The sequence below is a fragment of the Micromonospora sp. ATCC 39149 genome, from assembly GCF_000158815.1.
Classification (GTDB): Bacteria; Actinomycetota; Actinomycetes; order Mycobacteriales; family Micromonosporaceae; genus Micromonospora.
The window spans coordinates 1,361,373-1,442,935 of the sequence record NZ_GG657738.1; the positions used below are offsets into that span (position 1 = coordinate 1,361,373).

Genomic DNA, 81,563 nt, shown 5'->3' on the forward strand with positions numbered 1-81,563 from the left:
GGCCTCCGGCGACGGCGCGTCGCCGACCATCTGGCTCAGCCCACCCAGCGCGCCGCCCATCCCCTCCAGGGCCTTGGTCAGCTCCGCCGGGACGATCCAGACCTTGTTCGCCGTGCCGTTGGCGATCTGCGGAAGGGCCTGGAGGTACTGGTAGGCGAGCACCTTCTGGCTCGGGTTGGCCTGGTGGATCGCGTCGAACACCGTCCGGATCGCCTTCGCCTGGCCCTCCGCCTGGAGAATGCGGGCCTGCCGGTCACCGTCGGCGCGCAGCACCGCCGCCTGCTTCTCGCCCTCGGCCGTGAGGATCTGCGACTGCTTGTGCCCCTCGGCGTTGAGGATCGCCGCCCGGCGGTCCCGCTCGGCGCGCATCTGCTTCTCCATCGAGTCGCGGATGCTCGGCGGCGGCTCGATCGCCTTGATCTCCACCCGGGTGACCTTGATGCCCCACCGGCCGGTCGTCTCGTCCAGCACGCCCGACAGGTGCCGGTTGATCTCCTCCCGGCTGGTCAGGGCCCGCTCCAGGTCCAGCGAGCCGATCACGTTACGCAGCGTCGTGACGGTGAGCTGCTCGATGGCCTGGAGGAAGTTCGAGATCTCGTACGTGGCCCGGACCGAGTCGACGACCTTGAAGTAGAGCACCGTGTCGATCGAGACCACCAGGTTGTCGGAGGTGATCACCGGCTGGGGCGGGAAGCTGACCACCTGCTCGCGCATGTCGACCTTGGTGCGCACGGCGTCGACGAACGGGACCAGCAGGTTCAGGCCCGGATTCAGCGTCCGCTTGTACTTGCCGAGCCGCTCCACCACGTCCTGGCGCTGCTGCGGCACGATCCGCACCGCCTTGACCAGGGTCATCACGGCGATCAACGCCGCGGCGGCCAACAGCACCGTCACAAAATCCATACCCTTCACCCTCTCGCTTCGGGCAGTTCGCCCGGGGTGGAAATGTCGTCATCCCACACCAGGGCCGTCGCGCCCTGGACCTTGATCACCCGCACCCGTCGACCGGGGACGAAACTCTGCGTCGCGTCGTACGACCGGGCGCTCCAGAGCTCGCCGTCGATCTTGACCAGGCCGTGCTCGGCGTCGACCCGTTCGAGCACCAGCGCGGTGGAGCCCTCAATCGCCTCCACCCCGAACGCCTGCCCGCCGCTGTCGGAGGCGGGGCTGCCGTGCCGGCGGATCGCCGGCCGGGCGACGGCCACCGTGAGCGCGGAGACCACCGCGAAGACCACGGCCTGCACGGCGGGCGGTGCGCCCAGGGCCGCCGCGCCCGCGGCGGCGAACGCGCCGACCGCGAACATGATCAGGAAAAGCGTCGTCGTGAAGATCTCGGCGACCGCCAACACCACACCCAGTACGACCCAGAACACCGCGTCCACCCCCTCAGCGTGCCACGTCAAAGCACGCGCGGCCCGCCGGCAAGATCAGTAAGCTCGGCGGAGCCGCCCCGAGAGCCCGGCGGGACCGACCCGAGAGCTGGAGGAGCCCGTGTCGCTGTCACCCGAGACCGCCTGCCGCATCGATGCCCGGATCGCCCGCGCCCAGTCCGAGGGGCGCGCCCCCTCGCTCGTGCTCGGCGTGGTACGCGACGGGGAACTGGCCCACCTCGCCGCCGCCGGGCAGCGGCCCCGCCCCGACGCCGACCGACAGTACCGGCTCGGCTCGATCACCAAGACGATGACCGCGGTGCTCGTCATGCAGCAGCGCGACGCCGGCGCGCTCGCCCTCGACGACCCCCTGGAGCGGCACCTGCCGGGCACCGGGGTGGGCCAGCTCACCCTGCGCCAACTCCTCGGCCACGCCAGCGGCCTGCAACGCGAGCCCGACGGGGCGTGGTGGGAGCGGGTCGACGTCGGCGGCCTGGCGTCCGTGCTGGCCGGGGTGGACGGGCGGAAGATCGCGTACCCGCCGCACCGGGGCTACCACTACTCGAACCTGGCGTACGGGCTGCTCGGCGGCGTGCTGGAGGCGGTAACCGCGACGCCCTGGCTCGACCTCCTGCGGCAGCGGCTGCTGGAGCCGCTGGGCATGACCCGCACCACGTACGACGCCGTCGAGCCGTTCGCCCGGGGGTACGTGGTGCACCCCTGGCACGACACGCTGCGGGAGGAGCCCCGCACCGACACCGGGGCGATGGCCCCGGCCGGGCAGCTCTGGTCCACCGTCACCGACCTCGGCCGCTGGGCGGCGTTCCTGGCCGACCCCGACCCGGCGCTGCTCGACCCGGAGACGCTCACCGAGATGTGCGCGACCGTGACGATGAGCGACCCGCAGGGCTGGACCGGCGGGCACGGCCTCGGGCTGGAGCTGTACCGGGTCGGCGACCGGGTGCACGTCGGGCACGGCGGCTCGATGCCCGGGTACGTCGCCGCGCTGGCTGTGCACCGGCCCACCCGCACCGCCGTGGTCGGCTTCGCCAACTCGTACGGGCTACGGGTCGGCCACCTCGGCGCCCTCGCCCGGGAGGTGCTCACCACCGTGCTGGACGCGCTGCCGGAGCCGGTCGCGCCGTGGCACCCGGCCGACGCCCCGCCCCCAGCGGACGTGGCCGAGCTGACCGGCCGCTGGTGGTGGATGGGCGGGGAGTTCGAGTTCCGCGTCGACCCGGCCACCGGCGACCTGTGGGGCGGCCCGGTCGGCGACCCGGTGCTGCGGTTCACCCCGGAGGGGCCGGACCGCTGGCGGGGCCGCTCGGGCGCGCAGGACGGCGAGATCCTCACGGTGGTCCGCGACGACGCGGGCCGGCCGGTCGCCCTCGACGTGGCCACGTTCCTGCTCAGCCGCACCCCCGACGAGGAGCCCTGACGCAAGCCCGGCGCGGGCCCGGCCCGGCCCCGCCCGGCGGCGCGCGGTCAGGCGGGCTCGGCCAGGGGTGCTCAGTCAGGCAGGCGGTTCGGTGACGAAGTCGATCAGCCGTTCCATCGCGTTGATCAGCGGGGTCTCCACGTCGGCGAAGCTGTCCACCCGGGACAGGACGCGCCGCCACATGTCGGCCGGCTCGGCGACCCCGAGCGCGGCGCAGACCCCCTCCTTCCACGGCCGCCCCGGCGGCACCACCGGCCACGCCGCGATGCCCAGCGCAGCCGGCTTGACCGCCTGCCACACGTCGACGTACGGGTGCCCGGTGACCAGCACGTGCGGGGAGGTCACCCGGGCCACGATCCGGCTCTCCTTCGAGCCGGGCACCAGGTGGTCCACGAGCACCCCGAGCCGCCGGGTGGGCCCGGGGCCGAAGTCGCGGACCCGCGCGTCGAGGGCGTCGATGCCGTCCAGCGGCTCCACCACCACACCCTCGATCCGCAGGTCGTCGCCCCAGATCCGCTCGACCAGGGCGGCGTCGTGCACGCCCTCGACCCAGATCCGGCTGGCCTTGGCGACCTGCGCCCGCACACCGTCCATTGCGATCGAGCCCGACGCCGTACGCCGCCGGGCGGCCGGCACCGGTGACCGGGCCGGGCGGCGCAGCGTCACCGGCCCGCCGTCGAGCAGGAACGCCGCCGGCAGCAGCGGGAAGTTGCGCCGCCGGCCGTGCCGGTCCTCCAGCACCACCGCGCCGGACTCGAAGCCGACCACCGCGCCGCAGAACCCGGAGTCGGCGTCCTCGACCACGAGGTCGAGCTCCGCGTCCACCTCGGGCACTGTCTAAAGACACCGCCAGTCACCCGCCAACACGTCCTCGCCGTAGCGCCCCACCATGCCCGCCACGCTAACCCCCACCGCGCCCGCTGGCGCGGCAGCCGCGCCGATCATGGGGCACGCACCCCAGTAGAGGATCATGAGGCGGGCCCGGGGAAACCGGACGGACGGGACGCCAGTGGGGTACGCGGGCGGTAGGGGGTAGGTGGGGGCAGGGGGAGCCGGGCCCACAGCAGTCGAGACACGGACGGCGCGCACCACGTACCCTCTCTTGCATGTCCTCCCCCGCAACGGGCGCGGTCAAGGTTGCGCCGCGCCGGTCGAGCCGGTTCGTTGCCTGGGTACGCGCGTGGCGCGCCGGGCTCGTGCCGTACGACGAGGTCGCCGAGGAGATCGCCGGCGACGAGGAGCACCTCGTCGCCGACGCCCCCGGCACCTGGACCGACGTCCCGCTGCGCGACGCGCTGCCCACGCTGGCGAAGCTCTCCCCGGACGAGATCCGGCTGGTGCTGCCCGTGCCGGGCGACCCCCGGGGGCTGCCCGGGCCGGGCGACTTCAGCGGCGCCGCGCTGCTCACCGGCGAGGCGGTCGTCGCCGGGGGGATCGGGGTGATCCCGGAGGTCCGCACGCACACCTCGGGCTCGGGGATGACGTGGGAGACGGTGCTGTGGCGGTGCTACCCGCTGCCCGCCGACGCCCCGGCCGCGTCGCTCGGCTCGCCCGGCGCCGCCGAGGCCGAGGCGGAGCTGGCCAGCGCGCTCGCCGAGGCCACCGCCGCGCTGACCCGGCTCGACGTCGCCCAGTGGCGGCCGGAGCTGGCCGGTGCGCTGGAGGCGCTGCGCCGCCCCGACGGCACCACCGACCTTCCCCCGGGCTTCGACCCCCGGGCACGCCGGTTGTTCGCCCGCGCCGCCGTGCTCGACCGGGTGCTGGCGCTGGCCGGGCACAGCGCTCCCGGCGGGGCGGTCAACAACCACGAGGCCCAGCAGCGCGACGCCGCGCTGCGCCCGCTCACCACCGCCTGCCGCCAGGCCCTGGTCGCCGCCTGCAACGCCCCGCTGCGCCCCTGACCGCTGCGCCCCCACCCGGGGGCGGGCTGGTCAGATCTCGTCCATCAGGTCCGCCACCGAGTCGACGATCCGGGACGGCCGGTACGGGTACCGCTCGGCCTCCGCCCTCGTGCTGATCCCGGTCAGCACGAGGATCGTCTCCAGCCCCGCTTCCAGGCCGCACAGGATGTCGGTGTCCATCCGGTCGCCGATCATCGCGGTCGTCTCGGAGTGCGCGTTGATGGTGTTGAGCGCCGAACGCATCATCATCGGGTTCGGCTTGCCGACGAAGTACGGCTCGACGCCGGTCGCCTTGGAGATCATCGCCGCGACGGAGCCGGCCGCCGGCAACGCGCCCTCCACCGACGGCCCCGTCACGTCGGGATTGGTGCAGATGAACCGGGCCCCGTCGTTGATGAGGCGGACCGCCTTGGTGATCGCCTCGAAGCTGTACGTGCGGGTCTCCCCCAGCACCACGTAGTCCGGGGCGAAGTCGGTAAGCACGTACCCGACCGCGTGCAGGGCCGTGGTCAGCCCGGCCTCCCCGATCGCGTACGCGGTCCCGCCCGGCCGCTGGTCGGCGAGGAACTGGGCAGTGGCCAGCGCCGCCGTCCAGAGGGCGTGCTCGGGCACCTCGAAGCCCATCCGGGTGAGCCGCGCCTGGAGGTCGCGCGGCGTGTAGATCGAGTTGTTGGTCAGGATCAGGAACGGCTTGCCGGAGGAGCGCAGCTTGTTGATGAACTCCGGCGCGCCGGGCACCGGCTGGCCCTCGTGCACCAGCACGCCGTCCATGTCGGTCAGCCAGCTCTGCACCGGCTTGCGTTCGTACATTCGTCGTCCCAGGGGTGTCGGGTAGTGGGGCAGGACCGGGGGAACCCGGGGTCAGGGACGGCGGGCCGGCACGCAGCACACCGTCGGACAGGCGTCCCACAGCGGCAGCTCGCCGAGGCGACGGCGCAGCCGCTCGCCGCCCGGCTCCGTGCGCTCGGCGACCAGCTCGCGCACCATGGTGACGAAGCGCGGGTCGGTGCCCGGGGTGCCGGCCCGGGCGAAGTCCAGGCCGAGCCGCTTGGCGGTCTCCAGCGCCTCGGTGTCGAGGTCCCAGACCACCTCCAGGTGGTCGGAGACGAACCCGATCGGGCTCACCACCACGCCGGTGGTGCCCGCCTCCGCCAGGGCGGCGAGGTGGTCGTTGACGTCCGGCTCCAACCACGGTACGTGCGGCGGGCCGGACCGGCTCTGCCACACCAGGTCGTACGGCAGGTCGGGCGCGGCGGAGGCGTGCACCAGGCGGGCGGTCTCGGCAAGCTGCGCCTCGTACCGGCCGCCGTGCGGACCGGCGTTGACGGCCATCGAGGTGGGGATCGAGTGGGCGGTGAAGACCAGCCGGGTGGTGGCCCGCTTCGCCGGGTCGAGTTGGCCCAACGCCGAGCGCACCGCGTCGGCGTGCGGCTCGACGAAGCCGGGATGATCCCAGAACTGGCGCAGCTTCTCGACCGTCGGGGCGTCCGGGCCGACCGCCGCCCGGGCCTTGGCGATGTCCTCCTGGTACTGACGGCAGGAGGAGTAGCCGCCGTACGCGCTGGTCACGAACGCCAGGGCCCGGGTGACCCCGTCGTCGCGCATCCGCGCCACGGTGTCGGCGAGCATCGGGTCCCAGTTCCGGTTGCCCCAGTAGACCGGCAGGTCCACGCCGTGCTCGGCGAAGTCCGCCCGGATCGCCGCGAGCAGGTCACGGCACTGCTGGTTGATCGGGGAGACCCCGCCGAAGTGCAGGTAGTGCTCGGCGACCTCCGCCAGCCGCTCCGGAGGCACACCCCGCCCCCGCGTCACGTTCTGGAGGAAGGGCAACACGTCCTCGGGCCGCTCGGGTCCGCCGAAGGAGACCAGCACCAACGCGTCGTACACCATGGGCCCATTCTTCCCCGCCCCCGGCGGGGACCAGGCGACGCCCCCTGGTCCCGGGCCCCGGGGGGAGGTCAGGAAGGGGCCCTGTTACACCGAGTGCGTCAGCAGGGGCTCCGGGCGAACGGGCCGGCGGCGCATGCCGCGCCGGGGCGCCCCGGCCCGTTCGTCCTCGCGCCTCAGGCGCCGAGGGCGTGGTAGCCGCCGTCGACGTGGACGATCTCACCGGTGGTCGCCGGGAACCAGTCGGACATCAGCGCCAGGCAGGCGCGCGCCGCCGGCTCCTGGTCGGTGAGGTCCCAGCCCAGCGGCGCCCGATCGGCCCAGGCGTCCTCGAACTGGACGAAGCCGGGGATCGACTTCGCGGCCATGGTCCGCAGCGGCCCGGCGGCGACCAGGTTGCTGCGGATGCCCTGCTTGCCCAGGTGCAGCGCCAGGTAGCGGGACGCGGATTCCAGCCCGGCCTTGGCCACGCCCATCCAGTCGTAGACCGGCCACGCCTTGGTGGCGTCGAAGGTGAGCCCGACCACCGCGCCGCCCGGGGACATCAGCGGCAGCGCCGCCATGGCCAGCGACTTGTAGGAGTACGTGGAGACGTGCAGCGCGGTGGCCACGTCCTCCCACGGGGCGTCGAGGAAGCCGCCGCCGAGGCAGCTCTGCGGCGCGAACCCGATCGAGTGCACCACCCCGTCGAGGCCGTCGACGTGCTCCCGGACCTTGTCGGCCAGGCCGGCGAGATGCTCGGCGTTGGTCACGTCCAGCTCGATCACCGGGGCCGGCGCGGGCAGCCGCCGGGCGATCCGCTCGACCAGGGAGAGCCGGCCGAAGCCGGTGAGCACGACCTGCGCGCCGTTCTCCTGGGCGAGCTTCGCCACGGAGAAGGCGATCGAGGCGTCGGTGATGACGCCGGTGACCAGCAGCCGCTTACCGGCCAGCAGTCCGGACATGTGGAAGTTCCTCCGTTGAGATTCGTGCGGTGGGGCGCGGTGGGCAGCGTCAGTGGCCCATGCCGAGGCCGCCGTCGACCGGGATCACGGCACCGGTGACGTAGCCGGCGGCGTCCGAGGCCAGCCAGGTGACCACCCCGGCCACCTCCTCGGGCGCGGCGAGCCGGCCGGCCGGGATGGCCTTGACGTACTCGGCCCGGCGCTCCTCGGGCAGCGCGGCGGTCATGTCGGTGTCGATGAAGCCGGGCGCGATGACGTTGGCGGTGATGTTGCGCCCGCCCAACTCCCGGGTGATCGACCGGGCCATGCCGACCAGGCCGGCCTTGCTCGCAGCGTAGTTGACCTGCCCGGGGCCGCCGTACAGGCCGACCACCGAGGAAATGAAGATCATGCGTCCCCACCGGGCCCGGAGCATCTTCTTGGACGCCCGACTGGCGCAACGGAACGCGCCGGTGAGATTGGTGTCCAGCACCCGGGTGAACTGGTCCTCCGACATCCGCATGATCAGCGTGTCGTCGGTGATGCCGGCGTTGGCGACCAGCACCTCCACCGGGCCCAGTTCGGCCTCGACGGCGGTGAAGGCCGCGTCGACGGAGGCGGAGTCGGTCACGTCGCAGATGACACCGAACATGCCCTCGGGCGCGTCACCGCTACGATGGGTCACCGCCACCCGGTCACCCTGCTTGGCGAATGCCTGCGCGATGGCCAGGCCGATCCCCCGGTTGCCGCCGGTCACCAGCACGGTACGGGCCACGGGTCCCCCTCTGCTCAGCTGATCCACGTCGGTCCGGAGCCTAGGCGTTACCGGCAGGTAAGCGCTAACGGGGGCCTGCGGCGCGCGGGCCGCTGGTGCAAGGAAGGGCCCCCTGTTATTGACCCGTAAGGCAAATATGTGCTGTTCATCCGGCTGCGTAGCGGACTTCGGGCTTGCGGAACAGGGCTTTCACCGTTTCGGGTTGGTTCTGGCGGCGCCGTAGGTGCGAGGCGGCTGCGGCGGCGAGGTCGGTCGGGTTGGCCGGGTTCGCTTGTGCCACATGGCGTTTGACGTCGGCGTTGAGTAGTTCTACGGGGTTCAGCTCCGGTGCGTAGCCGGGCAGGAAGTGCATCTCAATGCTGCCAACGCGTGGGGCGAGCCAGTCGTGGACGGCCACTCGGCGGTGCACCGGGTGGCCGTCCACGATGAGGTGGATCTTCCGGTCGAGGTGGCGGACCAGACGGTCGAGCCAGGCCAGGAAGAGGGGGCCGGTGAACGAGCCGTGGTAGCAGGTGAAGTACAACTCGCCCTTGTTGCTGATCGCGGCCATCACGTTGACACCGAAGCGCCTGCCGGTCTTGGCCACCACCGGGGTCTGTCCCACCGGCGCCCAGGAGGTCCCCACCGAGGCGTCGGAGCGCAGTCCGGTCTGGTCCAGCCACAAGATGATGGCCTTCTCCTTACGCGCTTGGGCTTCGATGGCCGGGTACTCCTGCTCCAGCCACCGGGCAACGGCCTGCGGGTCCTGCTCGTAGGCCCGGCGGATCGGCTTCTGCGGCGACAGGCCCCACGAGCGCAGGTACTTGCCGATCGTCACCAGGGACAGGCCGACGCCGAACCAGTCACGGACCAGTTGGCGTACCTGCGGGCGGGTCCACACCAGGCCCGGCAACGCCACCTGGTCAGGGTTTTTGTGCAGCACCGCCCGCCGCACCCGGGCCTGCTGGCGGGCGTCGAGAGCTTTCTGCTCGCCGGGTCGCCGCCCTCGCTTACCGGCTTTGAGCGCTTTGTTCCCCTGGCGGTCAAAGGCGTTGACCCACCGGGACACCGCCTGCGGCGACACGCCGAGCACTGTGGCCACCGCCGCCTGAGTATGCCCGGCCTTCACCGCCGCGACCGCCCGACGACGCAGATCCTCTTGCGCCTGCGGAGAAAGCCGCCGCGCATCTCGTACCACAACACCCATACACAAACAACGATCACCACATGTTTGCGTTACGGGTCAATAACGCATCCGGGGCGGTTTCTGGGGCCCCTTGTTAACACCGGCCGAGCGGGCTTCGCGCCGGGGCGGAGGCGGGGTGGAGGCGGGCGGAGGCACGGGTGTGACGGCGGGGTGGCGGACGGCAACCGTTGCACGGGCCCGAATTCCGGGATTCACCGGCCGTCCGGCCGAGTGCGGGCCGGGCGGAACCCGCGTGTACGATGATCCGCGTTCCGGGCCAGGCCGACCGCAGGAGGTGATCGCTGTGCGAGATAGCGATCCTCCCAGTCGTGGCCGGGCCGAACGTCAGCCCCGCTGAGCCACGACTCAGCAGGTGAGCTGACACAGCTCCGCTCCCCCGCACCGCCCGCCCCTCGGCCACCGGCCGGGTCGGCGAGCGGGCCGCGCCGTCCGGCGAGGACGGGGAGGGGGCACCCGGTCACGACTTCGTGTGCGCGCCCTGCTTCCCCTCGCGGTCCTCACGCCAGCGTGGACCGTCCAGTCGCCACCGGAGCCTTCCCATGAGCCGTTACGTCGCCCCGCTGGGTTTCACCCTCGCCGCCGTCTGGGTGGCCGTCATCTTCGTGCTGGCGGGCTCCGGCCACTGAGCGCGGGCCCGGCACCGTCTTATCCGGACACCGACTCCAGCGCCCCGGCGCACCGCCGACCCGCCGGTCGGCACCGGGCCGGCTCGAACTCCACCGGCACCGGACGCCGGCCGGCAGCCCTGGCACGGCGGTCGGGCCAGGGCTGCACGTGTCGACCGTTACGGGGGTCAGCCGGTGCCCGCCGTGCGGGTCAGCTCGCGCTGCGCGAGACCGCCGGCCAGGTCCGGTTGCCGTTGTGCTGGATCGTGACGCCCCAGTTGTTGCCGTTGCCGTTGGGCCTGGCGACCCAACTGCCGTGCGGTCGGGTGGCTGGCGGAGATGTTCCAGCTAGCGATGATCTTCGCGGGAGACGGGACGTTCATCGTCACGGTCCAGTTGCTGGAGCCGGGCACCGCGACGTCGAGGTTGTACCGGTCGGCCCACTGCTCACCGGCGGACAGCGTCGCCGTGCAGCCGGTGGGGGTGGGGCCGGGGGTGGACGAGCCACCCAGCGTGATGTTGGAGTTCCCACTGCTCTGGTACCCCTCGGTCGCCATGATCTGGTAGTCGTGGCTGCCCAGCCTCATCCCCTTGCTGGCCCACGCGTCGCAGTGGGCGCCGGCGTTGATGGTGCCGCCCGTACGCTTCGGCTGCTCCAGTACTGGTCGAAGGTCCTGATGCCGTCGCTCAGAGCAGCCGGGACGACCAGAGCAAACTGGCGGCACCCGCGCACAGGGCCAGCAGCAGGGCGATCCCCGCGTACCACTGGGTGACCTCGCGGGGCTCGGTGCGGAACCCGATCGAGCTGCCCATGTCCTGATAGACCTGCTTCAGCTCGCTGACCGAGGCGGCCTCGTAGAAGTAGCCCTCGGTCGTCTCGGCCAGCTCGGCCAGGGCCATCCGGTCCACCGGCACCCGCTGTAGCTGGCCGCCGATGTCGACCTGCCCGGCGTCGGTGCCGAAGGCGATGGTGGAGACCGGCACGTTGGCCGCCTGCGCGGCCGCCGCCGCCTCCTCCACCGACCGCCCGGAGGTGCGGAACCCGTCGGAGAGCAGCACGATCCGGGCCGGCGGGATGCCCGCCGCGCCGTCGGCCGGCACCGACCGGATCGCCTCCAGGCAGGTGAAGACCGCCTCGCCGGTGGCGGTCGCCTCGGCCAGCACCAGCCCGTCGATCGCGGTGGTCACCGCGTCCCGGTCCTTGGTGGGCGGCACCAGCACGTTCGCCGACTTGGCGAACGAGACGAGGCCGAGGTTGTAGGTCTGCGGCAGCTCGGCGACGAACTGCTTGGCCGCTTCCTGGGCGGCCTCCAGGCGGTTCGGCGCGACGTCGTCGGCCTGCATGGACAGCGACACGTCGATCGCCAGCATGACGGTGGCCCGCTCCAGCGGCTCCCTGGTGTCGATCGCCGGCCGAGCCAGCGCCGCGGACAGCACCAGCAGGCAGAGCAGGAATGCCACCGCCGGCACGTGCCGCCGCCAGCCCAGTCCCTTCGGCGCGAGGGTACGCAGCAGGTCCACGTTGGTGAACCGCATCGCGTACACCCGGCGGCGTAGCTGCCGCCACACGTACAGCGCGGCGAGGGCGAGCACCGGCAGCACGGCCAGCAGCCACCACGGTTGCAGAAAACGGATCATCGTGTCGTCCCCCGGGTGCGGGCGTGCCGCTGCGCGGCGACGAAGCGCACCATGTCGAGCAGCCAGTCGGTGTCGGTCCGAAGTCGCAGGTGGGCCGCGCCGGCCCCGCGCAGGCACGCCGAGATCTCCGCCCGCTGGGCGGCGGCCGCCTCGGCGTACCGGCGGCGCAGCCGGGGGTCGGCGGTCTGCACCTCGTGCAGCTCACCGGTTTCCGGGTCGACAACCGGCAGCACCCCCACGTCGGGCAGCTCCAGTTCGCGCGGGTCGACCACCTCGATCGCCAGCACGTCGTGCCGGACCCGCAGCTTGCGCAGGGGCCGCGCCCACTGCTGCGGCGGCGCGAGGAAGTCGGAGATCACCACCGCGACGCCACGGCGGCGGGGCGGCCGGTTCAGCGCGTCGACAAGCGCGCCCAGGTCGCTGCGCCCGGGCCGGATCTCGGTGCCGACGATCGCCCGCAGCAAACCCTGCGCCTCCCGACGCCCGCCCCGGGCGGGCAGCCGCACCAGCCGCCCCGGGTCGGGCGGCGGTGCCGCACCGCGCCGACGCCCCGCCGGGGCCCGCGACACGGCACCGGTGCCGACCACCGCCCCGATCCGGTTGCCGCCGCGCACGGTCAGGTGGGTCAGCGCCACGGCGGCGGCCACCACGACGTCGCGCTTCAGCCACCGGCCGGTGCCGAAGTCCAGGCTCGCCGAGAGGTCCACCGCAAGCCACGTCTCCAGCTCCCGGTCGGCCACCGTACGCCGCACGTGCGGCATCGTCGTCCGGGCGGTCACCGGCCAGTCCATCCGGCGTACGTCGTCGCCGGGGCGGTACTCGCGCGACTCCCCCGCCTCGCTGCCCGGGCCGGGCAGCAGACCGGCGTAGTCGCCCTGGAGCAGGCCGTCGAGCTTGCGGGTCACCAGTAGCTGGAGCCGGGACAGCACGGCCTCGGTGCGGGGCGCGGCGGCCGGCGAGATCGGGGACCGCGTACCCGGAAAGGGGTGGGGGGTGGGTGGGGTCACGGTCGCTGCCCGGGCCACCCGGCCTCGGCCGACGGCGTGCCGCTCGGGGTGGCCTGCTGGCGCGGGGCCACCGACGGCAGCGGAATTGTCGACATCACCCGGTGCACGATGTGGTCGGCCGGCACGTCGTCGGCGAGCGCGTCGTAGCTGAGCACCAGCCGGTGCCGCAGGATGTCCGGCGCGATGTCCTGCACGTCCTGCGGCAGGGCGTAGTCCCGGCCGCGCAGCAGCGCCAGCGCCCGGGTGGCCCGGACCAGGCCGAGCGAGGCCCGTGGGCTGGCACCGTACTGGATCAGTTGCGCGACGTCGGGCATGCCGTGCTCCGCGGGGGTACGGGTGGCCAGCACGAGCCGCACCGCGTAGTCGACCAGCGCGTTGTGCACGAAGACCTGGTCGGCCTTGCGCTGCAACGCGACCAGATCGGCGGTGTCGAAGACCCGCGCCGGCTGCGGCGGGGCCACCCCCATCCGGTAGACGATCTCCCGCTCCTCGGCGTCGGTCGGATAGCCGACGACGATCTTCATGAGGAAGCGGTCCCGCTGCGCCTCCGGCAGCGGGTAGACGCCCTCCTGCTCGATCGGGTTCTGGGTGGCCATCACGAGGAACGGATCCGGCACCCGGTGGGTCTGGCCGCCGATGGACACCTGCCGCTCGCTCATCACCTCCAGCAGGGCCGACTGCACCTTTGCCGGGGCGCGGTTGATCTCGTCGGCGAGCAGGAAGTTGACGAAGACGGGCCCCAGCTCGACGTCGAACTTCTCGCTGGACTGCCGGTAGATCCGGGTGCCCATGATGTCGGCGGGGACCAGGTCCGGGGTGAACTGCACCCGGGCGAAGGACCCGCCGACCACCCTGGCCAGGGTCTCCACGGCCAGGGTCTTCGCCACCCCGGGGACCCCCTCCAGCAGGCAGTGCCCCCGGGCGAGCAGCGCCACGAACATCCGCTCCACCATCCGGTCCTGCCCGACGATCACCCGCTTGATCTCGAACAGCGCCCGTTCCAGCAGCGTCGCGTCCTGGGCGGGTGTGCTCGTCGCCGACGCGGCGGGCGACCGGGGCGGCTCCGGGGCGCTGCCGTTCGGCGTCGGGGCGTCGGGCATGGTCGGCTGGGCCACCGGTCCTCCACAGCATGATCGGTCGTCGCGGCGTGGTGCGTATCAAGACTCGCATGCCCGGCTGAGTGCCGAGGCGGGGAGAAGCCGATTTTCGCCGCGCTGTCCCGGGGCTCCGAATCACCGGTCACGGGTTTACAGCAGGGGGGGCGGCGTGTGTAACATTCACCCCGTCGCCGGGCGGCTCCCCCCGTGGCCGCCCGGCGCTCAACCTTCACCCCGCGCCCCTAGACTGGCCCGGATGAGCATCCCCCGTTCCACCGATGAGGTGCCGAGCTGCTCGGCGAGGGGCTGTCGCGCTGCGGCGGAGTGGGCGCTGCGCTGGAACAATCCCCGGCTGCACACCGCCGACCGGCGCAAGACCTGGCTCGCCTGTGCCGACCACCGTTCCTCGCTCGGCGACTTCCTCGACGCACGGGGCTTCCTGCGGGAGGTCGCGCCGCTGGCCGGATCGCCTACGCTCGACGGGTGAGCGCGCGCAGCGGACGTCCCCGGTGACCGGCGAGCCCCTCGGCGGCCCGCCGCCGCACCCGCCCGGATCCTCGGTGCCGCACCCGCCCGGGTCCCCGCCGCACCCGCCCGCGCCAGCGGCATACCCGCCCGGGCCCCTGGAGCCGTGGCCCGCGACCGTGCGCTGGCAGTCTGTCTCCACCGACCTGATCTGGGTGGAGCTGTTGCGGCTGGCCGCGTTCCTCGGGGTGCTGCTGCTGGGGCTCGCGGTCGGCTGGGCGCTGAGCGGGCACTGGCTTTTCGGGGCAGCCCTCGGCGCGGCCGTGCTGGCCGGGGCGTGGCGGGTCGTCACGATCGTCCGGGCGGTGCACGCCTGGGGGTACGCCGAGCGGGAGAACGACCTGCTCGTCCGGCACGGGCTGCTGGTGCGCCGGCTGTCCATCGTGCCGTACTCGCGGATGCAGTTCGTCGACGTCAGCGCGGGTCCCCTGGAGCGGGCGTTCGATCTGGCGACGGTGCAGTTGCACACCGCCGCCGCGGCCAGCGACGCCCGCGTGCCGGGCCTGCGCCCGGCGGAGGCGTCGCGGCTGCGCGACCGGCTCACCGCCCTCGGCGAGGACCGCGCGGAGGGCCTGTGACCGCCGACCGGCCCGGCCCCGAACTTCCCCACCCGTCGGCGCCCGACCCCGAACTCCCCCGCCCGCCGGCACCCGACCCCCGTTCCGGCCCGGGGCCGGACGGAGAGGCGGAGCCCCGGCGGCGGCTGCACCCGCTGAGCCCGGCCCTGCACGGGGCAAAGTCGCTGGTCGTGGTCGTCGCGGGCCTGTCCTGGTCGACGCTGTCGCGGGTCGGCTTCGGCTGGTTCGCGGCGCTGGCGGCCGTGCTCGCCCTCGGCGCGACGGTGCTCGCGGTGGTGAGCTGGTACAACACCGGCTACCACGTGGTCGGCCGGGAGTTGCGGGTGTACGAGGGGCTGCTGTGGCGGCGCACCCGGGCCATCCCACTGGAGCGCCTCCAGGCCGTCGAGGTGGTCCGCCCGCTGCTCGCCCAGCTCACCGGCCTGGCCGAGCTGCGGCTGGAGGTGGTTGGCGGCGGCAAGACCGAGGCGCCGCTGGCGTACCTGGGGGTGGCCGACGCCGCCGCCCTGCGGCAGCGGCTGCTCGCGCTCGCCGGCCCTGAGCCACAGCCGAGCCCGACCGCGCCGCCCGCCGCCGTGGCCGAGTCGGCGGTCACGCCCACCCCGCCCGGGCGCGCGCTGCACGCCGTCGCCAACCGGGACCTGCTGGTCAGCCAGCTACTCACCCCGCAGGCGTTTCTGCTCCCCTTCGGGGTGGCCTTCGTTCGTGGCGCAGTTTTCTCTCCGCGGACTCGTGGTCGTTCATCGCGGTGGCGAGGCACGATCACCCGCGACGGCCGGCGTGCTGCTGCAACCGATCCGCCGCGTGCTCGACGACTGGAACTTCCGGCTGGCCCGGGACGAGGGCAACCTGCGGATCCGCAACGGCCTGCTGGAGACCCGGGCGCAGACCGTGCCGCTGAACCGGGTGCAGACGGTCGGGGTGACCTGGCCGCTGCTGTGGCGGGCCAAGGGCTGGCTGCGGCTGCGCCTGGAGGTCGCCGGCTACTCCGGCGGCGAGGCCGACGACCGCAACCGGCCGGACCGGCTGCTGCCGGTGGGCGACCAGGGCATCGGCCAGCGGATCGTCGCGGAGGTGCTGCCGGGGGTGCGACTGAGCGGGCTGGCGACCAGCCTCCCGCCGAGCCGGGCCCGGTGGCTGCGCCCGCTGGGCCGGCGCGCGGTCGGCGCCGGGCTCGACGAGCGGGTCTTCGCCGCCCGGTCCGGGCTGCTCACCCGGCAGCTCACCGTCGTGCCGTACGCCCGCATCCAGAGCGTGCGGGTGACCCAGGGGCCGGTGCAGCGGCGGCTGCGGCTGGCCACCGTGCACGCGGACACCGCGGGCGGCGCGGGCGCGGCCGCGCTCGACCGCGACCTTGACGAGGCGTGGTGGCTGGCGGCGGAGCTGACGGCCCGGGCGCACGCCGCCCATCGCGCCGGCTGAGCCGCGCCACCGCGAAGGCCGCGAGCCGGTGCGGCGGCTCAGCGGGTCGCCGGCACCGCCGGCGGCTCGGCGACCGGGTCGGCCGGCTCCGCACCGCGCGGCCCGCCGTCGGCCGGACCCGAGGCGGGGGCCCGGCGGGCGGCCCACCAGCGCTCCCCCAGGCCGACCACCAGGAAGGCCAGCCCCACGTACGCCCACCCGACCAGCACGTCGATGACGTAGTGCTCGCCGGAGTAGACCAGGGTGAAGGTCATCGCCAGCGGGTACGCCAGCAGCAGCGGCCACCAGCGGCGGCGGGCCGAGCGGAGGAAGAACACCACCACGAACAGGGCGAACGCGGTGTGCAGCGACGGCATCGCGGCCACCGGGTTCGAGGCGATCTGCCCGGCGTTGAGCAGGTTGCCGGCGCCGTGCATGCCGAACGCCTTCCAGCCCCGGGTGGAGATCCCGGCGACCTCGGTGAGCAGGCCGTTCTGCGCCGCCCACCAGGGCGGCGCCGCCGGGTACAGGAAGTAGGTGACCAGCCCCGACGCGCACAGGAAGCCCCAGCGACGCATGAACGCCGCCCAGCGCCGCCGGTCGCGCAGCCAGAGCACGGCGGCGGCGGCGAGCGCCACCACGAAGTGCGAGAAGTACACCCAGCTCGCCAGCACGTCCCACCAACGCACCTCGGGGCGGTAGAGGTGCTCCTGCAACCAGACGGTCGGCACCTCGCCGCCGGTGGCCCAGCCGAACATGAACCGGTCGGCGACGATCAGTTCCATCGCGTGCGGGGTGGCACCGTTGTCGGCGAACCCCCGGGACAGGTTGTAGACGGCGAGCAGCAACACCACCGGCACCCAGTCGCGGGCGAACCGCAGGTGGCTGCGCCACGGGCGGCGGGAGTGCCACGCGATGGTGGCCGCCCAGATCCACAGGAACGCGTACGCCGGGTCCGTGGGCAGGCCGATGACGAGCCAGCCGGCCACGAAGGCGACCGCCCAGGCCGCCATGGCGGCCACGCGGCGGCGACCGCCGTCGGGGGACCCGGGTGGTCCGGTGGGGGCGGGGGGCTGGGGCTCAGTCACGACGGCCATCGCCGTCCAGGTTAACGGCGGCACCCGGAACGGCCGACGCCGACCACCTAGGCTGTGCCCATGCAGGAGCAGTCGGAGCAACCCCTCGCGCCGGGCCGATCCGCGCGGGTCGAGCTGACCGTGACCGAGGCCGACACCGCGCTGGCCGCCGGTTCCGGCGACGTTCCGGTGCTGGGCACCCCCCGGGTGGTCGCCCTGGCCGAGGCGGCGACGGTGGCGGCGACCGCCGGGGCGCTGCCGCCAGGGCGCACGACGGTCGGCACCCGGGTCGAGCTGGACCACCTCGCCCCCACTCCGGTCGGGCGGACGGTGGTCGCGCGGGCCCGGCTCACCGCCGTCGACGGTCGGCGGCTGGGCTTCGAGGTGACGGTCACCGACGCCGGGGAAATCGTCGCGCGAGGGCGGGTGGAGCGGACGCTGGTCGACCGGCGGCGCTTCGTCGAGCGGGCCTCGGGCGCGCCGGCCAGGGCGGCCACGGCATGACGCGGCGGTTCGTCGAGGTCGCCGACCGGGTGTACGTGCTGCGCGAGCCGCTGCTCGACGTCAACGTCACGCTGGTGGTCGGCGACGGCGGGGCGCTGGTGGTGGACACCCTCTCCACCGCCGGGCAGGCCGCCGAGCTGGTCGCCGCCGCCCGCGCGATCACCCCGCACCCGTGGGCGGTGGTGAACACGCACCACCACTTCGACCACTGCTTCGGCAACGCCGTCCTCGCCGGTGACCCGGCCCGCCCGGTGTACGCGCACGAGGCCGCCGCCGTGGCGCTACGGGACCGCCCCGACGAGGTGCGCCGGGCCGCGTACGAGGAGGTGCGCGCCGCCCGGCCCGAGCTGGCCGCCGAGCTGGCCGGCACGCGGCTGCTGGCCCCGACGCACGTCGTGCGCGGCGAGACGGTGCTGGACGTCGGCGGCCGGCGGGTGGTGCTGCGCCACCCGGGGCACGGGCACACCGACGCCGACCTGGTGGTGCACGTGCCGGACGCGGACGTGCTGGTCGCCGGGGACCTGGTGGAGCAGAGCGGCCCGCCGGCGTTCGAGGAGTCGTACCCGTTGCAGTGGCCGGACGCGGTCGCCGAGCTGCTCCGGCTGACCACCCCGGGCACGGTGGTCGTGCCGGGGCACGGTGAGCTGGTCGACCCGGAGTTCGTCCGGGCCCAGCACGGGCAGCTCGCCGAGCTGTCCTGGCTGATCCGGGCCGGCCACACCGGCGGGGCCCCACCGGAGCGGGTAGCCGCCGAGGCCCCCTTCGGTGCCCGTGCCGCCCTCACCGCCGCCCGCCGTGGCTACGCCGAACTGGACGGCGTCGGCTGACCGGACGGGGGCGGGCGGGTCAGCCGGGGAAGCGGCGCAGCACCTCGGCTCGGGTGGGCATGGCGACCGCCCCGCCCGGTGACTCGCAGACCAGGCCGGCCACCCGCAGCGCGAACGCGACCCGCCGGTGCCAGTCGGCCGGGTCGGCGGGCTCCCCGTCGACCAGCAGGTCGGCGACGAGGGCCGCCATCACCGAGTCGCCCGCGCCGGTGGCGTCCACCGCGCGCACCTTCGGCGCGGGTACGCGTACCGGATCGGCCTTGGCGGGGGCGACCACCGCGCCGTCCGCGCCGAGGGTGACCACGACGGTCCCCGCCCCCAACTCCCGCAGGTACGCCGCGACCCCCTCGACCGGCTCGCCGGGGTAGAGCAGTTCCGCGTCGGCGGTGCTGAGCTTGACCAGGTGGGCGGAGGCGGCGAACTCCGCGACCGTTTCGCGCAGGGCGGCCAGCGCAGCCGGGCCGTCGAGCAGCCGGGGCCGGACGTTCGGGTCGAACACCCGCAGCCCGCCCGCGAGCGACCAGGCCCGGCGCGTGGCGGCCAGCACGCTCGGCGACAGCAGCACGATCGACCCGCAGTAGAGCACGTCGGCGCCCCCGACCAGGTCGACGTCCAGGTCGTCGGCGGTGAGCAGCCCAAATGATGGTGGCTCGCCGTAGAAGCGGAAGTCCGGCTCGGCTCCGGTGTGGGTGGCCACCGCCAGCGCGGTCGACGCGGGCGCGGTGACCGCCCCGGCCAGCCCGACTCCGGCGTCGGCCAGGAACGCGCGGATCCGGTAGGCGAGCACGTCGTCGCCGAGCGAGCCGACGAACTGCACCGACCCGCCGAGCCGGGCCACCCCGACGGCGACGTTGAGCGGTCCGCCACCGATCGCCTGCCGGAAGACGGGCTGGCCGTCGCACTCGGCGTCGAGCAGGTCGACCAGTGCCTCGCCCAGCACCACCGCGTATCCCATCGTGGGTCCCTCCGTCGTTTCGCTACCGTGCCCCAATCCTGTCCTACGTGACGGCGACGCCGGCACCGAACCTCGACGTGACCGGCCGTGGGGCAGATGTCATCGACGATCGGCTATTGCGGCGGGCGGATCCGGCGTGGTGAGATGACGATGCCGGCCGATGCGAGGGCTGTCGTGTCCGCCGGCGCCGGGAGAGCCAGCGCGAGGGGCACGCCGGTCCGCCGAGGCGGACCGTCGGTGACGCGCGCCGTCGGCCCACGGGCACGGGCGCGACACCGCGATCGTGACATCCGCTCGTCGCAGCGGAACGGCCGGTGCGGTCGTTCCGCGAGTCAGGAGAACCCCGTGACCCGTTCCCGCACGGCCGCGCTGCTCATCGCGGCCGCCACCCTCGCCGCGGGTGCCGCCACCCTGGTGGCCAGCCCCAATCCCGCCGCTGCCCACGGGGCCGCGATGACCCCCGGCAGCCGGACCTACCTCTGCTGGAAGGACGGCCTCGCCCCCACCGGTGAGATCAAGCCGAACAACCCGGCCTGCTCAGCCGCGGTCGCTCAGAACGGGCCCAACTCGCTGTACAACTGGTTCAGCGTGCTGCGCTCGGACGCTGGCGGTCGTACCGTGGGTTTCATCCCTGACGGCAAGCTGTGCAGCGGCGGAAACCCCGGCTTCAGCGGCTACGACGCGGCCCGCACCGACTGGCCGCTGACCCACCTGACCGCAGGCGCCCGGTTCGACTTCAAGTACAGCAACTGGGCCCACCACCCGGGCACCTTCTACTTCTACGTGACGAAGGACAGTTGGAGCCCGACCCGGGCGCTGGCCTGGAGCGACCTGGAGACGCAGCCCTTCCTCACGGTGACCAACCCGCCGCAGAACGGTCCGGTGGGCACCAACGAGGGGCACTACTACTTCAGCGGCAACCTGCCGTCAGGTAAGAGCGGCCGGCACATCATCTACTCGCGCTGGGTCCGCTCGGACAGCCAGGAGAACTTCTTCGGCTGCTCGGACGTCACCTTCGACGGCGGCAACGGCCAGGTGACCGGCATCGGCGGCACCCCGAACCCGACCACCCCGGCACCGACCACCCCGGCCCCGACCACCCCGGCACCGACCACCCCCGCGCCGACCACGCCGCCGCCCGGCGGTGACTGCATGGCGGTCTACAAGGTGATCAGCTCCTGGTCCGGCGGCTTCCAGGGCGAGGTGACCATCATGAACCACGGCTCGACGCCCTTCGCCGGCTGGAAGGCGACCCTGACCTGGCAGACGGGCCAGACCATCCACAGCCTGTGGAACGGCACGTACACCACGTCCGGGTCGACGGTGACGGTCACCAACAGCCCCTACAACGGCACGGTCGCGCCGGAGGGCACCACCGCCTTCGGCTTCGTCGCCGGCAGCAGCGGCACGAGCTCGCTGCCGACGGTGAGCTGCACCCGCGTGTGATCCCGTGCCCGCTCGTCGGGTGCGGCGGCGAGCCGCCGCACCCGACGAGCGCGGCGCACCCGAGAAGGGCCCCCGCCGTCGGCGGGGGCCCTTCCTCGTCCGGCTCAGCGGACCGGGGATCGCCCGCTCAGCGAACCATGGACCCGACGACCGGCTTCGTCAGCAGCGCCGACTGGTTGCGCTGGATGCCCGGGTCGAGCGTCTTGGCCACGAAGATCGCGTGCCAGATGCAGAAGATCAGCACGGTCCACACCTTGCGGGAGTGGTCGGCCTCCTCCCGCTTGTGCTCCTCCAGCAGCCGCATCGCGTACGGCAGGTCGATCAGCTCGCCCGCGCCGGAGTTGGCGAGCACCCAGCGGGCCCACTCGTACATCTCGCCGCGCAGCCAGACCCGGGTCGGGGTGGGGAAGCCCAGCTTCCTGCGGTTGACGATGGCCGGCGGCACGACGCCCTGGAGCGCCTGGCGCATGGCGTACTTGGTGGCGTCGGAGCGCGGCGGGAGCTTCAGGTCCACCGGGATGGTGGCCGCCACGTCGAACACCTCCTTGTCCAAGAACGGCACCCGGACCTCCAGCGAGTGCGCCATCGAGATCCGGTCGGCCTTGACCAGGATGTCGCCGCGCAGCCAGGTGTAGAGGTCGACGTACTGCATCTTGGTCACGTCGTCGAGCTCGGTGCACTCGGCGTAGATCGGGGCGGTGACGTCGGTGTAGCGCACCGAGGGGTCGTAGCGGCGCAGCAGGTGCTGCTTCTCCTCCTCGGTGAACATCCGGGCGTTGCCGTAGTAGCGCTGCTCGATCGGGGTGGTGCCGCGTTCCAGGAAGCTCTTGCCCTTGACCCCCTGCGGGATGGCCCTGGAGACCGCGCGCAGCCCCTTCTGCACCCCGTCGGGCAGGCCGTTGACCGCGCCGAGGGACAACGGCTCCCGGTAGATGGTGTACCCGCCGAAGAACTCGTCGGCGCCCTCGCCGGAGAGGACCACGGTGACGTGCTCGGCGGCCTTCTTCGCCACGAAGTACAGCGGCACCAGCGCCGGGTCGGCCACCGGGTCGTCCAGATGCCAGACGATCTTCGGCAGCGCGTCGATCATGTCCTGCGGCCCGATCTTGGTCGGGATGGTGGTCACGTCGAGGTGCCGGGCCGATTCCTGGGCGACGTCGATCTCCGAGTACCCGGGAACGTCGTAGCCGACGGTGAAGGTGAGGATGTGCGGGTTGAACTCGCGGGCCAGGGCCACCACGGCGGTGGAGTCGATGCCGCTGGACAGGAAGGAGCCGACCGGCACGTCCGAACGCATGTGCATCCGGACGCTCTCCCGCAACGTCTCCCGGATCTGGTGGTAGAGCCGCTGCTCGTCGGCGACCGGGGCGGGCCGGAACACCGGGCGGTACCAGCGACGCACGTCGATCCGGCCGCCCGGGGTCCAGGTCAGGTACTCCCCCGACCCGATCCGGCTGATCCCCAGGTGCAGGGTGCCGGGCTCCGGGACGTACTGGAGGGTCAGGTAGTGGCTCAGGTTCGCCGTGTCGATGCCCGCGTCCCCGGCGTACGCCGACTGGGCGAACGGCAGCAGCGCCTTTTTCTCCGAGGCGAGGTAGAGCCCGTCGGCGGTCTCCAGGTAGTGCAGCGGCTTGATGCCGAAGTTGTCGCGCGCGCCGAACGCCCGGCGCTCCTGGCGGTCCCAGATGACGAAGGCGAACATGCCGCGCAGCCGGGTGAGCACCTGCTCGCCCCAGTAGTGGTAGCCGGCGACGATCACCTCGCCGTCGCCGGCGGTGGCGAACTGGGCGCCGAAGGCGCGCACCAGCTCGTCGCGCAGCTCGATGTAGTTGTAGATCTCGCCGTTGAAGGTCAGCAGGTAGCGTCCGCCCGCGTACGGCAACGGCTCGTGGCTGGACGCCACGTCGATGATCGCCAGGCGCTTGTGCGCGAACACCCCGTCGGCGTACCGGCCGCCCGCGTCACCGACCACCTCGACCCCGGTCTCGTCCGGTCCGCGGTGGTGCAGGCATTCCAACGCCCCCGCGATGTGATCGCGGTGGGCGGCGGCATTGCCGTTAGCGCTGAAGAAGGCCAGGAGTCCGCACATGGTGGTCATCTTTCCACGCGGCGAGGGCTGCCGTCGCGGGCACCACAGGGTCTCCGCACCCGCGTGTGCGGGGTACCGTCTGGACAGGAATGAGGCGGAGGGAGCGGATCATGAGCGAGGACCGGACGGACGGCCAGCCGCCGGACGACGGCACCGAGTCGCACGACCCGGATTTTCCGGAGGCGTTCCTGTCGTTCATGCGTCAGGGATGGCGGGACACGACCCTGCCGATCGGCCCCCGGGTGGAGGTGCCGAACCACGCCAAGCGGCGGGCCGCGCTCTCCGCGGCCTTCCCGGGCGAGACGCTGGTCATCCCCACGGGCGGGGAGAAGGTACGCGCCAACGATACCGAGTACCGGTTCCGGCCGGGCAGCGACTTCGCGTACCTGACCGGCGACCCCGACCCGGACAGCGTGCTCGTGCTGCGGCCGAACGGCTCGGGGCACGACGCGGTGCTGTACATGCGGCCCCGCTCCTCGCGGGACAACGACGAGTTCTTCCGCAGCCGGCACGGCGAGCTGTGGGTGGGCCGGCGGCACACCCTCGCGGAGAAGTCGACCGAGCTGGGCCTGCCCACCGCGGACCTGGCCGAGCTGGAGGCGGCGCTGGCCGACCTGGCACCGGGGCGGACGCGGGTGCTGCGCGGCTTCGACGCCCGGGTCGACGCGGCCGTGCGCCCGTACGACGGGCCCCGGGAGGAGGGCCAGCCCGCCCGCGACCGGGAACTGGCCATCGCGATCTCCGAGCTGAAGCTGGTCAAGGACGAGTGGGAGATCGCCCAACTCCAGGACGCGATCGACGCCACCGTGCGCGGCTTCGAGGACGTGGCCCGGGTGTTGCCGGCCGACCGGGGCGTCTCGGAGCGGCTGCTGGAGGGCATCTTCGCGCTGCGCGCCCGGCACGACGGCAACGACGTCGGCTACGGCTCGATCGTCGGGGCCGGTGAGCACGCCACGATCCTGCACTGGGTGCACAACCACGGCACCACCCGACCGGGTGAGCTGCTGCTGATGGACATGGGCGTGGAGAACCGCAACCTCTACACCGCCGACGTCACCCGGGTGCTGCCGGTCAACGGCCGGTTCAACCCGCTGCAACGCCAGGTCTACGACGTCGTGTACGCCTCCCAGCAGGCCGGCATCGACGCGATCAGGCCGGGCGTGCCGTTCAAGGACGTGCACCGCACCTGCATGCGGGTGCTCGCCGAGGGGCTGCACGACCTGGGCCTGCTGCCGGTGAGCGTGGACGAGGCGATGGACGAGAAGTCGACCGTCTACCGCCGGTGGACGCTGCACGGCTTCGGGCACATGCTCGGCATCGACGTGCACGACTGCTCGAACGCCCGCAAGGAGGCGTACCGCGACGGCGCACTCGGCGAGGGCTACGTGCTCACCGTGGAGCCGGGGCTGTACTTCCAGCCCGAGGACGACCTCGTCCCGGAGGAATTGCGCGGCGTCGGCATCCGGATCGAGGACGACATCCTGGTCACCGCGACCGGCGCCGTGAACCTCTCCGCCGGGCTGCCGCGCGCCGCCGACGAGGTGGAGACCTGGCTGGCCGAGCAGCGCGAGGCGGGTCCGCGCCTGCCGGGCTGATCCAGGGGTACGACCACACGACGGGCCCTGCCGCCGGTCGCGACGTTTGACGTCGACGCGACCGGCGGCAGGGCCCGTCGACGTCTGCGCTGCTCACCTAACTTCCTACCCGGGCTGCCGGGTTGACGCGTCCCGCCCGAGGTGAGAGGAATGCGGGGGTTTTTCGGATTCACGCCTCTCGCGAGGAACCTTCTCATACGGTGGCTATCAGAGGCTACAAACCCATTTGTGGCCGGTCGCACTGCTTCGAGCGATGCGACCCCGTCTGGCAGCAGGAAAGGGCGGAAGGCTCTGATGTCCAATGACATAACGACACCTGACGGTGGCCCGCCCGCGGGCACACCGGCACGAGGGCGGCGGAAACTCTGGGTGGCTGCGGGCGTCGCCGGACTGACCGGCGTGGTCGGCCTTGCGGCACTGGGCGGCCTGGCCGCTCGCGATGACAAGTCCGGCGGCGCGGACCGGCTCTCGGACGCGCAGTCGTCGACGCCGAAGAAGAACGTCAGTGACGCCGGCAAGCCCGACCCGGTCTCCGGCGAGAAGGACGACAAGAAGGGTGGCCAGGACGCCCGTGGTGGCCAGGACGACTGGCAGAGCAAGGACTGGCAGGACAAGGACTGGCAGGGCAAGGACAGCAAGGACTGGCAGGGCAAGGACGGCAGGGACGGTCGGGACGGTCGGGACGGCAGGGACGGTCGGGACGGCAGGGACGGTCGGGACGGCAAGGACGAGGACGGCAAGGACGCCAAGGAACTGCCGTGTGACACCGACGTGCTCGTCGAGGCGGTGAACAGGGCCAACGAGGACAACGGCGGGGCGTTCAAACTGGCCAAGGACTGCACGTACAAGTTCAACGAGCAGACCGCCAACAACGCCTTCCCCGTCATCGACCAGCGCATCACGATCCTGGGCAACAACTCGACGTTGTTCCACGACGGCAGCGAGTTGTTCCGGTTCTTCACCGTCGCCTCCGGCGGCGATCTGACGCTGAAGGACCTCACCCTCAAGGGCGGCCAGATCACCGCGCCCCCGCCGCCGCCGAGCGGCGCCAACGGCGGGGCCCTGCTGGTGCAGGAGGGCGGCGAGGCCACCCTGAAGCACACCAAGCTGATCGACAACCGAGCCACCGGCGTCGGCACCGAAGGCAACGGCGGCGCCATCGCCAACTTCGGCAAGGTCGAGATCGACAAGAGCATCCTCGCCAACAACCACGCCCGCGGCGTCGGCAACGGCGGCAACGGCGGCGCCATCTACAACGAAGGCGAACTGACCGTCAACGACACCCGCATCGACAACAACACCGCCACCGGCAACAGCGCCGTCAGCGGCAACGGCGGCGGCATCGCCAACGAGGACGACGGCATCGCCACCATCACCTACAGCCAGATCACCAACAACAAGGCCAGCAACGACGGCGGCGGCATCCACAGCGACGACGACGCCCGCCTCACCGTCACCCGCACCAAGATCGCCCACAACACCGCCTGCGACGACGGCGGCGGCATCCACAACGACGGCAACTCCACCATGCTGCTGGAGTACGTCATCATCGCCGAGAACAAGGCCACCGACGACGGCGGCGGCGTCTTCAACAACAGCACCAACATCGCCACCATCAGGCACGCCCTCTTCGCCGACAACACCGCCGGCGACAACGGCGGCGGCCTGTTCAACGGCGGCACCCTGAACCTCTACGACAGCGAGTTCAAGGGCAACCACGCCGAACAGGGCGGCGCCATCTACAACGACAACAACGCCGTCCTCACCATCCGCCACAGCAAGATCGTCGGCAACTTCGCCGCCGAAACCGCCGGCGCGGGCGGCATCTTCAACGCCAACGCCAACAACGCCAACGTCGACCTCGACGACAAGACCATCATCAAGAAGAACGAACCCCGCAACTGCACCAACGTCACCGGCTGCGCCAACTGAACCACCACATAGCGAAGGGATCCCTTCCCCGGGCACGAGGGAGGGATCCCTTCCGTGCGGGCGCCGTCCGCTGGCGATCGGGGTTGGAAAGGTGCCAGCCCGTGGCGGGGTTCCGGGCCGGTTGAGGCGGCTCGTGACGCAAGCCCCCGGTTCGGCACGACTGTGGGCCTCACTCCCCGCCGTCCGGACCGTCCCACCTTGGCCCGGGATACCCCTAACGTGGGTTGCTTTCGGATATGGCCTTGAAGAGAAAAAGATTCTCATACGGTGGGCCTCAGTAGCTACAACCGATTTGTAGCCAGGGCAGCCCGCGGTGGCGGAGCAGCCCTGTCTGGTACGAGGAGAGAGCAGAGAGCTCCGATGTCCAACTACCTTCGCAAGAACGCCGAGAACACCGCGCCGAAGAGCCGGCGCAAGCTGTGGCTCGCCACCGGCGTCGCCGGGCTGACCGGCGTGGTCAGCCTCGCCGGCGTCGCCGCCGCGAGCAGCGCGGGCGCCGTCGGGGTCGACCGTCTCGCCGACCTGAAGTGGTCCACGGCCGAGCAGGTCATTAAGGACGACACCGCCGGTCGCGACGACCGTGCGGGCGAAACCGGCAAGGGCCAGGAAGGGCAGAACGCCCGCGGTGGCCAGGACGACCGCAGTCGCCAGGACGACCGCAGTGGCCAGGACGCCCGTGGTGGCCAGGACGACTGGCAGAGCAAGGACTGGCAGGACAAGGACTGGCAGGGCAAGGACAGCAAGGACTGGCAGGGCAAGGACGGCAGGGACGGTCGGGACGGTCGGGACGGCAGGGACGGTCGGGACGGCAAGGACGAGGACGGCAAGGACGCCAAGGAACTGCCGTGTGACACCGACGTGCTCGTCGAGGCGGTGAACAGGGCCAACGAGGACAACGGCGGGGCGTTCAAACTGGCCAAGGACTGCACGTACAAGTTCAACGAGCAGACCGCCAACAACGCCTTCCCCGTCATCGACCAGCGCATCACGATCCTGGGCAACAACTCGACGTTGTTCCACGACGGCAGCGAGTTGTTCCGGTTCTTCACCGTCGCCTCCGGCGGCGATCTGACGCTGAAGGACCTCACCCTCAAGGGCGGCCAGATCACCGCGCCCCCGCCGCCGCCGAGCGGCGCCAACGGCGGGGCCCTGCTGGTGCAGGAGGGCGGCGAGGCCACCCTGAAGCACACCAAGCTGATCGACAACCGAGCCACCGGCGTCGGCACCGAAGGCAACGGCGGCGCCATCGCCAACTTCGGCAAGGTCGAGATCGACAAGAGCATCCTCGCCAACAACCACGCCCGCGGCGTCGGCAACGGCGGCAACGGCGGCGCCATCTACAACGAAGGCGAACTGACCGTCAACGACACCCGCATCGACAACAACACCGCCACCGGCAACAGCGCCGTCAGCGGCAACGGCGGCGGCATCGCCAACGAGGACGACGGCATCGCCACCATCACCTACAGCCAGATCACCAACAACAAGGCCAGCAACGACGGCGGCGGCATCCACAGCGACGACGACGCCCGCCTCACCGTCACCCGCACCAAGATCGCCCACAACACCGCCTGCGACGACGGCGGCGGCATCCACAACGACGGCAACTCCACCATGCTGCTGGAGTACGTCATCATCGCCGAGAACAAGGCCACCGACGACGGCGGCGGCGTCTTCAACAACAGCACCAACATCGCCACCATCAGGCACGCCCTCTTCGCCGACAACACCGCCGGCGACAACGGCGGCGGCCTGTTCAACGGCGGCACCCTGAACCTCTACGACAGCGAGTTCAAGGGCAACCACGCCGAACAGGGCGGCGCCATCTACAACGACAACAACGCCGTCCTCACCATCCGCCACAGCAAGATCGTCGGCAACTTCGCCGCCGAAACCGCCGGCGCGGGCGGCATCTTCAACGCCAACGCCAACAACGCCAACGTCGACCTCGACGACAAGACCATCATCAAGAAGAACGAACCCCGCAACTGCACCAACGTCACCGGCTGCGCCAACTGAAGACAGTCACGCGGTATCGGCTGGAACGGCATCGGCTGACACAGAGGACGGTCCGGCCCCCTTCCGCTCGACGGGAGGGGGCCGGACACGTGTGACACCTACCGTTGGACGAAGACCGCCACACTGCGGGCCGGCACGGTGAACGTGCCGCTGGCCCGGTCGAAGGAGGCCGTCCGCAGCGCCTCGTCCGCCGAGTTCCGCAGCACCGGGTGCAGCGCGACGTCCGCCCCGCGCAGCCCGGTCAGCCGCTGCCGCGCCGTCTCGCCGGTGGCGTTGAAGATTACCGTCACCGACGTCCACCGCTCGTCGAGGCCCCGGCCGTCCAGCGTCATCGTGAGCACACCGGGGGCCTCCCCCGCGCCGGAGAGCGGGAAGGCGACCCGCTTCTGCACCTGCTCGGCCGTGGTCAACCCGAAGACCGGCGAGGAGCCCCGGATCTTCAGCAGCTCCCGGTACCGGGCGTCGGCCAGGTTGATCGCCGCGCAGTCCGGGACCAGCGCCGGATCGGCCAGCAGCGGCTTGGCGTACGGCCACTTGTCCCGGTTGTCCTGCTCTGGCGGCAGGCCGGCGCCGAAGCCGTTGCCCTGGGCGCAGTCCCAGCGGATCTGGTTGAACCAGTCGCCGGAGTTGTACGAGTTGCGGTCCAGCGACTTCGACCGCAGCCGCTCCGAGCCGGCCGTCACGAAACCGGTCCCCTGTCCCATCACCACCGTGGCGAGGGCGAGCACCTGCATCCGGGCCCGGTCCGCCGCCGAGGTGGCCTGCGGCAGCTTGTACGCCAGCGCGTCGTACAGGATCTCGTTGTCGTGCGCGTCGACGTAGGTGACCGCCTCCCCCGGCGCGGCGGTGTAGCCGGCCGGCGAGCCGTTGTAGTCGACCTGCGCGCCGGTCACCTGCCGCCCCGACGAGTCGGTGAACCGGTACCCGCGCAGGTTGCCGGCCAGCCCGACCTTGATCAGGTCGTGGGCGTGCAGCAGCCGGGCCTTCTGCTCGGCGGCCGAGCCGTTCACCGGGTCGCCGTTCGGATCGGTGAAGAGGCCGGAGGCGAAGCCCTGCACCCGGGGGTTGGCGTCGAACGGCCCGCCCCCGCGCACCGCGTCGCGCAGCCGGTCGTTGAACGTGCCGATCCCGGTGCCGGCCATGTTGGCCTGCGTGGCCTGCACGAACCGGGCGTCGTCGGCGACCTCGCCGAAGTTCCAGCCCTCGCCGTAGAGCAGGATCTTCTTCCCGTCCACGCCGTCGCGGGCGACGGTCAGCTCGTCGAGCGCCTTGCGCACGGCCTGGATGTTCGCCTTCGGGTGGTGGCCCATCAGGTCGAACCGGAAGCCGTCCACCTTGTACTGCTTCGCCCAGGTGACCAGGGAGTCCACCACCAGCTTGCCCATCATGGCGTGCTCGGGGGCCGTGTTGGCGCAGCAGGTCGAGTTGGCGACGGCGCCGTCGTCGAGCAACCGGTGGTAGTAGCCGGGCACGATCTGGTCGAGCACCGACTTCGGGTCGACGCCCGCGGCCGAGGTGTGGTTGTAGACGACGTCCATCACCACGCGCAGCCCGGCGCCGTTGACGCCGGCCACCATCTGCCGGAACTCGGTGGTACGCCGCGCCCCGGCCGGGTCGACGGCGTAGCCGCCCTCCGGCACGGTGTAGTGCAGCGGGTCGTACCCCCAGTTGTAGCCGTCGGTGTCGGCCACCGCCGCGACGCACTTCTGCTGCTCGTCGGAGTCCGGGGGCAGCTTCGCCAGGTCGCAGGCCGGCTGCTTCTGGTCGGCCCGGCGTTCGGGGATGGTGGCGAAGTCGAACGCCGGCAGCAGGTGCAAATAGTCGACCCCGGCGTCGCCGAGCGACCGTAGGTGCCTCATGCCGGCCGTGTCCGGGTCGGTGAAGGCGAGGTAGGTTCCCCGCCGTTGCGCCGGCACGGTGGTGTCGGCGATGGAGAAGTCCCGGACGGAGACCTCCTGGATCTGCGCCTGCGCCGGGGGCACGGCCGCCGGCTTGCGCAGGCTCGCCCAGCCGGCCGGCGCGAGTGCCGGGTCGGCCAGGTCGACGATCTGGCTGTGCGTGGAGTCCGGGGCGAGGGCAACCGAGTACGGGTCGGTCACCGAGGCGGTGACCACCCGCTGCGCCGCCGGCTGCCACGCGGACACCCGGTACCGGTAGTACTTGCCGGTCCAGCCGCGCTCGCCGCGCACCGTCCACACGCCGGTGCGGTCGTCGCGGCGCATCGCCACGACCCGCGGCGCGGCGGTCGGGGTGTCGGACAGTTCCAGCGCCACCGTCTGGGCGGTGGGCGCCCAGACCGACAGGGTGGGCACCCGGCCAGCGAAGGTGGGGCCGAGCCGCGCGCCGGTCGCGGCGGCGTACACGTCGTCGAGCACGCCGGGAATCTGCACCCCGGTCGCGCCGAGCAGCGCGCCGGCCGCGTCCCGCTCGGTCACCACGAGCTGCCCGCGCAGCGCCGCCGGCACCTTCGCCAGGTCGCCCCGGTCGAGGGCGAAGGCCCGGTGCGCCCACAGGTGCGGGAACCGCGCGCGCTGGGCCTCGGTGAGCCCGTTGCGCTGCGCCCGCAGCGGCAGCGAGGTGTACGTCCCGGACAGCTCCCCGTCCGCGATGGTCAGCCCGCCGGCCGGGGCGGACACCAGCGCGTACGTCCTGCCGTCGGTGTCGGGAGTCTGCCAGGCGACGGTGGACCGGTCGATCCACTGCGCCCGCTGCTTGGTGATGTCCACGTCCCTGGATACCCCGGACGAGGTAGCCGGCAGCAGCCGGCCCGGCGTGGCGGCGAGCAGCCACACCTGACGCCCGGCGGTGGCGAAGTCCAGCCGCTGGTCTTCCGGCAGGTCCTTGGTGTCGCCGTGGTGGATGATGTAGCTCAGGCCGGTCGCCCCGGCGGCCAGCGGCACCCGGAAGACCGCGCCGAAGGCGTCGACCTTCTCCGGCCGCAGCGGGCTGGACCACTCGGTGGGGTTGGCCGCGCCGTCCCACAGGTGCAGGCCCCAGCCGTCGTAGTTGTTGTCGGCGCGGCGGTAGTGGATCAGCGCGGTGTTCTCGTCGACGGGCGGCTCCGGCTCGCCGGTGGCGGCCTGCCTGGTCGGGTAGAGGGCGGCGTCGCCCTGCTTCACCCAGACCTCGCCGGTCGCCGTGACGTCGACGGTCCGGTCGGCGGCGACGTCCTTGTTGCCGGCGGAGTCGACCACGAGGAACCCGACGGACTTCGCGCCGGGCTTGAGCCTCACCCAGGCGAACCGGCCGAAGGAGTCCTCGCCCGCGAACGGCTGTCCCTTGGGCCACTCGGTGACGTACGCGGGGTCGATGTCGCCCCAGGCGTACAGGCCCCAGTCGTCGTACCCGCCGGCCGGGCGCTGGTAGTGCACCACCAACCAGTCCCGCGAAACACTCTGGGCGGGGGTGCCGACGGTGGCGGTGGACCGGGTGCCGGCGACGCGCCCCCGGCCGTCGCGGACGACCGCCTTGTACTCGACCTTCGTCCCACCGGCCAGCCCGGTCAGGTCGTGGTGCACTGTGTACGGAGCGGAGTGGGCGCTGCCCAGCAGCGTCCACCGGCCGCCGGCGACCCGGGCGGCGACGGTGACGGTGGCCAGCGGGTCGCCGGTGACCTGGACGGTGACGGCGGCCCGGGTGGCCACCGACGCGTCCGGGGCAGGGGCGGTGATGGCGATCGCCGGCTTCGCGGCGGCCTGCGGGATGGCCCTGGCGGCCCGGTACACCACGGCGGACAGCGCCGGCACGGTGACGGTCAGCCTGCCGTCCGCCCCGGCGCTCGGCGTGTCGGTGGCGCCGTGGATCCCGGCGAACGCGGTGCCCGCCGACCAGGTGTCCACGGTGGCGGTCTGCGCGGTGTCGGCGTTGTTCACGGCGACGACGTACTCGACACGCTGGCGAGGGTCGACGCGGGAGAACGCGAAGACGCCCGGGCCGTCGGAGGCGTACCGGGTGACCTGGACGCCGTCGCGCAGCGCCGGGTGGGCCTGGCGCAGCGCGCCCAGCTCGGCGATGGTGCGGTACAGCGGGTGCGTCGGGTCGTACTGGTCGGCGGCGTGGGTGCGGTCGGTGCCGATCAGGTCGTCGTCGAGGTAGTCGGGCGTACGCGAGGCGAACATGTCCTGCCGGGCGTCCTTGTCGCCGCCGGGGCCGGTGAAGCCCTGCTCGTCGCCGGAGTACACCACCGGCTGCCCCCGGGTGAGGAACATCAGCTGGTGGGCGAGCTTGGCGCGGCGCAGCTGCGCGGCGTCGTCCCCGCCGGAGGCTGCGATGAACGCGCCGATCCGGCCCATGTCGTGGTTGCCGAGGAAGGTGGTCAGCCGGTTGGCGTCGGTGTCCCGGGAGGCGTACAGGTCGTCGCGGGCGTACACGTCGGCGAGCGCCTTCGCGGAACCGCCGGCGGCGGTGTAGCCGCGTGCGGCCTCCTGGAAGGCGAAGTCGAGGGTGGCCGGCAGGCCGCCGCGCCGCACGTAGTTGGAGGTGATCTCCGGGTCGGCGCTGTAGACCTCACCGAACATGAAGAAGTCCTTCTTGCCGGCGGCCTCCGCCGCCCGCTCGATGCCCCGGCTGAACTGCGGCCAGAACTCCAGATTGGCGTGCTTGACGGTGTCGAGCCGGAACCCGTCGACGCCGGTGGCGCCGATCCAGTCGCCGTAGACCTTGGTGAGGCCCTCTACCACCTCGGGTCGCTCGGTCCACAGGTCGTCCAGGCCGAAGAAGTCGCCGTACTCGCTGTTCTCGCCGGCGAAGGTCGAGTCGCCCCGGTTGTGGTACATGGTGGCGTCGTTGAGCCACGCCGGGACCTTCACCTTCGCGTCGGCGGGGCTGTCGAAGGTCGGGGTGTACGGAAAGGAGTCGGCGTTCACCGTCGGAAAGTCCCGGGTGCCGTCGGCGTAGTTGCGGTCGTCGAAGGCCCGACCCTGCGCGTCGGTGTACGGCGCGGTCTTCTTGTCGATGTACGCGTACTTGTCCTCGGCGTACTTGATGACGTCGGCGGTGTGGTTGACGATGACGTCGAGGTAGACCTTGATGCCCCGCTGGTGCGAGAGCCTGACCAGCCTCTTCAGCTCCTCATTGGTGCCGAAGTGCGGGTCGACCTGGGTGAAGTCGGTGATCCAGTACCCGTGGTAGCCGGCGGAGACGTCCTCGCCGGTGCCCTGCACGGGCCGGTTCTTGAAGACCGGGGCGAGCCAGATGGCCGTCGTGCCCAGCCCCTGGATGTAGTCGAGCCTGTCGATGACACCCTTGAGGTCGCCGCCGTGGTAGAAGCCCTTGTCGGTGGGATCGAGGCCGGTGGCCAGCCGGTCCCCGGTCAGGCCGCCGGAGTCGTTGCGGGGGTCGCCGTTGGCGAACCGGTCCGGCAGGACGAAGTAGAACTGCTCGGCCCTGGCGCCGTCGGAACCGGCGGCGAGCAGGGCCTCGGCGGAGGGCTCGGAGCGCCACTGCACCGCCCCGGCGGCGAGGGGGTCGACGCCGGTGCCGCGCCCGGCGGCGTCGCCACCGAGCTGGCGCACGGCGACGGGGGTGCCGACGAGGGCGAATGTGAGGGTGAAGACCAAGGCGAGCATCGCCTTACGGGACATCGGCGGGGGTTTCATCGACGGCCTTCCTCTGGTCGTGATTGGCCCGCACGCTAGCCCTTGCCGAAACGTTCTGCAATACTTTGCAAACCCAGTCGCAACAAAGCAATCATCTTGCAAGCGCGTCCGCACGGCCCAGCGAGGAGGGCAACCCGCAGCGCAGCGCGGGAAGGACCCGGCCACGGCCGATGGTCGCGAAGGTTCGCTCAGCGGATGCCCGAGCAGCCCACATTGCCGACGGTGCAGGCCGTCGGCCGGGTCGCCCAGGTCCGGTCGTAGTGGAACCTCAGCGGCACCGCGGCCCCCGGGTTCAGGTCGGCGCCGCTGGTGAAGGTCCAGGTGTCGCCCGAGCGGCTGATCCGGCCCTGCGGGGCACCCTCGATCCAGGCGGTGACCAGATTGGCGTACGGGAAGGTCATCCGGACCGTCCAGCCCTGGGACGACCGGGACTCGTTACGAACCAGCACCTCGCCGATGAACGCCCCGTTGTAGGTCTCCAACACCCGGTACGCACCGGTGAACGGCGGCGGGGCGGGCGGCGCCGGCGGGGACGCGGAGCGACTCCCACCGCCCGGCGTGGGAATGGCATCGGGCTTGGTGGGCCGCGCGGTGCTGGGCGACGGGGACGAGCGCGGGGACAGGCCCGGCACCACCGGCGCGGGCGACTCCGTCACCGACCGGCTCACCGTCGGCGGCAGCGTCGGCAGCGTCATCGTCGGCTGCGGCATCGTCCATTCCGGGGCCGGAAACGCCTCACCGACGGGACCCCGGGTGCGATACGTGCCGAGCGCCACGAACAGCAACACCACCATCACCACCACCCCGACCGAGACCACGATCCAAGGCGAATTGGCGATGGCCGTGCTGGCCCCGGAGGTGGGTCGCACGCGACGTGTGCCCGACATGTCCCTCCTCTCGGTTCCGCCCGGCGAGCGTAGCGATCAACAGCAAGGTCGGAAAGAGCCGGAGCATCACTGAACCGTCCTAACAGTTCGATGAGCCCCGGTTCCGTCGATGCCATGCACATCCGCAGGTCACCGCGACGCCGTCAGGCGGTGCGATCACCGTACAGATGGCGGGCCCCCGTCGGTACACCGCAGTGGGTAACGGTACCGCCCGCCCGGAACCCGCCGTCCCCGGCCGTCCAGGAACTCCCACACGGCGATCCCGGTGAGCAACGCCGAGACCGGCTGCCCGTCCTCGATCACAGCGTGTGCCGCGACCAGCTCACGCTCCTGTTAGTCCGGGCGCGCCGACGAACGACACCACCGAGGAGGCGAAAGAGAAGCTGTCGCACTGCGCACCGCGCCGACGCGTTCGCTCACCGTGGCGGGATGTGGACCTCGATCTCGACGCCGAGCTGGGCACCGCCGGTCAGCCCGAGGTCGTCGCCGCTCCAGAACCGGCCCGGGTCGTACCAGTTCGGACGGCGGCCCGCCGACAACAGGCCCATCGCCTCGTACGTCACCGCGACCACCTCGGCACAGTACGCCGTCTCCAGCGCCCGGTCCCGCACCGCGGCCCCGCCCGGCAGCGCCGCCCGGCCGGCTCCCCGCTCCCGCCGCCTCGGCAGGGGCACCGGGAGCCGCACCTGCGGCACCCGGCCCCGCGCCCAGCGCCAGGCAAGCTGGGCGGTCGACGGGAACGGCGTGCCGTCGAGGCGGGCGACGGTGCGCAGCACGGCCTGCTCCATCGCCGCGTCGGCGGGCGGTTCGAGCTGGCGCAGCCAGGCCCGCTGGCCGTACCGGTTGGCCCAGACACAGACCGCGTCCCGCAGGTCGTGTAGCTGCACTCCGCGCTGGTGGGTGCCGGTCCACATGTCCGGCAGCGACCGGCCCAGCTCGGCGTGCCACATCAGCGGCGGCATGTCGTCCAGGACCACCGCCATGCCAACGTGGTTGACCGGGCTGTTGGTGGTGAGCTGGATGGCCCGGTCGGGCACGCTGCGGCCACGGAACACCCACACGTCGCCGGTGCGGGTCAGCTCCACGGCCTCGTCCAGGCCGATGCTCATGCCGTCACCCCGTCGCCGGTGCTCTGCTCGCTCATGGGGGTCTACCCTAGGCGCATGCGGCGACGGATGCGGTGGTGGAAGGTGCTCGGGCTGGCCGGTCTCGCGGGTGTCCGCGGCGACCGGGGTGGTCGTCGCCCGCGCCGAGCGGCGGCGACGGGCGTACACCCCGGAGGAGATCCGGGTCCGGCTGCGCAACCGGCACGCGGAGGCCACCGCCACCGGTGTCCTGGGGGCCGCGCCACCCGACAAGCCGGCCTGACCGACGGGCCGGGGAACCGCATCGACGCCGGCAACCGTACGGGAGGCGTACCGTTGCAGACGGTAGGGCCGCCGGTGGTAGCGGGTCCACGGCCCACCGCCCAGACCGCTACCTGGGGAGAGCGCCGGCTTTCACAACCGTACATTTCACAGATCGAGGCCGGGCGCCGCAGCATCGACAGCCGGTCAACGCTGATCGCCATCGCCGCTGCCCTACAGGTCACGGTCGCCGACCTGCTCGACCAGCCCGGCGATCCGGCCGACCCGGCGAAGACCGGTGCCGCAGACGCGGTACCCGCCATCTGGGCCGCCCTGCTGGAGATCAGCGACGGTGACCGGCGCAGGCCCTCCGGCAGCCCGGAACAGACCGTCGCGTCCCTCCACGCCACCAACATCCTGCGACTCAGCGCCGACTACATTCGCATGGCCAGGACCCTTCCCGGGCTCCTCGCGGACGCCTCCGCCCATGGCGGAGTCCTGCTCGCCGAAGCCGCCTACCTGACGTCGACCTGCCTGCGGCCCCTCGGACACCGGCACCTGGCCGTCGACGCGGCCCGCATCGCCCAGGCCGCCGCCGAAGACGTCGAGCACCACGCGTGGCGGGGCGCGGCCCGGTTCGCATACGCGCAGGCCCTGCCCGTCGAAGCAGCCGGAGTCGCCGCGCGCGCCGCCGCCCGGACGATGGCCGACCTGCAACCCCACGCCGCGGAACGGAAAGTGCGGCAGGTACTCGGGCAACTACACCTGGCCGCTGCGCTGCGCTCCGCAGTCGACGGACAGACCGGCACCGCAGCCGACCACCTGTCCGAAGCGGAGCACGAGGCGGCGACCCTCGGTGACCCGCCGCCGGACGGCGGGTTCAACGCCATGTGCTTCGGGCCAACCAACGTCGTGTTGTGGCGAATGACCATCGCCGGCGAGTCCCCGATCTGCTGCGGCTGGCCCCTGCCCTGCTCGTCGACGGCCACCGGCTCCCCGGCGGGCAGGGTGAGCAGCTTGTCTGGGCGTACCGGCTCATCGCGTTCGTGCTGGTGAAGCTCGGCGCTGCGGAGCTGGCGTGGTTGGCTGCCGACCGGGCGCTGTCCGCCGCTGGCGATGAGCCGGTGCTGGCGGCGGTCGCCGTCGTGCCGCTCTGTCAGGCCCTGCGCGCCGCCGGCCGGCAGCAGGCCGCGTTCGAGCTGGCCGTCGTCGCCGCTCACCAGGTCGCCCCGCTGGAGCCGGACAGGGGCACGGCCGCCGAGCGAGCGGCGTGCGCGGCGGCCCTGGTCCAGGCCCGCGCTGGCCGCCGCCGCAGCGGGTGACCGGTCAACGGCGGACGAGATGCTCGACGACGCCACCGCGGTCACCGAGCCGGGCGGGCCGGAGCGGGCGGCGGTCGACGCGGCCCAGGTCGCCGCCGCCGTGCTGCTCGGCGACGGCCGGCGCGCGGTCGGCCTCCACGAGGCGCTGGTCGGTGGCCCGGCGTGGCGGCGACTGCCGATCGAGCATCGGGCCGCGCACCTGGTCGACGTGGCCGGCGCGTACGTGCGTACAGATAACGTGGCCGGGGCGGGCGGGGCGCTGCTGCACGCGGACCGCCTGGTGCCCGCCGAGGTACGGATCAGGCCCGCCGGGCGGGCGGCGCTGGCCGAGGTGTTGGCCGGGGTGCGCCGGCCGGACCCGCGCCTGATCGCGTTGGCGGAGGCGATCAGGATAAAGCTATGACCGAGCACGCGGACGTGCGGGAGTTGGCCACGCTGGACCGGGTGGTCGCCGAGTTGGTCGCGCTGACGGCACCGGGCGACACGGACCGGGTCCGCGCGCTGGCCGAACAGGCTCAACGGGTGCCCCGGGTGTGGCCGGGGCAGAGCCTACGCACCTACCGGCATGAGCTGACCCGGATGCGTGAGGAACATGGCCTGTCGCTTGAGGTGGCTGCCGAGCGGATGGACTGGTCGACGTCGAAACTGCGCCGGGTGGAGCTGGCGCGGTCGGGATCAGCGTCAGCGACATGCGGATGCTGGCCGCTCTGTACCAGGCAGACCCGGCGACAGCGGAGCGGCTGGCGGACCAGGCATGGAGGGCGCGGCGGGCGACCCGCAGAACGCGGGCATGGTCGGGCCCGGGCCGGACCGGGAGCGCCCCGCGCCGCATCGACGCGGGCAGCTGCGGCGATCTTGCAGTTTCGGCCCCAGCAAAAGGGACGAAGAGCCCAGGGGCGGGGCCCAAAGTGCAAGATCGGCGCACAAGAGGGGTGGGGGCCAAGCGCGCCCGCTGGCAGACTGCCCCGGTGACCGAACGGGAGACCGCACCTGAGGCCAGCGACAGCGGGTCGGGCGGCAGCCGGCCAGACCGCGGCCGACGGTGGCGACGCCGACTCGCAGTCGCGCTCGCCGTCGTGCTGCTGGCCGCCGCCGGCCTGTATGTCGGTAACAGCTCCACACTGGCCGACCCGCCACCGGGGCGGCCGTTCCAGCTGGCGCACCGCGGGCTGGCCCAGACCTTCGACCTGGCCGGCGTCACCAACGACACCTGCACCGCCGAGCGCATTCACCCGCCCGAGCATTCTTACCTGGAGAACACCCTCGCGTCGATGCGGGCGGCGTTCGCGGCGGGCGCCGACTTGGTGGAGTTCGACGTGCAGGCCACCCGGGACGGCCACCTGGCCGTCTTCCACGACGCGACGTTGCAGTGCCGCACCGACGGCACCGGGGCGGTCCGCGACCACACTCTCGCCGAGCTGCGCGAGCTCGACCTCGGCTACGGCTACACCAGCGACGGCGGGAAGACCTTCCCGTTCCGGGGCAGGGGGTTCGGCCTGCTCCCGACGGTCGAGGAGGTGCTGGCCGAGTTTCCCGGCCGGGAACTGCTGCTCCACCTCAAAATCGAGCGGGCCGCCGAGGGCGAGGCGCTGGCCGACCTCCTGGCGAGGCTGCCGGAGCAGCGGCGGCGCACCCTCACCGTCTACGGCGGCGACCTGGCGGTGGCCGCGTTCGCCGCCCGGCTGCCCGACGTCCGGGTCACCTCGAAGAAGATCATGCAGGACTGCCTCGTGCCGTACCTCGCCGGCGGCTGGACCGGGCACGTCCCCGATGCCTGCCACCATCGGCAACTGCACCTGCCCGAGCGCTACGGGCGGCTGCTGTGGGGCTGGCCGAACCGGTTCGTCGCCCGGATGCGCGAGGCGGACACCCGGGTGATCCTGGTCAACGGGTCGGGCGAGTTCTCGGAGGGCTTCGACGACCCGGACGACGTCGACGCGCTCCCGCCGGGCTGGACGGGTGGGGTCTGGACGAACCGGATCGACGTGGTCGCGCCCCTGCTGGCCCGGTGACCCGATGATCGAGGCCGGCCGATCCAGCCGGGTCAGCGGTCGGCGGTCGCGCCGACCGGCTCGGCCTCGCCGGACGTCTCCGCCTGCTCCAGGGCGCGGACCCGCCGCCGCAGCCACCAGGTGCTGGCCAGGCCGGTGAGGACGGCGAGGACCAGCCCCGCCCAGGAGATGTCCTTGAGCCAGTGCTCGGCGGCCCGGCCCACGGTGTAGAGCAGGTAGGTGGTGCCGAAGGCCCAGACCAGGCCGGCGGCCGCGTTGGCCAGCAGGAACCGCCGGTACGGCACGTGCAGCGCGCCGGCGAGGGGGCCGACGAGGATGCGCAGCAGCGCCACGAACCGGCCGAAGAAGACCGCCCACACGCCGTACCGGACGAAGCTCTGCTCGGCGTGGGCGAGCTGCGCGGGGCCGAGGTGTTTCGGAAAGCGCCGGCCCAGCCGGGCGAGCAGCGGCCGGCCGCCCCGGCGGCCCACCGCGTATCCGATCGAGTCGCCGACGATCGCGCCGGACGCCGCGGCGGCGGCCACCCACTCCGGTCCCACCACCCCGGTGGCGGCGAGCAGGGCGGAGCTGACCAGCACGATCTCGCCGGGCAGTGGAACACCTATGCTCTCCACGCCGATCACCCCGGCGACGATCAGATAGACCGCGACCGGGGGCAGCGCGGTCAGCCAGTGCTGTACGTCGACCACGGCCCACCCCCTCAGGTCCGGCCTCGAACCCTACCCGGGCACCGGGGCCCGCGGCCCCTCGCCGCCGGGCCCCGGCCACCCGGAGGCCACGCAACGGCGTCCCGAAGCCTGGCCCGAGGTTGCGCGAATAGCAAGACGGACGTACGGTTTTGTTAGATGCGAGAACCCAGTAAGTGTCACCTAACCGGGGCGTCGCCCCGGCCGGTGCGACAGACTGCTCAGGACTACTCACGGTCGCTGGTGTGAAGGAGTACGACGTGGCGAGCCTCGACACCTTCGGTGCGAAGACCCAGCTACGCGTCGGAGACGCGAGCTACGAAATTTTCAAGATCAGCAAGGTGGAGGGACACGAACGGCTCCCCTACAGCCTGAAGATCCTGCTGGAGAACCTGCTGCGGACCGAGGACGGCGCGAACATCACCGCCGATCACATCCGCCAGCTCGGCGGCTGGGACGCGACCGCCGACCCGAGCGTGGAGATCCAGTTCACCCCGGCGCGGGTGCTGATGCAGGACTTCACCGGCGTACCGTGCGTGGTCGACCTGGCCACCATGCGCGAGGCGGTCCGCGACCTCGGCGGCGACGCCACCAAGGTCAACCCGCTGGCCCCCGCCGAGCTGGTCATCGACCACTCCGTCATCGCCGACCTGTTCGGCCGTGCGGACGCCTTCGAGCGCAACGTCGAGCTGGAGTACGAGCGCAACAAGGAGCGCTACCAGTTCCTGCGCTGGGGCCAGACCGCGTTCAACGAGTTCAAGGTCGTCCCGCCGGGCACCGGCATCGTGCACCAGGTCAACATCGAGTACCTGGCCCGCACGATCATGGAGCGGGGTGGCCAGGCGTACCCGGACACCGTGGTCGGCACCGACTCGCACACCACGATGGTCAACGGCCTGGGCGTGCTGGGCTGGGGCGTCGGCGGCATCGAGGCCGAGGCCGCGATGCTCGGCCAGCCGGTCAGCATGCTGATCCCGCGGGTCGTCGGCTTCAAGCTGCACGGCGAGATGCCGGCCGGCACCACCGCCACCGACCTGGTGCTCACCATCACCGAGATGCTGCGCAAGCACGGCGTGGTCGGCAAGTTCGTCGAGTTCTACGGCCCCGGCGTGAGCGCCGTGCCGCTGGCCAACCGGGCCACCATCGGCAACATGTCCCCGGAGTACGGCTCCACCGTGGCGATCTTCCCGATCGACGCCGAGACCGTCCGCTATTTGGAGCTGACCGGCCGCGACCCGCAGCAGGTCGCGCTCGTCGAGGCGTACGCCAAGGAGCAGGGCCTCTGGCACGACCCGGCCGCCGAGCCGGACTACTCGGAGCGCCTCGAACTCGACCTGAGCACCATCGAGCCGTCCCTCGCCGGCCCGAAGCGCCCGCAGGACCGGGTGCCCCTGGGCAGCGCCAAGACGCTGTTCCGCTCGGCGCTGACCGACTACGTCACCGGCGGCGCCGGCGCGAAGGTCGCCAGCCGGGCCGGGGTCGCCCGCGAGCAGTTGCCCAAGGGTGCGAACGGCCCGGCCGACGAGGCCAGCGCCGAGTCGTTCCCGGCCAGCGACCCGCCCGCCAACGACTTCAGCGACCCGGCCGACGAGCCGCGCGACCTGGTCGCCGCCGCCGTGGGCTCGGGCGGCCGGGCCAGCAACCCGGTCCGGGTCACCGGCGCCGACGGCGTGGAGTACGAGCTGGACCACGGTGCCGTCGTGATCGCCGCGATCACCTCCTGCACCAACACCTCCAACCCGCAGGTGATGATCGGGGCGGCCCTGCTGGCCCGCAACGCGGTCGACAAGGGCCTGACCCGCAAGCCGTGGGTGAAGACCACCCTCGCGCCTGGCTCCAAGGTCGTGATGGACTACTACGACCGCGCCGGCCTCACGCCCTACCTGGACAAGCTCGGCTTCAACCTGGTCGGCTACGGCTGCACCACCTGCATCGGCAACTCCGGCCCGCTGCCGGAGGAGGTCTCCGCCGCCGTGAACGAGGGCGACCTCGCGGTGGTCTCGGTGCTGTCGGGCAACCGGAACTTCGAGGGCCGGATCAACCCGGACGTCAAGATGAACTACCTGGCGTCCCCGCCGCTGGTGGTCGCGTACGCGCTCGCCGGCACGATGGACATCGACCTGGCCAACGAGCCGATCGGCGAGGACAGCGAGGGCAACCCCGTCTTCCTGCGCGACATCTGGCCGAACAGCGCCGAGATCCAGGACGTCATCGCCAAGGCGATCGGCGCGACCGGCTTCAGCGCGGCGTACGCGGACGTGTTCGCCGGCGACGAGCGGTGGCAGTCGCTGCCGACCCCGACCGGCGACACGTTCGCCTGGGAGGGCGAGAGCACCTACGTCCGCAAGCCCCCGTACTTCGAGGGCATGCAGCAGGAGCCGCAGCCGGTGCGGGACATCACCGACGCCCGGGTGCTGGCCAAGCTGGGCGACTCGGTCACCACCGACCACATCTCCCCGGCCGGCTCGATCAAGGCCGACTCCCCCGCCGGCACGTACCTCGCCGAGCACGGCGTGCCGCGCCACGAGTTCAACTCGTACGGCTCGCGCCGGGGCAACCACGAGGTGATGATCCGGGGCACGTTCGCCAACATCCGGCTGCGCAACCAGCTCGTCCCCGGTGTGGAGGGCGGGTTCACGGTCAACCACCTGACCGGCGAGCAGACCAGCATCTACGACGCCTCCACCGCGTACCAGGAGGCGGGGGTGCCGCTGGTCATCCTGGCCGGCAAGGAGTACGGCTCCGGCTCGTCGCGGGACTGGGCGGCCAAGGGCACCATGCTGCTCGGTGTGAAGGCGGTCATCGCCGAGTCGTACGAGCGCATCCACCGGTCGAACCTGATCGGCATGGGCGTCCTGCCGTTGCAGTTCCCGGTCGACGCCACCGCCGAGTCGCTCGGCCTCACCGGCACCGAGACCTTCTCGATCACCGGAGTGACCGCGCTGAACGACGGCGAGACCCCGCGCACGGTGAAGGTCACCACCGACACCGGCGTCGAGTTCGACGCCGTGGTCCGGATCGACACTCCGGGCGAGGCCGACTACTACCGCCACGGCGGCATCCTGCAGTACGTCCTGCGCCGCATGATCGCCGGCTGAACGCAGGCGGGGCCCCTTGTCGACAGGCGTCTGTCGGCAAGGGGCCCCGCCGGTGCGCGTCAGCCGCCCGCGCGGCGGCGGGACTCCCGGACCTTCATCGCGTGCTCCATCAGCGTGATGAGCACCTCCTTGCTCGACTCCCGCTGCCGGGCGTCGCAGAGCAGCACCGGCACCCCCGGGTCGAGGTTGAGGGCGGCCTGCACCTCGTCGAGCCGGTATCGGCGAGCACCCTCGAAACAGTTCACCGCCACCACGAACGGGGTGCCGCGCCCCTCGAAGTAGTCGATCGACGGGAAGCAGTCGGCCAGCCGCCGGGTGTCGGCGAGCACCACCGCGCCGAGCGCGCCGAGCGCCAACTCGTCCCAGACGAACCAGAACCGGTCCTGGCCCGGCGTGCCGAACAAATAGAGCACCAGGTCTTCGCTGATGGTGATCCGGCCGAAGTCCATCGCCACGGTGGTGGTGGTCTTGCCCTCCACCCCGGACAGGTCGTCGATCCCGACCCCGGTCTCGGTGAGCACCTCCTCGGTCCGCAACGGCCGGGTCTCGCTGACCGCGCCGACCATCGTGGTCTTGCCGACACCGAAGCCGCCCGCGATCAGGATCTTGATCGCGGTGGGCAGCGGCGCGGCTCCCGCCGGCCGCTCAGAGGGCCCGTAGTCCATTGATAACCGCCTCGAAGATGCTCTCGTCGGGAAGGCCCGCGGTCACCCGCGGCTCGCGTACTTGCACGAGGTCGCGCGCCATCAGGTCGCCGAGCAGGACCCGGATCGTGCCCACCGGCAGGTCCAGGTGCGCGGCGACCTCCGCCACGGACTGGATCCGCTGGCAGAGCGCGACGATGGCCAGGTGCTCCGGGCCCAGCCCGACCTCCGGCGACACCTCCGCGCGGGTGGCCGTCACCAGGGAGATCAGGTCGAACGTGCCGGTGACCGGGCGCGCCCGGCCACGGGTCACCGCGTACGGTCGGACCACCGGCCCGGCGTAGTCGTCGACCCACTGTTCCTCCATGGACTCCCCTGGGGCCGTCATGGCGACTACTTCTCGCCGACCGGCTGCTCGGGAAGCCGGGTCGGGGAGGCCACGTACTTGCCCACCCGGGTCACCAGCATGGCCATCTCGTACGCGATGAGGCCGACGTCGGCGTCCTCCGAGGCCAGCACCGCGAGGCAGGCGTTGCGGCCGGCGGCGGTGACGAAGAGGAACGACGACTGCATCTCGATGATCGTCTGCTGCACCTGGCCGCCGCCGAACCGTTTCCCCGCGCCCCGGGCCAGGCTCTGGATGCCGGCCGCCATCGCCGCGAGGTGCTCCCCGTCGTCCCGGCTCAGGCCCTGCGACGAGGCCATCAGCAGGCCGTCTGTGGAGAGCGCGACAGCATGTTCGGCCTGCTTCACCCGGCCGACCAGATCATCCAGCAACCACGTCAGGTCGGCACTCGAAGCCGTCTTCTGCCCCACTCGTCGTCCTCTTCTCCCCCGGCTGGTGTCGCCGTCTTGTCGTCTGGGACCTGCCGTCCCGCCATGGCGCGGTTCGTCCGCGCCGCCTCAGGTCGCCTCGTGCTCGCCGGCGTCGCCCGTGGGCTCCCCGTCACCGGCCCCGCCGAGCAGGCGGGCCGCGTCGGTGCGACCGCGCCGGGTGCCGGTCTGGTAGGAGCTCATCATCCGGCGGACCTGCTCCGGCGGCCGGATCGTGTCCTCGTCGTCGTCCGGCTGCGCGGCCGGGTCCTCGCGCAACTCCGGCACGATGTTGGCCTGGCGTACGCGCACCGGCAGCCCGGAGTCGGTCCGCCGCACCGGCGCGGGGGCCGGAACGGGGGCGGCCGCCAACCTGGCGGACGCGGCGGGAGCCGCACCGTCGGCGGCGATCTCGGCGGGTTCGCCGGCGTGGCCCGGGCCCGCCACGGTGAAGCCCGGGGCCGCATCGTGGGCGAGCGGCCGGGGCGTGGTGATCGGAAGCCCGGTCGGCACGGTCGGCGCGTCCAACGCCGACTGCCCGGCGGGGTGCCGGGGGCGTACCGGCAGCTGGGTCCCCTCCGCCGGGGCGTCCGGGGCGGTGCGGGACCGCGCGCGGGTGGGCAGGGCCGGCATGCCGTCGCCCTCGACGGCGGGAGCGGCCGGTGCGGGAGCCGGGGCCGTCGGGGCCTCCGCCAGCGCCACCGGCGCGAGCGGGCGGGCCGCCGGCCGGTCGCCGACCGGACCCGTCGGACCCGCCACGACCGGCGCGGCCGGATCGGTTTGGCCGTCGGTGCGCCCGGGGCCGGCGGTCTCGCCGCCGCCCGCGTCGGTGACCAGCTCCGCCGGGATCAGCACGACCGCCGTGGTGCCGCCGTACGCCGACTCCTTCAACTGCACCCGGACGCCGTGCCGGTCGGTGAGCCGGCTGACCACGTACAGGCCGAGTCGGGCGGCGTTGGCCAGGTTCAGCTCGGACCGGTCCACGATCCGGTGGTTCGCGGCGGCGAGGTCCTCCTCGCTCATCCCGAGGCCCCGGTCCTCGATCTCGATGACGAACCCGTTGGCCACCATCTGGCCGCGCACCTCGACGTTGGTGTTCGGCGGCGAGAACGACAGGCCGTTCTCGATCAGCTCGGCCAGCAGGTGGATGACGTCACCGACGGCCCGGCCGGCCAGCGAGATCGCGCCCAGCGGCAGCACGTTGACCCGGGTGTAGTCCTCCACCTCGGCGACCGCGCCACGGACCACGTCGACCATCGGGACGTTGCGCCGCCAGGCCCGGCCCGGGGTGGAGCCGGAAAGAACGATCAGGTTCTCGGCGTTGCGCCGCATCCGGGTGGCGAGGTGGTCGATCCGGAACAGGTCCTCCAGCTCCTCGGCGTCCTGCTCCCGGCGTTCCATCGCGTCGAGCAAGGTGAGCTGGCGGTGCACCAGCGCCTGGGTGCGCCGGGCCAGGCTGAGGAAGACCTCGCGGACGTTGCGGCGCAGCTCCGCCTGCTCGACGGCGGTGCGCAGCGCGGTCTCCTGGACGGCGTTGAACGCCTTGCCCACCTGGCCGACCTCGTCGTCGCCGAACTCCAGCGGTGGGGCCTCGGTGGCGACGTCAACCTCCTCGCCGTGGCCGAGCCGCTCCACCACGCTGGGCAGCCGGTCGTTGGCGAGGGCGTGCGCGGCCTCGCGCAGCCGCTCCAGCTGGCGCAGCAGCGCCCGGGCGGTGGTGATCGACACGATGATCGACGCGACCACGGCGAGCAGGCCCAGGCCGGTGGCGAGCACCAGGCGAATGATCACCATGACGGCGACCGGGGTGGCCCGCTCCACCACGTCGTCGCCGCCGGCGACCACGACCTCGCTCCACCGGGCCAGCGCCGGGGCCACCGCCGCGTCCCAGTCGGCGGCCTCGAAGCCCAACCGGGGGTCGGTGCCCCGGCCCTGGATGATGCCGTCCTCAAGGTCACGCAGGCTCCTGAACGCCTCGCCGCCGACCATCGCGTCGTAGCGCTGCCGGTCGGCGGCGGGCAGCCGGCTCACCGCCAGCTCGGCGGCGAACCGCTGCGCGCCGATGAGCTGGGCGAGCTGGGACCGTTCCGCCGTGGTCATCCGTCCCGCCGAGAGCACGCCGGTGAGCAGGGCGTCCTCCTGGGAGAGCAGCTCACGGGCGCGGTTGAGCTCGATCAGCGCGGTGGTGTCCTCGCCGACCTGCTGGTCGCCGAGCAGGCCAAGGGCCGCGTAGACGTCGAAGATGGACCGGATCACCTGCCCGTACGCCGTGAGGGTCGACGACCGGTCGACGCTGCGCACGTCCACCTCGGAGCGGGTGTCCCCCAGCCGGGAGAGCTGCCCGTAGGCCGCGTCGAGGCGCTGCTCCAGCGTTTCGCTGGCGGCCACGGCGGTACGCCAGCCGCTGGACGACTCGCGGAACGCCGACGCCAGCTCGTCGGTGCGCCGCCGTTCCGTGCCGAGCGCCTCCCGCCGCGTCTCGTCCGGCCGCCCCAGGTACGCCAGAGACAGCTTCCGTTCCCGCTGAAGCTGAAGCACCAGCGTCTCGCTCGGCTCCGACACCGATTCGTTGAGCGCCTGCACCCCGAGCAGGTTGACGCCGTCCCGCAGGGTCACCCACGCCGCGAAGGCCCAGAGCGCGACGAGCGACGCCAGCAGGGCGACGATTTTGGTACGGAGATTCGTACTGCGGGAACGCATCACACCGTCCTGGCCGGGTGTTCGGGGGTTGCCGGAGCGTGTGTGGTCGGTACACGGTCGACCACGCGCGCACGCTAGCAGTGTCGGTATATTCACTCAAGCGGCACTGATCAAGGGGGCCCTCCGGTTCCCGGGCCTAGTGGCGGCGGTGCCGCCGGCCCCGGCACGGACGAGATGGCGGGCCGCGGCGACGGCGGCGCGGACGATCACGGCGGGGCGGTAGAGGTCCTTGTCGTGCCAGAGAGCGGGCTCACCGTCGCGTCCCTCCATGGTGGCCAGGTAGCGCCGGCCCCGGCCGAGCGCCGCGTCGACGCCGGCCGGCGCGGCTGGCCCGGCGGCGCGCAGGACCTGCACGGCGTACGCGGTCTCCTCGATGGTGCCGCCCCACCGTCCCCAGGATCCGTCGGCGCGCTGCCCGGCCAGCACCCACTCGACGGCCCGGTCCACCGCGCCCTCGGCGGCCGGTCCCCGGCCGTGCCCGGACAGGGCGAGCACCGCGCAGCTCGTGGCGTAGTACGGCGAGGCGTGCCAGCGGTCGGACCACTGCCCGTCGGGAAGCTGCCGGTCGGCGAGCCAGCCGGTGAGCCGCCGCGTCACCGCGACGAGCCGGGCGTCGGCCGGCGCGTGGTGGGCCAGATGCCAGCCGAACGCGTCGAGCACGTGGGCGTTGGTGGTGACGGACGCGCCGTCCTCCCCCGGCCAGGTGCAGAAGTGCTCGCCCGTGTCGTAGCCCCAGAGGCTGGCCGGGTCGAGCGGGCGGCCGAGGCGGGCCAACGCGTAGAGGGTCACCGCCGTGGTGTCGGCGTCGGCGGGCAGCCCGGGCGCGGTGGGGGTACCGACGGCGCCGACGGTCGCCACCAGGCCGGCGAGCAGCCGGGGCGGCACCGGCAGCGGGACGCCCGCCCGACTCAGGGTGCTCAGCGCCCAGGCCCGCTCGAAGACCGTGATTCCGGTGGCGCACGGCACCGGCCCGCCCTGCTGGCGGGCCACGCCCTCCAGGTAGGACACCGCGCCCGCCGCCCCGGGCCCCGCGTCGGGTACGCCCAGCCAGGCGGCGGTCGCCGCCGGGGACGCGCCCACGGTGCCGGGCCCGACCGGGGCCACCCCGGCGGCGCGACGAGCCGCCGGGCCGATCACCTCGAGGGCGTGCAGCAGCTTCACCGGCAGCGGACGGCCGGAGGCGACCAGCGCGCGGACCCCGGCCAGCCGGGTACCGTCCAGCCCCGGCGGCAGCGGTAGCGGGCCGGCGTCGCGCCAGGCGGCGAGGCCGGGCGGCGGGTCGGCGCGCACGGCGTCGAGGTGCGCGGCGACCGAGCCGACCAGCGCCGGGACGGTCAGGTCGATGGCCGGCAGGTCGGGCGGGGCGGGCGCGGTCGGGCCGGTGAGCCGCCCATACAGGGCGCGTAGCCCGCCGTCCACGGCCCGGGCCAGGCGTTCGGCGGCGCAGACCCCGGGCAGCCAGGCGGCGTCCCCCCGGCGCAGAGCGGTGAGCAGCGCCTCGGTGGCGCTGAGCGTCGGCACCAGAGCGTACCCCTGCCGACCGCCCCACGCGCCGTCGGGGCGTTGCGCGGCGAGCAGGTAGGTGATCCGCTCGACGTGGTGCACCAGCCACGGCGCGAGGCTGACCAGGCGCCCGGTCTCGTACACCGACGCGGAGGACTGCCCGCCCGGGGTGAGCGTCATCGCGGCGACCAGCTCACGGGCGTCCGCCGCGGACTCCGGGTCCCGCGCGGGCCGGTCGACCGGGCCGGGAGCGGTGGACCGCTGCCGGGCGATCGTCACCGCTGCCCCCAGAAGTCGGTGGACCGGTAGAAGCCGCTGCTGAACCCGATCTGCCGGGCCAGGTACGTCGCCTGGAGCGGGCAGCCGCCGGACAGCGGGGCCAGCAGTTCCGTGCACCGCTCGACCAGCTCGACGATGCGCTGGTCCACCTCGGCGCGGTCGTTCACCAGCAGCAACGCGTTCAGGTCGCCCCATTCGAGGTCCCGCTCGTACGTGGCGAGGTCGTTGACGAGCCGCAGCACCCGCTGCACCTCGTCGCTGACGGCCACCAGCCGGTCCAGCCGCCGGTGGGTTTCCGCGTCGCCGGTCCAGATCCAATGTGCGACGTTGACCACGGTGCAGGCGAGGTTGTCGGCATTGGCGAGGTACTCTGCGAAGCCGGGCAACGGGGCGCCGTCGCGCTGCCGGGCGGTCTTCCAGTCCCACTCCCGGGCCATCGCGGTCACCGTGCGGCGTACCGCCGCGCGCCATGCGTCGCCCAACGCGGCGAACGCGGGGACTGTCGCGAGGTCGTCGCGGAGCTCGGCGAGCAGGCGTCCGAGCGGGTCGTCGGCGTCCGGGCTCCTGCCCTCGACGACCGCGAGGGCACCGGTCACCACCCGGTCGACGTCCGCCCGGGACTTCGCCAGGTAGTCGATCCGCCAGTCGAGGGCGAATCCCCAGAGCACCATCCGGTTGCTCAGTCGTAACTGCTCGGCCGTGCACCAGGGTGCGCCGAAGGCGATGGCCAGGGCGATGTTGCTGAACAGCGCGGCGTCGAAGGGCCGGCCGGTGCAGAGGTCCGGGAAGCGGGCGGCCTGCCGTTGCAGGTCGCGCTGGCCCTGCGCGGCGAGCGCGCAGATCCGGCCCTGCTCGGCGGCGGCGGAGAGCTGGTCGGGCAGCACCGTGGACGGTGGCGTGACGAGGTTCACGCGACGGTTCCGGTGCGGACGGGGCGCAGCTCCAGTTCCACGCGGTCCCTCGCCCGCAGCGCGGCGGCGAGCCGCACAGCGGGCAGTCGGGAACTGCGCGCCCGCAGCCGGTAGCGGCTCAACAGGTTCGCCACGATGAGCTGCGCCTCCAGATAGAACAGGTGCATGCCCAGGCACTGGTGCGGGCCGCCGCCGAAGGGGAAGAACGCGTACCGGTGCCGGGCCCGGACCCGCTGCGGGGTGAACCGGTCCGGGTCGAAGACCTCCGGGTCGTCCCAGTACCGCGTCAACCGCTGGGTGACCAGCGAGCTGATCAGCAGCGTCGCCCCGGCCGGCAGGCGCACGCCGCCAAGCGTCGTCGGCCGGAGCACCTGCCGGGGCGCCAGCCAGCCCACCGGGTAGAGCCGGATCAGCTCGTCGAGCACCATCCGGGTGTAGCGCAGGCGCGGCAGGTGCTCGGGGCCGACCCGGCCACCGCCGGCCACCGAGTCGATCTCCTCCCGCAACCGGGCGGCGACCTCGGGTGAGCGCTCCAGGTGCGGCCAGAGCCAGGTCAGCACGTTGACGGTGGTCTCGGTGGTCACGGCCACCATGGCAACGGTGTCGTTGCGGACCTGCCGCTCGTCCAGTGGCCGGCCGTCGCCGGTGGTGCCCCGCCAGAGCGTGGCGATGACGTCGTCGCCGTCGCTGCCCCGCGCCGAGCGGACGATCGGCGCCAGCACCTCGTCGATGCGCCGGGCGGCGTCCCGGAACGCCCGGTCGCCGGGCATCGGCAGCGCCAGCGGTGCGAACGGCACCAGCACCCGGGGGATCACCGAGGTGGCGATCGCGTCCTGGGCCCGGATGACGCGGAGAGCGTCGGCGACCGAGATCCGGCCGCCGAAGAACGTCTCCATCATCGTCCGGCACACGATCCGGGCCTGCTCGGCGCCGATGTCCACCGGCTGGCCGGCGCGGGCCGGCCCGTCCAGCTCGGCGACCGCGTCGGCGATCGTCGCGGCCATCCGGTCCAACACCGCCTCTATCCGCCGGGCGGTGAACAGTGGCTGGAGGATGCGCCGGCTGTCCGACCACACCGGACCGTCGCCGAGGATCCCGTCGCCGAACAGCCGGCGCAGCGGACCCCAGAACGCGCCGTCGCCGGCCCGGCCGAAGTTGTCGGCCCGGTCCCCCAGCACCTGCTGCACGTGGTCGGCATCGGTCACCAGGTAGGGCCGGAACGCCCCGACGTTGAGTCGGACCACCTCGCCGCCGGCCCGCTCGCCGAAGTCGACGAGGGCGCGGACGGGGTCGCGGAGCAGGCCGGGCGCGACGTGCCGCAGCGGAACGGATCTCGCTCGCCGAGCACGGGTGGGGGCCGGGTGTGGGGCTACCACGTGTGGTGCACTCCCCTGATCAACTGAGCGTCGCGGAACGACCGTGGAAAGTAACGGTCCGCCCGAGCATGCCATTGAGCAGGTCAACTTCTCCAGAGGAGAGAAGAATAATTTTCGCGCGCGAAATTTCCCGGCTCCACTAGGGACCCGTCACGGACCCGCCACCTGGGCATTTCCACCGGCACCGCCACACCTCGTAACCAACTGGCAACCGAGCTGGGGTGCCGCGGACGGGCGTAGCCTCGTTGCCCGCGCCGTCGATCGCGCATCGGCGGCAGGGACCCGCCGGCCCTCGGCGTCGATGCCGCCCGGCGACGGCCAGGCCCGCCGGGGGCGCCGTGACGACTTTCGCCAACCCGACGCGGGAGAGAAGCGGGCACGACCCCACCCGCTGTGCCAGGCTCAGGGGCATGGACGACAAGACCATCCTGAATCGGATCTCCGAGCTGGTCGACGAGGAGCACCGGCTCCGCTCGGCGGCGCAGACGAAGGAGTCCGGCACCGCCGACGAGCAGGACCGGCTGCGCGAGTTGGAGGAATCCCTGGACCAGTGCTGGGACCTGCTACGCCGGCGGCGGGCCGCCCGCCAGGCCCACGGTGACCCCGAGGCCCAGGGTGTACGCCCGGTCCCGGAGGTGGAGCGCTACCTCCAGTGACCAGTCAGGCGGCCGGCACGCGCCGGCCGCCCCTGGTCCGACGCGGGCGCCGGGTCCTGGTCCGGCGTCCGCGCGGCGTGGCTCAGCGGAGGCCGGCCTCGCGCAGCAGCAGCGCGGTCAGCGCCCCCGGGTCGGTGTCGCCGGCCGGCAGGCCACGCGCCGTGAACCAGGCCCCCACCACCCGGACGTCCCTGGCCAGGAACTCCGGGCCCTGCGGGTTGGCCACCACGTCCACCACCTGCGGCAGATCGATCATGACCAGCCGCCCCGCGTGCACCAGCAGGTTGTACGGCGACAGGTCGCCGTGCGCGTAGCCGGCCCGGGCCAGCACCACCAGTGCGTCGACCAGTTGCTCCCACAGCGAGCGCAGCTCGGCCGGCTCGGGCCGGCACTGGGCGAGCCGGGGCGCGGCCAGCCCCTCGTCCGGATCACCGACGAACTCCAGCATCAGCTCGGTGCCGAGCAGCTGCACGGGGTACGGCACGGCGATACGGCCGTGCGCCGCGCCGATCTCCCAGAGTCGGGAGAGGGCGGCGAACTCGGCGGCGGCCCATTGCCCGGCGATCATCTGCCGGCCGAACGCGGTACGCCCGGCCATCGCCCGGTTCTCCCGGGACCGGCGCACCCGGCGTCCCTCCAGGTAGCCGGCATCGCGGTGGAACAGCCGGTGCTGGGCGTCCCGGTACCGCTTCACCGCCAGCAGGCAGGACCGGTCGGTGTCCGGCACGGCCCGGCGGACCAGGTGGACGTCCGCCTCCTTGCCGGTCTTGAGCACACCCAGGTCGGTGTCCCGGGCGGCCAGCTCGGTGACCAGCCAGGCCGGGTACGGCTCGGGGCCGTGCACGGCCCGGTCCCAGGTGGACCAGGCGTCGCCGGCAGGGGCGTCGTCGTCCGGGCCCGGGTCAGGGTCCGGGTCGGTCAGGACCGGCTCGGCGGGCCGGCCGCGCTTCAGGAAATTCGGTTCGTCGTCGTCGAAGCGGCTCTTGCCGCGGCTCCGGCGCCCGCGCGCCGGAAAGTCGTCGTCACGCACTGTGCTGGTGATCCCTTGATCGAGGCTGGTGAAGGCAGGTGGAAGAGCCCTGCAAAGACGGCCATGACGCGACCTCCCCTCCTCGACCGGGAACAACCCGGCTGCGCCCGCGCGCGGCACCATGCTGGGCCACACCCGCGCGCCCCCGCAACCGATTTACCCTGGGGCCGCCGTCAGGTTCAGCGCGCCACCGGGGCCGCCGTCAGGCCGCGAGCACGGTGGCGACGGCGGCGAGCAGGCCGTCGACGGTGAACGTGGGGGCGAACCGGGTGTCCGTCCAGGCCCGTCCCCGGTGCAGCCAGACGCTGGGCAGGCCCACGGCCGCCGCCCCGCCGATGTCGGCCTCCGGGCTGTCCCCCACCAGCCACGCCCCGCGCAGCGGCATCCGGACCCGCCGGGCGGCCAGCGCGAAGATCCTCGGGTTGGGCTTGCTGACCCCGGCCTCCTCCGAGATCACCCAGTCGGCGACGTACCTGTCCAGGCCGGTCGCGCGGATCATCGCGTCCTGCTGGCGGACGCTGCCGTTGCTCACCACCACCGGCACCCAGCCGGCGTTGTCGGCGATGCGCAGCGCGCAGGCCACCAGCGGGTCGAGCCGGGTGTACGCGGCCACCCCGTCGTGCAGCTCCTCCACCAGGTCCAGCGAGGAGATCAGCAGCCCGTACCGGTCGCGGATCGCGTCAGCCACGTCCCACCGGTCGGTCAGCCCGTCGGCGTCGATCGACAGCAGCCAGTCGATGTCGGTGGCCGGCGCGCCGATGCCGTCGAGAAAGCGCTCGCCCCAGGCGCGGAACGGCCCGGCCCGGTCGAGCAGGGTGTTGTCCAGGTCCAGCAGGAGCAGCGGCACTCGGGCACCTTAAGGGAGACGGGCCGCTGGCCGACAGGGCCGGCCGGCACGGCGTCACCGGGCGATGGTAGCCGGCCACCGATGGGTCGATCACGCATCGGCTCCCTCGCCGGCACCGCCCGTGGCCAGCGCCTGAGCCCCTGACCGCCGACGTTGCCGGCACGTTACAAGCCGTACGTACGGTTTGCACGGTGTCCGGTCACCTGACACGATCGTGTCGTGCCCAGAGTAAGTCAGGACCAGCTCGACGCCCGCCGGCAGGAGATTCTCGCCGCAGCTCGGGCCTGTTTCGCCCGGCACGGCTACGAGGGCGCCACGGTGCGGCGGCTCGAGGAGGCCACCGGGCTGTCCCGGGGCGCGATCTTCCACCACTTCCGCGACAAGGACTCGCTCTTTCTCGCGGTGGCCGAGGACGACGCGGCGGCCATGGTGGAGACGGTTGCCCGCAACGGCCTTGTCCAGGTGATGCGGGACCTGTTGGCCCGGGCCGTCTCCCCGGACACCACCGGCTGGCTGGGCAGTCAGCTGGAGGTCTCCCGGCGGCTGCGCACCGACCCGGCGTTCGCGCGCCGCTGGGCGGAACGGTCCGCCGCCATCGCGGAGGCGACCCGGGGCCGGCTGGCCCGCCAGCGGGAGGCCGGGGTGCTCCGCGAGGACGTACCCATCGACGTGCTGGCCCGGTTCCTCGAACTCGCCTACGACGGCCTGGTGCTGCACCTGGCGATGGGCCGCCCGGCCGGCGACCTCGGCCCGGTGCTCGACCTGGTCGAGGAGGCCGTCCGCCGCCGCTGACGGCCACCGCACCGGCGGGGGCGGGTCTCGGTCCGGTAACTCGGCCACCGGCCCGGGCCGGACGTGGTGGCCCTGCCCCACAATGAGGCGCGCAACCCCTCGCGCGACAGGAGAGCAGCATGACCGTCATCGCGGCGCCCGGGGACACCTGGGGCATCCCCGGGCCCACCTTCCTCGGCTTCTACCTGTTGGCCGGCCTCATTGTCGTGGTCGGCGCGATTGTCCACCGGCGGCGGGTCCTCGCCGGCCCTTCGGCCGTCGGCGTCGGCCAGCTCGGCCCCCAGCAGGCGGCCTACCTCAACGGCGGCAACCAGATCGCGATCTGGGCCTCGCTGGGCGGCCTGCGCGGCAGCGGCGCCGTCGGAGTCCGCCCCGACCGGCGGCTCGCCGGCGGCGGCCCCCTGCCGGCGGGGGCCACCCCGCTGGACCGGGCGGTCCACCACGCCGCCAACCGCGGCCTGTACTCCCGGGAGCTGGGCCGCGACCGCCGGGTGCTGGAGGCCCTCGAACAACTGCGGCAGGGCCTTGAGCGGCAGGGCCTCGCGCTGACCGCGGATCAACGCAGCTCGGCCCGCACCGGCGCGTTCCTGCTGCTCGCCCTCGTCGGGCTCGGCGTGTTCCGGATCTTCGCTGGGCTGTCCAACGACCGGCCGGTCGGCTTCCTGGTGCTGGCCGTGATCCCCCTGGCCATCGCCTCCGCGCTGCTCGCCCGGGTGCCGTGGCGAACCCGGGCCGCCAACCGGGCCCTGCGCGAGCTGCACCGCAGCAACGTGCACCTCGCCCCCACCTCCGCCCCGGCGTACGCGACCTACGGGGCGGCCGGCGCGGCGATGAGCGTGGCCCTGTTCGGCACCGCCGCGCTGTGGGCCATGGACCCGGGCTTCGCCGAGCAGGCCGAGATCCAGCGTCAGGCGCTCTCGGGCACCGGCAGCTCCTCGGTCGGCGGGTGCAGCGGCGGCAGCTCGTCGGACGGGGGCAGTTCCGGCGGCGGAGGCGGCTCCTGCGGCGGCGGGGGCGGCTGCGGCGGGGGCGGGGGCTGCGGCGGATGACCGGCCCGGGTCCCGCCGGGGTCGGCATCGGTTGGCGGCCCGAGATCGCCGGTTTCGTGGCCGGGCTGCCCCGGGCTACGGTTCGTTGGAGGTGGTGGCCGAGGCGGTCGCCCCGCACGGGCCACCGCCGCCCGGGCTCGCCGCGCTGGTCGAGCGCGGCGTCACCGTCGTACCGCACGGGGTGAAGCTCTCCCTCGGCGGCGCGAGCCGGTCGACCCGGCCCGGGTTGACCAGCATGGCGCGGATGGCCGAGCTGGTCGGCGCGCCCGCTGTCAGCGAGCAATGCGTTCGTGCGGGACCGATGCTGAGTCGACACTGCTGCAGTGCCGGCAGCCTGGAAGTCGTCGCGCGATGAAGGCCAACGTACGCCGGGACCCAGGCCGAGCTGCCGGTGCCGATCGCGCTGGAGCCGATCGCGGCATTGTTCGACTGGCCGGACGACGAGCTGGACGAGGCGGACTTCCTCACCGAGATCCTGGACGCGACCGGCGCGACGCTGCTGCTGGACATCGCCAACGTGCACGCCAACGCCCGCAACCGGGGTGCCGACCCGCTGGCCCTGCTGGACCGGCTGCCGCTGGGCCGGGTGGCGTACGCCCACGTCGCCGGGGGCGCCGAGCAGGGCGGCTTCTACCACGACACGCACACCGACCCGGTGCCGCCGGCCGTGCTCGACCTGGTCGGCGAGCTGTGCGCCCGCCACCGCCCGCCCGCGCTGCTGCTGGAGCGCGACGGCCGCTGGCCGCCCGCGTCGGCGCTGCGGGCCGAGTTGGACGCCATCGCCGCGGCGTCCGGGTATCCGGCGGTGACGTGAGCGCGTCCGGCGGCGGCGACCTGGCCGCCAGGCAGGCGGAGCTGGTGGCGACGCTGGTCGCGGGCGGGCCGCTGCCGCCTGGGTTCGCCCCGGGCCCGGTCGACGCCGCCCGCCGCGCCCTGCTGCGCAAGCGGGCCGGCGACGTGGCCCGGCACTGGCCGCTGCTCGCCGCCGCTCTCGGCGGGAGCTGGTCGGCGACGTTCGCCCGTTGGGCGGCCGACCGGCCCACCAACGGCTCGCTGCGTGACGGCTGGGACCTGGCCCGGGAGCTGCACCGCCGGGGCGAGCTGCCGCCGCTGGGCGCAGAGGAGCTGGCGGCCCGGGAGGCGGCCACCCGCTACGACGGCGCGACGGCGCCACGACCGCGCCGGCTGCCCGCCCTGGCCCGCGTCGGCGGCACCGTCGCGGTGCAGTTCGCCGGCCGGGTACGCCTGGTGCGCCCGGCCCACCGGTAGCCGCCCCCACCGGGGTACGGCAGGATCGGCGTCATGGATCTGGGACTCACCGACCGGGTGTACGTGCTGACCGGGGCCTCGCGCGGGCTGGGCTTCGCCACCGCCGAGTGCCTCGTCGCCGACGGGGCCCGGGTGGTCGTCTCCGCCCGCGCACCCGAGCAGGTGGCCGAGGCGGTGCAGCGGCTCGGCGGCCCGCAGCGGGCGATCGGGCTGGCCGCCGACCTCCGCGACCCGGCCACGCCGCCGCGGCTGGTCGCCGCCGCCCGGGAACACTTCGGCCGGCTCGACGGCGCGCTGGTCTCGGTCGGCGGCCCGCCGCCGGGCACCGCCGCCGGGGCGACCGACGCGCAGTGGCGGGAGTCCTTCGAGACCGTCTTCCTCGGCACCGTCCGCACCGCCCGGACGGTCGCCGCCGCGCTGACCGACGGCGGCGCGATCGGGCTGGTCCTGTCCACCTCGGCCCGCAGTCCGCTTGCCGGGCTGGGCATCTCCAACGGGCTGCGCCCCGGCCTGGCCGGGGTGGCCAAGGACATGGCCGACGAGTACGGCCCGCGCGGCGTCCGGGTCGTCGGGCTGCTCCCGGGGCGGATCATGACGGACCGCAACCGGCAGCTCCTGGCCGCCACCGGGGACGCCGAGCGGGCCCGGGCCGAGGCCGAGGCCGGGATCCCGCTGCGCCGCATCGGCGAGCCCGCCGAGTTCGGCCGGGTCGCCGCGTTCGTCCTCTCCCCCGCCGCCGGATACCTGACCGGGATCAATCTCCCGGTCGACGGCGGCGCGCTGCGCGGCCTGTGATGGCCGCCCCCGGAGGCGGCCCGGCCTTCCCGCCGGTCGGCGCCGGGCCAGGGCTTCCGCGCCCGTCCAGACAGGGGCCGTCGGGGGGCCGCCAGCGCCGGCCGACGCGCGAGGAGCTGGCCGCAGCGGCGGACCGGACCATCCCGGACGTCATCGGGCCGGGGCTGGCCGTGCTCTTCGTCGGAATCAACCCCGGGCTCTGGTCGGCGGCCACCGGCTGGCACTTCGCCCGGCCGGGCAACCGGTTCTGGCCGGCGCTGCACCGGGGCGGCTTCACCCCCCGCCAGCTACACCCGAGCGAGCAGGACGCGCTGCCCGGCTACGGGCTCGGCATCACCAACATGGTGGCGCGGGCCAGCGCCCGGGCCGACGAACTGACCGCCGCCGAGCTGGTCGACGGGGCGGCGATCCTGACGGCGAAGGTGCGCCGGCACCGCCCGGCGTGGGTGGCGGTGGTCGGGGTGACCGCGTACCGGATCGGCTTCGGTCGGCCGAAGGCCGCCTTCGGCCCACAGCCGGAGCTGCTCGGCGACGCCCGGCTGTGGGTGCTGCCCAACCCGAGCGGGCTGAACGCCCACTTCACCGCCGAGACGCTGGGCGCGGCGTTCGGCGAGCTGCGCGCCGCCAGCGCCGCCCCGGCCTGAGCGGGGCCGGGCCGGCGGGCCGCCGCCCGACCGGTCAGTTCGCGGCGGCCGGCGGCAGCGCCTCGTCGGCGACGTAGCTGGCCATCGGCATCGTGATGATCTTTTCGGCGCCGGTCGCGTCCACGTACGGGGTGGGCGAGTCGGCCACCGCGAACTGGGTGCGGTACAGCTCGGCATAGAGGCCGCCGACGGCGACCAGCTCCTCGTGCCGGCCCCGCTCGACGATCCGCCCCTCGTCGAGGACGAGGATCTGGTCGGCGTCGCGGACGGTGGAGAGCCGGTGGGCGATCACCAGCGCCGTACGCCCCGTCAGCGCCACCGCCAACGCCCGCTGCACCGCCGCCTCGCTCTCCGAGTCCAGGTGCGCGGTCGCCTCGTCGAGGATCACGATCGACGGGGCCTTGAGCAGCAGCCGGGCGATCGCGATGCGTTGCTTCTCTCCGCCGGAGAAGCGGTAGCCCCGCTCGCCGACGGTCGTGTCGAGCCCGTCGGGCAGGGACCGGACCAGGTCGGCGACCTGCGCGCCGGCGAGCGCGGCCCAGATCTCGTCGTCGGTGGCATCCGGCTTGGCGTAGCGCAGGTTCTCGGCGATCGTCTCGTGGAACAGGTGGGAGTCCTGGGTGACCATGCCGATCTCGTCGCGCAGCGAGGCGAGCGTGGCGTCCCGGACGTCGACGCCGCCGACCAGCACCTGACCGTCGGTGACGTCGTACACCCGGGGGATCAGCATGGACAGGGTGGACTTGCCCGCACCCGACGGACCGACCAGGGCGATCATCTGCCCCGGCTCGACGGCGAACGAGACCCCCCGCAGCACCGGCTCGTTGACGGTGCGGTCGAGGGTGGTGACCTCCTCCAGCGAGGCCAGCGACACCTCGGCGGCGGCCGGGTAGCGGAACCGGACCTCGCGGAACTCCACCCGGCCGTTGCCGCGCGGCACGGCCACGGCACCCGGCTTCTCCGCGATGCCGGGGCGCAGGTCGAGCACCTCGAAGACCCGGTCGAAGGAGACCAGCGCGCTCATCACGTCCACCCGGACGTTGGACAGCGCGGTCAGCGGACCGTACAGCCGGGTGAGCAGCAGGGCGAGGGTGACCACGGTGCCGGCGCTGACGCTGCCGGTGACCGCGAGCCAGCCGCCGAGGCCGTAGGTGAGCGCCTGGGCCAGGGAGGCGACCAGCAGCATCGCCACGAAGAACGTCCGCGAGTACATCGCGGACTGGATGCCGATGTCGCGGACCCGCTCGGCCCGGCCGGCGAACCGGCGGGCCTCCACCTCGGGCGCGCCGAAGAGCTTGACCAGCAGCGCCCCGGCCACCCCGAACCGCTCGGTCATCGTGGCGTTCATGTTGGCGTTCAGGTTGTACGACTCGCGGGTGATCTCGGCCAGCCGCCGGCCGACCCGGCGGGCCGGGACGATGAAGATCGGCAGCAGGACCAGCGACAGCACGGTGATCTGCCAGGAGAGGGTGAGCATCACCACGGTGGTGAGCACGAGCTGGATGACGTTGCTGACCACCCCGGACAGGGTGGAGGTGAACGCCCGCTGCGCGCCCATCACGTCGTTGTTGAGCCGGCTGACCAGCGCGCCGGTCTGGGTGCGGGTGAAGAACTGCAGCGGCATCCGCTGGACGTGGTCGTAGACCCGGGTCCGCAGGTCGAGGATGATCCCCTCGCCGATGCGCGCCGAGTACCACCGCTGCGCCAGCGAGAACAGCGCGTCGGCGACCGCGAGGGCGGCGATGACCAGGGCGAGACGGACCACGGTCGACCCGGCCTCCGCGCCGCCCCGGCTGATCGCGTTGATCACGTCGCCGGCGAGCACCGGGGTGGCGACGCCGATCACCGCGGCGATCACCACCGTGACCAGGAAGACGACGATGTCCCGCCGGTAGGGGTGGGCGAACTCGACGATCCGCCGGGCGGTGCCGCGGCTGAGCCGGTGGGCGGAGACTTCGTCCTGGTTACGCATCGACCGGATCATGCTCCAGCCGGCCATCCCGCCGTCGGACATCACGCGTCACCTCCGGGGTCGTGGTCGGCTCGGGCCGTCAGGTCGATTGTCCCGACGAGTACGACAACCTTGGCGGTAAGCCGGTTCTTCCCGAAGAATCCTTACCCGCACCCCTCGGACGGGTGGCTACTCTCCCCGGCCGGCGAGGTCGCGGAGCCGGCGGGTCTGGGCCTCGCGCTCGGCTCGCTGCTGCTCGGCGTGGGACCGGCCGGCGGCACCGGCGAGCAGCGCCTTGATCTCCACCACCGCGTCCCGGGGATGGGCAAGCAGCCCAGCGGTCAGGTCACGCACCGCGCCGTCCAACTCGGCGTTCGGCACCACCAGGGTGGCCAGGCCCAGCCGGTCGGCCTCGGCGGCGTCCATCCGCCGGCCGGTGGCGCAGATCTCGAGGGCGCGGGCGTAGCCGACCAGCTCGACCAGGCGTTTCGTGCCGGCCAGGTCGGGAACCAGGCCGAGGGTCACCTCGGCCATGGAGAGTCTGGCGTCGGCCGCCAGCACCCGCAGGTCGCAGGCGAGCGCGAGCTGGAAGCCGGCGCCGATGGCGTGGCCCTGCACGGCCGCCACCGAAACGACGTCGGGCCGGTGCAGCCAGGTGAAACCGCCCTGGAACTCGGCGATCCGGTCGGCGCACTCCTGCTCGGGCAGGGTTGCCAGCTCGGCGAAGGAACCGGGGCCGGAGGCACCGGCCACCGACAGGTCGAGGCCGGCGGAGAACGCCCGCCCCTCGCCACGAACGACGACGACACGCACATCACCGGGCAGGTCCCGGGAGAAGTCGGCCATCGCACGCCACATCGCCGGGGTCTGGGCGTTGAGCACGTCGGGCCGGCACAGTGTCACGGTCGCCACCGGCCCGTCGCAGTCGAGTCGCACCCCGACCGCCCCGGGGGTCACCGGGCGGCCCGGGGGACGGCGCTAGTGAACGACGTCGGTGGGCGGGTCACGCCTTCTTGCGGCGCCGGGCACCGCCGCGCTGACGCAGCTGCACCCCGGACTCGGTGAGCACCCGGTGGATGAACCCGTAGGAACGGCCGGTGGAGGCCGCGAGCGCCCGGATGCTCTCTCCGCCGGTGTACCGCTTTACCAGGTCCTTGGCGAGCGTCTGACGCTCGGCTCCGACGATCCGGCGACCCTTCTCAGTGCTGGTGGCTGTGCCAGTGGCTGCCATGCTGAATCCTCACGTCCCAGACTGTGCGGTTCGATACGGTCCCACCTATTAGACCGCCTCGAACGATCATGCGCCAGATATCAACTATTCGCCAACCGACACGCTATGCAGTGTCGACTACCCGATAGGGTGACGTCGGCCGGTCGCCGGACCCCCTTCGGACCGGGCCGGGCCGGGCCGGCGCGGCGGCCGTACCCTGCCTGGCGTAACCCACCTGATCGCGGCCGCCGGCGCGGCGTTGGTGCAGCGCGGCCGGGAACAGGCCGAGCAGCCCGGTCCACGGGTCGGGCACCACGAGCAGCCCGGCGGCGACCACCACGGCGACCAGGCCGCGGTGGCCAGGTACTGCCCGGCGGCGTTGTGGTAGACGGGCGGCCATCCCGCTGCGGTCCGGCTGGTCGGCCGGATCGGCCACTGGCTGACACCGGCGGTACCCGTCGCGATCGGGGTGCTGATCCTGACCCGTTCGGGGGTCCTCGCCCGCCCGAGCCGTGCTCACCCGAACGCGCCCGCGCTGCTCACCCGTGCCCGTGCTCGCTGGTGCTCACCTTGCGCCGTGCTGGCCCGGGCACGCCGAGCGGAGAGTGACGCCGCGCCGCAAAAGACGCGGAAATTCGCATTCCGCCCGGGTCCTCGGCGATTTGCGGCCCGACTGACGGTCAGGCCAGCTCGACCAGTTCGAGAAGGTCGTCGCTCCAGGCGTCCTCGTCGCCGTCGGGCAGCAGGATGGCCCGGTCGGGCTTGAGCGCCAGCACCGCGCCCGGGTCGTGGGTGACCAGGACGATCGCCCCCGGATACCGGGCGATGGCGTCCAACACCTGCTCCCGGCTGACCGGGTCGAGGTTGTTCGTCGGCTCGTCGAGCAGCAGCACGTTGGCGCCGGAGCAGACCAGGGTGGACAGGGCCAGCCGGGTCTTCTCCCCGCCGGAGAGCACGCCGGCCGGCTTGTCCACGTCCTCGCCGGAGAAGAGGAACGCGCCGAGAATCTTCCGCAGCTCGGTGTCGGTCTGCTCGATCGCGGCGGCCCGCATGTTCTCCAACACCGTCCGCCCCACGTCCAGCGTCTCGTGTTCCTGGGCGTAGTAGCCCAGCCGCAGCCCGTGCCCGGCGTGCACCTCGCCGGTGTCCGGCTCCAGCAGGCCGCCGAGCATCCGCAGCAGGGTGGTCTTGCCCGCGCCGTTGAGGCCGAGGATGGCGACCCGCGAACCCCGGTCCACCGCCACGTTGACGTCGGTGAAGATCTCCAGCGACCCGTACGACTTCGACAGGCCCGTCGCGGTGAGCGGCGTCTTGCCGCACGGCGCGGGGTTCGGGAAGCGGACCTTGGCCACCTTGTCCGAAACCCGGACCTCCTCCAGCCCGGAGATTAGCCTCTCGGCCCGGCGGGCCATGTTCTGCGCGGCGACGGTCTTGGTGGCCTTGGCCCGCATCTTGTCGGCCTGGGCCATCAGCGCGCCGGCCTTCTTCTCGGCGTTGGCCCGCTCCCGGCGGCGGCGCCGCTCGTCGGTCTCCCGCGCCTCCAGGTACGCCTTCCAGCCCAGGTTGTAGACGTCGACCACCGAACGGGTGGCGTCGAGGAACCAGACCTTGTTGACCACCGACTCCAGCAGCGAGCCGTCGTGCGAGATCACGATCAGCCCGCCCTTGTGATTGGCGAGGAACCCGCGCAGCCAGGTGATCGAGTCGGCGTCGAGGTGGTTGGTGGGCTCGTCGAGCAGCAGGATGCCACCGCCGTTCTCGCCGGCGTCACGGAACAGGATCCGGGCCAGCTCGACGCGGCGGCGCTGACCGCCGGAGAGGGTGCCGATGGTCTGGGCGAGGGCCCGGTCGGGCAGGCCGAGGTTGGCGCAGATCCGGGCCGCCTCGGCCTCCGCCGCGTACCCGCCGAGGGCGGCGAACTGGTCCTCGAGCGCGCCGTAGCGGCGGACCAGCCGGTCGTCGGCGGCCTCGGCGAGCTGGACCTCGACCTCTTTCATCTGGGCCATCAGCACGTCCAGGCCCCGGGCGGAGAGCACCCGGTCGCGGCCGGTGACCTCCAGGTCGCCCGTGCGCGGATCCTGCGGGAGGTAACCGACGGCGCTGCGCCGGTCGATCTGCCCGGCGTACGGCTGCCCCTCCCCCGCGAGCACCTTCAGCGTGGTGGTCTTGCCGGCGCCGTTGCGGCCGACCAGGCCGATGCGGTCGCCCGGCTGCACCCGCAGCGTGGTGTCGGACAGCAGGATCCGGGCGCCGGCGCGCAGCTCCAGGCCGGTGGCAGTGATCATGTCGGGGACTCGCTCTCGGGGTCTGGAAGGGCTGACTCAGGGCACGCGAAAGCGCCGGCGGGTCGGTGGTTCCCGTCGGCGCGGGGCGGTTCAGCCTTCGCAGAGCAGCACGGGACAAGTGTACCGGGCCGTCCCGCGCGCGCCGCCCGGATTACCAGTCAAGATCATCGGGTACGGATCCGTCGTCCGGACCCGGTCCGGTACCGCAACCACCAGACGTGACGAATCGGTGATCGGGGTCAACATGGAGCTGAACGAGAACGCGCGGATCGACACCAGCCAGGTGGACGACCGGCGGGGATCCGGCGGAGGCGGCGGCCTGGGCGGCATACCCATTCCGATCGGCGGCGGGCGCGGCGGCATCGTCGGCATCGTCGTCGCGGTGCTGGTCGCCCTGGTGGGTGGCGGATTCGGCCTGAACGCGGCCACCAACGGCGGCGGCGCCGAGCAGGGCGACAACACCTCGCTGGAGCAGAGGTGCTCCGCCGACGACGCGCTCAAGCAGCTCGACTGCCGCAACACCCTGTACGTCAACTCGATCCAGGCGTACTGGCGCACCGCCCTGCCGGAGGCCTTCGGCGAGCAGTACCAGCCGTCGAGGACGGTCTTCTTCAGCCAGGGCGTCAACACCGCCTGTGGCCAGGCCGACTCCGGCGTCGGGCCGTTCTACTGCCCGGCCGACGACCTGGTCTACATCGACCTGACCTTCTACAACCTGCTCGCCGACCAGCTCGGGGCACAGGGCGAGTTCGCCCAGCCGTACGTGCTGGCCCACGAGTACGGCCACCACGTGCAGGACCTGCTCGGCACCGAGGCGCAGATGCGCCGCCAGCAGCAGCGCGACCCGGACAACGCCAACGCGCTGTCGGTGAAGCTGGAACTCCAGGCCGACTGCTACGCCGGGACCTGGGCGAAGAACGCCACCGGCACCGCCGACGAATCCGGGCAGAAGATCTTCAAGAGCATCTCGGAGCAGGACATCGCGCAGGCGATCGACACCGCCGAGAAGATCGGTGACGACGCCATCCAGCAGCGCTCGGGCCGCCCGGTCAACCCGGACGAGTTCACCCACGGCACATCCGAGCAGCGCCGGCAGTGGTTCGCCAAGGGGTACAACACCGGCGACCCGAAGCAGTGCGACACCTTCGCCAGCACCCTCTGACCCGCCCCACCCACCCCCTGCACCACCCCCGTCGTGTTCACCCCGCCCGCCTGCTGCTGGCAGTGGGCCGCGACGTGATGATCAGGAGATCCGCGTCATCTTCGATCACCAACCTGGCGCGAATCTGTTGATCAACCTTCCGAAGGGTCGCGGATGAGAATGTGGACGGCGCGGGCGGATGCCACTGCGGCAAGCAGCACGGCGTGGCGGGGTTCGGGGACGTCGAGGAGGCGTTCGGCGCGCAGCGCGGCGAGCGGGGCGAGCCGCCGATCGGCCAACACGATGTCCACCGCCCGCCGGTCGCCGCCGCAGACCAACACCGCCAGGTCGGCCGCCTCCGGCAGCAGCAGCCGGACGGCCAGGTCGACCGCATCGCCGAGGGCCGCCTTCGCCTGGTTGTCCCGCCGCCGGGCGAAGCGCTGCTGGGACCAGCCGCCCGCGGCGGTGCGGCCCTGCACGTAGCGGCTGTCCACCTTGGAGACGACCAGCTTCTCGCCCTCGGCGACCCCGACAGCCACCGCCCCCTTGCGGGCGAGCAGCAGACCGATGCGGCGCGAAGCGCGGGCGGCGGCCACGAAACCGGGTACGTCGGCCGCGGACGGCGCGCCCGGCGGGGTGTGCAGTTCGGCGGTGGCCCCATCCGGGGCGGTGAGCAGCAGGCCGTACTCCCACACCGTCGTGGTGGGCGGGCCGTGCCGGTCGGCGAAGCCGTCCACCCAGCGGTCGACGCGCGCCGGTGTCACCTCCACCCAACGCCCACCACCGGCCGCCGGCCTGCTGCTCATGGCCCCGAACCTACGGCACCGGCAGCCGGCCGTCGGCCCCGGTCCACCCGGACCGCACGGGACCTTGGACAGCTACGGTCAGTGCCGACGAGCCGGCCCAGGTCAGTGCCGACGAGCCGGCCAAGCCAGCACCAGCGGGCCGGTCAGGCGGTCAGCAGGACCGCGATGGCCAGCGCGGCGATAATCGCGCTGGACACCAGCCCCGTGACGCGGCGACCGCGCGGACCGGTGAGGGCCCGACCAACCACGGTGCCACCACCGGCGACCAGTAGCTGCCAGCTTGCCGAGGCGAGGAAGGCACCGGCCACGAAGGCGACGGCCACCGCCGGGCCGGCCTCGGCACCGTCGTTGCCGGCGAGCACGAGCGCGGCGAAATAGACCATGGTGGCCGGGTTGAGCATGGTCAGCGCCAACAACCCCGCAAAGGCCCGAGCAGGGCTCTCCAGGCCGCGCCGCCGGCCGGACGCCCCACCCACCGGGCGGGGATGCAGCGCCTGCCACGCACCCCGCGCCGCCAGGGCGAGCAGCACCGCCGCCGCCACCAGCCGCAGCGGCCCGGCGATCGGGGCGACCATTCCGGCCACCGCCGCCCCACCGAGGGTCGCCACGGCGGCATAGACACCGTCGGCGGTAGCCACCCCGAGAGCAGCGGCGGCACCGACGCGGAAGGAGGTCCGTGCGCTGAGCCCCATGATCAGCACGGCGATCGCGCCGACGGGCACGGCAACACCGTAGCCAGCGGCGAGGCCGGCCAGGAACGCCCCGGTCACGACGGTCGGGGCAGAACCGGGGCGGCCGGCAGCGCCGCCCGCTGTCGCCCGGCGGCCACGGCCGCGGCGACAGGGGCGGGCTTCATCCGGCACGTCTCGATCACCCGCCCATCGTGGGCCCTCGCCCGCCGCCTGCCAACCGCATTTCCGCACACCGGGCCGGACCGGGCTGTAGTGGCATCAGACCTGACCGGAGGCCATTGCTTTCGTGATCGAGCGCGAGCTTGGGAAGCGGGAACGGGAACGGGTCGAGCGCGGCACCCGGTGACCGGGTGCCGCGCTCGATGGGAAAGAACGTCAGACGTTGAAGCCGAGGGAGCGGAGCTGGTCGCGCCCCTCGTCAGTGATCTTGTCGGGCCCCCACGGCGGCAGCCAGACCCAGTTGATCCGGATGTCGTTCACCAGTCCCCCGCCGGGGCCGGTGGTCAGCGCCTGCCGGGCCTGGTCCTCGATCACGTCGGTCAGCGGGCAGGCCGCCGAGGTCAGCGTCATGTCCAGGGTGGCCACGTTGTCGTCGTCGACGTGCACGCCGTACACCAGGCCGAGGTCGACCACGTTGATGCCCAGCTCGGGGTCGACGACGTCCTTCATCGCCTCCTCGACGTCGGCGACGGCGGCCTTGCCGCCGGTGGCCGACGAAGCCGCGCCCTCGGTGGTCGGCGTCGCGGCGTCGGTCGCCACGGCGCCGGTTTCCGGCGTCCCGGCGGTCTGGTCAGAACTCATGCCTTCACCTCCGGGCTCACGCCCACCCCGGCGCGTGCCGTTGCGTCCTTGAACGCCATCCACGGCAGCAACGCGCACTTGACCCGGGCGGGGTAGCGCGCGACGCCCGCGAACGCCACCCCGTCACCGAGCACGTCCTCGTCCGGCGTGACCTGGCCACGGCCGGACATCAATTCGACGAACGCCTCGTGCACGGCGAACGCCTCCCCCACGCCCCGGCCGCGCAGCAGCTCGTGCAGCACGCTCGCCGACGCCTGGCTGATCGAGCAGCCCATGCCGTCGTACGAGATGTCGTGCAGCACGGTGCCGTCGGTGGCGACCCGGACGGTCACCTCGTCGCCGCAGGTCGGGTTGACGTGGTGCGCCTCGGCGACCCTGTCGGCTGGGTCGTCGGCGTCGCGCAGGCCACGGCCGTGGGGGCGCTTGTAGTGGTCCAGGATGATCTCCTGGTAGAGCTGGTCGAGCTGCATCAGTCGAACACCTTCCGCACCTGCTCCAGGCCACCCACCAGGGCGTCGATCTCGCCCGTGGTGGTGTAGAGGTAGAACGAGGCCCGCGTCATGGCCGGCACGCCGAACCGGGTGCAGACCGGCTTCGCGCAGTGGTGCCCGACGCGCACCTGCACCCCGAGCGAGTCGAGCACCTGCCCGACGTCGTGCGGGTGGATGTCGCCGAGCGCGAACGAGATCGTCCCGCCCCGGCCCACGGGCACCGTCGGCCCGAAGATCCGCAGGCCGGGCACGGTGGCGAGGGCGTCCAGCGCGTACGCCGTCAGCTCCTTCTCGTGCCACTGGACCGCCCGCATGTCCAGGCCGGTGAGGTAGTCCACCGCCGCGCCGAGCGCCACCGCCTCGGCGATCGGCGGCGTGCCCGCCTCGAACCGGGCCGGCGGCGCGGCGAACGTCGACCGGGCCATGGTGACCGTCTCGATCATCGAGCCGCCACCGAACACCGGGGGCATCGCCGCGAGCAGTTCGCCACGGCCCCACAGCACCCCGATGCCGGTGGGGCCGCACATCTTGTGCCCGGTGAAGACGATGAAGTCGGCGTCGAGGTCGACCACGTCGATCGGCAGGTGCGGCACCGACTGCGAGCAGTCCAGCAGCAGCAGCGCGCCCACCTCGCGGACCCGCGCGGTGATCCGGGCGGTGGCGTTGACCGTGCCGAGGATGTTCGACATGTGCACCAGCGAGACGATCTTCGTCCGCTCGGTGACGAGGTCGTCCAGCCCGGACTCGTCGAGCCGGCCGGCGTCGGTGACCGGGATCCAGCGCAGGGTCGCGCCGGTACGCTCGGCGAGGAGCTGCCACGGGACGATGTTCGAGTGGTGCTCCATCTCGGAGATGACGATCTCGTCGCCCGGACCGAGCCGGAACCTCGGGTCACCGTCGGCGCCCAGCGACGCGTTGGAGAACGCGTACGCCACGACGTTGATCGCCTCGGTCGAGTTCTTGACGAACACCACCTCGTCCACGCTCGGCGCGTTGACGAACCGGGCGATCTTCGCCCGTGCCCCCTCGTACGCCTCGGTCGCCTCGGTGCCCAGGGTGTGCACCGAACGCGACACGTTGGCGTTGTGCATCGCGTAGTGCTCGGCGAGCACGTCGAGCACCTGACGCGGCTTGTGCGAGGTGTTCGCGCTGTCCAGGTAGACCAGCCGGTGCCCGTTGACCTCCCGGTCGAGGATCGGGAAGTCCGCGCGCACCGCCGCCACGTCGAAGCGCGGCACGTCGTCGAACTGCGGCATGCCGGCCGGGATGGTCAGAGAGGACATCGCGGTCAGGCCCGTGCCGCGCCGGCCCCGGCGACGTACCGCTCGTAGCCCTCGTCCTCAAGCTTGTCGGCCAGTTCCGGGCCGCCCTGCTCGACGATCCGGCCGGCCACGAAGACGTGCACGAAGTCGGGCTTGATGTAGCGCAGGATGCGGGTGTAGTGGGTGATCAGCAGCAGGCCGGTGTCCCCGGTGTCACGGACCCGGTTGACGCCCTCGCTGACCACGCGCAGGGCGTCGACGTCGAGGCCGGAGTCGGTCTCGTCGAGGATCGCCACCTTCGGCTTGAGCAGCTCCAGCTGCACGATCTCGTGCCGCTTCTTCTCGCCGCCGGAGAAGCCCTCGTTGACGTTGCGCTGGGCGAAGGCCGGGTCCATCTGGAGGCGCTCCATCGCGCCCCGCAGCTCGCCGCCCCAGGTGCGCAGCTTCGGCGCCTCGCCGTCGATCGCGGTCTTGGCGGTACGCAGGAAGTTGGCCACCGACACGCCGGGGACCTCGACCGGATACTGCATGGCCAGGAAGAGACCGGCGCGGGCCCGCTCGTCGACGGACATGGCCAGCACGTCGACGCCGTCGAGGGTCACGGAACCGCCGGTGATCTCGTACTTCGGGTGGCCGGCGATGGAGTACGCCAGGGTGGACTTGCCGGAGCCGTTGGGGCCCATGATCGCGTGGGTCTCCCCCGACCGGACGGTCAGGTCGACGCCGGACAGGATCGGCTTGAGCTCACCCTCGGGCAGCTTGACCGACACCTTCAGGTCGCGGATCTCCAGGGTGCTCATTATCGGGTCACTCCATTGCTCGGCATCGGGCGGCCGTCGTCGCCCACGGGAAGGTAGATGTCGCCGTCGCGGACTTCGACGGGGTAGACGGGAACGGGTTCGGTGGCGGGCAGCCCGGTCGGCTCGCCCGTCCGCAGGTCGAAACGGGAGCCGTGCAGCCAGCACTCCAGCGTGCAACCCTCGACCTCGCCCTCGGAGAGGGCCACGGAGGCGTGCGAGCACTCGTCGTACGCGGCGTAGAACTCGCCGTCCACGCCGTGCACCAACGCGATCGGGATACCGTCGACGTCGGCGCTGATCACGCCGCCCTTCGGTACGTCCTCGGTCGAACAGATCCTGATCATCAGGTGCCCGCCTTCGCGAGCCTGGCCTCGATGGCGTCGCCGAGCCGCTCGCGCAGCTCCTCGACCGGGATCTTGTTGATCAGCTCGGCGAAGAAGCCACGGACCACGAGGCGGCGGGCCTCGTTCTCCGGGATGCCCCGCGCCATCAGGTAGAAAAGCTGCTCGTCGTCGAAGCGGCCGGTCGCGCTCGCGTGCCCGGCGCCGGCGATCTCGCCGGTCTCGATCTCCAGGTTCGGCACGGAGTCGGCCCGGGCACCGTCGCTGAGCAGCAGGTTCCGGTTGATCTCGTACGTGTCGGTGCCGGTCGCCTCGGCGCGGATCAGCACGTCGCCCACCCAGACGGTGTGCGCGTCGGCGCCCTGCAACGCGCCCCGGTAGCCGACGTAGCTGCGGCAGTCGGGCACGTTGTGGTCGACGAGCTGGCGGTGCTCCAGGTGCTGACCGCCGTCGGCGAAGTAGAGGCCGTACAGCTCGGCCTCGCCGCCGCGGCCCGTGTACTCCACGGAGGTGTACTGCCGGACCAGGTCGCCACCGAGGCTGACCTGGACGTGCACGACCCTGGCGTCCCGGCCCAGCCGGATCCGCAGGTGCTGGGCCTGCACCGCGTCGGCGGCCCAGTCGGCCACCGTGACCAGGGTCAGCCGCGCGCCGTCGCCCACGGACACCTCGACGTTGTCGGCGAGGGTAGCCGAGCCGACGTGCTCCAGCACCAGGGTCACCTCGGCGAAGCGCCCCACGTCGACGAAGGTGTGCCCGAACGCGAGCCCCTCGGCGCCGTCGCCGACCACCCGCAGGCGCACCGGCTCGGCCACCACCGCGTCGCGGGCGACCTCGACCAGCAGCGCCTGCCCGGCCTCGCCGTACGCCAGCGCGCTGACCCGGTCGACCGGGGTGAGCACGCTGCCCACCCGGGGGTCGTCGGAGCCGATCCTGGAGGCGGTGACGCCGGCCGGCAGGTCGCCGTACTCGTGCCGGACCATGCCGGTGGCGGCCCGTGCCCCGCCGAGGCCGACCAGGCCGCGCAGGCGCTTGAGCGGGGTGAAGCGCCACTCCTCCTCCAGGCCCGTCAGGGCCGGGAAGTCGGCGACGTCGTACGAGCGGAGCGCCTGCGACTTGGTGCTGGGCGGCGCGGAAGCCTGGGTAGTCATCTCTTCCTTGGTCTGTTCTGCGATTGGTCGGAGGGCCATTCGGGCTGGTCGCGACACGGCGCGACGGGTCCGGGCCGCGCGAGGGCCGGTCGGGTCAGCCGACCGCGCCCTCCATCTGGAGCTCGATCAGGCGGTTGAGCTCCAGGGCGTACTCCATCGGGAGCTCCTTGGCGACCGGCTCGATGAAGCCGCGGACGATCATCGCCATCGCCTCGTCCTCGCTCAGACCCCGGCTCATCAGGTAGAAGAGCTGGTCGTCACTGATCTTGGAGACGGTCGCCTCGTGCCCCATCGACACGTCGTCCTCGCGGATGTCGACGTACGGGTAGGTGTCCGACCGGGAGATGGTGTCGACCAGCAGCGCGTCGCACTTGACCGTGCTCCGGCTGCTGTGCGAGCCCTCCAGCACCTGCACCAGGCCCCGGTACGAGGTACGACCGCCGCCCCGGGCGATCGACTTGGAGATGATGGTGGAGGAGGTGTGCGGCGCGGCGTGCACCATCTTGGCGCCCGCGTCCTGGTGCTGCCCCTCGCCGGCCATGGCCACCGAGAGCACCTCGCCCTTGGCGTGCTCGCCGGTCATGTAGACCGCCGGGTACTTCATGGTGACCTTGGAGCCGATGTTGCCGTCGACCCACTCCATCGTCGCGCCCTCGTGACACACGGCGCGCTTGGTGACCAGGTTGTAGACGTTGTTCGACCAGTTCTGGATGGTCGTGTACCGGCACCGGGCGTTCTTCTTGACGATGATCTCCACGACCGCGCTGTGCAGCGAGTCGGACGAGTACAACGGCGCGGTGCAGCCCTCGACGTAGTGCACGTACGCACCCTCGTCGACGATGATCAGCGTCCGCTCGAACTGGCCCATGTTCTCGGTGTTGATCCGGAAGTACGCCTGCAGCGGGATTTCCACGTGCACGCCCTTCGGCACGTAGATGAACGAGCCACCGGACCACACGGACGTGTTCAGCGCGGCGAACTTGTTGTCGCCGACCGGGATCACCGTGCCGAAGTACTCCTTGAAGACGTCCTCGTGCTCGCGCAGCGCGGTGTCGGTGTCCAGGAAGACGACGCCCTGCTCCTCAAGGTCCTCGCGGATCTTGTGGTAGACGACCTCGGACTCGTACTGCGCGGCGACGCCGGCGACCAACCGCTGCTTCTCCGCCTCGGGGATACCCAGCCGGTCGTAGGTGTTCTTGATGTCCTCGGGCAGGTCCTCCCAGCTGGTGGCCTGCTTCTCGGTGGACCGGACGAAGTACTTGATGTTGTCGAAGTCGATCCCGGTGAGGTCGGCGCCCCACGCCGGCATCGGCTTGCGGCCGAACAGCCGAAGGCCCTTCAGGCGCAGGTCGAGCATCCAGGCCGGCTCGTTCTTCTTCGCCGAGATGTCCCGCACCACCGCCTCGCTGAGGCCGCGCTGGGCGGCAGCCCCGGCGACGTCGGAGTCGGCCCAGCCGTACTCGTACCGACCGAGGGCGGCGAGCTGCTCTTCCTGGGTCAGGGGCTGGACGATCTGCTCGGTCATCTATCTGTCCTCACAGTGGTGACGGTTCTACCGGACTGGGCACGCCCCGGCTGGGCCGGGATGTGCGTGGTGCACACCCCGTCGCCGTGCGCGATGGTGGCCAGGCGCTGCACGTGGGTGCCGACCAGGCGAGAGATCACCGCGGTTTCGGCCTCGCACAGCTGGGGGAACTCGGCGGCCACGTGCGCCACCGGGCAGTGGTGCTGGCAGAGCTGGCCGCCGGAGGCGATCGTGGACGCGTTTGCAGCGTAGCCCTCGGCGGTGAGCGCCCCGGCGAGCGCCTCGGCCCGCGCCAGGGGATCGTCGCCGGCGTCCTCCATGGCGGCGCGGCAGCGGTCCTCCAGGGCGGCGACCTGGTCGGCGGCGAACGCCTCCACCGCCACCGAGCCGCCGTTGCGGGAGATCCAGCGCAGCGCGGCGGTGGCGATGTTGTCGTAGTGGTGGGTGCCGCAGCGGCCCCGGGCCGCGTCGGTCAGCACGAAGACCTTCGCCGGGCGGCCCCTCCCCCGGCTGCCCTGGACGGTCTGCTCGCGGGCGACCACGTCACCGTCGGCGAGCATCGCGTCGAGGTGCCGGCGGATCGCCGCCGGGCTGAGGCCGAGCGCCGAGCCGAGCTGCGCGGCGGTGGTCGCCCCGCGCTCCAGCAGCAGTTGGGTGACCCGGTCCCGGGTCGACAGGTCGGTCGCGGTGGAACCGGCCACCGGCACCGCCGCGCCGGGCACCGGCCGGGCGCCCGTGGCCACGCCGGACGCGGGCAGCCCGGCGACCGGGACGGTCGCCGGCTGCCGCCCGGAGAGCGCCGCCATGTTTTTCACAACGCCCACGTTACGTAATTCGCCCGGGGGCCGCAAACCCGGTACCGGTGATCCGAACCACCGCAGCGGCGGAGTCACCCGATCGGGCTCCACTACGATGCGTAGGATTCGGTCCGTGAAGCGATCCGTCCGGTTCCCGGTCTCCACCGCCCTGCTGCGCCGCCTCGCGCTCGCCTCCATGATCGCGAACGTGGCCATCGTGGTCACCGGCGGGGCGGTCCGGCTGACCGCCTCCGGCCTCGGCTGCCCCACCTGGCCCCGGTGCACCGACGCGTCGTACACGCCGACCCCGGAGATGGGCGTGCACGGGGTGATCGAGTACGGCAACCGGCTGCTCACCTTCGCCGTCGGCCTCGTCGCCCTCGCCGTGGTGGTGGGGGTACTGCTGCACGGCACCCGGCGACGGGCTCTGCTGCCGCTCGCGGTCGCGGTGCTGTTCGGCATCCCGTTGCAGGCCGTGATCGGGGGGATCACCGTGCTGACCAACCTCAACCCGTGGGTGGTCGGGCTGCACTTCCTCGCCTCGATGGTGGTGATCACGGTCGCGTACGCGCTCTGGCGGCGCATCGACGAGCCGGACGGCCCCGTGGTGCCCACCGTGCCGGGGCCGCTGCGCGCGCTGGCGCTGGTCACCACCATCGTCAGCGCCGCGGTGCTGGTGATCGGCACCTGGGTCACCGGCAGCGGCCCGCACGCGGGCGACCACGGCGCGGCCCGCAACGGCCTCGACCCGGAGTCGATCTCCCAGGTGCACGCCGACGGGGTGTTCCTGCTGATCGGGCTGTCGGTGGCGCTGGTCTTCGCGTTCCGAGCGGTCGGTGCCCGGCGGGCGGAACGAGCCGCCGGAGTGCTGGTCGCCGTGGAGCTGGGGCAGGGCGTGATCGGCTTCGTGCAGTACTTCACCCACCTGCCCGTGATGCTGGTCGGTGCGCACATGCTCGGGTCGTGCCTGGTCCTGCTGGCCACCCTCGCGGTGCTGCGGTCGACCCGGGAACGCCGGCCGGTCGGGGCGGCCCCGGCAGCCCCGACGTCGGTGGCCACGCAGTCGGCCACGGCCCCCGTCCCGGTCAACGCCTGACCGCGTCGCCCACCGGGCGACGACGCCGGTTCAGCGGCGGGCGGCCCAGGTGGGCGACGACGGCTCAGCGAGGGCGGCTCAGGTGGGCGACGACCGCGGCGGCGAGGCGGTCGGGGGCGCCGTCGGCGTACCCGATGAACAGCGACGGCTCGGTCAGCTCCAGCTCGACCAGGACGGGCATGCCGTCCGGGCCCGGAATCAGGTCCACCCGGGCGTAGAGCAGCCGCCGCGTGCCGCCCGGGACCGCCGCGAGGACCCGCTCGGCGACGGCGAGTTGATTCGCAGTCGGCGTGCGGGGGCTGATCTCCTTGGCTTTGTACAGCCCGTAGGGGCCGAAGTCGGGGCCGACGAGTATCGGGCCCTTGCGGATCGCGTGGCTGAAGGCGAGCCCGTCCGGGCCGGCCAGGTAGAGCAGGCCGGTCTCCCCGGCGGTGTCCACCGCCGTCAGGTAGGGCTGGACCATGGCGAGCCGGCCCGCGTCCGACAGCCGGCGCAGGTGGGCCGCCGCCAGCTCGCGGTGTTCCGGGTCGGCGAGGTCGTACCGGCCGGTGTCCTGGCTGCCGAGGCTGACCGCCGGCTTGATCACGTACTCGCCGTGGGTGGCGGGCGGCGTCCACGCCTGCCCCGGCGGCACCCAGCCGGTGGGCACGGTGGGCACCCCGGCGGCCGACAGCTCGCCGAGGTAGCGCTTGTCGGTGTTCCAGCGCACCACGTCGGCGGGGTTGACCAGCCGGGGGACGGTGGCGGCCCAGGCGACGAACTCGTCGCGGCGCAGCGCGTAGTCCCATGGCGAGCGGAGCACGACCAGGTCGTACGCGGCCCAGTCGACCGTCGGGTCGTCCCAGACGGCGACGGTGACCGCGACCCCCCGCCCGGCCAGCGGGGCCAGCAACAGCCGGTCGTCGGCCCCCAGGTCGGGCAGTTCGGCGCACGTGACGATAGCGACCCGGGGTTCCCCCCGGGTCGACTGGTCGTGGTCGGTCGAGGTGTCGGTCAACGGGCCATCGTGCGCCGGGCCATCGACCGCCAGAGGTCGTTGCTCGGACGCATCTGGTCCATCAGTTCGCGCTCCCAGGCGTTCTCGACGGTGACTCCCGCCTTGGCGCACGCCTCGCGCGCGACGACGGTGTCGTCCGCGAACTGGTCGCCCCAGGTCCCGTCGGAACCGACGAGGACGATGCGCGCGCCGCGCTTGCCGACGTACTCGATGACCGCCTTCGCCCCGCCGTGCCCGGCGGCGAACGACTTGATGCCCGCGACCAGGCCGTTGGGGGTCTGGTCGGCGACGGTCTGCTGAGCCGTCAGCGTCGTATCGGAACCATCTGCCATGACGCGAAGCCTAAGCAGAGTTCCCTCCCGAGGTGCGAGAACCATGAACTATTTGTGATACCGATTACGCGGGGGTTTAAGAAGAGCCGCAGGTCGTTTGCCCGGTTATATGGGGACTCGGCACACCAAACCGGCTCGGCGAAGTTACACGATCGTCACAAGTTGCGCGCGCCCGAGCCAAGCCCGGAATGTCGCCCTGATTGGGTGGCTCAGACCAGCGCGTCGACGGCGACGGCCGCGAACAGGATGGTCAGGTAGACGTACGACCAGTGGAACAGTCGCATCGGCCGGACCGCCCCGCCCCGGGCCACCTGGCGGCACAGCTTGTGCGCCTCGTACACGAAGACCCCGCCCGCCAGCAGCGCGGTCACACCATAGATCGCGCTCATCCCGAGCGGCCAGACGGCCAGCGAGGAGAGCAGGGTCAGCCAGGCGAAGCCGATGATCTCGGCGTTGACCCGTCGAGACGAGGCGACCACCGGCAGCATTGGGATGCCGGCGCGGGCGTAGTCGGCCTTGTACTTCATCGCGAGGGGGTAGAAGTGCGGCATCTGCCAGAAGAACACCACCGCGAACAGCGCCCACGCCGCCGGGGCCAGCGAGCCGGTCACCGCGGCCCAGCCGATCAGCACCGGCGCGGCCCCGCACGCGCCGCCCCAGAAGGTGTTCTGCGGCGTGGTCCGCTTCAGCCAGAGCGTGTAGACCAGGTCGTAGTAGGCGATCGCGGCCAGGGTCAGCCCCGCGGCCAGCATGTTGGTGAACAGCGCCAGCAGGGTCACCGAGACCGCCGCGAGCACCAGGCCGAAGACCAGCGCGTTGCGCGGCGACACCGTGTGCGTCGGCAGCGGGCGCCGCTTGGTGCGCCGCATGAGCTGGTCGATGTCGCGGTCGATGTAGCAGTTGAGCACGCTGGCCGCGCCGGCGGCGAGCGAGCCGCCCACCAGCACCACCGCCATGAGCCACAGCGACGGCAGCCCGCCCTCGGCGAGCATCATCGCCGGAACCGTGGTCACCAGCAGCAGCTCCACGATGCGCGGCTTGGTCAGCGCGACGTACGCCGAGACCACCGCCCGGACGTCCCGCCGGGGCACCGTGGGCGCCCCGGTCACCGTGCGCACCGGCGGCTGCCCGGCAGAGTTGCTGACGGGGCGCTCGGTGATCATGCTCACGGATTGCCACCTTCCGGCGTCGGCAGGGGGAGTCGGGTCGGTCGGACCCGTCGGGCCCACATACCGTGCCCACACACTACGCGTCGTCGTTTTGGCTGCCCGCGCGACCCGACCACGGTGCGGACCGTCACACCCCCGGTTGAACGGCCCAGGCCACGTGCCGCGTAAGAAGACCATGCAGAAGATCCGGAGGCGGGGGTTTACCCGCGCTCGATAGGGTCGTCTGAGAGGGTTCCGCCCAACTGCCGAGGAGCACAACCATCGTGGCTGCCAACCGACCCGAGCAACCCGCACTCAACTGGTCCGACCTCGACCGCCGGGCCGTGGATCTCGTCCGCGTGCTGGCCATGGACGCCGTGGAGAAATCCGGTAACGGCCACCCAGGCACAGCGATGAGCCTCGCGCCTGCGGCATACCTCCTCTTCAACCGGGTGATGCGGCACAACCCGGCCGACCCGAACTGGCCGGGCCGGGACCGGTTCGTGCTCTCGGCCGGCCACTCCAGCCTGACCCTCTACATCCAGCTCTTCCTCTCCGGCTACCCGCTGGCCCTGGACGACCTCAAGTCGCTGCGGCAGTGGGGCTCGCTCACCCCGGGCCACCCCGAGCACGGGCACACCCCGGGCGTGGAGACCACCACCGGCCCGCTCGGGCAGGGCCTGGGCAACGCCGTCGGCATGGCCATGGCGGCCCGCCGCGAGCGCGGCCTGTTCGACCCGGAGACCGAGCCCGGCGCGTCGGTCTTCGACCACGACGTGTGGTGCATCGCCTCAGACGGTGACATCGAGGAGGGCATCAGCCACGAGGCCAGCGCCCTGGCCGGGCACCAGCAGCTGGGCAACCTCTGCGTGATCTACGACGACAACGAGATCTCGATCGAGGACGACACCCGCATCGCCAAGAGCGAGGACGTCGCGGCCCGCTACGAGGCGTACGGCTGGCACGTGCAGACCGTCGACTGGCGCACCGGCGACGCCGACCAGGGCGACTACCACGAGGACGTCGAGGCCCTGCACCGGGCGCTGCTGGCGGCGAAGGCCGAGACCGGTCGCCCCTCCTTCGTCGCGCTGCGCACCATCATCGGCTGGCCCGCGCCGAACAAGAAGAACACCGGCAAGATCCACGGCTCGGCGCTGGGCGCGACCGAGGTGGCCGCCACCAAGGAGCTCCTGGGCTTCGACCCGGCGCAGAGCTTCCAGGTCGACGAGGACGTCCTCGGTCACGCCCGCCGGGTCCTGGAGCGCGGCGCGGCGACGCAGCAGGAGTGGGAGCGGGCGTACGAGGGCTGGGCGAAGGCCAACCCGGAGCGCAAGGCGCTGTGGGACCGGATGTCGCAGCGGGTCCTCCCGGAGGGCTGGACCGAGGCGCTGCCGACCTTCCCCGCCGACGCCAAGGGCGTGGCCACCCGGGCCGCGTCCGGCAAGGTGCTGGAGGCCCTCGCACCGGTGCTGCCGGAGTTGTGGGGTGGCTCGGCCGACCTGGCCGAGAGCAACAACACCACCATGAAGGGCGAGCCGTCGTTCGTCCCGGCGGTGCACGCGACCAAGGACTTCCCGGGCCACGAGTACGGCCGCACCCTGCACTTCGGCATCCGCGAGCACGCCATGGGCGCGATCCTCAACGGCATCGCCCTGCACGGCGGGACCCGCCCCTACGGCGGCACGTTCCTGGTGTTCAGCGACTACATGCGCCCGTCGGTGCGGCTCGCCGCGCTGATGAAGCTGCCGGTGGTCTACGTCTGGACGCACGACTCGATCGGCCTCGGCGAGGACGGCCCGACCCACCAGCCGGTGGAGCACCTGACCGCGCTGCGCGCCATCCCCGGCCTGGACGTGGTCCGCCCGGCCGACGCCAACGAGACCGCCTGGGCCTGGCGGCAGGCCCTGGAGCACACCGACCGGCCGACTGCGCTGGCGCTGAGCCGGCAGGCCCTGCCGACGCTGGACCGGTCGACCCTGGCCGGCGCCGAGGGCGTCGCCAAGGGCGGCTACGTGCTGGCCGAGGCGTCCAACGGCAAGCCGCAGGTCATCATCATCGGCACCGGCTCGGAGGTGCAGCTCTGCCTCACCGCGCGGGAGCGGCTGGAGGCCGACGGCACCCCCACCCGGGTGGTGTCGATGCCCTGCCAGGAGTGGTTCTACGAGCAGGACGAGGCGTACCGGGAGTCGGTGCTGCCGCGCGGGGTAAAGGCCCGGGTGAGCGTGGAGGCGGGCATCGCGATGTCCTGGCGGGGGGTCGTCGGCGACTCCGGCGAGAGCGTCAGCATCGAGCACTACGGCGCGAGCGCCCCGCACACCGTGCTCTTCGAGCAGTTCGGCTTCAACCCCGACCGGATCGTGGCCGCCGCGCACGCGGCACTCACCCGGGTGGGCGACATCACCGGTTTCACGACCGGCAACTGAAGGGGAGCGAGGACGGCATGACGGACAGGCTCAGCGAACTCACCGCCGCCGGGGTGGCGGTCTGGCTCGACGATCTCTCCCGGGTACGGCTGAGCTCCGGCGGGCTGGACCAGCTCCGCCGGGAGCAGCACGTGGTTGGGGTCACCACCAACCCGACGATCTTCGCCAAGGCGCTCGCCGACGCCGACACCTACGACTGGCAGCTGCGTGACCTCGCCACCCGTGGGGTGGAGGTGGAGGAGGCGGTGCGCATGCTCACCACGTACGACGTGCGGTGGGCGTGCGACGTGATGCGCCCGTCGTACGACGGCAGCCAGGGCGTCGACGGCCGGGTCTCCATCGAGGTGGACCCGCGGCTGGCGCACGAGACGGAGAAGACGGTCGCCGAGGCCAAGGCCCTGTGGTGGCTGGTCGACCGACCGAACCTCTACATCAAGATCCCGGCCACCGAGGCGGGCCTGCCGGCGATCACCGCGACCCTGGCCGAGGGGATCAGCGTCAACGTGACGCTGATCTTCGGCCTGGACCGCTACTCGCAGGTGATGGAGGCGTTCCTCGCCGGCCTGGAGCAGGCCAAGGCCAACGGCCACGACCTGTCGAAGATCGGCTCGGTGGCTTCGTTCTTCGTCTCCCGCGTCGACAGCGAGGTCGACAAGCGGCTGGAGAAGATCGGCTCCGACGAGGCCAAGGCGCTGCGCGGCAAGGCCGCAGTGGCCAACGCCCAGCTCGCGTACGAGCGCTACGGCGAGGTGTTCTCCTCCGACCGGTGGCAGGCCCTCGCCGACGCCGGGGCGCACCCGCAGCGCCCGCTGTGGGCGTCCACCTCCACGAAGAACCCGGACTACCGGGACGTCATCTACGTCGAGGAGCTGATCGCCCCCGGCACGGTCAACACGATGCCGGAGTCGGTGATCCACGCGTACGCCGACCACGGCGAGACGCGCGGGGACACCATCACCGGCGCGTACGACGCGGCGCGGGGGGTCTTCGCGGACCTGGAGTCGGTCGGCGTCGACATGTCCGACGTGATCGCCGTCCTGGAGCAGGAGGGCGTGGAGAAGTTCGAGGCGAGCTGGCAGGAACTGCTCGACGGGGTGCGCAGGTCGCTCGCCGCGGCGGGCCAGGGTACCGGACGGCCCGGCCAGGCCGCCCAGGGCAACGCGGACGCGGCCCAGAAGGCGGGGGGCAACGCGTGACCGACGGTCGCGGGGACGCCCCGGGGCACCGCCCCGGGGCGCCCCGCGCCGTCGGCCCGTCCTCCTCGGGTCGCGCCGCCGGCTGCCC

72 protein-coding genes and 2 pseudogenes are annotated in these 81,563 nt (G+C 72.7%); 29 read left to right on the forward strand and 45 right to left on the reverse strand.

Features of this window, described 5'->3' with window-relative positions:
* Together MCAG_RS05435 and MCAG_RS05440 are read right to left on the reverse strand one after the other, a co-directional pair.
* A partial coding sequence (locus MCAG_RS05435; RefSeq protein ID WP_007071969.1) for an SPFH domain-containing protein occupies positions 1–903 on the reverse strand: 903 nt, incomplete at its 3' end.
* A gap of 5 nt (positions 904–908) precedes the next feature.
* Positions 909–1,382, reverse strand: coding sequence for an NfeD family protein (locus MCAG_RS05440; RefSeq protein ID WP_007071970.1), 474 nt, complete (start codon positions 1,380–1,382; stop codon positions 909–911).
* A gap of 109 nt (positions 1,383–1,491) precedes the next feature.
* Here MCAG_RS05440 and MCAG_RS05445 point away from each other — a divergent pair, with 109 nt between their 5' ends.
* Positions 1,492–2,808, forward strand: a complete 1,317-nt coding sequence (locus MCAG_RS05445; protein WP_036372441.1) for a serine hydrolase — start codon at positions 1,492–1,494, stop codon at positions 2,806–2,808.
* A gap of 75 nt (positions 2,809–2,883) precedes the next feature.
* Here MCAG_RS05445 and MCAG_RS05450 read toward each other — a convergent pair whose 3' ends face one another.
* Complete coding sequence (locus tag MCAG_RS05450) at positions 2,884–3,642, reverse strand: DUF3097 domain-containing protein (RefSeq protein WP_007071972.1); 759 nt, start codon at positions 3,640–3,642, stop codon at positions 2,884–2,886.
* A gap of 272 nt (positions 3,643–3,914) precedes the next feature.
* Here MCAG_RS05450 and MCAG_RS05455 point away from each other — a divergent pair, with 272 nt between their 5' ends.
* Entirely contained in the window at positions 3,915–4,709 is a 795-nt protein-coding gene (locus MCAG_RS05455; RefSeq protein ID WP_007071974.1) for a hypothetical protein, read from the forward strand.
* Between the two features lie 30 nt (positions 4,710–4,739).
* On the opposite strand, the gene MCAG_RS05460 is transcribed toward MCAG_RS05455, so the two are convergent.
* From MCAG_RS05460 to MCAG_RS05500, 9 genes are all read right to left on the reverse strand, one after another.
* On the reverse strand, positions 4,740–5,519 hold the full coding sequence (locus MCAG_RS05460; protein ID WP_007071975.1) for an HAD-IIA family hydrolase: 780 nt from the start codon (positions 5,517–5,519) through the stop codon (positions 4,740–4,742).
* Positions 5,520–5,570: 51 nt separating this feature from the next.
* On the reverse strand, positions 5,571–6,599 hold the full coding sequence (locus MCAG_RS05465; protein ID WP_007071976.1) for a ferrochelatase: 1,029 nt from the start codon (positions 6,597–6,599) through the stop codon (positions 5,571–5,573).
* Positions 6,600–6,772: 173 nt separating this feature from the next.
* Entirely contained in the window at positions 6,773–7,540 is a 768-nt protein-coding gene (fabI, locus tag MCAG_RS05470) for an enoyl-ACP reductase FabI (protein ID WP_007071977.1), read from the reverse strand.
* A gap of 49 nt (positions 7,541–7,589) precedes the next feature.
* The gene (gene fabG / locus MCAG_RS05475) at positions 7,590–8,294 is read right to left on the reverse strand and encodes a beta-ketoacyl-ACP reductase (protein WP_036372445.1); all 705 of its coding nucleotides are present in this window, start codon (positions 8,292–8,294) and stop codon (positions 7,590–7,592) included.
* Between the two features lie 145 nt (positions 8,295–8,439).
* Positions 8,440–9,480, reverse strand: a complete 1,041-nt coding sequence (locus MCAG_RS05480; protein ID WP_036372447.1) for an IS630 family transposase — start codon at positions 9,478–9,480, stop codon at positions 8,440–8,442.
* A gap of 793 nt (positions 9,481–10,273) precedes the next feature.
* Positions 10,274–10,810 carry a glycoside hydrolase family 11 protein gene (locus MCAG_RS05485; RefSeq protein ID WP_198141507.1) on the reverse strand — a complete coding sequence of 179 codons (537 nt, stop codon included), beginning with the start codon at positions 10,808–10,810 and terminating at the stop codon, positions 10,274–10,276.
* Positions 10,773–11,723 carry a VWA domain-containing protein gene (locus MCAG_RS05490; protein ID WP_007071981.1) on the reverse strand — a complete coding sequence of 317 codons (951 nt, stop codon included), beginning with the start codon at positions 11,721–11,723 and terminating at the stop codon, positions 10,773–10,775. The genes MCAG_RS05485 and MCAG_RS05490 overlap by 38 nt, the downstream gene beginning before the upstream one ends.
* Positions 11,720–12,748 (reverse strand): DUF58 domain-containing protein, encoded by a 1,029-nt coding sequence (locus tag MCAG_RS05495; RefSeq protein WP_036372450.1) that lies wholly within the window; start codon positions 12,746–12,748, stop codon positions 11,720–11,722. The genes MCAG_RS05490 and MCAG_RS05495 overlap by 4 nt, the downstream gene beginning before the upstream one ends.
* Positions 12,727–13,845: a MoxR family ATPase gene (locus MCAG_RS05500; RefSeq protein ID WP_007071983.1), complete on the reverse strand. Its 1,119-nt coding sequence runs from the start codon at positions 13,843–13,845 to the stop codon at positions 12,727–12,729. Before MCAG_RS05500 ends, MCAG_RS05495 begins: the two co-directional genes overlap by 22 nt.
* 238 nt (positions 13,846–14,083) lie before the next feature.
* Between MCAG_RS05500 and MCAG_RS05505 the strand changes: the two genes are divergently transcribed.
* The 3 genes and pseudogenes from MCAG_RS05505 (at position 14,084) to MCAG_RS05515 (ending at position 16,352) form a co-directional block, all read left to right on the forward strand.
* The gene (locus MCAG_RS05505; RefSeq protein WP_036372452.1) at positions 14,084–14,314 is read left to right on the forward strand and encodes a hypothetical protein; all 231 of its coding nucleotides are present in this window, start codon (positions 14,084–14,086) and stop codon (positions 14,312–14,314) included.
* 73 nt (positions 14,315–14,387) lie between these two features.
* Positions 14,388–14,930: a PH domain-containing protein gene (locus MCAG_RS05510; RefSeq protein ID WP_007071985.1), complete on the forward strand. Its 543-nt coding sequence runs from the start codon at positions 14,388–14,390 to the stop codon at positions 14,928–14,930.
* A pseudogene (locus MCAG_RS05515) lies at positions 14,927–16,352 on the forward strand (PH domain-containing protein). Before MCAG_RS05510 ends, MCAG_RS05515 begins: the two are co-directional and overlap by 4 nt.
* Positions 16,353–16,390: 38 nt before the next feature.
* On the opposite strand, the gene MCAG_RS05520 reads toward MCAG_RS05515, so the two are convergent.
* Positions 16,391–17,428, reverse strand: coding sequence for a phosphatase PAP2 family protein (locus MCAG_RS05520; protein WP_036372453.1), 1,038 nt, complete (start codon positions 17,426–17,428; stop codon positions 16,391–16,393).
* Between the two features lie 60 nt (positions 17,429–17,488).
* Here MCAG_RS05520 and MCAG_RS05525 point away from each other — a divergent pair, with 60 nt between their 5' ends.
* Positions 17,489–17,911: a thioesterase family protein gene (locus MCAG_RS05525; RefSeq protein WP_007071988.1), complete on the forward strand. Its 423-nt coding sequence runs from the start codon at positions 17,489–17,491 to the stop codon at positions 17,909–17,911.
* A complete protein-coding gene (locus tag MCAG_RS05530; protein WP_007071989.1) occupies positions 17,908–18,738 on the forward strand; it encodes an MBL fold metallo-hydrolase in 831 nt (276 codons plus the stop codon). Before MCAG_RS05525 ends, MCAG_RS05530 begins: the two co-directional genes overlap by 4 nt.
* 19 nt (positions 18,739–18,757) lie before the next feature.
* Here the strand turns inward: MCAG_RS05530 and MCAG_RS05535 are convergent, their stop codons facing one another.
* Complete coding sequence (locus MCAG_RS05535; protein WP_036372455.1) at positions 18,758–19,693, reverse strand: carbohydrate kinase; 936 nt, start codon at positions 19,691–19,693, stop codon at positions 18,758–18,760.
* Between the two features lie 345 nt (positions 19,694–20,038).
* Here MCAG_RS05535 and MCAG_RS05540 point away from each other — a divergent pair, with 345 nt between their 5' ends.
* Positions 20,039–21,139 carry a lytic polysaccharide monooxygenase gene (locus MCAG_RS05540; protein ID WP_036372457.1) on the forward strand — a complete coding sequence of 367 codons (1,101 nt, stop codon included), beginning with the start codon at positions 20,039–20,041 and terminating at the stop codon, positions 21,137–21,139.
* 127 nt (positions 21,140–21,266) lie between these two features.
* Here the strand turns inward: MCAG_RS05540 and asnB are convergent, their stop codons facing one another.
* The gene (gene asnB / locus MCAG_RS05545) at positions 21,267–23,228 is read right to left on the reverse strand and encodes an asparagine synthase (glutamine-hydrolyzing) (RefSeq protein ID WP_007071992.1); all 1,962 of its coding nucleotides are present in this window, start codon (positions 23,226–23,228) and stop codon (positions 21,267–21,269) included.
* Positions 23,229–23,338: 110 nt separating this feature from the next.
* Between asnB and MCAG_RS05550 the strand changes: the two genes are divergently transcribed.
* From MCAG_RS05550 to MCAG_RS05560, 3 genes are all read left to right on the forward strand, one after another.
* On the forward strand, positions 23,339–24,823 hold the full coding sequence (locus tag MCAG_RS05550) for an aminopeptidase P family protein (RefSeq protein WP_007071993.1): 1,485 nt from the start codon (positions 23,339–23,341) through the stop codon (positions 24,821–24,823).
* 369 nt (positions 24,824–25,192) lie between these two features.
* Positions 25,193–26,755, forward strand: a complete 1,563-nt coding sequence (locus MCAG_RS05555; RefSeq protein ID WP_036372459.1) for a hypothetical protein — start codon at positions 25,193–25,195, stop codon at positions 26,753–26,755.
* Positions 26,756–27,115: 360 nt separating this feature from the next.
* Positions 27,116–28,774: a hypothetical protein gene (locus tag MCAG_RS05560; protein ID WP_036372461.1), complete on the forward strand. Its 1,659-nt coding sequence runs from the start codon at positions 27,116–27,118 to the stop codon at positions 28,772–28,774.
* Between the two features lie 98 nt (positions 28,775–28,872).
* Here MCAG_RS05560 and pulA read toward each other — a convergent pair whose 3' ends face one another.
* From pulA to MCAG_RS05575, 3 genes are all read right to left on the reverse strand, one after another.
* Positions 28,873–34,371: a pullulanase-type alpha-1,6-glucosidase gene (gene pulA, locus MCAG_RS05565; protein ID WP_036372463.1), complete on the reverse strand. Its 5,499-nt coding sequence runs from the start codon at positions 34,369–34,371 to the stop codon at positions 28,873–28,875.
* Between the two features lie 188 nt (positions 34,372–34,559).
* Positions 34,560–35,258, reverse strand: coding sequence for a hypothetical protein (locus MCAG_RS05570; RefSeq protein ID WP_036372465.1), 699 nt, complete (start codon positions 35,256–35,258; stop codon positions 34,560–34,562).
* 416 nt (positions 35,259–35,674) lie between these two features.
* Positions 35,675–36,367: a hypothetical protein gene (locus MCAG_RS05575; RefSeq protein WP_007071998.1), complete on the reverse strand. Its 693-nt coding sequence runs from the start codon at positions 36,365–36,367 to the stop codon at positions 35,675–35,677.
* Between the two features lie 106 nt (positions 36,368–36,473).
* Here MCAG_RS05575 and MCAG_RS05580 point away from each other — a divergent pair, with 106 nt between their 5' ends.
* From MCAG_RS05580 to MCAG_RS05595, 6 genes are all read left to right on the forward strand, one after another.
* Positions 36,474–36,626, forward strand: coding sequence for a hypothetical protein (locus MCAG_RS05580; protein WP_232290092.1), 153 nt, complete (start codon positions 36,474–36,476; stop codon positions 36,624–36,626).
* A gap of 74 nt (positions 36,627–36,700) precedes the next feature.
* Complete coding sequence (locus MCAG_RS05585) at positions 36,701–37,660, forward strand: helix-turn-helix domain-containing protein (protein ID WP_232290093.1); 960 nt, start codon at positions 36,701–36,703, stop codon at positions 37,658–37,660.
* Complete coding sequence (locus MCAG_RS29555) at positions 37,651–37,926, forward strand: hypothetical protein (RefSeq protein ID WP_050777882.1); 276 nt, start codon at positions 37,651–37,653, stop codon at positions 37,924–37,926. The genes MCAG_RS05585 and MCAG_RS29555 overlap by 10 nt, the downstream gene beginning before the upstream one ends.
* Positions 37,927–37,945: 19 nt before the next feature.
* Positions 37,946–38,329: a hypothetical protein gene (locus MCAG_RS29560; protein WP_050777883.1), complete on the forward strand. Its 384-nt coding sequence runs from the start codon at positions 37,946–37,948 to the stop codon at positions 38,327–38,329.
* A complete protein-coding gene (locus MCAG_RS36140; protein WP_157547912.1) occupies positions 38,326–38,898 on the forward strand; it encodes a helix-turn-helix domain-containing protein in 573 nt (190 codons plus the stop codon). The genes MCAG_RS29560 and MCAG_RS36140 overlap by 4 nt, the downstream gene beginning before the upstream one ends.
* Positions 38,895–39,938: a glycerophosphodiester phosphodiesterase family protein gene (locus MCAG_RS05595; RefSeq protein ID WP_050778158.1), complete on the forward strand. Its 1,044-nt coding sequence runs from the start codon at positions 38,895–38,897 to the stop codon at positions 39,936–39,938. Before MCAG_RS36140 ends, MCAG_RS05595 begins: the two co-directional genes overlap by 4 nt.
* A gap of 32 nt (positions 39,939–39,970) precedes the next feature.
* Here MCAG_RS05595 and MCAG_RS05600 read toward each other — a convergent pair whose 3' ends face one another.
* Positions 39,971–40,627: a DedA family protein gene (locus tag MCAG_RS05600; protein ID WP_036372467.1), complete on the reverse strand. Its 657-nt coding sequence runs from the start codon at positions 40,625–40,627 to the stop codon at positions 39,971–39,973.
* 242 nt (positions 40,628–40,869) lie between these two features.
* On the opposite strand from MCAG_RS05600, the gene MCAG_RS05605 reads away from it, so the two are divergent.
* A complete protein-coding gene (locus MCAG_RS05605; protein ID WP_036372469.1) occupies positions 40,870–43,722 on the forward strand; it encodes an aconitate hydratase in 2,853 nt (950 codons plus the stop codon).
* 59 nt (positions 43,723–43,781) lie between these two features.
* Here MCAG_RS05605 and MCAG_RS05610 read toward each other — a convergent pair whose 3' ends face one another.
* The 7 genes from MCAG_RS05610 to MCAG_RS05640 all read right to left on the reverse strand — a co-directional run bounded on the left by MCAG_RS05610 (position 43,782) and on the right by MCAG_RS05640 (position 52,023).
* Positions 43,782–44,387, reverse strand: coding sequence for an ATP/GTP-binding protein (locus tag MCAG_RS05610; protein ID WP_007072004.1), 606 nt, complete (start codon positions 44,385–44,387; stop codon positions 43,782–43,784).
* The gene (locus MCAG_RS05615) at positions 44,368–44,754 is read right to left on the reverse strand and encodes a DUF742 domain-containing protein (protein ID WP_007072005.1); all 387 of its coding nucleotides are present in this window, start codon (positions 44,752–44,754) and stop codon (positions 44,368–44,370) included. Before MCAG_RS05615 ends, MCAG_RS05610 begins: the two co-directional genes overlap by 20 nt.
* Before the next feature lie 5 nt (positions 44,755–44,759).
* On the reverse strand, positions 44,760–45,182 hold the full coding sequence (locus tag MCAG_RS05620) for a roadblock/LC7 domain-containing protein (protein ID WP_007072006.1): 423 nt from the start codon (positions 45,180–45,182) through the stop codon (positions 44,760–44,762).
* Between the two features lie 87 nt (positions 45,183–45,269).
* On the reverse strand, positions 45,270–47,879 hold the full coding sequence (locus MCAG_RS05625; protein ID WP_036372472.1) for a nitrate- and nitrite sensing domain-containing protein: 2,610 nt from the start codon (positions 47,877–47,879) through the stop codon (positions 45,270–45,272).
* 96 nt (positions 47,880–47,975) lie between these two features.
* Entirely contained in the window at positions 47,976–49,661 is a 1,686-nt protein-coding gene (locus MCAG_RS05630; RefSeq protein ID WP_232290094.1) for a prenyltransferase/squalene oxidase repeat-containing protein, read from the reverse strand.
* Complete coding sequence (locus MCAG_RS32250) at positions 49,658–50,572, reverse strand: terpene synthase (RefSeq protein ID WP_232290095.1); 915 nt, start codon at positions 50,570–50,572, stop codon at positions 49,658–49,660. The genes MCAG_RS05630 and MCAG_RS32250 overlap by 4 nt, the downstream gene beginning before the upstream one ends.
* The gene (locus MCAG_RS05640; RefSeq protein ID WP_007072010.1) at positions 50,569–52,023 is read right to left on the reverse strand and encodes a cytochrome P450; all 1,455 of its coding nucleotides are present in this window, start codon (positions 52,021–52,023) and stop codon (positions 50,569–50,571) included. Before MCAG_RS05640 ends, MCAG_RS32250 begins: the two co-directional genes overlap by 4 nt.
* A 335-nt stretch (positions 52,024–52,358) precedes the next feature.
* Between MCAG_RS05640 and MCAG_RS05645 the strand changes: the two genes are divergently transcribed.
* The gene (locus tag MCAG_RS05645) at positions 52,359–52,604 is read left to right on the forward strand and encodes a DUF2630 family protein (protein ID WP_007072011.1); all 246 of its coding nucleotides are present in this window, start codon (positions 52,359–52,361) and stop codon (positions 52,602–52,604) included.
* A gap of 82 nt (positions 52,605–52,686) precedes the next feature.
* Here the strand turns inward: MCAG_RS05645 and MCAG_RS05650 are convergent, their stop codons facing one another.
* Together MCAG_RS05650 and MCAG_RS05655 are read right to left on the reverse strand one after the other, a co-directional pair.
* Positions 52,687–53,634, reverse strand: a complete 948-nt coding sequence (locus MCAG_RS05650) for a serine protein kinase RIO (protein ID WP_007072012.1) — start codon at positions 53,632–53,634, stop codon at positions 52,687–52,689.
* A gap of 202 nt (positions 53,635–53,836) precedes the next feature.
* The gene (locus MCAG_RS05655; RefSeq protein ID WP_007072013.1) at positions 53,837–54,481 is read right to left on the reverse strand and encodes an HAD family hydrolase; all 645 of its coding nucleotides are present in this window, start codon (positions 54,479–54,481) and stop codon (positions 53,837–53,839) included.
* Between the two features lie 219 nt (positions 54,482–54,700).
* Here MCAG_RS05655 and MCAG_RS05660 point away from each other — a divergent pair, with 219 nt between their 5' ends.
* The 6 genes and pseudogenes from MCAG_RS05660 (at position 54,701) to mug (ending at position 59,030) form a co-directional block, all read left to right on the forward strand.
* Positions 54,701–55,273: a TetR/AcrR family transcriptional regulator gene (locus tag MCAG_RS05660; RefSeq protein WP_007072014.1), complete on the forward strand. Its 573-nt coding sequence runs from the start codon at positions 54,701–54,703 to the stop codon at positions 55,271–55,273.
* Positions 55,274–55,392: 119 nt separating this feature from the next.
* Positions 55,393–56,322 (forward strand): TIGR04222 domain-containing membrane protein, encoded by a 930-nt coding sequence (locus MCAG_RS05665; protein ID WP_007072015.1) that lies wholly within the window; start codon positions 55,393–55,395, stop codon positions 56,320–56,322.
* Between the two features lie 94 nt (positions 56,323–56,416).
* Positions 56,417–57,136 (forward strand): annotated as a pseudogene (locus tag MCAG_RS05670) (DUF692 family multinuclear iron-containing protein).
* The gene (locus MCAG_RS05675) at positions 57,133–57,591 is read left to right on the forward strand and encodes a hypothetical protein (RefSeq protein ID WP_036372475.1); all 459 of its coding nucleotides are present in this window, start codon (positions 57,133–57,135) and stop codon (positions 57,589–57,591) included. The pseudogene MCAG_RS05670 and the gene MCAG_RS05675 overlap by 4 nt, the downstream one beginning before the upstream one ends.
* 33 nt (positions 57,592–57,624) lie before the next feature.
* Positions 57,625–58,386, forward strand: coding sequence for an SDR family oxidoreductase (locus MCAG_RS05680; protein WP_007072018.1), 762 nt, complete (start codon positions 57,625–57,627; stop codon positions 58,384–58,386).
* A complete protein-coding gene (mug, locus tag MCAG_RS05685) occupies positions 58,386–59,030 on the forward strand; it encodes a G/U mismatch-specific DNA glycosylase (protein WP_007072019.1) in 645 nt (214 codons plus the stop codon). Before MCAG_RS05680 ends, mug begins: the two co-directional genes overlap by 1 nt.
* A 34-nt stretch (positions 59,031–59,064) precedes the next feature.
* Here the strand turns inward: mug and MCAG_RS05690 are convergent, their stop codons facing one another.
* The 4 genes from MCAG_RS05690 to MCAG_RS05710 form a co-directional block, all read right to left on the reverse strand.
* The gene (locus MCAG_RS05690) at positions 59,065–61,044 is read right to left on the reverse strand and encodes an ABC transporter ATP-binding protein (protein WP_007072020.1); all 1,980 of its coding nucleotides are present in this window, start codon (positions 61,042–61,044) and stop codon (positions 59,065–59,067) included.
* Between the two features lie 126 nt (positions 61,045–61,170).
* A complete protein-coding gene (locus MCAG_RS05695; RefSeq protein ID WP_007072021.1) occupies positions 61,171–61,938 on the reverse strand; it encodes an enoyl-CoA hydratase/isomerase family protein in 768 nt (255 codons plus the stop codon).
* 46 nt (positions 61,939–61,984) lie between these two features.
* Entirely contained in the window at positions 61,985–62,212 is a 228-nt protein-coding gene (locus MCAG_RS05700; RefSeq protein ID WP_007072022.1) for a helix-turn-helix domain-containing protein, read from the reverse strand.
* Positions 62,213–62,871: 659 nt separating this feature from the next.
* On the reverse strand, positions 62,872–64,476 hold the full coding sequence (locus MCAG_RS05710) for an ABC-F family ATP-binding cassette domain-containing protein (protein ID WP_007072024.1): 1,605 nt from the start codon (positions 64,474–64,476) through the stop codon (positions 62,872–62,874).
* Positions 64,477–64,720: 244 nt separating this feature from the next.
* Between MCAG_RS05710 and MCAG_RS05715 the strand changes: the two genes are divergently transcribed.
* Complete coding sequence (locus MCAG_RS05715; protein ID WP_036376454.1) at positions 64,721–65,638, forward strand: neutral zinc metallopeptidase; 918 nt, start codon at positions 64,721–64,723, stop codon at positions 65,636–65,638.
* A gap of 131 nt (positions 65,639–65,769) precedes the next feature.
* Here MCAG_RS05715 and MCAG_RS05720 read toward each other — a convergent pair whose 3' ends face one another.
* From MCAG_RS05720 to MCAG_RS05765, 10 genes are all read right to left on the reverse strand, one after another.
* Positions 65,770–66,423: an acVLRF1 family peptidyl-tRNA hydrolase gene (locus MCAG_RS05720; protein ID WP_007072026.1), complete on the reverse strand. Its 654-nt coding sequence runs from the start codon at positions 66,421–66,423 to the stop codon at positions 65,770–65,772.
* A 143-nt stretch (positions 66,424–66,566) separates the two neighbouring features.
* Positions 66,567–67,193, reverse strand: coding sequence for a LysE family transporter (locus MCAG_RS05725; protein WP_036372481.1), 627 nt, complete (start codon positions 67,191–67,193; stop codon positions 66,567–66,569).
* A gap of 297 nt (positions 67,194–67,490) precedes the next feature.
* Positions 67,491–67,916 carry a metal-sulfur cluster assembly factor gene (locus tag MCAG_RS05730; RefSeq protein ID WP_007072028.1) on the reverse strand — a complete coding sequence of 142 codons (426 nt, stop codon included), beginning with the start codon at positions 67,914–67,916 and terminating at the stop codon, positions 67,491–67,493.
* Entirely contained in the window at positions 67,913–68,386 is a 474-nt protein-coding gene (gene sufU / locus MCAG_RS05735) for a Fe-S cluster assembly sulfur transfer protein SufU (RefSeq protein ID WP_007072029.1), read from the reverse strand. The genes MCAG_RS05730 and sufU overlap by 4 nt, the downstream gene beginning before the upstream one ends.
* Positions 68,386–69,690 (reverse strand): cysteine desulfurase, encoded by a 1,305-nt coding sequence (locus tag MCAG_RS05740; protein WP_036372484.1) that lies wholly within the window; start codon positions 69,688–69,690, stop codon positions 68,386–68,388. The genes sufU and MCAG_RS05740 overlap by 1 nt, the downstream gene beginning before the upstream one ends.
* Positions 69,691–69,695: 5 nt before the next feature.
* A complete protein-coding gene (sufC, locus tag MCAG_RS05745; protein ID WP_007072031.1) occupies positions 69,696–70,469 on the reverse strand; it encodes a Fe-S cluster assembly ATPase SufC in 774 nt (257 codons plus the stop codon).
* Positions 70,469–70,813 carry a non-heme iron oxygenase ferredoxin subunit gene (locus MCAG_RS05750; RefSeq protein WP_007072032.1) on the reverse strand — a complete coding sequence of 115 codons (345 nt, stop codon included), beginning with the start codon at positions 70,811–70,813 and terminating at the stop codon, positions 70,469–70,471. Before MCAG_RS05750 ends, sufC begins: the two co-directional genes overlap by 1 nt.
* Complete coding sequence (sufD, locus tag MCAG_RS05755; RefSeq protein ID WP_036372487.1) at positions 70,813–71,961, reverse strand: Fe-S cluster assembly protein SufD; 1,149 nt, start codon at positions 71,959–71,961, stop codon at positions 70,813–70,815. The genes MCAG_RS05750 and sufD overlap by 1 nt, the downstream gene beginning before the upstream one ends.
* 94 nt (positions 71,962–72,055) lie before the next feature.
* Positions 72,056–73,486 carry a Fe-S cluster assembly protein SufB gene (gene sufB / locus MCAG_RS05760; RefSeq protein WP_007072034.1) on the reverse strand — a complete coding sequence of 477 codons (1,431 nt, stop codon included), beginning with the start codon at positions 73,484–73,486 and terminating at the stop codon, positions 72,056–72,058.
* Positions 73,483–74,301, reverse strand: coding sequence for a metalloregulator ArsR/SmtB family transcription factor (locus MCAG_RS05765; protein ID WP_083802202.1), 819 nt, complete (start codon positions 74,299–74,301; stop codon positions 73,483–73,485). The genes sufB and MCAG_RS05765 overlap by 4 nt, the downstream gene beginning before the upstream one ends.
* A 97-nt stretch (positions 74,302–74,398) precedes the next feature.
* On the opposite strand from MCAG_RS05765, the gene MCAG_RS05770 reads away from it, so the two are divergent.
* Positions 74,399–75,379 (forward strand): heme A synthase, encoded by a 981-nt coding sequence (locus MCAG_RS05770; RefSeq protein ID WP_007072036.1) that lies wholly within the window; start codon positions 74,399–74,401, stop codon positions 75,377–75,379.
* Between the two features lie 64 nt (positions 75,380–75,443).
* Here MCAG_RS05770 and MCAG_RS05775 read toward each other — a convergent pair whose 3' ends face one another.
* The 3 genes from MCAG_RS05775 to MCAG_RS05785 all read right to left on the reverse strand — a co-directional run bounded on the left by MCAG_RS05775 (position 75,444) and on the right by MCAG_RS05785 (position 77,877).
* Positions 75,444–76,376 (reverse strand): RimK family alpha-L-glutamate ligase, encoded by a 933-nt coding sequence (locus MCAG_RS05775; RefSeq protein WP_007072037.1) that lies wholly within the window; start codon positions 76,374–76,376, stop codon positions 75,444–75,446.
* Positions 76,373–76,708: a hypothetical protein gene (locus MCAG_RS05780; RefSeq protein ID WP_007072038.1), complete on the reverse strand. Its 336-nt coding sequence runs from the start codon at positions 76,706–76,708 to the stop codon at positions 76,373–76,375. Before MCAG_RS05780 ends, MCAG_RS05775 begins: the two co-directional genes overlap by 4 nt.
* A 209-nt stretch (positions 76,709–76,917) precedes the next feature.
* The gene (locus MCAG_RS05785; protein WP_007072039.1) at positions 76,918–77,877 is read right to left on the reverse strand and encodes a heme o synthase; all 960 of its coding nucleotides are present in this window, start codon (positions 77,875–77,877) and stop codon (positions 76,918–76,920) included.
* Between the two features lie 263 nt (positions 77,878–78,140).
* On the opposite strand from MCAG_RS05785, the gene tkt reads away from it, so the two are divergent.
* Both tkt and tal read left to right on the forward strand, forming a co-directional pair.
* A complete protein-coding gene (gene tkt, locus MCAG_RS05790; RefSeq protein ID WP_007072040.1) occupies positions 78,141–80,279 on the forward strand; it encodes a transketolase in 2,139 nt (712 codons plus the stop codon).
* A 17-nt stretch (positions 80,280–80,296) separates the two neighbouring features.
* Positions 80,297–81,475: a transaldolase gene (tal, locus tag MCAG_RS05795; protein ID WP_007072041.1), complete on the forward strand. Its 1,179-nt coding sequence runs from the start codon at positions 80,297–80,299 to the stop codon at positions 81,473–81,475.
* Positions 81,476–81,563: the final 88 nt, after the last annotated feature.

Bases quoted from the DNA above. Each gene is read 5' to 3' on its own strand.
- MCAG_RS05455 (WP_007071974.1), top strand. From the start codon at position 3,915: ATGTCCTCCCCCGCAACGGGCGCGGTCAAGGTTGCGCCGCGCCGGTCG.
- MCAG_RS05460 (WP_007071975.1), bottom strand. From the start codon at position 5,519: ATGTACGAACGCAAGCCGGTGCAGAGCTGGCTGACCGACATGGACGGC.
- MCAG_RS05465 (WP_007071976.1), bottom strand. From the start codon at position 6,599: ATGGTGTACGACGCGTTGGTGCTGGTCTCCTTCGGCGGACCCGAGCGG.
- fabI (WP_007071977.1), bottom strand. From the start codon at position 7,540: ATGTCCGGACTGCTGGCCGGTAAGCGGCTGCTGGTCACCGGCGTCATC.
- MCAG_RS05480 (WP_036372447.1), bottom strand. From the start codon at position 9,480: ATGGGTGTTGTGGTACGAGATGCGCGGCGGCTTTCTCCGCAGGCGCAA.
- MCAG_RS05490 (WP_007071981.1), bottom strand. From the start codon at position 11,723: ATGATCCGTTTTCTGCAACCGTGGTGGCTGCTGGCCGTGCTGCCGGTG.
- MCAG_RS05505 (WP_036372452.1), top strand. From the start codon at position 14,084: ATGAGCATCCCCCGTTCCACCGATGAGGTGCCGAGCTGCTCGGCGAGG.
- MCAG_RS05520 (WP_036372453.1), bottom strand. From the start codon at position 17,428: ATGGCCGTCGTGACTGAGCCCCAGCCCCCCGCCCCCACCGGACCACCC.
- MCAG_RS05525 (WP_007071988.1), top strand. From the start codon at position 17,489: ATGCAGGAGCAGTCGGAGCAACCCCTCGCGCCGGGCCGATCCGCGCGG.
- MCAG_RS05530 (WP_007071989.1), top strand. From the start codon at position 17,908: ATGACGCGGCGGTTCGTCGAGGTCGCCGACCGGGTGTACGTGCTGCGC.
- MCAG_RS05535 (WP_036372455.1), bottom strand. From the start codon at position 19,693: ATGGGATACGCGGTGGTGCTGGGCGAGGCACTGGTCGACCTGCTCGAC.
- asnB (WP_007071992.1), bottom strand. From the start codon at position 23,228: ATGTGCGGACTCCTGGCCTTCTTCAGCGCTAACGGCAATGCCGCCGCC.
- MCAG_RS05550 (WP_007071993.1), top strand. From the start codon at position 23,339: ATGAGCGAGGACCGGACGGACGGCCAGCCGCCGGACGACGGCACCGAG.
- MCAG_RS05560 (WP_036372461.1), top strand. From the start codon at position 27,116: ATGTCCAACTACCTTCGCAAGAACGCCGAGAACACCGCGCCGAAGAGC.
- pulA (WP_036372463.1), bottom strand. From the start codon at position 34,371: ATGAAACCCCCGCCGATGTCCCGTAAGGCGATGCTCGCCTTGGTCTTC.
- MCAG_RS05570 (WP_036372465.1), bottom strand. From the start codon at position 35,258: ATGTCGGGCACACGTCGCGTGCGACCCACCTCCGGGGCCAGCACGGCC.
- MCAG_RS05575 (WP_007071998.1), bottom strand. From the start codon at position 36,367: ATGAGCATCGGCCTGGACGAGGCCGTGGAGCTGACCCGCACCGGCGAC.
- MCAG_RS29560 (WP_050777883.1), top strand. From the start codon at position 37,946: ATGCTCGACGACGCCACCGCGGTCACCGAGCCGGGCGGGCCGGAGCGG.
- MCAG_RS36140 (WP_157547912.1), top strand. From the start codon at position 38,326: ATGACCGAGCACGCGGACGTGCGGGAGTTGGCCACGCTGGACCGGGTG.
- MCAG_RS05610 (WP_007072004.1), bottom strand. From the start codon at position 44,387: ATGGACTACGGGCCCTCTGAGCGGCCGGCGGGAGCCGCGCCGCTGCCC.
- MCAG_RS05615 (WP_007072005.1), bottom strand. From the start codon at position 44,754: ATGACGGCCCCAGGGGAGTCCATGGAGGAACAGTGGGTCGACGACTAC.
- MCAG_RS05625 (WP_036372472.1), bottom strand. From the start codon at position 47,879: ATGCGTTCCCGCAGTACGAATCTCCGTACCAAAATCGTCGCCCTGCTG.
- MCAG_RS05640 (WP_007072010.1), bottom strand. From the start codon at position 52,023: ATGGCATGCTCGGGCGGACCGTTACTTTCCACGGTCGTTCCGCGACGC.
- MCAG_RS05645 (WP_007072011.1), top strand. From the start codon at position 52,359: ATGGACGACAAGACCATCCTGAATCGGATCTCCGAGCTGGTCGACGAG.
- MCAG_RS05665 (WP_007072015.1), top strand. From the start codon at position 55,393: ATGACCGTCATCGCGGCGCCCGGGGACACCTGGGGCATCCCCGGGCCC.
- MCAG_RS05680 (WP_007072018.1), top strand. From the start codon at position 57,625: ATGGATCTGGGACTCACCGACCGGGTGTACGTGCTGACCGGGGCCTCG.
- mug (WP_007072019.1), top strand. From the start codon at position 58,386: ATGGCCGCCCCCGGAGGCGGCCCGGCCTTCCCGCCGGTCGGCGCCGGG.
- MCAG_RS05690 (WP_007072020.1), bottom strand. From the start codon at position 61,044: ATGTCCGACGGCGGGATGGCCGGCTGGAGCATGATCCGGTCGATGCGT.
- MCAG_RS05700 (WP_007072022.1), bottom strand. From the start codon at position 62,212: ATGGCAGCCACTGGCACAGCCACCAGCACTGAGAAGGGTCGCCGGATC.
- MCAG_RS05710 (WP_007072024.1), bottom strand. From the start codon at position 64,476: ATGATCACTGCCACCGGCCTGGAGCTGCGCGCCGGCGCCCGGATCCTG.
- MCAG_RS05715 (WP_036376454.1), top strand. From the start codon at position 64,721: ATGGAGCTGAACGAGAACGCGCGGATCGACACCAGCCAGGTGGACGAC.
- MCAG_RS05720 (WP_007072026.1), bottom strand. From the start codon at position 66,423: ATGAGCAGCAGGCCGGCGGCCGGTGGTGGGCGTTGGGTGGAGGTGACA.
- MCAG_RS05730 (WP_007072028.1), bottom strand. From the start codon at position 67,916: ATGAGTTCTGACCAGACCGCCGGGACGCCGGAAACCGGCGCCGTGGCG.
- sufU (WP_007072029.1), bottom strand. From the start codon at position 68,386: ATGCAGCTCGACCAGCTCTACCAGGAGATCATCCTGGACCACTACAAG.
- MCAG_RS05740 (WP_036372484.1), bottom strand. From the start codon at position 69,690: ATGTCCTCTCTGACCATCCCGGCCGGCATGCCGCAGTTCGACGACGTG.
- sufC (WP_007072031.1), bottom strand. From the start codon at position 70,469: ATGAGCACCCTGGAGATCCGCGACCTGAAGGTGTCGGTCAAGCTGCCC.
- MCAG_RS05750 (WP_007072032.1), bottom strand. From the start codon at position 70,813: ATGATCAGGATCTGTTCGACCGAGGACGTACCGAAGGGCGGCGTGATC.
- sufD (WP_036372487.1), bottom strand. From the start codon at position 71,961: ATGACTACCCAGGCTTCCGCGCCGCCCAGCACCAAGTCGCAGGCGCTC.
- sufB (WP_007072034.1), bottom strand. From the start codon at position 73,486: ATGACCGAGCAGATCGTCCAGCCCCTGACCCAGGAAGAGCAGCTCGCC.
- MCAG_RS05770 (WP_007072036.1), top strand. From the start codon at position 74,399: ATGCGTAGGATTCGGTCCGTGAAGCGATCCGTCCGGTTCCCGGTCTCC.
- MCAG_RS05780 (WP_007072038.1), bottom strand. From the start codon at position 76,708: ATGGCAGATGGTTCCGATACGACGCTGACGGCTCAGCAGACCGTCGCC.
- tal (WP_007072041.1), top strand. From the start codon at position 80,297: ATGACGGACAGGCTCAGCGAACTCACCGCCGCCGGGGTGGCGGTCTGG.